The sequence below is a fragment of the Nostoc sp. CmiVER01 genome (assembly GCF_034531135.2).
Taxonomy (GTDB): domain Bacteria; phylum Cyanobacteriota; class Cyanobacteriia; order Cyanobacteriales; family Nostocaceae; genus Nostoc.
In genome coordinates, this window is the sequence record NZ_JAVRBU020000011.1 from 233,645 (window position 1) to 320,975 (window position 87,331).

The window sequence follows — 87,331 nt, forward strand, 5'->3', positions numbered from 1 at the left end:
AAATCAACTGACACGATCGTTATCAGTTGAATGGGCCTCAGATAATATTAGGGTAAATACTGTAGCACCTTGGGCTATTCGCACGCCTTTAACCGAGTCTGTACTCGATAACCAAGATTTTCTCAAATTAGTTCTATCACAAACACCTATGGGAAGGGTTGGCCAACCCGAAGAAATCGCGGGTTTAGTGGCATTTCTTTGCATGACTCCGGCATCTTTCATCACTGGGCAATGTATTACTATCGATGGTGGATTTTTGGCTTTTGGTTTTTAAATCTCAAAGTGAGATCCATCCACGAGGTAGAAGAAACTACTTGGATTATTCAGTATTGTGTAACTACTGTCTTAAAATTCAGGAAAAAACGCTCGTGGTTCCCATTAGAGATAATAATCCGACAAAAATCACGCCTTATGTAACTTATGGGCTGATTGCTGCTAATGTCCTCGCTTTTCTTTATGAGGCAAATCTTCCACCGCAAGCATTAAATGGGTTTCTACGCCTTGCAGCTGTAGTTCCACGAGAACTGACTTTAAGCTTTGCTGGTGTCTCTTTACATCAATCAGTGCCAGAGTGGGCAACTTTAATTACCTCACAATTTTTACACGGTGGTTTCTTGCACTTAGCAGGTAATATGTTGTTTCTCTGGATTTTTGGTAACAACGTTGAAGATAAGTTAGGCCATGTCAAATATTTACTGTTTTATTTATCTTGTGGTGTTTTGGCATCCTTAACCCAGTGGTTCTTCGCTCAAGATTCTAGCATCCCTTCTTTGGGTGCAAGTGGTGCGATCGCAGGCGTTTTAGGAGCCTACATTCTCCGCTTTCCCAACGCCGAAGTTCTCGGCATAGTGCCTTTAGGGTTTTTCTTCCCGACTTTCCGCGTCCCGGCATATTTCTTCTTGGGATTTTGGTTTCTTGAACAAGCCTTCTACGGGCTTGCTAGTCTGCAAACACGTACCAACATCGGAATGGAAAGCGGCGGTATTGCCTACTGGGCCCATGCAGGCGGTTTTATCTTTGGAGCAATTCTTGGGCCACTCTTGGGTTTGTTTAACGATAAATCAAAGGAAGAAGCTTGGTATCAGTAATTTTCAGGGTATCATCAGGACTTTTAATCAAACTAATTAATGAAATTGCCTAAGCTTCGCAACTGCTAGCCTTACAAGCTATATTGCAGTTAGTGAATAAATTAGGAAAAACATTTGTGTTTCCCCTCTACGATGAAAATCCAACGCGAACCACCCCGTATTTCACCTACGGGTTAATTGGCATGAATATTTTAGTTTTTCTTCACGAGGTGATGTTGTTAAATGCATCGTCAAATGTACAATTAAATCAGTTTTTAAGTCAGTATGCAGTAATACCTCAACAGTTAACCACTAATTGGAGTGGAGAGTGGATAACGTTATTTACATCGCAATTTTTACACGGTGGTTGGTGGCACTTAATCTCGAATATGGTGTTTCTCTGGATTTTTGGCAATAATATTGAAGATCGATTGGGTCACGTTAAATATCTGATTTTTTATTTAGCGTGTGGTGCTTTAGCTGCCTTGTGTCAATGGTTTATTGGCATGAATTCTGAGATTCCTTCTTTGGGAGCAAGTGGTGCAATTTCTGGTGTTCTAGGTGCTTACATTATCCGCTTTCCCCAAGCTAGAGTCATGACCCTAGTATTTTTGGGATTTTTCATCACCACAATTAGAGTGCCAGCATTAGTAATAATTGGACTTTTTATTGTGCAAAATGTAATTTCCGGTCTTGCCACCTTGCAAACAGCTGCTAACATGAGCGTAGAAACTGGTGGAGTTGCCTACTGGGCACACATTGGTGGTTTTGCTTTTGGAATAATTCTTGCTCCCCTATTTGGGTTGTTTAGGCAGGACTAAGTACAAAATTTCTGAAATCATTAGTAACATAACTGTTACCTACCAATCCTCTGCGTCGTATCCTTTGCGTTGAAATTTCCCCTTTCAATTCACCACAGTTTTACTTAAAGCTGTACTAAGTAATTCAAAACTATTTAGTTTTTGTTGGCACTTGCTGAAAGTTCTTCTGATTCTTCTGTTTTAGATGTAAATGTTGATGATTCTATGACTTGTTCAGGTAAAGAAACAATGATATCAGCGCCATTGATAATTGCCCCCAATAGCCCCAGTTCTGATTCAACCAATTGATCAATGGCTTCACCTAACATGTTCTCTTGTGTATAGTGTGGTCGCGCCACAAGTACCATACCATCGCTGTAGGGTTGGATTAACAAAGGGTCATTAGATATGCTGAGAGAACCCGTATCTAAAATAACTAAATCAAAACGTTCGCGGACATCCTCCATCAGGCGGCGCATTTCGCTAGATTCAAGAATAGCGGCGGATTGCCTCACAGGGCCAGGACTAGGTATAATGTATAAATTTTCTACATGAGGAACTATACGAATGCATTCACTTAAGTTAGCGTAATAACGCAGGGGTTCAATAGTGGCGTCCGGGTCAGGAATTACATTCAGTGATGCACAACGGGAAGGCGATCGCAAATCTGTTTCAATAATCAAGGTTCTTTTACCAGCACGAGCTGAAGCTATACCCAAGTTATAAGCACTTGCCGTTTTACCCTCTAGACTACTGGTGCTAGTAATCAACACTACCTTTAAGGCTTTACCACCAATTCGGCGCAGATTACTACGGAATTTCTCATAAAATTCTAAATAAGGAGAATCAGCAGAAAGTACTACAGGCACTGCATCTTGAGGCAAATCATCAACTGGCATTAAAGGCAATTCTCCCAACAGTGCCACTTCTCGTTGCTTGAGGCTCTCGCGGATATCCTCTCTGGTTTTGAAAGTACCTTCCAGCGCTCCTAACAAAAATATCACCCCGCCACCAATTAACACACCTAATAAACTACCCACAGCCAGGGTAATAGGTACACTCTTAGGTGGTTTTACGTCAGCAGTTGCTGTAGGGCGTCTGGCAATGCTAAGGCTGCTGGTAGTTTCTGCCTCTGCGGTTTTGGCATCAGTTAACTTCGCCTGCATTTGGTCATAGATAGCTTTTTTAAGTCCAACCTCTTGTTCTAAACGCGATCGCTCTAATTGCTTATTAGGTATCAGAGAATACTCTCGGCGTAGTCGCGCTTCTTGTTGAATTTCTTGAGCTAGTTGTTGTTGTAGTGTTTCCCGTTGGGTTTGCAAAGACACCATTTGGTTTGCCAACTGCTGGCGGGCTGGATCTAAGCTACTTTGGGCGCGAATCCCGGCAACACTACCCTGAAGCGGAGCCGCCGTTCCATCGCCACCTAATACTTCCGCAGCCCGTTGTTGCAGCAATTCCTCAGCAGCTTGTTTCTGACGCTGCAACTGAACCATCGTTGGGTGTTCCGGCCGCAAATCTTTCCTAAGCAAGGCCATTTGCGACTCACTTTGATAAATTTGCGTTCGCAAGTTACCAATAATTGGATCGGCACTTAGAGCAGAAGAAATATAAGCCTGTCCGACTGTTAAGCCTAACTTATTTTGTAAACTCTTAACTTGAGCATCAACCCCAGAAATGGTTAATTGAATTTGCCGTTGTAGATTTTGGCTGGCAGTAACAGCACTTAATAAACTGCCATTTTCCGCCGCTAATATTGCCGTTCGCTCTATGCGATCGTACTGTTCCAGTCTCTTTTCGGCAATTTGCAATTCCCGTTTAGCTTGTGGTAAGCGCTCATTAATCTTTTCAATAATTGCTTGTAATCGCCCAGTATTGATGTCACTGCTCAACTTAATCATTGATTGCATCAATTCAGTCAAGACCTCTATAGCTCGTTTGGGGTCACTATCTACATATTTCAGTTCAAAGGTACTTGTTTCTAATTCTCCAGTCTTGGCATTTTTTTTAGGTAGAGAAAGGACAATACTTGAACCAAGTTGTTTCGGTTTGATATTTACTTTCTCTGCCACTGTGGCAAGTATCTGGTTTGATAATAAAACATCCTCATTTAGTTCCTTTCCTTGCTGTTGGATTTGACTACCAGTTGCAGAGAAAGAAACTGGTGGCCCAGCATAAGTAAGTGCGGCAGATGCTATGTATTTAGTCTGTGGTTCTGGCTGCATAGCCACTACTGTTGACCCCACTACGACTAAACCAAAACTAGCTAGTCCAATCCACTTATATTTTTCAAAAGCAATAAGATAGCGTTTAACAATTGGTGGAGTCATGGCAGGGGCATATAGAATCAGTTATTAGTTATCAGTTATCAGTTATCAGCTTTATATTTGTCACCTTTATCTCCTCCTCTTTCACATCCGGTAACAATCGGTGAATAGGTAAGAGTCATTAATTTGACCCGCCACCAAAGTTATCAAAAAATCGGAGAAAGGACTGGACATTGAAGAAGGGTTGGGTAATGGTAGTTAAGAAATTAGTAATTTTACCGATAAGGTTCCGACCAACAACAAGAACATCATTATCTTGAAGGGCGACATTTTGAGATGCATCGCCTCCTAGGGCTTTTTTTGCATCAAGTTTCTGGGTAACAGCTTTACCTCGTTCAGGATCAAACCGAACCAGAGCGATATCTCGGAGATTAGCAGTGTCGAGATTTACTCCTCCCAAAGCATCTACAAAGGTACTCCCGTTAGGTAGTGATTGAATGGCAAGACCTCCAGCAGCGTAGTTTAACACCCGGACTCTAATCTGTGGTGTGGACAAGGATGAACGTGCTACCAAATTGCGGTCATAATCATCATTATTACCAACTTCACGACGAGGAACGAGTATCGCATCTCCGTCTTGTAAGCGTAAATTAGGGATTGAACCGCCATTTTGCAGTGCTGCATATAAATCAATAGTTTGTGAAATCACAGAACCATCGATTAACTTCCGGCGTACTTGCACTTGTCGCAGGTCTGCATTTAAAGTTGAACCACCAGATATTAGTAAGGCATCAGCAACGCGGGGTGTTGTTGAATTAATTGGATAAATTCCTGGTTTAAATATTTCTCCACTAATGGTGACTTGAACTGGTCGCGTTCCTGCCAAAGATACTACTACGATTGGATCGGGTAAAATGCTACTTAAACCCAAGCGAATTTTTTCTTGAGCTTCTTCCAAAGTTAAGCCTTGTAATGACACCGTTCCCACTTGTGGCACTACGATGTTGCCTTCTGGACTAATTACAGCTTGAAAACTTAAGTCTTGACGCTGCGTTGCCAAGGCTAAAACTATTACTGGATCAACCACATAACGATTTAAACCCAAGCGAATTTTTTCTTGAGCTTCTTCCAAAGTCAAACCTTGTAAAGAAACTTTTCCCAGTAGCGGCACTACAATGTTACCTTCTGGGTTGATTAAAGCTTGAAAGCTTAAATCTGGAAAGCGCTGCACCGAAACGCTAATTCCATCTCCTATTCCTAAGCGGTACGGCCCAGGAGGACGCTGAAGCACAACGCCAATTGTATCTCCTGGCCCCAAGAGATAGCGACTGAGTTGAGGGGAAATTTCGTTATTTGCACCTGGAGGCATAACCTCAGTACCCGGCACAGGTGCAGGGGGTTGCCTTGGTGATTGTCCTTGAGGTGGAAAAGGCTGGGCAACAACAAGCTGGATAGGTGCTGTTAAAAAAACTCCTACTTGAAGACTGACAAAACACAGGGCGCTGAATGCACGCATATAAGAACTTTGATCTATGAACATCGGTGCAGGAAAACTGAGATAAAAATTAGTCGCGCCGAGTGGTAATTTTACTCTAAAAATATCCTAAACGTTTCTTTTATCTGCGAGTATTTTACCAACAAAAAGTAGAAAAATTTTACCAATTCTAATTTATAACTTCATATTTTTAACCTGAACGTGATTGTAGAGAGACAATTGAAGAATCTCTACACAAATGTATCTGTAACAGACTCTACAAAGGGTCTGCCATCAATTTAGCTTGCACTGTTTCTCCAATAGACTGTGCTAAAGGCCAAGATGTTTCTACCTGCCCCAAAGGTTCTATTGGAATTAGAATACTTACACCCACCCAAGGAGTGCGTTGCTTACGCCACTGGGCCAATTGATCTGCCAAGAACCAGTGTAAAGGTGATGGATTTCCGCCGTCTGGCATAGCATACCATTGCAAGACAGCGAAGGTTTGCTGTGGTGTGACAGCGCGAAAGAACCTAGCTTCTACTTTTGTTTCAACCTTAGATGTCAACTTTGCAGGCGGTTTTACAATAAATTCAGCAGAACGATATTGAGCTATATCCCACTTTCCCCAGCGTGATCTTCCCCAGCCGTTAACATCTGTCCACTCAACCTCTGGTTGATCCATAGGCCCATTTTGCGGCAGTAAAAGCAAGATTGCCTGGGATTCGGAACCTTCTTTTTTAAGTACCTGCAAAGACCATTTATGTTCGCCAATTTGCTGTTCTGCTTGTTCAATAGTTTGCCAACCAGGAAGAGATAATCCAGCGTGGCGGATCTGTTTTAACTCTTTGAGGGTAGTAACAGGTGGCGGCTGTTTCCATTGCCAGTGTCCTGTCAGGTATCCGGGAACCCCTCCTATTGCCAACAAGAGTAGCAATAGCAAAAGTGCTGCCACCTGACTTAATTGGTTTTCCTTAAAAAACTTGGAGAAAGAAATCATCAGTAAAATTTATAATACTTAGGCAAAATTTTACTTCATAAAATCGCACCATGAGTTCAGTAATATTTATCAGTAGAGAAGCAGGGGGATGAGGGAGTGAGGAAGTGACGGAGAAGAATTAATAACCAATGCCCAATGTCCAATGACTAATGACTTTCCCTTTCTTGTTGAGTTTCTGCTGATACTGAAAAATAGCTATTAATCCAATTCAGTAAGGGCACTAATGACACTAACATACAAGCAGAGTAAAGGTCACCACCCCAACCCTCATGCAGCCATTTAAAAGCCCCTTCTTGACCTGTGCCGTGAAAGAAAGTCAGTAAAGTATTACGAATGATATTGGCACAAGTACTAACGATCGCAGCAAGAGATAAAAACGTTATAACTGTGCGACGTGAAGACAAAGCATCTGTCCAATAAAGCAGCATCAAGCCGACGTAGAGGGTAGTAAACAACATTTTCAGCCCTGCACAATAGGGAGCAACTTCTACAATCCGTCCTCCGACGTAGAGATTTATCTCATCTACGGTTACGTCCATACCAAATTGATTCAGTATAAAGCCTGCTGTGCCAGCGATGAAGCTTTGAAGAGGCAGTGTATAGGGAGCAATGAGATAAGGTACTGCCGTTGGGGTTGCCAAAAATACTAGTATCAGGGGGAACCCTTGCGATCGCAAACCTGCTATTCCCTTAAACCACAAGCATAACCCTGCCAGTATAACGGGCAACGAAAGGTTAACCCACTCTGTAACACCACTAAGATAAAACACTGCCCCGAATAACAATAAAACAGGGCCCAAAGGATGGATGGTATCTGGTAAACGTTTCCACTGTTTCCGGTTCATCCAGCCCAGATAAGCCGCAAATGGTAAACCAATAATTCCGTGGCTGAAATATTCGTGTTCTGTACTGATATTTTTGTTCAGCCAACCATCCAACCAGTGTAGCAATATAGGAGCATAAAGCAGCAGCAAAACGCCTAAAATAGCTAGATTCAATAATTCTGAGACGTTTCTGTTTTTAACCTGTTGCGGGAGTACCATGATTTTCAGTAATTCAAAAACTCTCAGTGTTTAAAGGGAGTAGGGAGTGGAGAGTGGGGAGTGGGGAACTTCATGAATAAATTCAGTTGTTCTGTATTAAGTACAGGTATTTCTCATTCCCGTATTACCCTACTCCCCACTCCCTCTTTGAGTTTATCTGTTTTAGAAGTTGAGACTACATGAGCGATCGCTGCTACAACTTCTTTAACTTGGCTACTAGTCAAACCAGGATACATCGGTAATGATAATATTTCTTTTGACAATTTTTCTGCCTGGGGGAAATCTCCAGGCTGATAGCCTAAGTTGGTGAATGCTGGTTGGAGATGACAGGGAATTGGGTAATGAATGCCAGTTTGAATTCCTACATCTGTAAGTTTTTCTTGGAGTTGTTGGCGTTCTATAGGACAAGAATCATCAACTCTAATCACATAAAGGTGATACACATGGCCTGTATCACTTTGGTTTTCCATAGGGATAATACCAGCAATTGCCAAGGGTGCTAGTTCTTTATCATACTGCTGGGCAATCGTCAAGCGATCGCGATTCCAGTGTGACAAATATGGTAGTTTTTGGTGTAAGACTGCTGCTTGTAAAGTATCCAAACGGCTATTTGTACCTGGTTCAGTATGAAAATACTTTTGCGATGCACCATAATTTCGCAAGCGCATCATCTTCTGAGCTATATCTGAATCTCGTGTTAGCAGCATTCCTCCATCTCCAAATGCTCCCAAATTCTTGCTGGGATAGAAACTAAAAGCTGCTGCTATTCCAACTGAACCAGCGTGATATCCGTCTCTTTGGGCGAGGTGTGCTTGTGCAGCATCTTCAAAAATTAGTAGTTTGTAGGTATCGGCAAAGTTCAATAGTTCATGTGGTGATACCATTTGGCCATAGAGATGCACAGGAATAATTGCTTTGGTATGAGGCGTAATTGCCTTTGCTGCTTCTTTTAAGTCAATTAAAGCTGTTTGGCGATCGCAATCTACCAGAATTGGCTTCGCGCCAGATCGTTGTACCCCAATCAAGGTTGCTATAAAAGTGTTTGCTGGTAAAATCACTTCATCACCAGCGCCAATATTACACGCTTGCAAACCGAGAGCGATCGCATCTGTTCCTGATGCAACACCAACTCCATAAGCTGCCCCAGAGGCTGCCGCAAATGCTGCTTCAAAATCTGATACTGCTTGCCCTAAAATAAAATCTCCTTGTTCCAATACAGATTGGATTGCATGTTGCAATTGCGTTTGAATTGGTTCGTGTTGTAACTTCAAGTCTACAAAAGGAACTCTAACAGTCATTTTATTCATTACCAATTGTCCTCAAAAAAATACTTCCTCGGATGGAAAAAATAAAGAAGCCTGCACAATTTCAGCATAAAATTGTATTAGGTTTAATCTATTGGATCGAGATTTATATAAACTATCTAGGATTGTCAGCCATTAATACTAGCTGTTATAAGTAATAATTGCTATAAAAGCTACAGGTTTTTATTTTTCTCAGTAAATTTACCTTTAATATACGAGTCAGAATTTTTCCTTCTGTACATGAATAATGGCAGCTCCTTTGTATTGTATCCTTACCATTAGCTTACCCTGGCTAAATCCAAATCTAACGCAGTCGGCTGTAAAATCCTAAGCAATAAAGGCTACACCAGCGTTAAATAAAGAATATTTAGCATCGGTAACAGACTTAATGTAAGAAATAAAAAATTTTTGCTCCAAATTTGTTTGTCAGAGGCAAAATTAGGGAATGCTTAAAAATAGCAATTGATAACCCAGGATAGGGCTTATATCAATTAGAGTATCGAGAAATTATTAAGGTAGCAGTGGCAATGATAGAGCCTGAAAATAAATTATTTGCCCTAAAGGATGGTTGGGACTCTCATGAATCAAGAGAACAACAACGCCTTAAAGCATTGTCAGATTTAGGTTTGCGGCAACCAGAGACGATTCCGGTTTTTGAAGAAGCCACACAGACTGCTGCCCATTTTTTGGAAGCACCAATTTCCATATTGGGATTTGTGGATCAAGAACGTCACTGGTTCAAGTCGGCGGTGGGCTTATCTAGGCTGGGGCTAATGAATCATTTAGCACAAAGCCGCCAACTGTCACGTCGGGAATCCTTTTGCACTCAAGTAGTACAGAGTCTTCAAATATTTGTAATTAATGATACGCATAATCTGACAGACCCAGTACTTGCTAGCAGCAAGTTAGTGCAGGATTATGGTATTCGTGCTTACTTAGGAGCGCCACTGATTGATGCTGAGGGACATTGTTTGGGTGCATTGGCGGTGATGGATTTAGTGCCGCGCAATTTTACAAACCGAGACATTGAGTTCTTACAAATCATAGCTCGTTGGAGCATGAGTGAATTTGAACGTAACCGACTTTTGCAACGGAGACTCGAATCAAGTACTCCCGTAATTGCTCCGATATTTTCACTCAATGACGAACGGAATACTGAGATTAAAATTACCCCAGCGACTACAGATAACGGCTCTGTTTCTACCAAGGAACTGAAACTAGAACTTTTGGATCAGCTAACTCAGGAGTTACGCACGCCCTTAACATCTGTACTTGGTATGGCTAGTGTTTTAGGACGTGAAATCTATGGGCCTTTGACGACTAAGCAGAGAGAATATTTGGAAATTATCCAACACAGTGGTCGCTACTTACTTTCCTTAGTAAACGAAATTACCGAACTAGGAGCTATGGATGAAAATTCAACTGTGCTAAATATAGCTCCTGTGGATATCGAAATGCTATGTCAACAAGCTATCAATACTCTTGAAGAAGTAGCTAATCGCCGTGAACAAGATATTCGCCTCTCTATAGAACCAGGACGCAATCGCATTTGGCCTTTAGATAAAGACAAGGTGCGGCAAATCCTCTATCACCTAGTTTTCAGTGTGATTCAGCTTTCGGCTACAGGTAGCATTGTTCGTATTCATGTTTCTTACAAGGAAGATACGCTCAACATTACTATTTGGGTTTCCCACCCTTGGCTAGGGGACGGTATTACTGAAGTTGATCCCTACTTCCGTCTCAATTCTTTGTCGCTGCTGGAGCTAACAGGTGAAGTAGCAACTTACAATACTCATGGACAAAGCCAGGAGCAAGGAGATATTTCATCAGTAGCAGTGGATAATTCAAATCACTTGAGTGCTAATCACTCAAATTTCTTTGCTGCTACTTCAGGTATAAATTTAGCTAAATCACATGGAAATATCTCTCGTGAAAGTTTGGGTCTGTTGCTAAGTTGTCAACTAGCAGAATTGCATAACGGACAAATTTTGATTCAAGGTTCACCAGAATCAGGATATCGTTATGTGCTTTCTTTGCCACTGCAACTGGCGACTTCTTCACAAACAATCAGCGATGTCTAATTACAGCTAGTAGCGAACAGATTACAGGCTACAAATAATAAGGAAATACAAATTCATGCTTTGTTATGTAGTAACTAGGTGAAGGGTTAATCAACGGCTATCTTCACTTAGTATTAGCTAAAGTATTTTAGATTACAGGTAGTGGCCGATCGCTATGAATAAGAGCATCATCACTAAACTGCAATTTCGTTATTACCTTTTTATAGCCATAGGCATTATGATCAATTCCAAGTTCTGCGTCGGCAGACTAATTGATCGCAATGTTTTTTATGAATTTAGTCTGGCAACGATTTACTTTATCATCTTTACCGCTCAAAGAATACTTTGCTACCAGTTACGTACATCGTTTTTTGGTGGGACTGTTAAGTTCTTGGCGGCAAACTAGCGTCTTGATGCAATGGGGAGATGCGACAGCAGCTGCTTTACTCAGCTTAGTATATGCGCTTGCACCTTTTACTTCGAGTACATTAATAGGCTTGTTGCTGGGAGCTTGTGTAGCATTTTGGCTGTTGTTGACTTTATCTGATGAAGCAACACCAGCAAATGTCTCCTCAGTCACTCCCATTCACCTGCTAGTATTGCTCTACTGGGGGGTTGCCGCAATTGCAACGGCATTATCACCAGTGAAAAAGGCGGCACTTAACGACTTGGGAACGTTAACCTTGTATTTGCTGCTATTTGCCCTTTGTGCCAGGATACTGAGGTTGCCTCGCCTCCGGTCTTGGATTATCGTTCTTTACCTGCACGTATCGTTAATTGTCAGTGTATATGGGTTGCGGCAATGGTTTTTTGGAGCTACGGCACTGGCAACTTGGGTTGATCCAGAATCTCCCCTGTCTAAGACTACCAGAGTCTACAGTTATTTAGGCAATCCCAACTTATTGGCTGGATATCTCTTACCAGCAGTAATTTTTAGCTTAGTAGCAATTTTTGCATGGCAAAGCTGGATTAAAAAAGCTTTAGCATTAACAATGTTAATTGTCAATACTGCCTGCTTAATCCTCACTTTTAGTCGTGGCGGTTGGATTGGGCTAGTGGTGGCAATTTTGGCTGTGATGGTATTATTAGTTTATTGGAAAAGCCTGGAAATGCCTCGTTTTTGGCGTACCTGGTCTCTACCGATTGTCTTGGGAGGTTTGATCGGCATATTGTTGCTAGCAATGATATTTGTAGAGCCAGTGCGCCTACGAGTGTTTAGCATTTTTGCTGACCGTCAAGATAGCAGTAATAATTTTCGCCGAAATGTGTGGGATGCTGTCTTCGAGATGATCCGCGATCGCCCAGTTTTCGGCATTGGCCCGGGACACAACTCTTTTAATCAAGTTTATCCTCTTTACCAACGCCCTCGTTACACTGCCTTGAGTGCCTATTCGATTTTATTTGAAGTGACTCTAGAAACTGGCTTTGTTGGTTTAGCCTGCTTTCTCTGGCTAATAATTGTCACATTTAACACAGCATTTCTACAAGTGCGACGACTGCGACGATTGAGAAGTGTAGAGGGATTTTGGTTAATTGGAGCGATCGCTATTTTGTTGGGAATGCTAGCTCATGGAACCGTAGATACTGTTTGGTATCGTCCTGAAGTTAATACCCTCTGGTGGCTCATAGTTGCCCTAATTGCCAGCTACTGGACACCTTTAGCTCAAAACCAGACAAATTCATCTAACTTAGAACCAACAGTAAATTAATATGATTCAATACAGTTCAGTTAAGCATTTCTTTCTTCTCTCTGCGTCCTTGGCGGTTCGTTAAAAAAATTGAGTTTGACAAAGAGTTTTAGCCTTAACTGAACCGTGTTGTAATATGATTAAGCTGTCAGTTGTTTTTCCAGTGAACAACTGACAACTTAATGAATTTTCTATTGTCTAGTCTCTGTAGGTAGTGGCCCCTGGAGCATTAGGGTCGCTATAAGCAGTGGGTTGGTTCTCACTCTTTTTACCACCTAAACCAGCCAAACCAGCTAGACCAATTAATCCTAGCCAACCCCAATCAAAATCTTTGCGGTCATTATTATAAGTGGTCGTTCCTGAAGTTGACGTTCCTGAAGAAGTACTGCCTCCGGTGTCAGTTGTCGTCTGAGCTTGTGCGGATAGAGTTAAGGGTAAAACTGCCATACTCAAGGTGAGAACGCCAGCACCAACAGCTTTAATGAAATTACTTTTCATAAGTTTTGACAATTCCTTATGCCATCCGAAGTTACCCACCACTTTATCGATTCCCAGCTTTAAGAAAATCAATCTACGGCTATAAACTGGGAATTTTCACAACTCACGCTGTGGACATACAATATACTTCTTACAGAAATCGGTTTCTCACTCTGGTGTGGTAGTTTAGCGGCACTGAAGCTCAATAATTTTTCATTGCCCGTTGAATGTCACGCTGGTCTTGGCGTCGTTTCAGGTCTTCTCGTTTGTCGTGGAGCTTTTTACCTTTACCAAGGGCTATACTTACTTTTACCCAGCCACGTTTGAGATACATTTTCAAAGGGATTAAAGTTAAACCCTGTTGTTCAACTGTGCCAATTAGCTTGCGGAGTTCTTTGCGATGCAACAGCAGCTTCCGTGTACGCCGTGGTTCATGATTAAAATATTGTCCACTAGCGTTATAAGGCGAGATATGGACATTGATCAACCATGCTTCACCATTGCGAAGCAAAGCATAGCCATCTTGAAGATTGACTTTACCTGCACGAATCGACTTAACCTCGGTTCCTGTCAACTCAATTCCAGCTTCGTAAGTTTCTAGAATTTCATACAAATAACGGGCTTGGCGGTTGTCGCTAATAACTTTGTAACTGTCGCTCTTGTCGCTCATTGATAATTTTGTGTGCTTTACCTAAAAAATTATTTAGATTTTTTGTTAATTATAGGCTGTATCTTAGAACCGCTATATATGAACTGTATATCACTAATTTAGCTTTTATCAATTCACAATTAAGAGTTTTCTGGCAACTTTAAGTTATATGATACCGATTACCTATGATGTTGGTAAGACTTGAGACTTAAGCCCTAAGTCTTACCTAGTTTAATTTTGTGTCGTTTCACAAAGAATAGGTATGATGCCAACAATCATTAAAGATATTTATCCCTACTTAGCTTTTAGTAAATTATTTATTAAGTTAATATTAATTTATACTATGGTAGTATTTACTGTGATTTATTGATGAGTTGTTACAAACGATAAAGCTTTCTATGCCTCCCAAAAAGAGCGAGTCAGCCCCTTTAGGGAAGTCAAAAGTCAAAGATGAGTTACATTTCTTTAACCTTTTCTAAGGATTTAAGATTTTATTTATAAATCGTCCTTAAAAATATCATTAGGTGGTAATCCTGTCTATAGTATGAAACATAAGAATATTATTGTCTGTGTTCACTGATGAAGCGCGTAAAAGCAAATTTCTGAGTAAAAAAATGCTAGGGGTGTATTGTCCATGCCCTTGACGATCCTTGTAGTGGATGATGATTTGGGCACTCGCCTGTCTGTTAGTGACTATCTTGAACTGTCTGGCTACTCAGTGATTACGGCTAATGACGGTCAAGAGGCTTTGGTTATGGTGGATGAGCATCATCCAGATTTGATTGTCACGGATATTGTGATGCCACAGATGAATGGCTATGAACTAGTGCGTCGGGTGCGTCAACAACCAGTATTTCGATTATTACCTGTAATTTTATTAACAGCCCGAACTAAGACCCAAGAAAGAATTTTGGGCTACCAGTCAGGGTGCGATTTATTTTTACCCAAACCTTTTGAACTGGAAGAGTTAGCAGCAGCAATCCGCAATCTTTTGGAGCGATCGCAAATTATTCAATCGGAATATCGGTTTTCTCATAAAGAGAGTTTGGGCATTTCCGCCTCGACAAAAGCGGTGGATGCCCATAATTCTCTTTCTACTCAAATTCAGAAATCCCACATGCACTCATCCCTAACTCATAGAGAACAGGAAGTCTTAGAGTTATTGACTCATGGTCTTTCTAATGCCGAAATGGGTCATCAGCTACACCTGAGTCCTCGCACAGTGGAAAAGTATGTTAGCAGTTTATTGAGAAAAACCTCAACTAGCAACCGAGCGGAATTAGTGCGTTTTGCCATGAAGCATGGTTTGGTGGAATAAAAAAAGTTATGAGTAGAGACGCGATTAATCGCGTCTGTGCAGGAGTGAGGAATTTTAATTCCTAACTCCTAACTCCTAACTTTTGCCAGCAGACCTTCACAAGCATCCATCAGTAAATCAATAACCCGATTAAATCCCTCTTGACCACCATAATAGGGATCTGGAACTTCCTTCAGGGTGTGTCGAGAGCAAAACTCGCACATCAAACGTACTTTATGTTGATACTGCTTAGTTTGATCAAGAGCGAGGATGTTCTCATAGTTTTCTTGATCCATCGCTAAAATTAAATCAAAGTCTTCAAAGTCTGACTTTTGAAACTGGCGTGCTTGACCACGTAGTTTAATTCCCAACTTTGTAGCAGCCGCAGCACTCATGCGTCTGTCGGGTGGGCTACCAACGTGATAGCTAGATGTACCAGCTGAGTCACAAAGTATGTGTTCGCTCAAGTCAGCCTGCTCAATTAGATGATTCATAATGTTTTCTGCCGATGGCGATCGGCAGATATTACCTAAGCAGACAAATAGCAACTTGTAAGCCATAGATATGTTTTGTCCTTTGTCAATAGTCATTTGTCCTTTGTCCAATGACCAATGACTAATGACTAATGACTAAAATCCAGGAAGTTCTAGTCCACTGGTCAATTCTTCCATACGTTCCCGCATTGTTGCTGTGGATTTGTTGTAGGCTTCTTTCATTGCCACTGTTACCAGATCAGAAAGTACTTCTGCACCTTCTCCTAAAGCATCTGGAGAAATTTCTACTCGCTTAGGTTCTTGGTTTCCACTGACAATCACCTTCACCAGGCCACCACCAGATTCTCCTAGAATCTCCATCTGCTCCAATTCTTCTTGGAGTCGCTTTGCGCCTTCTTGAACTTGCTGGGCTTTCTTAAAAGCGTCAGCCAATTCTTTCATTTTTCCTAAGCCAAAGCCGAATCCTTGTCCTTTACCTGTCATAATTAATTTTACGCGTATGCGTTGAATAACAAATCAAATTCAATTATAGATGCGGTAAGTAATTTGCCTCTTTTTTTACCAATAATTAATGCGTCATAGAATGGGGAGTGGGGAGTAGGGAGTAGGGAGTAGGGAATAGGGTATCAGTTATTTCTCTCTCTGCCTGCCCTGCTCCTCGGTTCCTTCATCCTCCACTCACCACTCCCTACTCCCCATTCTTTATCCACAAGCACCTTGAAACTCTCCAAGCATTTTGACTTCTGGTTCTAAATTAATAGACCAACGTTCTTGTACTTGATGTTGAATGTGGCGAATGAGACAGAAGATATCACTAGCTTTTGCTCCACCACGGTTAACGATAAAATTAGCATGGAGTTGTGCTACTTGCGCTCCACCAATTTGGTAACCTTTGAGACCAGTTTGTTCAATTAACCAGCCAGCGCTGTAAGGTTTGGGATTGCGGAACACACTTCCACAACTGGGGAAGTTGTATGGTTGGGTACTCAAGCGATGCTTTTTGTGTTCTCTGGTGATTGCCACAACTTTTGCTGGGTCTGCACCTGGCGCGAGTTGTAATGTGGCTTGGGTGACTATGCGATCGCCACCTTGCAATAATGAAGTTCGGTAGCTATAACCCAACTGATCGGGACTAAGAGTTTCCAACGTACCATCGGGTGAAAGCACCTGGGCACTAACTAACATATCTGCGATACAGCTATTATGTGCCCCTGCATTCATCACCACGGCTCCTCCGGCTGTTCCAGGGATGCCAACAGCCCACTCCAATCCTTGCCACCCTAATTCTGCTGCCGCCCATGCCAAGCTAGGAATTGATTCTCCAGCAGCAACGGTTAATTGACCGGTTTGGGGGTCAAAGTTGCTGAAGCGGAGATGACGGGTAGCAATAACTAAGCCTGATATGCCCCCATCGCTCACAAGCAAGTTAGAACCTGCTCCCAGTGTTGTCACCTTTAAATTACGTTCTTTTGCGTATTTAAGACTTGCTTGCAGTGCTTCTAAGTTTCGGGGGGCAACGTATAAATCAGCTGCTCCCCCAACTCTATAGGAAGTAAATGCAGACAAAGAAGCCTGGGACTTAATCGTACAATCAGTATTGGGTAAGTAAATTACTTCACTGTCCACCGAATTATTTGTTTGATGTTTCTTTGTATTCAAAGCAGAAACTGTGCAGACGTTTCCAGCTGCCTGGTAAATGGTCATCTTTACTTTTTTGGTAAAATTTTTACATTTATTTACCGCAAATATACGGTAATTGAGTTAACCTATGGAACCGTTGCTAAACGGGCGCTTTGCTCAGAAATAAAACTTCGCAAAATCTCCACTTAAGATGTGGCTTTAGCCGGTTCACAAAGCGTCGTAATTAGTTCAGGAATTACCTGATTCAAGTTCCCGGCCCCCAAAAACAGCGCCAAGTCTCCTGGGCGTAGTGTTTGCAGCAAGAACTCACATACTGAGGGTAAAGTTGGTTGATAAACTACAGAAGAATGCTGTTTAGCAATTTCCGCCGCTAGATGTTCACCAGTAATTTGTCCTAAATTGGGTTCGCCTGCACTGTAAATATCAGTCAGTACAACCAAATCGGCATGGGTAAAGGAATCGGCAAATTCTTCTAAAAAGGTGAGTGTACGGCTATAGCGATGAGGTTGGAAGATGGCCACCACTCTTTGTCCTGGTCTTGCTTGTAAGCGGGCTGCGGCAAGAGTAGCGCGAATCTCGCTAGGATGATGAGCATAGTCATCAATGAAGGTAATACCATCTACTTCACCCCGGAACTCAAAACGGCGTCTTGCTCCTTCAAAGGTGGCGATACCTTTGGCAATTTCTCCAAATTCTAAGCCCAAGAGGCGACCAACAGCTACTGCTGCTAAGGCGTTACTAAGATTGTGCCGACTTAGCAGGCGTAACTTCAACACGCCCAAAGCTTTGCCTCTTTCCCAAACTAGAGCCGTAGTGCCATCAGCCCGATAATCAATATTAGTAACGCTGTAGTCAGCGTCAGTATCTGAGTATAAGCTGTAGCTGATTGTGGGTTGCAAGCGATCGCGCACTGTAGCACAATCAATGCTACCTATTAACGTTTTACAACCCTTAGCAAATGTCTGGAAGATGTCAATGACTTCTTCTAATGTCTCGTAATGGTCTGGATGATCGAGTTCAATATTGGTGATGATGCCAATCTCTGGAGCGTGTTTTACCAAGGAACCATCAGATTCATCTGCTTCGGCTACCAAATATTGGCTTTGTCCCAATCGAGCATTACCTTCCCAAGCATTGACTTCGCCACCTACTAAAATCGTTGGGTCTAGACCTGCTTCCAGAAGCATATAACCAATCATGCTACTGGTTGTAGTTTTGCCGTGTGTTCCTGCCACTGCAATACTGTGGTAATCCGCAATTAAGGCTGCCAGTACATCTGAACGATGTAAAATTGGACAACCTAATTCTAGCGCTGCTTTATATTCTAAATTGTTTGTATTAATTGCTGTTGAACAAATGACTTGAGGCAGTATTGATTTAGTAGTAGTAGGTAATTCTTCTTGTGAATTTAATACTACTGCATTCGCTAATACCTGAGGATGAAAGAATTCAAGATTGCTTGCCTCTTGTCTACTAAAAATATGAGCGCCGATAGATTCCAATTTGTGCGTAATGTGGTTGGGACGAAGATCCGAACCTGATACTGGAAATTGACGCTTGGCAAGAACGTATGCCAGAGCAGACATACCTATACCACCGATACCAATAAAATGAAATGGTCTACCACTAAAATCTACAGAATTAGTCATTTCTTGCTCCTTTTACACCACACCACACCATAATCACAAATGACACGCGTATCATAACAGGAATTTGATTTTTACCGTAACTGTTCCTTAATCATGTTTATGTTTGATGGCCAGATGATATTTCTGCTCTGGTTTTCCTTGTTCAGAATGATTTTACCTTGGTTGGAGGTTTTTACATTTCTAAAGTGTTTTTAAGATTATTCTGAAAATTTTGGTCGCATCGGGAAAGAAATTCTTGTAATGTCAAATACATCTTTTTGGCTACCTTACTGGAATTGGCTACATCATACATTGTTAGTGAAGCTGATTTTAAATTGGATTCAGTCTAGGGAAGAATTGACTACAATAGTACATTGGTAATGAAACTATTTTTCAATTGCATAAAACCCAGGCATAACTGGATGCAACAACTAGCAATTTTTGGTGGCACATTTGATCCTATTCATTGGGGACACCTGCTGGTAGCCGAGAGAGCTTTGCATCAAGTATCCCTTGAAAAGGTAATTTGGGTGCCATCCCTAAATCCTCCTCATAAACAAGCAGCTTTATTTGAGCATCGTGTGGGAATGCTGCAATTAGCCATAGAAAATAACCCAGCGTTTACTGTCTCACTAGTGGAGGCAAATCTCTCTGGGACTTCCTATGCCATTAACACCCTGATGGACTTATCTGCTTCTTACCCAAATACTCACTGGTACTGGATCGTAGGCTTGGATACTTTCCAAACTTTACCCCGTTGGTACCGTGGACACGAACTAGCACAAATGTGTGATTGGTTAATAGCACCCCGACTGCTAGGTGGTGAGACTATAACTCAAAGTAAATTAATCTGCAAGCAAGTGGAGCAACAGCTAAGGGAACAGTCAATTACCATTCACTGGCAACTCTTAGATATACCAATAGTCGGAGTTTCGTCAAGTCTAATTCGCAAATTTTGCCGCGAATGCCAGTCAATTCGTTATTTAGTCCCGGAATCAGTCAGATCATATATCACGAACAACAATCTCTACTCGAACAAATCTGAATAAATTATGTGTTTTTTTATTGATCTAACACTTTATCGTTATGAGTGCCCCCCCCCTTTGCGATATGATTGGGGTCAACGATATCAACATATAAGCATAAATACAGAGGGCAAGACACTGTGATTAGAGTTGCAATCAACGGTTTCGGGCGGATTGGACGTAACTTTGCACGCTGCTGGGTGGGCAGAGAGAATAGTAAAATCGATCTTGTCGCTATTAATGACACTTCAGACCCTAGAACCAATGCTCATCTGCTGAAGTACGACTCAATGCTAGGGAAAATCAAGGGCGCTGAAATTAGTGCCGACGATAACTCTATCATCGTTAACGGTAAGACCATTAAGTGCGTATCCGATCGCAACCCTGAAAACTTGCCCTGGAAAGAGTGGGAAATTGACCTAATTATCGAAGCAACTGGGGTATTTACTAGCAAAGAAGGGGCGCTCAAGCATGTAAATGCTGGAGCCAAGAAAGTTCTGATTACCGCTCCTGGTAAAAACGAGGATGGCACTTTTGTAGTTGGTGTAAATCATCACGACTATGACCACAACAAACACCACATTATCAGTAACGCTAGCTGTACTACCAACTGCTTGGCACCGATTGCCAAGGTGTTGAACGATAAGTTTGGCATCATCAAAGGCACGATGACCACCACCCATAGCTATACAGGTGACCAACGCTTGCTAGACGCTTCTCACCGGGATTTGCGACGGGCGAGGGCAGCAGCAATCAACATTGTACCCACCTCTACTGGTGCAGCAAAAGCAGTGGCGCTGGTTATCCCAGACCTCAAAGGCAAACTAAATGGTGTTGCCTTACGCGTACCGACCCCGAACGTCTCAATGGTAGATTTCGTAGTTCAGGTTGAGAAGCGTACTATTACTGAAGAAGTTAACCAAGCTCTCAAAGATGCTTCCGAAGGGCCACTCAAAGGCATTTTGGACTATAGCCAACTAGAATTGGTATCTTCGGATTATCAAGGTAGTGACGCTTCTTCGATTGTTGATGCTAGCTTGACTTTGGTTATGGGCAGTGACCTAGTAAAAGTTATGGCGTGGTATGACAACGAGTGGGGTTATAGCCAACGAGTTTTGGATTTGGCAGAATTAGTAGCTGAAAAGTGGCAATAATTTGTTATTGGTCATTGGTCATTGGTTATTAAAAAAATGACATGGACGCACTGGCGGCTACTCTACGAGAACGCCAAAGACGAACGCGTAGGGTAGGACTATTGACCAAAATGTTGAAATCCCTGGCTAAGACTCAGAACTTGGTCAGGGAATTTTTTTTGTTCGTCTTGCAATAGTACTGTTGATCCAGATGTAATGCTGCCTATGATCGCGGCATCTTCACCAAGATGTTGGACTAAAGCTGATGCTGACTCTTTTGGTAAGCACAGCACTAATTCAAAATCTTCGCCACCATATAGAGCATATTCCAGCGCTTGCTCTTGTGTCAGCCAATGGTTAAAAGTTTTTGGTACAGGAATTTTTCTTCGTTCTAGAACTGCGCCAACACCACTGGCGCGGCAAATTTGAATAATCGCATCTGCTAAACCATCGCTGCTATCCATACCAGAAATGGGCATGGGGCATGGTAAGATTTTCCAGAGGATTGGTAAGACATCTAATCGTGGCTGTGGGCGTTGGTGTGTGAGGATTAGAGCCGTGCGTTCTGCATCGTTGAGGTGTTGTCCTAATTCTGGATGCAAGAGCAGTTCTAAGCCAGCCCTTGAGGCTCCATGAACGCCTGTAATGACGATTGCATCTCCCACAACAGCAGTAGAACGGCGGATAATTCGATGAGGGGAAACTTGACCAAAAGCAGTAATTGCCAGAGTCGTCACAGGCGATCGCACGACATCACCCCCGACAATTGAGGTATTGTATTTTTTCAGGCATTCTGTCATTCCCTGGTACAATTGCTCAACCCAACTTACCCTAACTTCGCCAGGGAGTCCCAACCCGACAGTAATTCCCAACGGGGTAGCGCCCATTGCCGCTAAATCTGATAAATTGGCAGCAGCAGCTCGCCAACCAGCATCTTCTGGGGAAGTGGTGACATTGCTAAAATGCACGCCATCAACCAGCACATCTGTTGTCACTACCAAAGATTGCTCTGGTGCAGTCACCAGCACTGCTGCATCATCGCCGATAATTTCTGGAGGACAAAAGCGCTGTAATCTTTCTAAAAGACCTTGTTCTCCAATATCTTGTACTTGTTGAGAAAATAACTCACTGTTCACAATCGGTTTTCCGTGTTGCAAAATTACGAAGAAAACTGATGATTTGTTTTAGTGTTTAAGATAAGGGTATCGTCTAGGAGTCGGTAGGGATGGGAACAACACCAGTAACCAGCATCACATTTGAGGAGTACTTAACCTATGATGATGGCAACGGTTCCCATTATGAGTTGGTGGATGGCAAGCTAGAGCTAATGAACCCACCAACTATTGAACATTTTCTGATTGCCAAATTTCTTGAGCAACTGCTAGATGGAGAAATCAAGCGTTGTAGTTTTCCTTGGCTGACTTTTCGGGAAAGTGGGGTGAGAACGGGTAGAAATAAATCTAGGTTGACTGATTTGTGTGTGGTGACGGTGGAACAAGCCAGAGAATTGTTGAATGCCTCAGCAGTATTTCAGTCACTCCCGTTACTAATTGTCGAAGTGGTCAGTCCAGAGTCGGTGAAACGGGACTATCGCCATAAGCGCTCTGAATATGCGGCCTTAGAGGTTCATGAATATTGGATTGTAGATCCTCTAGAAGGTAAGATTTCAGTGTTATTACTGAAATATGGATTTTACGAAGAAACAGTTTTTACTGCTAATCAGCAAATTGGATCACGAACTTTTCCAGAATTGAAGATTGCAGTTGATCAGATATTCACCGCCGGAAATCTGAATCAGGGGAGACGCGATTAATCGCGTCTGTACAAGAATTATTCTCTCCCTGCTCTCTTTTTATGCTGCTTGCGGCTCAACCAGATTTTCTATTCCCTGAACGACTTTTGCTGATTCAATTTTGTCACCAGCCTTCAGTTTATCCAAAACTTCTTTGCCTTCAGTGAGATAACCAAACACGGCATAGCGACCATCTAATAGGTTGCGTCCGGCAGGGGTAAGTTCTGGTTCAAAGAGGAAGAAGAAGAATTGTGAAGATCCACCATTCACTTCACTTTCGGGACGAGCCATCACCACTGCCCCAAAGGCAGAAAAAGGTAGAACTGGCATATCAACGTAACGACCAGCTTCTTCTAGAGTAATGCCATAAGTAGGTGCTTTATCACCTTCAACTAAGACTTCTAAGGGTATAGCGCGATATTTGCCCGTTTTTGGATCAATGAAACCCACGTCTTTACCTTCTGGATCTCCAGTTTGCAGAAAGTAAGATTCTTCAGAACGGGTAAATTCTAAACCATTATAAAAACCTCTCTGCACCAAATCTACAAAATTACCGGCAGTGACAGGGGCACTATAACCATCTACTACAACGGTCAAATCGCCTTTGTTAGTTTTGATTTCTACAGTGGCACGACCTTTAAGTTGTGGTAGGTTGCTGTATTGGGCAGGCACTTCAAAGGGGAATTCTTTCACCATTGACTCTTCTAACTGAGTAACCAGATTCAGAAGTTTGCCTCTCTTTTCGAGAATTTGTTCTTTATCCTTACTCTTCGCCAATTCTTCCAGTTTTCCCACCCCAGATTTTAACTCAGTAATCCAAGCTTCGGCTTGGGGTTGGCGTTCTTCAGGAACGCTTGTTAAGATTTGGGAGGGTTTATCGAGAATGCGGGATGCTTGGCTGATGTCCTTGGAAATAGCACCCCAGCGCCGATTCGCCCGGAGTTGGGCAGAGATGTCCTCTAAACTGGCTTGTAGTTGCCGTACAGGTTTGTTATCTATCGGGAGTGCATACCGCAACAAAGCCTTGCCATCGGTAATTGCGTTGCCGGCTGGCAGCGCGGCGCTACTAGAGGGAGTCCACCCAGCTGTAGTTATGCCTAAAAATATTGTTACCAGCAGTATTGCCATTAGGCTGTTCTTCAGCCAGGATTTTAATAAGTTAAGCATGGGATAACTCAAATGCAGCATTAGATTGTTGACTGGACGTAACCCATCAATAATCTTCCCACGTTAAGGGCGGAGGATAAATGACAAATGACTAATGACAAATGACTAATGACTAATGAGAAATGCCCAATGACGACCCTAGAAGGGTACAATAAATGCCGATTGTCTTCCAAAATTTGAAAGTTTCATGATCTCCAGTAACGACTTTCGACCCGGTGTTTCAATTGTATTAGATGGGTCTGTATGGCGAGTGCTAGAATTCCTGCACGTAAAGCCAGGCAAAGGTTCCGCCTTTGTCAGAACTAAGCTAAAAAATGTCCAGAGTGGCAGCGTGATGGAAAAAACGTTCCGAGCCGGGGAAACAGTTCCGCAAGCCACGCTAGAAAAAAGCACGATGCAGCATACCTATAAAGAGGGCGATGAGTTCGTCTTTATGGATATGGAAACCTATGAAGAAGGCAGATTGACCCGTGCACAAATTGGCGATCGCGTCAAATACCTGAAGGAAGGTATGGAAGCTGAAGTTATTAAGTGGGGCGACCAGGTATTGGGAGTAGAATTGCCTAAGTCTGTGGTTCTGGAAATTGTACAAACAGATCCAGGTTTAAAAGGTGACACTGCTACTGGTGGGTCAAAACCAGCAACTTTAGAAACTGGTGCAGTTGTGATGGTTCCTTTGTTTATTTCTCAAGGAGAACGCATCAAAGTTGATACCCAGGAAGATAAGTATATCAGCAGGGAATAACTTTCATCTCTATGGAGATGCTTGCTCCCGATGGAAATCCCTACATAGGGATTTAATCCCTGCCACACTTAAGATGCTCATTTACGGATTAGGTCGAGGTAATAAAAACTGTGCCATTGGACTTTAATGAAATCCGCCAACTACTGGCAACTATCGCCCAAACAGATATTGCAGAAGTGACGCTCAAAAGCGATGATTTTGAACTAACAGTCCGTAAGGCTGTGAGCGTCAGCAATCAAATGTTGCCGGTAGGTCAAGCGACCTTCGGCGGTGTGGTGGGTTCTGGCTCGACATCAGGTTCATCTGGGGGAAACCAGATGAACACGAGTCAGGTAACGGAGGTATCTACATCTCGCGTGTTTGAGAATACTGGTACTAGCACACAATTGCAGTTGTCAGTAAATCCCCCCTCAACTCGTGACCAGAGATTAGTAGAAGTACCTTCCCCAATGGTGGGAACGTTTTATCGCGCTCCTGCACCTGGGGAAGCGGCATTTGTAGAAGTGGGCGATCGCATCCGCAAGGGTCAAACTGTCTGTATCATTGAGGCTATGAAGCTGATGAATGAAATTGAAGCCGAAGTCTCTGGACAAGTAATGGAAATTCTTCTCCAAAATGGCGATCCGGTAGAATATGGTCAACCTTTGATGCGAATTAACCCCGATTAAGTATTAATCTATATATGAAATGAATCATCCCAAATGAGTCATCTTTAAAACTTCAGTCCTTGCGGGTTAATCCTGATGAAACAAACGTTGCCTTTATCGCCAGAAGTGGTGCAACAAGTAGCTGAATACTTCAGTCTGTTAAGTGAGCCGATGCGCTTGCGGCTGCTCCACTTATTACAGGATGAAGAAAAATGCGTGCAAGAGTTGGTAGAGGCAACACAGACTTCTCAGGCAAATGTATCAAAACACCTGAAGGTAATGTGGCAAGCAGGTATCCTTAGCCGCCGCAGTGAAGGAACTTGCGCCTATTACCGGGTGGAAGATGAAATGATTTTTGATTTGTGTAATCGGGTTTGCGATCGCCTTGCCACAAGGTTAGAACAGCAAGCCCGTAACTTTCGTGTGTTAAATAGCAATCGTTAAAGCATTTGTCATTTGTCCTTTGCTAATGACCAATGACTAAAGTTGATAGTTTTTATCAAAGCTTTCACGAGTTAGTGGCTGTTGTAACTCTAGACCTTCACCACCTAATACATCCAACGGTTTGCCGTTCACGTCAATGTACACTTTGGCTTTGGGATTTAAACTTGTCGCAGTATAAACAACTTGTCCCACGCGGCCCATCATTGATGTGCTTCCACCACCACTGGTAAAATCTTCAGATAAATTAACGTGAACTTCGTCATTTTCCGCCTTCAGCCCCAAAAGTTTGGTTCCTTTGGGGATAGTTGTGGAATTTGTCGCATCTGTTGGCGGCCCTGCTAGCAAACTTTGGAAAGCTGCTTCTAATGGCTGGTTGGGTCGTATAGAAGCGACTCTAACAGGCTGGGGAACTAAAGTAACATTTTTGTCAGTTGGTTTTAGCCAATAAACATTAGGGGTTTGCTCATTGGCTGGCTGTTTAGTTGATGGCTGTGCTGGCTGTTCGATGCGCCCAGAGGGGTTTGGTCGTGTGGGTGTATTGCTGGAGTGTGTAGTAAACCAAGCTACACCGCCACCCACTGCTACAACCACTGCTGACACGGCTGCAATTGCGCCTGAAGAAATACGATTAGATCCTTGTTGGCCTTTCATGTTCAAAACCTTCCTGACTGAGGGCTGATATGGTAATTATGTGAGGAGCAGCCTGGTTAAGGACGATACTTATAACTGAAGAGTTTCCCTCTACCTGGAGGAGGCGATTATTTTTAATTCTGCAAGTCCCTGATTTAATTTTAGAATTTCTATTTCTAATTCGTCACCTGCCAAATTATGTAAATCTCATTCTTTTTGGAGATGATTAAATTTACAACGCAGAGGAACGCTGAGTAAAACGCAGAGGAACGCAAAGTAAAGTATTGATTCCTCTGCGTAAAATCGAAGTTTAATTTTTTACCTGAGTGGCGGCGGTAATCCACTTATGAAGTGTGGTTGTAACTTCCTCTATGGCAATTTCTTGAGAGTTGCGGGTTGCTCTTTCTACAACTTCGACTTTGCCATTAGCGATCGCTCGTCCGGTTACAATTCGATAAGGTATGCCTATTAAGTCAGCATCTTTAAATTTCACTCCAGCCCGTTCATCGCGGTCATCTAGTAGGGTTTCAATTCCTGTTTGATTTAATTCTGTGTAAAGTTTTTGGGCGATTTCGATTTGTTGAGCATCCTTGATATTCGGAATTGTGACGATCGCGTGGTAGGGTGCGATCGCAACTGGCCAAATAATCCCATCTTTATCGTAGGATTGCTCTACGGCAGCTTGTGCTAATCGTGACACGCCCACGCCAAAACAACCCATCAATAGCGGCTTTTCTTCACCCTGTTCATTGGTATAAGTTGCTCCCATCGCTTGAGAATATTTAGTACCTAATTGGAAGATGTGACCTGCTTCAATTCCACGGGCGCTTTGTAAGATTTGTTCTGGGTTATGGATGGCGCGATCGCCTGGTCTTGACTTACGAATATCTACTACTCGTTCTGGTAGTTTAAATTGCTCATTCCAATTAGCACCAACTACGTGATAGCCAGCTTCATTCGCACCTGTAACAAAGTTTTTTAAATCAACGGCTGTTTGATCTACTAAGCGCAAAAACTTGGGATGGATCTGTTTATTGGCGTTAATATATTCATCGGCGATATCTGGCGCAATGTAGCCTAAAGGTAGAGATTTAGCTGTCCATGCTTGTTGGGCTTCGACATTTGGTACATTCAAACTAATAATAGTTTTAGCACCATATTCAGAAGCTAATTTAGTCAATTCATTTTGCAACTTGACTTCATTAACTTCCTGATCGCCTCGGATGCTCACCAAAACTAACACCGTTATACCATTATCATAAACTGTCTGATAAAGGACATTTTTTACTAATTGAGTGGGAGAACAGTTGAGAAGTTGACAAACTTTTTCAATCGTCTCCGTTCCAGGTGTATCGCGTTTCTCGTAGGTTGTAAACCGTGAGGTTTCGGCGTCAATTGGTAAAGAAACAGCTTTTTCTACATTAGCGGCGTATTTACCATCCTCAGTGTAGAGAACTTCGTCTTCACCGGCTTCGGCCAAAATCATAAATTCTGTAGAACCAGAACCTCCAATTGCACCAGAATCTGCTTCCACTGCCCGAAAAGCTAAACCAGAACGCCGCAGAATATTACTGTACGCATTATACATATCTTGGTAAGTTTCTTTGAGGCTGGCTTCATCGGCATGGAAGGAATAGGCGTCCTTCATGATAAACTCCCGTCCGCGCATTAAACCAAAGCGGGGACGAATTTCATCGCGGAATTTGGTTTGAATTTGGTAGAGATTTTGTGGTAGCTGGCGATAAGAGCGAATCATATCACGAGCGATCGCTGTGATTACCTCTTCATGAGTTGGGCCTAATCCTAATTGTTGCTCACGGCGGTCAATTAGGGAAAACATGATCCCCTCAGCTTTGGTGTAAGTGTCCCAGCGTTCCGATTCCTTCCATAAATCAGCAGGTTGTAATTGTGGTAAAAGACATTCTTGTGCGCCTGTAGCGTTCATTTCTTCCCGCACAATCTGGGAAACTTTTTGTAATACTCGCCACATTAAAGGCAAATAAGCATAAAGACCACTACCGATGCGACGAATGTAGCCTGCACGGAGTAATAATTTATGACTAGGAATCTCAGCATCAGCCGGATCATCCCGCAGTGTAACAAATAACATTTGTGAAAGTCGCATCGTTTATTCCCTTTCCAGAATCTCTAATTTGTTTATAAACCACTTGGCGATGATAAATCGCGGTAACACAAACTCAAAGTCTGCCTGGGCAAACTAAAAAGGTATCCTAGTTTTTGTTGAACTTGCGTGGTGTGCGATGGCTTTGCCCGCCGCAGGCATCGGCATCTTACAGCCGTTAAGATGTGGCATGATATAATCTTTGCAACTATTTAATCTAGGTCTAGGTTATGAGTCTTTTGACAATAAAACTAGACACTGTTCATCTAAGTGACGAACAATTTTATCACTTATGTCAAAATAACCGCGAATTGAAATTTGAACGCACTGCCAAGGGAGAATTAATCATCATGTCCCCCGTTGGAGGTGAAAGCGGCAATCGAGAAGCAGATTTAATTATTGATTTGGGAATCTGGAATCGGCAAACTGGCCTTGGTTACACTTTCAGTTCTTCTACTATATTCAAATTACCCAATGGTGCTGACCGTTCCCCAGATGCTGCTTAGATTCAACGAGAACGTTGGGAAGCACTTACACCTGAACAAAGACGCAAATTTCCCGCCATTGCCCCTGATTTTGTTATTGAATTAAGGTCAGCAACAGATGATTTGGAAATGCTGCGTTCTAAAATGCAAGAGTATATGGATGCAGGGGTGCAATTGGCATGGTTAATTAACCCCCAACAGCAGCAAGTGGAAATTTATCGTCAAAAACAAGATGTGGAAGTGCAAAATCTGCCCACACAATTATCGGGTGAAGATGTATTGCCAGGATTTAGCTTGAGTCTATCCTATTATTAAGATTTGCAAGTCTGCGGTTAAACTTGCACTATGCCAGCACTTTCCATCTTTTCTTGGTTATATGTGAGTTAAGGCAATTTTAAATTTAATTCTTGCAAAGTATTAGAATCTGCTTTAATTGTAATTGTATTAGGTTCAACAGATTTACCATTAACTTTTAACTGATAAGTCCCTTTTCGTAACTGTTCTAGATAGAAAACGCCTGCACTATTCGTAATAGATATAACTGATGACTTGGAATTAGGATCAATAGCTTCAACTTTAGCACCAGCAATGGGGTTTCCTTCAACATCGGTGGCGATTCCAGCCAGAGTATAAGAAGGTTGAAGAGGAATAAGCAGAGGTGTGTAGCTACCTTCTACTACTTTCACGGCAAAGGTATTAATTGCAGGTTGGAAGTCAGGAGGAAAACCAGCAGGTTCTAAGTCTACACGATAAGTTCTTGGGGGAAGACGCATAATCATGCGATCGCCCTGAATATCAATTTGCGAAGGTTTTACAACCTCGTTGTTGACAATCAGAAACTCCGAGTTATCATTATACACTTCTTCATGATTATCCTGTTTTCCATTGCTGTTGCGATCTAAAAAGGGTTTAACTAACAAACCCCCTTCAGTACGAAAACGTTCGATTTGGCGATCGCCTGGAATTAAACCCTGTTGAAAACCCAAACTAGAAACTAGTTGAATACTAAAACTACTTTGATCAGAATTTAGAGAAATTCCTTCATAACGTGCCTGTAACAAAATACCAGGTAAAATAGTTGTTCCCAGTGTCCCATAAATTCCTGTTCCTGAAGAACCAATTCTATAACCTAACTCTCCTTGCAAAAGATTCTCGCCGTATCTAGTGATACTTGGAGAAGTATAACGCCAATATGCAGTCAGCAAATTAGAGTTTTGAGAATAATTAAGAGTTTCATAGTTGAAATTTAAAGATTGGTAAGGATTAAATAGATATGATAGTTGGGAAGAAGTGCTAATATAATTACCACGATGATTTAAGTATAACTTTCCTAAGCGTTGATCAAGACTCCAACTCAATCCAGTATTCGTATCAACATTCACTAGAGCATAAGTGGAAGAATTAAGACTGCTAGAAGAATAGCCTAAACCGAAATTTTTATCTTTGTCTAAACTGCCACTACTATAAAATCTGAATTGCTCTGATATCTTATAATCGAGAGTATAGATAGTAGATTTTAAATCATTACTTAATGTTGCATAAAGATTTGGATAACCATTCCAAATCACATTAGTATTAATTTTTATTTTATCTGCGATTGCACTAGAAACAGTAACTCTTAAAGGAGACCTTTGGGGCTGATAAAAAAGCTCTGTTAAACCTTGAAAAGATGAATCATATACACTACCTAAACCCACGGTTAAATCTTTTGTTAGGCCCCATCTTTGACTTATTCCTCCATTAAATTGGGTGAAGTCTCCTAAAAACTCATTATTATTTAAACGTCGTTTCCATCCTCCAGAAACAATTAATGTTGATGTTCCCACTGATAGTTGTTCAGGCAACAAATTAAAACGAGCATCTTGAATTTGGGGTTGAGCAGTCAGAACACCACCAGGATAAAGTAAAACTTTATAGTTTGTGCCTATTTGCCTCCCTACAGGAATATTATCAAAACGGTAAGTTCTTGAGCCACCAACTAACTGTTCAGCAATTACTTCTGTACTATAGATATTGTTCACAAGGCGTGCTAAAGTTCCTGGTTCAGCACGACCTGTCACCGTTCCATTAACACGCTCTGGTTGTAACCTTTGACTAGGATTTGCACCACCACTTCCATAGGTAGGAAAGGGAGAAAACCCTTGTCTTTGAATAGTAGTAAATCCCCAAAAATCACCCCTACTTTGACTACGCCAAAAAGTTGGTTGTGAACCTAAATAATAATCCCTATAATCTGTTTGTTTAAGAATTTGTAGCTCTGATAATTGCCAAGTTTTGCGATCTGTTATTTCGGATTGATTGACACGCAAAAACCAACTACTATCAAATATTGTGCCAACTGCTGATAAAGTACCTTGATTCTGGAAATCTGAAGTGTTTGTACCACTCAGATTACCCCTCTGTTCTACCATAGTCAATGTTATATTTGGAGCAGAAATTCTTGGTAATCCTGTTAAAATAACAGGTCTTTTTTCTGGCTAATTACTATTGGTAGGTTTTACTTCAGGCACATCAAAAACAATAGTATATTCACGCCAATCAAATTTAGATTCAATGGCGAAAATATCTTTAATTTCTTTAATGGAAACCACTAATCCTAATTCTGGATCACTATGCAGTTTATTGATGTTGAGACGAATAATTTTGAAAGGCGATCGCAACTCCACTTCATTATCAGATATAACTTTAGAGGTAAACTTTAATGCTTGCAGAAAAGCATCATAAGGAATTAACCAATTTTCAAAATTAATCGCTTCTTTATCTGTAATTTCACCCCGTACTAAAACCCCAGAACTTACATTACGTGTTCCAATATTTAAGCCAGTAATAAAGGTTGTTAAATTATCATCTTTTAAAAGAGTTGAATTTGTTGGAGTTAAAAAATTTGGTAATTTTTCATCTCCAACAGATTCTGGTTGTGAAATATTTTCGATTGTTTTTTTAATAAATATTTGCTTTTGGGGATTTTCCTTAATTAAAGGAGTTTGATTAATTGGTGCTGTTGCTGCTAGAATTAAGCTATTATCACTAATTAAGTTAAAGCAAAATATATACAAAAAGCAAATTCTTTGCAGATACATGTTTATATTAAAATACACTTTTCATGACCTTTAGTTTTAGTTGGTCAAACCTCCACTTAGAATATAAATTTGGGGCTAAACAAACAAACTCCGCCTGAGCGGAATAACGATGAGTTAAGGTTTTATCTGTATGAACGTGATTTCAGCTACCTTTATAAATAATTTTTTAGGGAATAGCGAACTTGACACTAAATGGAATTTTATTAGTTCTATTTACACCCCATCCCAAATTTCCAGACAATTGATATTCTCCTGGTTCCAACTGAGTTTTACTCCCAGAGGTAGAATAATCAACAGCCAGATATCTTTGCCCTTCTGCAATCACTGTTGTATCCATACCTCGTCCATTAAAAATAACTCGTTCTTCCTTTTTAATAGTCCATTCACCCTGAATAATTGCAGTGGCTTTACCAGTATTTTTAACCAATACTTGAAGTTGCTTAGAATTCGGATTAAATCTAGCATTAACCACACTCAAATTATGAGATATATTACCCTTACGGACATAAACAGCAACTCCTACTCTAGGAACAATTGCTGTTTTGAAGATGACACCACTGGTTTTACCTGGTTCTTCCTGAATTGTCGCTTCTAAATTTTCTGTGAACAACATCGCCCGATATTCACCATCGGGTAAACTAGGAGGAAAGCGTACAATAAAGCGGATGCGACGATTATCTGTACTGGGAACTTGCAGTTCTCGCGGTGAAAATTGCAGATAGGGAGTCAAATCTAGAGGACTGGAATCTAAAAGTTTAAATCCATCTTCTACATCATAGGTAAAGGGTAGACTATAAACACGAGCACGAAATTCTTTAGCATCTCCATTTGTAACCGTAATTGTTCCTTGTGCTTGTCCTCGTTTAACTTCGGTTTCGATTACCAGTGGGGAGATAGCAATGTCGGCTCTAACAGCAGTTTCCCATGATAAAAAGCTAGTGAGCAAAATACCGCTCACGCGGGAGATCATAAATCTTCTGGGAGGAAATTTCATATTTGATTTGGATCTAATACAATAATGTGAAGTATGGGACTTCCAATTAAAAAAATATCCAATTTGTAAGGTGCGTCAGACCTAAATTCTTGAAAGTACGTCCGTTGTCTGGTTTTCTGACGCATCTTACCTATTTTATGAATATTGAATTTTTGTTTTTTGGAATTTGCTATAATGGGAAAAGGATCGGAGCTAGAAAGTAGGGCATCCAATCCTTGCAAAAACAAAATGACTAAATCCAGTCTTTGAAAAGCCTGTTTTTATTCAGGAATCAGGCTTTTTATTGACTCGCTTCTTAGTTAGGAGTAGCAGTGAGAGTAACTTTATAGTTATAAGTTCCAACAGGTACTCCGCTACTAACATTGTTCACACCAATAATCGCAGCAACGTTCAAAGTACGGTTTGTGTTAGCAGGAATAGTTAAAGCAGTAGTCGGTTTAGCCCAGCCAGCGGTATCAAAAGCAGTACCGGTAGATGAAGAAAAGTTGGTTCCATCGTAAACAACTGCCTGTTTGATAGTATCCGTAAAGTTAGCAGGTGCTGCTACTTTAACAGGAGCAGAAACAGCCAACTGACCACCAGAAGTACAGTTTACAGTTGTTTGAGCTGCTGTACCGATATTGCCAATAGTACTACCAGTAGAGGCTTCAACCCAGGCGTTATTGTTCTGATTTACCAAAGCACCGGCAGTAGTACCAGTAAAGGTGCAAACCCCTACAACAGTACCATTGAAAGTAACATCCTGAGTTGCTGGTACTGCTCCGGCTTTGGGGGCAAAGGCTACAGCACTGAGAACAGCTATACTAATAACTAATGCAAGACGACGGATCATGTTTTTGAAACTCCTGACAACAAATTTTTGATGAGCTAGACATCTTCAGAAACTAGGGGTGTAATCTTAATTGATTAATGATTCCAAACCCTTGTTTAAATGCCTCTATTAGTTAGACGTTTCTTGAACTTAAATTGTGAATTATTCAATTTAAGTTAACTTTTAATCTCTACTGAGGAGTAGCTGTCAGGGTTACTGTATATATGTAGCTTCCAACAGGAGCACTTCCTGCATCGGTACTACCAGCAATCATTTCGACAACCAAAGGATTGCCTGTACAACTACTAATAGCTAAAGGAGCAGAGTCTGAGTCGCTCCAAAGAGGAAAACCATCAGCACTACCAACACCAGTGGATGTACTGCTGTTTCCGAAGCGAACACGAGCTTTCCGAAAAGCATCATTGAAGGCAGAAGGCGCAGCTATCCGTTTGGGAGCAGACACACTTATGAAAGCACTAGTAGCACAGGATATATTGACATCTGCGCTACCTTCAAAAGAATTACCGCTAAAACCTGCTGATGGGGTAGGATTATTAACCGACCCAATATCAAAGGTAAAACTTTCTGCAATAGTACCGTTGAAGTTAACATCTTGAGTTGCTTGGGCTTCAGATTTAGACGGGAATGCTACAGCACTGAGAATAGCTAAAGCGCTAACTACAGCAAGACGGTGAATCATCATTAAATTATTCCTTAACTGAAAGGGCGCAGAAATGTTGCATTCTCAAATGCAAAAATAGACCTCTTGCCTAATTATTTGGTGGTATAATTTAGCTGGAGTCTATCCTATGATTAATATTTGCAACTATTACCCAACCTCCACTATCTGTCCACATTTTCCATCGCAGCAGAAAATACTCTATAAATCTGTGTAGGTGTGCTTCATTCAAATAACCTGGCAGGCAGGTTTTGTGTGTCGCCGCGATTTCTAATCGCCAGGGCAAAATAAAATTTAACTTCTCAAATATACTCTGACCAATATCTTGAATTTCTTCTATTTTCTCCCCATCAGATTGAGCATCCACCACCACAGCCTTTATCTCTGGAATAGATAGCATTGCTACTTGGGGTTCTTCATCAACAACAAATCGATGCACATACACATTTTGATTTGTCTCCAAATCTACCCCATCAAATTCTTCCAGTGTTTGGGAAACAATAGTGGAGTGTAAAGACGTTTCATGAAATATCTCTACATTAGGCTTCCTATCCTCGCCAACAAAATCTTGATTAAATTGCTTTCGCAAAATTCCCCGTGCTTGGGAAACGCGCTTGCGGACATTATCGTAAGAAATATTTAGTTTTTCGGCAATTTCTTTATATGAAAGTTCTTCCTCAAAGTGCAGAATAAAAGTTTCTCGCAGTTTAGGGGGTAACTTATCAATAGCAAGACAAAAAAATTTTTCCAGTTCTTGTTGCTACGCAGCAAGAACTGGTGTTTCTTCTTTGCTAACTAATTCCTCGTGAAATTCCAAACTCTCAACCTGCCTTACACCCCGATGACATTCTCTATGGATATCCATGCAGAGATTATGAGTTAATTGCGTTAACCAACTCTTAATGTTTTTAATCTCAACTGTACAATTACGTATTTTTTTCCAGGCTTTGAGCATCGCCTGACTCAGGGCATCTTCTGCATCAGTAGGATTGCCCATCCACTTTAAACAACATCGAGCAAGATAATTTTGATACTGCTCCCATAGCTGCCAAAAAGCTTTCTCTCTATCTTCACAACAATCCCTTAAAGACAATGCAGCAATTGTTTGAGAATCTGACATAGATATACCCAATTAGGCATGAGGAATTTTCATCAAGCTTCCCTGACAACTCTTAATTTAAGAGTTGTCAAAGCTACTATCTTTAGATTATTTTTAAAAAAATATACTTTGCAAACCGTAAATATACTGTAAGCAGAAAACTTGATTAATAATATTTTCGGCTTCCCAATGGCGATGATATTCCGTTACAACAATAAATAACTACTAGGCGATTAGAAATCGCGGCATCTTTAGGAGAAAACTACCTTGGCAAATGTAATTTATCAAGCACAACCACCCTTAGAATTTATTCCTCCAGCGTTTAACCCCTTGGTTCTACGATTTGTCCATCTGTTGTTACCCAGTTGGATAAACTGGCAAACACCTATTACCCAAATTGAAGCAGACAACGTAGAGGTGCTGGTGGATCTCTATCGCCAGTTTCAGGAGGGTAAGATCCGTTTTATGCTGGCATTTCGCCATCCTAAAACAGACGATCCGTTTTGTTTGACCTACTTGCTGTCTCAACTCGTGCCAAAGGTAGCACGATCGCAAGGTACAGCGCTACAACTTCCCATTCACGCTCATTTTATGTATGATCGCGGCATTCCTCTATGGGCAGGTTCCTACGTCGGCTGGATTGCTTCTCGTTTAGGTGGGACTCCGATTCAGCGAGGTAAGGCTGATTGGACGGGGTTACGTTCGGCGCGTGACTTGTTCGCCAATGGTAAATTTCCGATGGCGGCTGCGCCAGAGGGTGCAACCAATGGTTTATCAGAGAATATTAGCCCCCTGGAACCTGGTATCGCCCAATTAGGCTTTTGGTGTGCTGAAGATTTGCACAAAGCTGGACGCGACCAACAGGTTCTAATTGTACCAGTTGGAATTAAATATAGTTACGTTGATGCTCCTTGGGGTGCGATCGCTAATCTTTTAAGTGAAATGGAAGCGGCTAGTGGTTTACCTGTGAATGAAGCAGAAAATGCTTCTATAGAGTTGCTTTATCCTCGGTTATTAATTTTGGCAGAAAATTTACTTTCATTGATGGAAAAATTTTACACGCGCTTTTATCATCTAAAGCTGGCAGATATCAAAACAGTAGTAGAAGAAATTGAAGATAGAAATGAAGCGTTAGCAGTTCGTTTGCAAGCTTTATTGAATGCGGCGCTACTAATATCAGAACAATATTTTGATTTGCAATCAAAAGGTACTTTGAGTGACCGATGTCGGCGCGTAGAACAAGCTGGGTGGAATTATATATTTAGAGAAGATTTTAAGGATGTAAAAGGAATATCTGCGGTAGAGAAAGCTTTAGGCGATCGCGTTGCTGAAGAATCGAATGCGCGGATGTGGCACATGCGATTAGTAGAAAGTTTTGTGGCTGTTTCTGGTAATTATATTCGTGAGAAACCTACGGTAGAAAGGTTTGCTGAGACGACTTTAATTTTATGGCAAATGATTGCTAAAATAAAAGGCGATAAACGTTTACAGCGTCCACAATTGGGTAAGCAAAAAGTCAAAATTACTGTGGGTGAACCCATATCTATTTCTGAGCGTTATCCAGCATATAAGGAAAGTCGTTTAGGTGCTAAACAAGCTGTTGCTGATGTAACGAATGATTTGCAACACGCATTGGAAGGTTTGATTTGAAAATATGGAATTTATATGCTCATTATCTTATATTATTTAGTAGTTACTTGGGCATCTTTAAATATGCAAAATTCCTATTAAAAGGTTGTAAAACTTAATTGACTACCATTGGTTCTTATCAGGTAAAAGTCCGAACTCAATCGACGGCTGAGGAAATAGCTTGTCTTTCACCAGCTAGAGAAAATGACATGCCAAACGATTGGTCTTGTAACTGGTTAAACTTCTGGAAAAATACCAGTTTTGAGTGTCAAAATATAGTCAAACTTGTTTATAGTAAAAAAGTTTGGGGATTAGTGCGATATGGTCTTTATCCCTATCCTGGCTCTCCAAAGTATTTAGAGATAGAACATATAGAAGCCCATCCTACAAGTCGAGGAGATATAGCTGAACGATTAATTGAACCAATCGGTAAATGGTTAATCTGGTATGCAACCAAGGTGAGTCTTGAATTTTGTCAAACACAAGCAGACGAGCCGCTAGTTATTTTGGAAGCTATAGATACAGCTGTGTCATACTATAGAGATAAAGTGCAGATGGAGTATCTTGGGTTCGCACGTAGCACTCCTAGAGAAGATTTATATGGCTTCAGATTTTCACGAACAGCAGCAGCAAAATTTTGTCAGCTACACGAAAGTCAATGGGGAGAAGCAAAGCTATATGAGCAGTGATGAAATAAGAGTAGGGTCAAGTGAGATGATGACTCACGCCCAACGTCAAGCTTTTCTAAAAACATCTCCTTTGGGAAAACTATTTGGTATTGCACATTTACTCCCTGAAGTAGCAGAAGTGACAGAAGAAACCGTGACAGAGTTGCCACGTTTGAAACGAGTGCGCGGAATATTTAAGCGTGGGAAATCAGGAAACGATCAGTATTCTTCTGATGCTGAAGTTGCTAACCCTGGAAATTAGGGATTAGGGCAACATAAAATGATTAGACGGGTTTTAGTAGATATTGACATTCTTTTAGATATTCTCCTAGACCGAGAACCATTTGTGGAAGATTCTGTAAAACTCTGGGAGTTAATTGAGTCGGAACAAATAGAGGGTTATGTCACGCCAACAACGATCAACAAAATCTTCGATATCGGCAGAGAAAGTGTGGAAGTTGAGATTGCTTGGCAGGCAGTATCTGATATCAGAGCAATAATGACAATCTGTCCTATTGATGACTTAATTTTGGAAAAAGCTAGCAAGTACAAGTTAGGTGATTTTGAGTTTGCAATCCAGTTAAGTTGTGCAAATTTTATGAAAATTGATTATATCTTAACAAGAAACATTGCTTACTTTAAATTATTTTTTCATCCCGACTTTAAATACATTTCTGAAGGGATATTTTCTTTAGTATCAGTAAAACAGTTTTTAAAATATTTTTTTTCAGATAATCAAGTTCAGTATCAGGTTCGTTATTTTCAGGAAGAAGAGAAGCGTTTAAAAGTTGTTCATCATATTACAAATAATGCATCCAACATAGTAGCTAAATCTGCTAAAGCCTTATCTGTAGAACAACCTAAACTGATTTATCCAGGTGATAGCGTATATATTGATAGCCAGATGATGGTTTGTCAAAGAAATATGGAAACTATCCTACGCTACGTCATGTATGCGATGTTAGCTCGTGACACCAGCGTTTTGGAGAAGCTTATACTTAACAGTTTGTATGAAAGTTTCCAATCTATGGGCATACCCTATAAATCTGTAATATTTGCTATTCATAATATGAAGGAAAATGTGCTCAAAATTGTTAAAGAATCAACTGGTAGTACTCCTATTTATTACATTAATTTAATTGAGGAATTAACCACCTATTTTGATCAAGTCGTAGCCTTGCTTGTTGCCTAGATATTTTCGGTATCAATACTAGTTCACCAAGCTGGCTATTCGCCCATAGCATAATGCAATATTTTTATGGCATATAGATGTTTAGCGATCGCCCCTTACAAGGCAACCTGGAAATACCTGAGATAAATCCAGAACTAAATCAGGAAAACAGCACAGCTTAACTGATTCATTTAGCAGATAAATTAACTTGCGACGATAACCAAATTTCACTTGCAAAGTTTGATAAGGTTCGCTGTAGCACTCCAGATAATTATCTACTAAATTAAATATCCAATAATCAGAGATATTTGCTTCTGCAAAAATAAATAGCTTTTCCTCTTGGTCATATTTTAAAGATGAATCAGCAATCTCAATTAAGAGTAAAATATCAGATGGGCTAGGATGATTCGCTAGATAGTCATCATCTCTATTTTTTGCAATTACTCTATCTGGTTCAGGCTCACTGTTGTTAGATAAAGTAATTGGTTGTTGTCCTCGCAATATTGCGCGATCGCCTACTAGTTTATATAATTCTCGCTCTAGGCGTGTTTCACAAACAGAGTGCGGTGTACCTTTCGCTGCCATCTGGATTATTTCACCCTTAATTAGCTCAACTCGGTCATTCTCCTCAAAGAAGCCGAGTTCAGCTAGACGGTGATATTCAGCTACAGTAAAGCGTTTAACAGTGGTAAGGCTCATAACAACTACGAGAATGCAGAGTTATTTTTATCTTAATTGACAAGGGTGCTACACAGACGATATCAACAACAAATAGGGGTAAAATTTTTACCCCTACAAATTTATGTATTATTTTAAGAATAGCTAGAGAAGATTATTACTCTGTTAAGTGACTTTCTAGCAAAGTTGCGATCGCTTCAGGATGAATATTCTTGTATTTCTTTTTACCAAGGTGTAAAACACAGTTGGGGGCGCTACTACAGCATTTTTGGCAACTAGTATGTTCAATGGTAACTTTGTCTAACAAACCGCGATCGCACAAAGTTTTTTCTAAATCTGATAATAGCCCTTTACCACCACGTTTTAGGCAACCGCCCTTTTGACATACCATAATCCTCGCTTTGGTTTGAGGTGGTAAATCTTGCTTTGGACACCCATCAATTGGCGTCACCCGATAGGCTTTAATTTTTATTTTACTTGTGCGTGAGTCTACCTCACTATGACCACAAACGCGAACTTGCTGGCCAGGAACTAAGGATGAACTTAGTAACCGACGTAACTCTTTAGGTAATTTAATTTCCACATTTCCAGATGGAACCGCCAATTGCAAATATTTATATTTTCCTGGTTCACCACCAACAAAACCTAGTAACTGTCCCTCAAGGTTCAATTTTGATAACGTCAAATACTTGTCACCCATGATTGATAAAAAGTTAAGAGTGAGGAATGAGGAGTTAAAAGTGAGGAGTTAGGAGTGAAGAATTAGGAGTTAAAAATTGTAACTCATAACTCTTAACTCCTAACTATTTTTACGCGAGGCGTTTAGCTTCTACAGTTTGAGGTAAATTTGCTGTATCTGGCAATTCCCGAAATTCTAATTCCCAACCATTTGCTAGGGTGAGAACTTTGCCATCATTTCCATCGGTTTGTTTGACGACTTCTTCTTCAAGGTCTTTTTTAGCAACGTAAACTACTAAAGTGCCGGCATCATTCATCCGTAGCATTACTTTCATGAGATTCCTCAACAGATTCTAGTTCTTTTTTCTTACAGCCGACGATGAACCCTGTTTCTAAGAAATGCACAGCATATATATAGGAAGTCTGCAAATATGTGCCTATACTCGCTATGTAGCCGATATCTCCTTTGTTCACTAAAACTTGCCCAACTTCTTTACCAGGAAAAGTACCATCGTTCTTAAGCAGTTTCCGAACTCTGACTTTTTCACCAATTTCAAAAGCAGGTGGCAAGTTTAGCTCTAATTCATCACGTTGCATGAGAGTACCTCTGTTCTCTGACCAAATTCAATAGTTCTTCTGTCGTCAAACTGCGTTTTTTCTGTACCGATTGATGGCGTACTGCATCTAAAACAGTCTGAGTTTCTTGGGAGTTCAAGAAAATTCCATGCTGTTGTAGCAAGTTTGCAACCAAATGCCGTCCAGAATGTTTACCTACTACTAAACGTCGTTCCCAACCTACTTCTTCGGGAGCAAATGGTTCGTAAGTGATGGGATTTTGCATTACTCCGTGAGCATGGATGCCTGATTCGTGAGCAAAGGTATTTTCGCCAACGATCGCTTTCCAGGGTGGTACACTTGCACCTGATGCAGCTGCAACTAGTTGAGACAGTTCCAGCAAGTTGGGAGTGTCAATGCCCAAATCAACGCCGTAGATGCGTTTGATTGCCATGACAACTTCTTCTAAAGCTGCATTTCCCGCCCTTTCACCCAATCCGTTAACTGTGGTATTCACTGATAAAGCTCCGGCTTTGATACCCGCAAGGGCGTTAGCTGTTGCCAGACCAAAATCATTGTGGGTGTGGATTTCTAGGGGAATCATCAAAGCTGAAACTAACCGTTTGACCTTGGTGTAGGTGCTGAAAGGGTCAAGAACTCCTACGGTGTCGCAGAAGCGGAACCGGGATGCACCCCATTCTTGGGCATAAAGCGCTACATCTAAGAGAAAGTTCTCATCAGCTCTGGAAGAATCTTCTCCGCCGACTGCTACCCAAAGACCTTGATCGACAGCGAAGCTAATACAGTCTTTGAGTTTTTGCAAACTTACTCGCCATTGACCGTGGAATTTGGCGGCGATTTGGATACCAGAGACGGGAATGGCAATATGCACTCGGCTCAGACCACAAGCGATAGAAGCCTTAATATCTGAGATAACAGCGCGGTTCCAGCCCAAGAGTTTTGCTTGTAAACCCAAGTCAGAAATTGCGGCGATCGCTCGTGTTTCTTCGTCACCCATTGCTGGTATACCGACTTCTAATTCAGGTATACCAATGGCATCAAGAAATTTAGCGATCGCAACTTTTTCTTCTAGGGTGAAAGCAACACCTGCTGCTTGTTCGCCATCACGTAATGTTGTGTCATTAATTATGATTTGATTCATTGCAAATATCCCTCTCTTGGAAGTATTCTTAATAACCTTTCTCTCTACAATTCCCAGCGATGGCAAATGCTAAAAATATCACAATTCATAATGTAGGATACATGATCCTTAATTATTGACCGATTATCAGCATCACATCTGTATGACAGGGAACTAAAAGCATGTATAATTTACTAATCGTTTTTACCGATGTCAGTTGTAATTTCTTCGATTAGCAATGAACTGATATAGCTATTAGCAAATCCTGAACAAAGTAAAACACAGAATCCAGCAATTAAGGATGTAATCATCTTAGTAACCTCAGTTTTTTTTAGCACATTGGTGTGTAATTCCGGCAGGTAATGGGAAGGAAAAGCTAAAGGGTTCAAATAAGCTAACTTTGTTCTGCTAGCCAGTCAAAAATCTTTCCTAGCTGCTCCAAGTCAACTAAACCATACTGCCAGAGGAGCATCGGTAGTGGCCCATTTTCTAATTCACGGTGTCGCAGAGCTACAGCAATATCAGCATTTGAAAGTTCAAGTTCGTTGTGCAAGAAATTCAGAAGTTTTATATCTCTGTTACGAGTCGCCATAATTGATTGAACTTTCAATTTCTTAATTTGGAAAAGAATTAAAAATCATAAATTCCCAGTCTTGTTTGCTAATTTCACCTTTGGAATTGTCGCTAGATGTCAGGAAAATTTCAGATTTATAAGACTGGATAAAATCTAAAACTCGGTTAATCTCCCTCAGTCTGCAACAAATTCTGTTAACGTACAGTAGCTTCAACTTCTAAAGCTATTCGAGCTTTGTGCATCTATAACAAAGAGGGGAGTGGGGAGTGGAGAGTACAAATGAAAAACTTTTCATTTGTACTTAGGACTCATCACTGTAATGCCAGCAACGCTCTAGCCACTCTAATAATTCGTGACGAGAAGCAAGAAATTGCATAACTGTACTGCGAATTAAGATCGCTTCGAGCAAATTGTTCACTTGCACTCGTAAAGAACCATCAGGGGGACAGGAACTCTGAATTTTTAACTCTTGCAAACGGTGGTAGATTCGCCAGCGATCGCTCAAAGGAATCTGCAAAACTTGATCGCCTAAAGTGTGATTTGTCATTTGTCCTTTGTCCTACCCTGCGGGAAGCCGCAGACGCGTCTATGTCATTTGTCAGTTGTCATTTGTCCTTTGCGACCAATGACTAATGACTCTTGACTTTTAAAGTTTGCAGTTGTTTTTCGAGTTCTTCAATGCGCGAGAGCAAAGAACGAATCACGGTTGCTTCCACATCGGGTAGCTTTCCATGTTCTAAAGGAGAAAGGCTGGCGTTTTCATTTCGAGAAATAATTCGACCGGGAACTCCCACCACAGTGCGATCGCTGGGGACATTTTGCAAGACAATGGAACCTGCGCCAATACGGACGCGATCGCCAATTTGCAGATTACCCAAGACTTTCGCACCCGCACCGATGACTGCATTTTTACCAACTGTGGGATGACGCTTACCAGTTTCTTTACCAGTTCCGCCAAGGGTGACGCCCTGATAAATTAGTGTGTAGTCGCCGACGATCGCAGTTTCACCAATCACAACACCCATTCCGTGGTCGATAAACACGCCCTGACCAATTTCTGCACCTGGGTGAATTTCAATTCCTGTTAAAAATCGCCCCAAATGAGAAATTAAGCGGGGGATAAAACTCACACCTCGACAATGTAACCAGTGAGCAAGACGATGCAAACATAGCGCGTACAATCCAGGGTAGCAAAACACCACTTCTAGCCAATTACGTGCTGCTGGATCGCGCTCAAAAATAATGCGAAAATCACTCAATAATGGCTCAAGAAAAATGCCAGAGAGAAAATTTTTCAGCATGGATGTATGGGCAGAATCCTGCGTTTTGGTAGTCTGGCAATCGCTAATACTGTCTAAAGACTGTTGCATCGGTAATGTCTATCTGGTAAATGAGCCATCTGCTATTTTTATGCTTATATCAGATGACTTCCAACTCGATACAAAACTCAATACTGATTGGATTTATTGGATTGATTAAGGTTGTACTCAAACCCTGAAACTCGTACCCCAAGATAAACTTAAAATTTATCTTGGGGTACGGGTGCTAGTGTTTAACGATGGGGGTACTAGTATTTTTGGGGCAGGGGTTAAGAATTTCTATCGTTGCTACAGGAAACTTTACCTGCAAGCTTTTGCTAAGATTTAGTCAAGATATTTTGCAATATATTAAGCTGTACTCAGATGCACTCAAACATGAGTTTGATCAGGCTACAAATTGATTTTCTGTATATGCTACTACTATTAGTATCCTATTATTTTCTTAGGCGAAAGACAGATTTCTTTATTTTATTTTAGGATTTCCTGTCTGTATGTATATATACGTTTCAAAATATAGTTATGGCTCATAGTGAATATCTTATTATATAGATGTGTTGAAGGAAAGCATTTTACTTTTGCACAGATAGAAATCCGATTTGATTACTGAATCATTCGAGTAAAATAACAGGGGTTTTGGAGGTGCATCCCAGTTTTTATTTTTCAATAAGAGAATAACTATCATTGCGATCGCGAGTACGTCTCGTAGAGATGAGGAACGCTTTACTTCCTTTTGCTTGCAATGATATGTAAAAAAGTGGGATGTTTCCTTTTCCTTGGGCAGGAAATTATAGAATGGACAAAAGTACCTATCAAATTGGCAAAGTGTGCCAATTCTTTGCTGAAGCCAACTCGGAACTGAAGGATAAGAACTAACTTTGACTACTTTTAGTATTTTTTCAATTGTTCTAAATAAACAGCAACCTATATCATAATGCTGTTACATCTTTGTTAAGAATAGTTACAGCTTCTTAACACAAGGAAATATTTATTATGGCAGTCTCACTAGAGAAGAATGCACCACATCAGGTTGTTATCGTTGGTGGTGGTTTTGGTGGATTGTATGCAGCAAAGGCTTTGAATGCAGCGAATGTAAATGTTACTCTCATTGATAAACGTAACTTTCACCTATTTCAGCCGCTTTTATATCAAGTTGCCACAGGTACGCTATCACCTTCTGATATTTCTGCACCATTGCGATCTGTATTTAAGAAAAGCAAAAATACAAAGGTGTTGTTGGGAGAAGTAAGTGAAATTGATCCAAAAGCCCAACAAGTTATTTTGGGTGATAAAGTAGTACCTTATGATACATTAATTATTGCTACAGGTGCGAACCATTCCTACTTCGGTAAAGATAACTGGGAAAAAGTTGCTCCTGGCTTGAAAACTGTAGAAGATGCCATAGAAATGCGTCGCCGGATATTTGGCGCATTTGAAGCAGCAGAAAAAGAAACTGATCCTGAAAAACGCCGGGCTTGGTTGAGTTTTGTGATTGTGGGGGGTGGCCCGACTGGGGTAGAATTAGCAGGTGCGATCGCAGAATTAGCATACAAAACTCTCAAAGAAGATTTCCGCAGCATCGACACCTCAGAAACAAAAATTTTACTATTACAAGGTGGCCCTCGCATCCTTCCACACATGGTGCCAGAGTTATCGGCATCAGCAGCAGTATCTTTGCAAAAGTTGGGTGTAGAACTCCACACTCACACCAGGGTGACAAATATTGAAGGTGATATTGTTACTTTCAAGCAAGACAATAAATTTACAGAAATTGCCTCAAAAACTATATTGTGGGCAGCAGGTGTTCAAGGTTCCCCAATGGGGAAAGTCTTAGCAGAAACTACAGGTGTAGAGCGCGATTACTCTGGGCGTGTAGTTGTAGAACCTGACTTGTCTATCGAGGGTTATAACAACATTTTCGTAATTGGAGATTTAGCCAACTTCTCCCATCAAGATGCTAAACCTTTACCTGGTGTTGCACCCGTAGCTAAACAACAAGGAGAGTATGTAGGTAAACTAATTCAACGACGGCTTCAAGGTAAGACTTTGCCACAATTTCGTTACAACGATGTGGGTAGTTTGGCAATGATTGGGCAAAATTTAGCTGTTGTAGATTTAAGCTTAATCAAACTCACAGGTTTCATTGCTTGGGCATTTTGGCTACTAGTTCACATCTACTTCTTAATTGAGTTTGACACTAAATTACTAGTAGTATTTCAGTGGGCGTGGAATTATATCACTCGTAATCGTCGCTCTAGATTAATTACAGGCCGGGAAGCTTTTGTAGAACCAAAAACTGTTAACACTAGAGTGCAACAGCCTTCTGGGACACCTCTGTAACTTCAGGTATCACAGCATTAGTCAAAGATGGGATAAGAGGCTATTGGAGTGATGAGTGGCGTGTAGTGGGAAATCTTGGGCGAAGATTAGCTGTTCCACGAAAAGAATATGGGGATGAGATACCCGCCCTAAGCTGTTTTGGCAATTTGGCATTTCATAACTTCGAGTTGCAGTTTAAATGGAGATATCAACACGACGGGACAGTAAAGAAGTTGTACGAGGGATAAGGTAAAACTTTCCGCTTCTGCTGTCCCAGCTATGCCAGTTGTCAAGTGAGTGCTGTAGAAACGCTCTACATAATTGATACAGCACTTATCAGAGTTCAGTTCCCGCTCTGCAACTGGCTAGATATCAACAAAACCAAATATAGTCTAGAGGGCTTTGCCCTCGTCAGCACTATTAACCTGATTATTCTTCTCTTGCTGGATTCGTTGAGCGTAGACGCTCTTAGCGGCTTGTCGTAGACATCACTTCTGCAATTATTTGATTATTCTCTTCCAGGGCTGTTTCATTCGCTCTCTTAAAGATTTTGTCAAGAGTATGAGTCAGAAATTTGCTTGATTGGGGAAAAGAAAAGCTACCACCTCAACGAGTAAATTTAAGTGCAATTGCGATTTTATTGCCTAATCAGATTTTTTAGTTACCTGACTGGCGTTGCTTGAAACACTTTTAAAACAACCTTTTAGTAATTTTTGCTACATAGTGAATCTTTGGCATGATTGCGCGATTTACTGAAATGAGAAAGCAAACTGGAGTTTGAGAAAGTAAAAGCTTATATTACTTGCGGAAAACACTAAAATGAGTAAGTCAAATCACCTTTTGCTTGCGGAAAACACCAAAATGAGTAAGCAAACTGGAGTTTGAATAAGTAAAAGCTTATTTTGCTTGCGGAAAACACTAAAATGAATAAGCAAACTGGGGTTTGAATAAGTCAAATGACCTTTTGAGAAAGTAAAAAGGCATATTACTTTCTCAAAACACTAAAATCAATACCTGAATTACACAAATGAGAATGAATTTAAGGATATTGAGAAAGCGTTCGGACATTTTGCTTGCACAAAACACTAAAACGAATGCGCGAACTACTGAAATGAAAAAGCAAATTAGCTGTGATTGACTAATTGCCAAGTGTATTTGCTGAAATCTTATTTTCGCATGATCATTTTTGTAGTTTCACAAAAACCTTATCGTCTTTAACCTTGACTGGATACGACTGAAGCGAAACATCAGGAACGGTTAAGCATTTACCTGTCTCCAATTTGTACTGGAATCCGTGGGCAGGACAGGTAATAATACCATTTTCAACTTTACCTTTTTCTAAGGGAGATCCTAGATGGGTACAAGCATTACGGTAAGATTTAACTGTAACGCCTTGACGATGTAAAATTAGTGAAGTACCAGCAAGTTGTACTGCAATTACGCTAAACTCAGGAACTTCATCAATAGTTGCTACTTTGATCCAAGTACAAGTTATTTTTGAAGAGAATGGACTGATTAAACTAGAATTCGCGTTCTTAACAGCAGGGCTATTATTGACTGCAACAACTTTAGTAATTTCAGGACAATGGTTTTTTATTGCCTGTTCTACTCCTTGAGATAAAGTCAAAGTAGAAGTCGGGCAACTGCTGCAAGTTCCGATTAATCTAACTTCTACTGTATCTGGTGACTTAATTGCCACTAATTCTACATCCCCATTATGGCTTTTTAAACCTGGGCGAACTTCTTCCAGGGCTGTTTCAATTCGCTGTGCTAATGATGGTTTTGGTGGTTTTACTAACTCGTGATATAGTAGCACTGCATACACTAATTCATCTGCAACAGCATGACGCAAAGCTGGCATTGAATCTTCTTTTAGGCTTTTAATCAAATTAGTCAATGCAGCTTTATGCAAAGCTTCGATTGCTCTTTTTAGACCTACTGCTACACACCGTTGGCTTTCATCCCACTCGGATATAATTGCCTCAAAACGATTAATTTCCTGAATTAATTCTTCAAGGTTTGTCATTAGTTATTGGTCATTTGTCATTTGTCATTTGTCATTGGTTATTCATCAATGACCAATCACTTCATTTTGAAGTCCTTAAGAAGAAATGGCATAATCATGCCTGTCACTAAGCTAGATAAGATTATTGGGTAGTAGAAAGGAATTGGAGCTTGTGCAAGTAACACTAGCAGTAAGAAACCTATAGCAATACCAATAGTAGTTTGCTTGGCAAAATACATTGGATCGCGTATTAGCTTTCCTTTAAAAAATAACTTGGCAGAAAGCCACCCTATCTCTAACATGTTTTCTCCTAATAAGTTGTCAATAAACTTAAAATAGCAAGCCCTAAAAGGATGGCAGGAATTACGCCCGCAGGGGCCAATAATGCACCAAGCATTGCTGAAAATTGATAGCCTATATCTTTACCAGCTAACAGCATTCCACCAATTGCACCGCCGACCATAGACAAGACTACTGCTATGATTAGCCAGGAAACTTCTGTTGCTATGTTCAATTCACCATCTGCTAAACTTGTGATAAAATCTACCACGTTTGAGTAGGTAAAAATATCTCTCATGTTGTTTTGTCCTGATTGATAGGAATTAGGGGAGTAGGGAGTGGGGAATAAGAAGATGAAGAAGAAAGAATAACTAACCTATTCTGTATTCCCTATTTCTGCTTTTACATCTTGTAGTGCTTGGGCTACTACCTCTGCTTGGGCAATTTGTTGATATTTGGTAAATATTTCTAAAGCATCTTGATAGTAGATACGCGCTTGCAAAAGATTTTGAGGATTACCAGCTTCTGATTTTTCAGGGTCGTCTGGTAAGTTGAATAGGGCGTTAGCTTTGTTGGAAATTGTGTTAGCGTACTCTACGGGTGTATCTTTGGCGTTACGCACTTTTAACGCTTCGTCATAAGCTGCGATCGCTTTTAAATTATTCTCTACAGGATGGGAACTCACTAAATATTGCAAAGCGTTACCTAAATTGTTTTGCAACATCGCATATTCTCTAGGATGATCAATCAAATTAATATGCTTTAGTGCTACCTCAAATGATTGCACAGCTAACCCTTGACGCAAGTATTCCCGTTCCGATGCTAAGGGCATAGAAAGGTAAGCGATCGCAATATTGTTATACAAAATCGCGTATTCTTGGGGGTAATCTTCCCAGGTAAACACCCGCAACGCCTCATGATAAGCCTGGATGCTGTCGGTTATCCGCGCCAAATTGAACGGTACAAGCGACTGCAACACCAGCCCAAAATTCATCTGCGTCTCTGCTACTTCCTCTGGAGAAGCTAATTGTTGTAAAATCGGTAACGCCTCTTCATAACCGACTTTCGCTTGCATCAACAGTTGGTAATCAGCATCCGGTATTGCCTGTAATGTCCCTGACATCCCCACTTGGGCCCTAGCTTTTAATAGGGGATATTCCTCACCACACATTTGATATGCCCGGTAATATAACCCAACTGCATTTCGCAAGTCTTGGGCAGCTTTAGGCTTTTTTTGAAAACCCTGTGCTATCTCAATCAGCATTTGGATTTTTTCTTCTGCTGAAGCTGACTCTGAAGCAACAGCTGCTACCGCAGCCTTCACCGCCGAATCTGTAATGCTGGGGTTCATAACTCTGCCGTACTCTAGCCAATTGGGAATTGAGTCCAACACCCATAAATGATCCAGACACACATTTGCATCTGCTCATGGGCAATACTGATTTACGCAGGCTTCGAGTCCTTTAGGCGGAATTCCCCTTTTTTGTTTGAAACTAGAATTAGGGACTAGGGAAAAAGTTAATCCCATGCCCAATCAATTTTTTTACTATAAAACACCCTATTTCTAAAATTCTACTGGGAAATTGCTAATATTAATGTCAGCTTTAAACACCTAATATTTTTAAAATACTTTTTGTATCATCATCTGACACAATGCAAATATTTTTTACTGAATTGTTGACATATATATATCTAGTATCTTTTCAACCTATTTTTGTACACTCCAAAAAGTCTCCACGGGATCGTCAAAGTGTAAAATATCTTTATCAACTGTAAAACAAGCTACCTTGAAAACAGACAGTATCTTCTATCGCATCTTCCAAAGTATCCCCAGCACTTTTTTTGAACTGATTAACCAACCGCCCCAACTAGCTAGTGCTTACCAATTTTCTTCAGTCGAAGTCAAACAACTAGCGTTTAGAATCGATGGCGTCTTCCTGCCAAATGCAGCAGAACTACCCATCTATTTTGCCGAAGTGCAATTTCAACCAGACAAAAAGTTCTACTCACGTTTATTTACTGAAATCTTTAACTATCTTGACAAAACCGAATTAACCAACAATTGGCGTGGTGTTGTCATCTTCCCCAACCGCAGCGTTGATACTGGAAATACCGAAAGATATATAGAATTACTCAACTCACAACGCGTAACTCGCGTATATCTTGATGAATTAAGCTCAATTGAGGCATCATCAATCGGCATAGAGACAGTTAAACTCATCATTGAACCTGAATCAACTGCGACAACAAGAGCTATCGAAATAGTCAACAGTGCTAGAGAGCAAATTTCAGATGTCGCTACTATTAGGGAAATTATACAATTAATAGAGACGATATTAATCTACAAGTTGCCGCGATTGAGCCAAGAGGAGATCGGAAAAATGTTTGGATTAAATGAGTTAAAGCAAACTAGATTTTACCAAGATGTTTTTGCAGAAGGTAAACAAGAAGGTAAACAAGAAGGTAAGTTAGAAACGATACCCCATTTATTAGCGTTAGGTTTAAGTATTGAGCAGATAGCTCAAGCGTTAGGTTTGGATGAACAACTTGTTAAGCAAGCTGCACAATCAAAATCTTAAAATAATAGGGTGCGCGAAGGCTTAACAGTACGTTTAATAGAGACGATATTAGTCTAAAAGTTGCCACGATTTAGCCAGGAGGAGATCGGAAAAATGTTTGAATTAAATGACTTGAGGCAAACTAGGTTTTTCCAAGATGTTTTTGAAGAAGGTAAGTTAGAAGCGATACCACACTTGTTAGCGTTTGGGTTGAGTATTGAGCAGATAGCTCAAGGCTTAGGCTTGGACGAACAACTTGTTAGGCAAGCCGCACAACCAAAATCTTAAAAAAACTGATATATAGCTGACGGGGTGCAAGACTTTTCACCCCAATATTTTGCTGACTTTGAATCAATTATAACATTAAAATCTGACTGCTGAAAATACTCATCTTTCGCACGAATTAACAGCTAGCGGGAATGAATTCACTATACTAGGTTATTTAACGCCATTAAGTAAAAAATAATAACTTTGTTTTTACTATTTTTTATTTGTTAAATCTGTTACGAGTATAACAAACAGAATAATTGAAAATAATCTTGTAAAACTGTTAGCTATTGTTAATGATTAATTCTTTTTTAATGAAAGTGAATTAAACCAAAAAATATCTTAAGATTGAAAAATAAATATTGATAAGCAGGTGAGACTTTACAAGCATTATCACCTACCTCATGCATGGTAAACAATACAAAAACACCTAGCCGATGACTAACGTACTATGGCTACAAGGTGGTGCTTGTTCAGGCAACACCATGTCATTTCTTAACGCTGAAGAACCGACAGTCTGCGATTTAATTGCCGATTTTGGTATCAATATACTTTGGCATCCTTCCTTGGGATTGGAACTAGGCAACGATTTGCAAACACTGCTACGAAATTGTATTTCTGGCACAATTCCTTTAGATATCCTAGTATTTGAAGGCAGTGTTGTTAACGCCCCCAACGGTACTGGCGAATGGAATCGGTTTGCCGATCGCGCCATGAAAGATTGGTTAGCAGACCTCGCCAAAGTCGCTAAATTTATTGTCGCCGTGGGAGACTGTGCCACATGGGGAGGAATTCCTGCCATGTCACCCAACCCTAGCGAATCGGAAGGTTTACAATTTCTCAAACGTCAAGAAGGCGGTTTTTTAGGTAAAGACTTTGTGTCACAGGCTGGATTACCTGTAATTAATATACCTGGATGTCCCGCCCATCCCGACTGGATTACGCAGATATTAGTTGCGATCGCTACTGGACGCATAGCAGACATTGCTTTCGACGAACTAAATCGTCCTCAAACCTTCTTTAACACCTACACCCAAACAGGTTGTACCCGCAACGTCCACTTTGCCTACAAGGCATCAACCGCCGAATTTGGGCAACGTAAAGGATGCTTATTTTATGACTTGGGTTGTCGCGGGCCCATGACTCATTCTTCCTGCAACCGCATCTTATGGAATCGGGTTTCATCTAAAACTCGCGCTGGAATGCCTTGTTTAGGTTGCACAGAACCAGAATTTCCCTTCTTTGACCTTAAACCTGGAACTGTATTCAAAACCCAAACAGTAATGGGAGTTCCCAAAGAATTACCGCCAGGGGTAAAGAAAAAAGATTACGCCATACTCACAATGGTTGCAAAAGATGCAGCACCACCTTGGGCAGAAGAAGACTTTTTTACAGTTTAGTCATTGGTCATTAGTCATTTGTCCTTTGTGATTTGACCAATGACTATAACCTTTCATACTCTCCTCTACCCCTCAACGAGAAATCCAGTATTTCGACCATTTTGCAGGGAGACGAGTGATTAATTACCAATGACCAAGGACAAATGACCAATGACAAATGACAAATGACAAAGGACAAATGACAAATGACAATTCAATCATTAGACATTTCGCCCGTTGGTAGAGTTGAAGGCGATTTAGATGTTCGAGTCGATATTGAACATGGAAGAGTAGTCAACGCCTGGACACATGCGGAACTATTTCGCGGATTTGAAGTTATCCTACGCGGTAAAGATCCGCAAGCCGGATTAATTGTCACACCTCGCATTTGCGGTATTTGTGGCGGTTCTCACCTAACTTCTGCATCTTGGGCATTAGATACAGCTTGGGAAACAGAAGTTCCCCGCAATGCAATTTTGGCGAGAAATCTCGGTCAAATTGTCGAGACAATTCAAAGTATTCCCCGCTATTTTTATGGACTGTTTGCTATTGATTTAACAAATAGAAAATACCGCAATAGTCGCTATTATGAGGAAGCTGTTAAACGTTTTGCTGCTTTTACAGGCAAATCTTACGAACTAGGCATAACAATTTCCGCTAAACCAGTAGAAATTTATGCACTGTTGGGCGGACAATGGCCACATTCTAGTTATATGGTTCCTGGTGGCGTGATGTGCGCCCCCACTTTAACAGACATTACTCGCGCTTGGGCGATTCTTGAATACTTCCGCACCAATTGGTTAGAACCAGTATGGTTGGGTTGTTCTTTAGAACGCTATGAACAAATTCAAACTTATGATGACTTTAGAGATTGGTTGGATGAAGACCGAAATCATCGAGATTCTGACTTAGGTTTTTATTGGCGCATGGGTTTAGATATCGGTCTAGATAGATATGGTGCTGGTGTTGGTAAATATGTAACTTGGGGATATTTAGCCCATGAAGATAAATATCAAAAGCCGACTATTGAAGGGCGAAATGCGGCGATGATTATGAAAAGTGGAGTGTACGACAGCTTCGCGGACACTCACACCTTAATGGATCAGTCATTTACCCGCGAGAATACAACTCACTCCTGGTACGATGAGGGGACAGAGGATATTCACCCTAGCGATCGCACCACAAAACCCACTGCAATTAATACCAAAGACTTCGATAACGCCTATTCTTGGTCGAGTGCAGTCCTTCACAAAGACTTCGGACGTTTGGAAACTGGCCCCTTAGCGCGTCAATTAGTAGCTGGTGGTAAACATGGCGAATCGTGGCAACACTATGACGGCTTTATTCTAGATGTATTCAAAGAGATGGGTGGTGCTAGTATTCATGTGCGTCAACTTGCACGACTTCACGAAATTGTCAAGCTATATCGGCAAGCCGAACACTGCTTGCGCGAATTCAAATTAAACGATTCTTGGTATATCAAACCCACAGAAAAAGATGGACGCGGTTGGGGTGCAACAGAAGCAGCACGCGGTTCTTTGTCTCACTGGGTAGAAGTGGAGGGCGGTAAGATTAAAAATTACCAAGTTATTGCCCCTGGTACTTGGAATATCGGCCCTCGTGACGGTGAAGGTATCCGCGGCCCCATTGAAGAAGCTTTAATTGGGACACCAATTTATGATTCTAGCGACCCTGTGGAAGTTGGTCATGTGGCGCGATCGTTTGATTCATGTTTGGTGTGTACAGTCCACGCCCATGATGCTAAGACTGGTGAAGAGTTGGCGCGTTTTCGGACTGCTTAATTATTTGAGGTGCGTTATTAGTAATTTAACGCACCACAACTTAGTATATGCCTAAATTATTAAATGACTCCCCCACAGACAAATTCATAACGCGCATCCCAATTGAAAAATTGTAATCTAATAGCTAAGTTAGACAGCAACAAGTTTTTAATATTCAAATATTTAGATAGATTAAGTACAATCCTCTAGTAATATTTTCTTCCATTTGTTCAATCAACCTTAATTCCTGTGTTATGCTTCTTTGTAAATTGCTTAAATAGTGGTGTGGAGTAAAATCCATACTTAACCTTACTCCAATATCACAAGCCATAACTTTTTCGTAAAAATACCCCCATCTTAAAGCGTTGGGATGAACTGAAATTTTGTTATATGGATTGTCTTTAGCTCTTGGATTGTCGTACCAAGTATTATAGTTTATAGCTGTTGTAGGTCTCCAAAAAATACAGTGTTCTAATGCTTTATCTCTCCATTTACGGTTGATAAATGTTGGAAGACAATAATAAATTTCATTCGTTTTTTGGATTAATTCAAATTGCCCTTTAGGGTCACACAAATTCCAATGAAGATCGGTGAAGTCAGGATTACGGTTTTGTCTGATACATAGACTAGCTTTTTTCATCTGCAAACCAATTATTTTGCCTGATGTGAAGAAATGCTCGTCTGCTGGCCAAGTACTTTCAATAATAGGGGAAACAGCCCATACAACAGCAAATATTCCTAGCTCTTGAAAGTATTTTTCAATCCCTCTAACCAACCACCCTTCGTATTCCCGTTCAATAGGCTTACTAAATATAGGTAAAAGTACATCAATCAATATTTTCTTTCCCCTTTTGTTATTATCTTAAGTTCTACTAATGGCGATAGTACCCAAAACTACTTACAGAATAACGATTGTGTTTAGCGGTGACTAATAAATTTTGCAATCCACCAGGGGCTTCAGTCGGTCTAATGCGACATGGTTGTTAGACTTCATCGCCACTCCAGCATTTCTTCAATCGTCAAACCAATACACTTGCAATCTGCCGTAGCAATCTTGGTAAGATGTCACGCCCTTTGTGAAATGGGACTGTCGTTCCTCGTCCATCTTTGTGTCAAAACTGTTTGTGTGAGCCTTTCTGACGTACCTCCACAAACCCAAGGCTCTCCAATATTCGTACAACTTCTTGGGGTTTCAGAATAGGAATATTACTCATGGTCTACTGAACCACAATCTGTTATATACCTACAAACTCTGTCTCGAATACTAGATTCTCGTTCTCTAGAAGCATCTCAATAACTTCACGCAAATTTTCCTGCAATTCATCCAAGGTTTCACCTTGAGAATGCGCTCCAGGAAAGCCAGGGACATAGCCAACATAGAACTTAGTATCAGGATCTCTTTCAACGAGCGCAGTAAAAGTTTTCATATCATAATCATGGACAACGCTCACTTACAGTTTACTGGATCGCTCATCTAACTGAGCGTAGGCGTAGCCCGTCGTAGACATCGCCCTTGTTTCACTATGACAACCAGACTAAACTTAGTTTAATCTTATGGAAACTGTGAATATTCATCAAGCTAAAACGAATCTTTCAAAGCTGTTGTCGCGCGTAGAACTTGGAGAAGAAATCATTATTTCCAACCGAGCTATTCCGATCGCCAAGTTAGTTCCGTTTCGCACCTCATCAAATCGACTCAATAGTTTAGGGCAAGATAAAGGGCGTTTTGTAGTGCCAGATGATTTCAATGCCCCTTTACCAGATATTGATTGCACAGGCTCAGATAGAAGAAATGACGCTTGTGAGTGCCGATTCGATGTTTAATAAGTACGACATTTCCCTACTTTGGGCAGCCAAATCTTAATGCCTACGGCTGGCTACGCCTACGTATTCGCTATTTCGGAGATCGCATTTGCTATTTCGGCGTACACATTTGCTATTTCGGCGTACACATTTGTTGTTTCGGCGTACGCATTTGCTATTTCGGCGAGCGCATTTGCTATTTCGGCGAGCGCATTTGCTATTTCGGCGACTACATTTGCTATTTCAGCGATCGCTGCTGCTTATTGCGTTCATCCCCAAACAACGGACTGATCTAGACAATCTAGATAGCAGTCGGCTGCAACGCTGTGTTATGCCGCACGAACAGAAACATTACTTATAGTCTAAGTCTAGTAAACCACAATCTGTTGTGTACCGACAAACTCTGTCTCGAACACCAGATTCTCATCCTCTACAAGCATCTTAATCACTTCACGTAAATTTTCTTGCAACTCATCCAGGTTTGCCTTGAGAATGTGTTCGAGGAAAGTCAAGGACATAGCCGACATAGAACTTAATATCAGGATCTCTTAGAGCGATCGCAGAACAAGTTGTCATATCATTTACAGCTTGCTGGATCTGTGAGTTCTCTACTTTTTAGGGGCGCAATCTCTTGCGCCCCTACGATAGGATATTTTTTTAACTGATAGTCGGAAAGATGCCGAAAGCGCAGAGAGAAAAACGTAAAAATGAAATATTAAACTTGGTTAAAACACAATAGTATTAGACCGTTAGAATATTTGCTGCTATTCGCTGTGCTACATCTTTATTTTGCCAATAACTTCCGTGAGCGCTGCCGCCATTTGCCAAAGCCAAAAACGTTTGTCGGATGGGAGGAGTTTGAGCAAATAAATTCAATAAACCAAAGTCATTAGTGAGAACGTCTTCTACGTTAACGTAAGAACCAGAATCGGGAATTAACTTAGTGATAAGATTTTCTAGCGGCCAAGCAATTGGATCGCCAGGATGTATAAAATTGATCCAAGACAACTCTCGATCTCCTTGGGTAAGGTTCTTCAACAAATTACTTAAACCAGGGCTGATGTCATGAGTACTTTCATCATTAGCGTTTCTACCATTGATAGTAATTAAGCTAAACAAGGCGATGGGAGAACCCATAGTCTGAATGCTAGCTAGTCGGATACCTGTTGTAGGGTTGTCTCCAACGCCATAAAGCTTATCTCGAATATCCTTTACACTCTGATAGCCAGGAATTTCCTGATTATCCCAACGGCTGGCAAACAGAATATCAAACAGTATGATTGTCCCCCAACTATGAGTCACCAAATGTAGGCGATCGTCCTGTTTATACTTTTCTAAGCCTTTAAATGTTTGGTTTTTGAGTTGTTCAGCCGCCATTGATCCAATTAGGCGACTGATGTACAGTCCTCCATCCCCGACAAATTGCAATATTTGCTTCTGGCGAAAATCCTGAAACCAGAGTTGGTTCCACTTAGACGAGCCTTTCAGGTTTGTTAGTAGTTCATTCAAGGCGCTTTCGTTGACATCACCCCAGTAAAGAGGTACTTTGATGCATTCACGATTACGATCTTTCTGCCGGACTACCTCAACAATCAAGTTAAACAACTTATTGGCATAGGTGTAATTCTGGTTCCTTTCGTTTTCTTTCGATTCCCGTACATTTACGCCATGCAGAAATAAAATATAATCTTTTCCCATAGCTAACTTTGCCTTCCTTAAACTAATTAATCAAAACGGGTGATAATATTCTTAAGATTCTCATGAGAAATACAACTTGAATACATCTGTAAATATTCTTTAAAATATATCCTTGTAATTGTCGTTTTCTCGTTAATCGACAATTATTTCAATATGAAGAGCATCATCGCTCTACTTTAGGATGATTTTTGCTTTAGATATCTAATAATCTAACTATTTATTCAACAGTCGTAGCGTAACACACCAAAACTTCTAGAAACGATGCGTTAGGCTGGCGTTAATGCATTTGCATAAAACAGCAATTTACACGGTAAGCTTGTGTCTGATTTAGCGCTACATAATTATCTTCCTCGGGTTCCCGATGCAGCATTGCAAGAATACATAGAATGGTGTGTTTTAGAGCAGGCTCAAGCCGCAGAATGTAACTTTACTCCCGATAGAAGTAAGTTAGATAATTTGCCACCAGAAGACTACGTTCCTAAACTTGTCGAGCAGTTCATGAAAGTTAAACCAGACCCAATTAAAGCCGGATTGGTAGCTGCGATCGCTGGTAAAGAAGCTGACAAACATGCTTTATCCGGTTTAGCGATCGCTGCTGATTTTGTATCTCTTTATGTCAAGTATTTAATTCCTAAAGAAGGAAGTACTAAAGAACAGGCTGAAGAGATATTAACTCAAGCATCACAACATCAGTATGAGAAACTAACTGAAGTTGCCAAGAAACATGGTGTAGATTTATAGCTTCCTGCTGATAAATTATTTTTCAGAGGCTTTGTCTGTCCCATCAGTCAAAGCCTCATATTTTGCAGATTATGGTAAAAACTCAAAGTAATCACAATCACCAGAAGCTTGATGGTGACTTGTTCTTAATCTTATACCTTTTACTATGACCTTAAGGTTTAAAGTAGGTTTCACTGCATTTATAGATACAGTGCAGCTTATTATTTTATAATTGAGGAAACATATTATTAGTTTATAGTTAAATGGACAAAATTATAGTTAACTCTCAAATTCATTTCGGTAAACCTTGCATCGCAGGCACACGCATCACTGTACAAAGCATTCTTGAACTGCTCAATGAAGGACTTTCATTTGAAGAAATTATCCGAGACTACTATCCAGACTTACAAATTGAAGATATTCGTGCCTGCTTAGGATATGCGATCGCGCTAGTGGCAGCTGAAGACATACGCCTAGTATCTATTTGAGCATGAGATTATTACTAGATCAAGATGTGTATGCGGTAACAGCAAGATTTCTAGTTGATACCGGACATGATGTAGTTCTTGTTGCTCAGATTGATCTTTCGCAAGCAAGTGATGAAGAAATACTTAGAACAGCACAGGAACAGAACCGTATTCTCATCACGCGAGATAGAGACTACGGAAATCTTGTTTTTGTTAGAGCAATGGGATCTGGAGTAATTTATCTCCGAATCCTACCTACAACTGTGAATAAAGTTCATAACGAACTGGTACGAGTTATAGAAACTTACTCGGAAGTTGAATTGATAGGCGCATTTGTAGTTGTACAAGCAGATGGACACAGGTTTAGAAAAGTATCTTTGTAAAAGCTTAAACAATTAAATCTCATCCCATGCTAACTATTATCGGTTGTGGCAATCTAAATCGCAGTGATGACGCAGTAGGCGTAATCATTGCCCAACGCTTACAAAAATATCTAGCTGAAAATCCTCATCTTCATGTGCGAGTATATGACTGTGGCACCGCAGGCATGGAAGTAATGTTTCAAGCTAGAGGTAGTAAAGAATTAATAATTATTGATGCAAGTTCAACAGGTTCTGAACCTGGTGCTGTGTTTAAAGTTCCAGGAAAAGAACTGGAAGCAATGCCCGAACCTAGTTATAACTTGCACGATTTTCGTTGGGATAATGCTTTAGTCGCCGGACGGAAAATCTTTGAAAATGACTTTCCCCAAGAGGTAACAGTTTATTTAATTGAGGCGGCAAATCTTGGTTTTGGACTGGAGTTAAGTCCTGCTATCAAACATTCTGCTGATTTAGTTTTTGAAGAGGTAGCTGCACTCATCAGCCAAAATAATGAGCAGAAATTTTAAACTCCTAACTTTTGTACAAACGCGATTCATCGCGTCTCTCTTCTCTTATGCCCAATCCCGATAAACAGACAATTCATCTACCCTCATTTCAAAAGGTACGCCTTGACTCTCTGGCGGACAAACACGGATTTTAGCACTGCTAACAATTCCATATAATAATGTCCCCATTGGCACGATTTTTTGCAAAATACGCCAATTAGTAACTTGATCGGGACATTCAATAACTAATGTTAGAGCATTGGCATGGGTTGTGACATACCACCGACAAGTAGACAGAAGATTTTGAATCGTGCGATCGCAAGCGTCATAAAAGTATCTACTAATAGAATACTCTAGTTGCTGCCGTAGTATAATGTCCGCAGATGTCGGTTGCATAGGATGCGAGTCATCACCATTTAAGTAATACATCTTTCTAGGCATATCTCTTTAGCTTCCTGTTTATATTCCAATCACCATTCCATAAAGTACATCTTTATTTGTTTCTAATAATTCTTGGGTTTCGTCATCATAATAAGCACCAATCCCACTACACTGAATTCCCAAATAATTACTAATTAAATAAAGCCTCTGTCCGAGAAAACCAGCTATTTGCATAGCAGTTTGATAGTTTAAATAATCTGACACAAAAAATAAAGTTACAGCGCTATCTTTAGCAATAGCTTGATTAATACATAAGTAACCTGTCTTTTCACTAAAGTTACCCGCTTTAACCAGATACGTACCTTTATATAATCCAGGTGTCATTCCCTCTACTCGATGCACCACTAAGTAAATTTCTATTTCTTCATAATTTTCTGTCGGTATTGACTGCTGAAGTTGTTGTACTACATATAAATAATCTTCTTGAGAAATAGACTCTTTCCGGAAACGTCTAATAGAACGTCTATTCCAAACTGTTTGAGAAAATTTATCCTTGTCGAAGTTAAATTGAGGATACTCTAATTTCTGCTGACGACTATTTTGTAGAGCAGTTGCTTGATAGGCATCTTCAATAAATTGATTAGATTCAAAATAATCAGTACCACAGACAAAAGGAACTTTCAGCCTTAAACGTCTAATTTCCTTGTCTTGTATTTCTCCTGACACCGCACAAGCCGTGATAAACTCCTTATTCTCGAATCCCAAATCGGAATTGAGAGTAAGTTTATCAAAATCGAAAATTAGTTGTATATCTCGGTTGTGGAGAAAAGCTGAAGCTGCGATCGCACCTAAATGGTGTCCGCTATCTAAGAAGCAATATCTTATGCTTCTATTTTGATATTTCCAGCTAGACCTATAATAAACACAACTAATTAAAAAGATGAATCCGTTGATACATTTACCCGGTATAATATAATTCTCCAATCCATCATTAATTAATTCATAGATGAGAGTTAGACAATTATTCTCAACTTCTAGATGGTATATACCATTGACTATTCCCTCAATCCCACGAACCTGTACGTAAACTTCCGTAGGATACAGAGCGCCTGCTGATGGATTCACCCGCAGTTTATAAGGGCCATCTTTATATACTTTTTCTAGTGTTATCGCACTGGTTAATGAGATAAAACCATGAACAGGATTATTGAGATTTAATTTCACTCTCCGATAAAACTTGGGATAAACTTTAAATGAAGATGGCTGTGTTGAACCATCTACATAATTTGGATCAAGTTGTACCGATAAGTAAGAATGCTTGGTAGCGTCATGATAAGTTTTGCCCGATATTTGATTTTGTGGCATTTTTAAGTATCCTTAAAACTTCTACGTTACTAGCAAAATCTATCGCTTTATAATCGTCTAAGTTTTTTAAATATAAATTAGGATTATGTTGTAAAAGTAATTTGACAACTTCTGTCTTTCCGGCTGATGCTGCATACATTAAAACGGTTGCACCGTTATCATTTTGATTGTCAATGTTAATGTTTGCAGCCAACAGTAAATTAATTAAATCGTAGTGATTACCAAAACAAGCAAACCACAAAGCATTGTTGCGATCGCTATTTCGAGCATTGATATCCACACCTGTATCAACTAACTCTTTGACGACTGCATACACCCCTTCTCTTGTAGCTTTCATCAAAGCTGTATCACCATTTTCACCCGGCTGATTTAAATCGCTAGGGTTATAGCCTTTTGCTATTAGCCATTTGGTTGTGACTTCACTCAAATCTTGTCTGTTTAATTGACTCATAATTATTTTTTCAACATCATACAATTAAGTATTCTCTAAGCAATTTTATGCTTGGAAAACTTAATGGTGGGCATTACCCACCATTACTTTAAAATCTTATACGAGTAGCTAAAGTATTGTTGTTTGCCAAAGCAACTTTGCTAGGTATTTAGAAGTTTGATAAGACGAAAAAACATTTCCCCACCTCCTACTCTCCGCCCTCATCCAGCAATTTGATTTTGATTTGCTTGAGTACTAAGTTAACTAGCAACAATTTAGCTTAGTTATATATTATCACTCTGATAAGTTTAAATCATGAATCATTTATAAAGATCCCTAGATATATCTAGGAAAAATATTTAAAAACAATTAAAATGCAGTATTTTTTATAATGTAATTTCATTATATAGACTAAGATAAGATAGAAGTTTTGCGTAAATAGTAAATTTTTGCGTAAGTTTTACTAGCTTTAATAATGGTCTTAAGCACATTGTCTAGCTCAAATTTGATGCTATATTTACATTGAATCTTATATTTAATAAAACTGACTTATGATCCTGAAATTTACTTTATAGATGTGAGAGTTATTAAGAAATTTAAAACATTTTCTTTTTTCAAGCCAAATTTGCTAGCTTGTTTAAGTATAAATAAGTAAAAACAGAAGGAACATGGAAATTAGCGCTCGTAATTCTCTCAAAGGTACTGTAAAAAAAGTTGTACCTGGAACAGTTAATACTGAGATAACTTTAGAAGTGGCACCAGGAGTAGAGTTAGTGTCAATAATCACAAAATCATCGGCGGAAAAGCTGGGACTTACAGAAGGCAAGGAGGCTTATGCCGTGATTAAATCATCAGATGTGATAGTTGCTGTTGATTAAAAAATGAGCAAGTTGCTTTTTCTTGAAAGCGGCTTTGTCTGTAATACCAAATTGTGTTCATCTCTATAAATTTAGTGACCTCACTCCTGGAATTAATTGGAAAAGGAGTGAGGTCAATGTAATTCGTAATTAGTAGTTGTAATCAGTGCTTGTTTTGTATCTTTTTAATGGAGAAAACATTTGAATTATAAATTAGGGATTGTGAAGGGAAGAAGGAAGTATATTATCATCCTTCATCCTTCATCTTTTGTTTAGTCACTAAAGGTAGCAACCAAAGTAATGCTTTAGACGAGATACGCTTCTTGATGAGTCTTAATTGTGCAATTAGAACGAGGATAAGTTACACAAAGTAAAGCGTATCCTTTAGAAACTTGATCGTCATCTAAAAAGTTTTGATCATCTTGATTAACTTCACCTTCAACAACCTTGCCTACACAGCTAGAGCAAGATCCTGCATGACATGAAAAAGGCAATTCAATACCATGTTCTTCTGCTGCTTCCAAGATGGTAGTCTCTTCGTCAACTTCAATTGTGGCGTCGATGTCTTCTTTTTTGTTGATTAGTCTAACTTGGTAGGTAGCCATTTTCAGATTCTCCTCAAACGTTATACAGTTGGTTTAATTTCCGAAGTTTTTGAGCAACCTATCCTACTTTTTGCTTCTTTTCTTCTTAAAGAGATGCTAAGTTTAGTCAGCTTCTCTATAAGGGGTAAGAAATGCAACGCGAACTAGAAGCTACCTCAAGGCATTGAAACTCTGCGGAAGATGTCTATTTGGGATTTGGGTGCTAACGGAATGATGTTAGCTGCAAGGTACACCAGTAGGCGTACAGTCGCCTGTTTTGAAGGACTTTCCACAACCGCAGGTATCAGTTGCATTGGGGTTGATGAATTTAAAACCGCTTTCCATCACTCCCTCAACGAAGTCAACGATAACTCCGTCTAATAACGGCGCACTTTTGGCATCAACGTAAACCAGCACTTTGCCTTGCTGACTTACCAAATCATCTGGTTGAGGCTTGCTGGTGATATCGATCGCATATTCATAGCCACTGCAACCACCATCTTTTACCGAGATGCGGACACCTTTAGTTGCGCCATTAGCATCGGGTGCGGAACCTTTGAGGAATGCCCGCAGATGGAATTCTGCTTTTTCTGATAAAATAACGGCCATTAAGTCTCCTGATTTATAGCGATTAGTTGTTCTGATTTCAGGTGTAGGTTGTCATTTGTCAGTTGTCTTTTGTTATTCAATAATGACCAATGACAAAATTAAGTATTTTGTGCAATACCTGTGGCTGTAGGTTCCATCGAATTGGATTGCGCGTGTCTCCAAGGCGCACTATTACCGCATACTGGACAAGAGCGATCGCGGTGAGAACGGCGTTTAGCAAATTCCATCCGATTTAGGTCGATTGTCAGCAATTGCGACAATAGAGGCTGACTAAACCCGGTGATCAGCTTGATAGCTTCCAGTGCTGTTAAACAAGCTAGGGTTCCAGAAACAGCGCCTAGAACTGAAAAGCCGCGCTGATCCCACTCAGGCTTTTCTGGAAACAGACAAGACAAGCAAGGAGTCACACCAGGAATAATCGTCGTTAGGTAAGCCTCCATCCCATTCATTGCGGCTTCCACCATTGGCTTACGCGATCGCACACAGGCTTCATTTAACAAATTGCGCTCTGTAAAATTGTGGGCACAATCAAGAGCCATATCAGCAGATTGCACTAACGAATCTACATTTTCCGGGGTGATGTAATCATGAACAGCTTCCACTTGGACATCAGGATTAATCGCATCCAGAGTTTCTTTAGCTTTGAATACCCTTGGCTTACCTACCCAATCATCAGTCATGAGAACCTGACGATTCATATCATCTAGCCGTAAGTCACCACCCCGGACTAGGATTAGCCGCCCAACGCCCGCTACTGCTAAGTAAAGCGCCGCCGTACCGCCTAATCCCCCCACACCTGTAACCAAAACTGTCGCTGACTTCAGGCGTTTCTGTGCTGTTTCGCCAAAATTCGGAAGCATCATTTGGCGACGATAGCGTTCTAATTCGGTAGGCGTTAGGTTAACCAATTTATACCTCCTAATCAGAAGTGATTTCTGTCAGTGTGACTACATTTTTCGGCTTGTCGTTAAACACTTTGAACAGCTTTTGTTCGTAAGCTGTCGATTCGATAAATACTTGATAGGCTTTTTGCAAAGCCAAAGAATATTGATTTAGTTTCTCTTCTTGACTCAAATCAGGAGAATTCTCATCAATTTCGTGCATATATTGAGAAAACTTTTTCAGAATATGTAGACGATTTACATTCACAACTTCTAAATCGTAGGACATATTAAAGAATTGAAAAAATTCTTCTGCATCTACGAGATTCTTGAATTCATCAATAGTTCCAGTCACGTCGCTTCGCTCCGAATTCAAAAGTCAAAAGTCAAAAGTCAAAATTAACAATCCCCATGATTTTAGGGCTTGTATCTTTTTCCTCTTAGGTCATTTAGCATTTTCCAATTGTTTTAGATGTTGCTTAAGTTCATCTAACTGGCGATAGATTTCATAAGTTGCGGCGGCAACATCCATAAGTTGGTTGTAATCTGTTGGCAGACCTTCAGCTAAATCATGCAGATCCATTTTCATTTGACCTGCTTTGCTGTTAAGCCGTCTGATTTGTCCTTGTAGTTCCTCAATTGTCATTTGTCATTTGTCCTTTGTCCTTTGTCTTTTGTCATTAGTCATTTATCTTTTACCAATGACCAATGACCAATGACTAATGACTACTTAAACTTTGCCAACTTCAGGAAAGCGCTTCGCCAAATCAAGACCTTTTTTGACGTAGTTTTCTCCCTCTTCTGCTAATTTCTCTAGCGAGTCAAAGCCAAAGCGATGAGCATCTCGCAGGGTTTTCACAGTTAGCAAAAGACGACCAGAAAAAACTAGCGCCCAGCCAAATCCTTCATGGCTCAAATCAACTACAACCTGGGATATCAAACCTGTTTCTTGTTCAATTCCAGCCGCTACAGCTCGAAAAAATGCCATAATCCGGGCTTGAGTTACCGCATCAACTTCGCCCTCAACGGAGATTTCCCGTTTCTTTTGTTTGGTAACAATAAAAGGTTTGAGAATCAACTCATCCGACCAAGTACGATAAACTCCATAGCTATCTTGACCACGGATTTGTTTGATTAATACCTTAAGAAAAGGTGAGTTCAAGACTTCTGTTGTAGCGGTTCCGTTAACACTATTATTTGCGGTCATACTGTTGCTTCGTCTTCAATTTCATCAGCAAAGTTTGTGGTTTTTGGCTGTAAAGCTTTACGCAACCAAGGTGGAGGATTACCTTTGAGGGTTTTGACTAACTTATTTAGAACTTCACTAATTTCTTCTTCTTCCGATCGCGCCTTCACTGGGGTGACACCTTTCTTGATTAACCGAGCGGCGGCACTACCACCAATTGCTGTTACGTAAATAATCGTACAGTCGCCTATTGCCTCAAGTTTTGGGGTGATTTTATCTTCATTCCCATCTTCTTTGAGTTCGCCTTCAAAGGTGAGGGTTTCTACGAAGTGGTATCCTTCATCGGTAATTTCGTAAACATCAATCATTTTTGCCCATCCGAAGTGAGCATTAATATGAACTCGGTCACTCGTCGTGAAGGCTATTTTCATTGTAATTCTCCTCTCTAAAGTTTTGAATTTTGAATTGGGAAGAAGGAATTCAGGAGTCAGGATTCAGAATTCAGGAATAAGAACTAAATCTGCATATTTAGTGTTTTTCCCTACGAAAACGTTCAGGGCAAACAATCAGTGACAGGTTTTACTCTTTCTGAAAAGCATTCTGAATTCTGGATTCTGACTTCTGAATTCTTGAAGAAGAATTCAAAACTCTGCGCTCACAGTTCCGAACTCTTGGAACTGTTTAACTCTCGCTTCTTCTGCCTCTAAAAACAGGTTGCCGATGCCAAATAAAAGTTCCATTGTGCCTCGATAGCCAACTTTGGTAAATTGACCATTACCTAAGCGGTCATAAATGGGCAATCCTAAACGATAAAGAGGAATCGAAAGGCGTTTTGCGATCGCACCCACATTGGAGTTACCAATCAGCAAATCAGAACCGCCCGCTAGACTCTCAAAGTCTTCTAAGTCGCCGATGGTAATACTTTTAACCGGGAGTTTTTCTAAGAGGTGCGATCGCGTGGTTGTCACCGCCGCATGAATTTGTGCTCCCATCGATTGCAGGAAATGCACGGTTGACCACAACAAATCTGGTTCTAGTGCGAGGGAAACTCGTTTTGCACCGAAGTAAAAGTGAGTATCCAACATCGCATCTTGCAACTGACGACGTTGGCGGCGGTATTTTTCAGGTACGCTATTACCGCTCAGAATCGCCAATGCTTGAATAAACTCATCTACTGGTTCTAATCCAGTTAGTTCGCCAAACACTTCGTAAGGTGTGCCAAAGCGTTCTTCGAGAATCTTGGCAGCCCCCCGCATACTTTCACCCAATGCCAGGGTAAAGGCAGAACTACCGACTTCTCGTAGCTGTTTTAAGGTAGTCCCACTGACTGTAACCGCACTATAATTATCCTCTAAATGTCCATCTAGAGAAGCACCAAGATCAGGTACAAAGATCGGCACTAATCCAAAAGATGTGACTATCTCTTTGATTTCCTGTACATCCCCAGGTGTGAAAGCAGAACCCGCCAAAATGGTGACTTGTTCAGTTCTGAGTCCACCTGGGCGAGGAATTTCCTGAACGATGCTTTCTACAGCGACAGCAAAGCCATCTTGCAACGCACCTTTAAAATCTGGGGTGGGTGCAAAAACGATCGCTAAATCATTTAATTCGGGATGGCGATCGCGGATTTCCTTAAGAAAACCTTCAATGTCATCACCTCTGGTTTCCGTTAACCCAGTACTACATAAACCAATAATTTCTGGGTTAGCTTTTTCTACCAGAGTCAGAATTGCTTGCTCCACATTCTCTTCACCACCCAAAATAGTAGTGACTTCCGTCATCGCTGTCGTAGCTAGGGGAATCGCTTCCCGGAAATGCCGCACCAGGACAACTTTAGCGAAAGCAGTACAACCTTGAGAACCGTGGAATAAGGGCATTGTCCCTTTCAATCCCAAAAAGGCTAAGGTTGCGCCCAAAGCTTGACTTTGCTTGAGGGGATTAACTGTCAGTGCTTTGTTAGAAGCGGTAACGATCGCCATTAAACTTCTTCCTCTTCTTCCCAAGGAGCGGGTTTGCGTATTTGTTCCCAAATCGGGCTATACAAAGCTTCGTACAGTTCCCGCGCCATCTCAATCATCCCCACATAACCTGCATAAGGATGGTGGCGTTCTTGGTTGATATCAAGGAAAGGAATCCGAGCTTTCAAAGCTGTGTATTGGTTACGTCCACCAGCAATCAGCATATCTGCTTTGGTGTTTTTAACCAGTTGTAACAATTCTTGAGCGTTGCCTTTCTCTAGCATGATGCCATCGTTGCCAATCAACTTCTTGATTTTGGCTTTATCTTCTTCAGTACTTTTTCGAGTACTGGTAGCAACAACTTCAATACCTAAGTCTCTAGCAGCCGAAATAATCGACCAACTCTTAACACCACCAGTATACAAAACAACCCGCTTACCTTTGAGTCGAGCGCGATAAGGAGCCAATGCCAAATCTAAAGCAGCCGTTTCTTCTGCAATTAGTTTTTCTGTCCGCTCCTGTAAATCAGCGTCACCTAATTTAGCGGCGATGTTTCGCAGACAGCGATTCATATCATCAATGCCGTAGAAAGACTCTTCAATGTAAGGGATGTTGTAACGCTCCTCCATCTTTCTCGCCATATTGAGCAGCGCTCGCGAGCAGATCATGACGTTGAGCTTGGCGCGGTGGGCGTAGCGAATTTCATTGTAGCGAGCATCGCCCGTAATTTTAGACAAAATACGGATGCCTAATTTTTCTAACAGTGGTGTTACTCCCCACATTTCCCCGGCGATGTTGTATTCACCGATTAAGTTAATATCATAGGGCGTTGTATGTTCCGGTTCTGCTGTGCCGACAACATATTCTAATAAAGATTCACCGCCAAAACGGTTGCCTAGATTTTTACTGCCAATGAATCCTGGTGCAATGACGGGAACAACAGGAATACCAATTTTCTCAGCCGCCGCTTTGCAGACAGCATCCATATCATCGCCAATTAAGGCTGTAACGCAAGTGGCATAGACGAATACTGCTGCTGGTTGGTAGCGCTCGTGAAGTTCCAGAATCGCTTTGTAGAGTTTCTTTTCGCCACCGAAGATGACATCATTTTCACCCAAGTCAGTGGTAAAGCCCATTTTGTAGAGTTGCGGGCCAGACGACAGACTACCACGACTACCCCAGGAATTACCAGCACAGGCGATCGGCCCGTGGACTAGATGCGCTGCATCTGCGATCGGCACTAGAGCAATCATTGCACCATCAAAGGCACAGCCCCCTTGAGCCGCGCCAGGTTGTGCCTGTTGAGCGCATGATTTATTTTTCTTTTCTGCTTGTTTGTGCTGATTATGCTCGCATCCTGTCTCAGTCAGCAGCTCGTTGATTTTACCTTGGGTGCTTTTCATCTCTCTTCTCTTAATTGTTAATTGTCCTTTGTCATTTGTTCTTTGTCATTTGTTCTTTGTCCTTTGAATAACTAACAACTAATGACTAATGACTAATGACTAATGACCAATGACCAATAACCAATGACCAATGACCAATGACTAATGACTAACAAATGTATTTTGTGACATCCTCTCCACAGACATCGGTCAGGTAAGATAGAGCGCGGAAACGCAATCCTACAAATTCGTCATATAAAGGATTGAGTTTACATAGTGGTGGAATATCAATACACTTCCCAAATAATTTAATTTGTCGCTCAAAGGGACAACAACAAGGAATTGTTTGGCAAATTAGATGAGCGATGCGATTATTTTTAACCTGAATTCCATCCACTACACCACGCAACGGATTCAGAAGATTGTTAAACCATCCTCGTTTTTTCTGGTTAGGTGGATGGTAATTAGGATGAGGATGAGTGTGAGTATGTTCGTGAGTGTGATTGATGGTTTCCATCTATATATACCTTGGGTAAATGCTATCAAGAAAAAGGGGAGTTGGGGATGGGGGATTGGGCATTGGGCATTGGGTTTGGATATTTCCCTATTCCCTATTCCCTACTCCCTATTCCCCTTCTTCACCCTTTAATTAACACGTTGTGTTTCTACGCAATTTCTAACGAATCAAGTCGTAGGAAATATCTGTCTTAGAAGGAATGTTGGTGTTGCGATCGATTTCTTCAAACAGGGTGTTTACAGTCCAGTTGAGGAGGTTGATCACACCTTGATAACCAATGGTGGAGTAACGGTGTAAGTGGTGGCGATCCATGATGGGGTAGCCGATTCTCACAAGGGGAATCTTGGTGTCGCGCCACAGGTACTTACCGTAGGTGTTACCAACTAAGAAGTCTACTGGTTCTGTGAACAACAATGAACGCATGTGCCACAAGTCCTTACCAGGCCAAACAGTTGCATGTTGACCGAAGGGGCTAGAAGCAAGCAGTTCTTTCATTTCTGCTTCAAATACTTCATTGCTGTTGTGAACCAAGATATGCACAGGTTCAGCACCCATTTCTAGCATAAAGCCAACTACGCTATATACTAAATCTGGTTCGCCGTAGATAGCGAAGCGCTTGCCGTGAATCCATGAGTGGGAATCAGTCATGGCATCAACTGCCTGACCGCGTTCAATTTCCAATTGTTCGGGAATGGGGATACCACTCAATTCGCTGAGTTTCATCAAGAACTCATCAGTACCCTTAATGCCCCAAGGACGGGAAACTGAGGTTGGTTGCTTCCATTCTTTTTCGATGTACTCGCGGGTTTTGGGTGTAGAGTGTGCTTGCAGAGCGATCGTAGCTTTCGCATTGATTGAATCTGCTGCATCTTCTAACTTTGTACCACCTGGGTACATATCGAATTCACCTGTGTTTGGTGAATCCAAGTAGTCGCTATTGTCGGCTAAAATTGTGTAGTCAAAGCCGAACAAAGAAGCAATCCGCTTGATTTCGCGGTTGTTGCCTACGTAGGTGTCAAAACCTGGGATGAAGTTGATTTTACCATTGCTGGTTTCTTTCTTATGACCTGCGGTCAAGTTAGAAAGAATTCCCTTCATCATGTTGTCGTAACCAGTGATGTGGGAACCGACAAAGCTAGGGGTATGAGCGTAGGGTACTGGAAAATCTTGAGGAACTGAACCTGCACTCTTAGCGTTGTTGATGAAAGCTTGTAAGTCATCACCGATTACTTCTGCCATACAGGTGGTGCAGACAGCGATCATCTTGGGCTTGTACAGTTGGTAAGAGTTCGCCAAGCCGTCGATCATGTTTTGCAGACCACCAAACACGGCTGCATCTTCAGTCATTGAAGAAGATACACCAGAGAATGGTTCTTTGTAGTGACGGGTTAAGTGGGTGCGGAAGTAAGCAACGCAACCTTGAGAACCTTGAACGAAAGGTAGAGTACCTTCAAAACCAACAGCAGCAAAGATTGCTCCTAGTGGTTGACAACCTTTAGCAGGGTTAACGGTTAAAGCTTCACGAGCGAAGTTCTTTTCACGATAATCCCAACCCTTTGTCCACTCTGCAACCCGTTGTACTTCTTCGGCTTCGTGACCGTTTTCAAACTGCTTTTTGTTTTCAAATAGCTGTTGGTACTCAGGCTGGTGGAATAACTCGACGTGATCTTGAATTTTTTCTGGATTCTGAGGCATTTTCGGATCTCCAAGCTTACTGAATTCTTTACTAATCGAGAAATGAAGATTTAAGGCGGAGTGGGAATATGATTCAAAATTCAAAATGCAAAAATCAAAATAAATTTTTAATCTTTCAATTTTGAATTTTGGATTCCCAACTCCCACCTGGGGTTTTAGCCCCAGGTTATCCTTACTTATCTCTCTCTCCCATTTCCCTAAACGGCAGCCTTAGCCTTAGCTTCAGCCTTCTTAGCCTTAGCTGCTTCATTCCAAGGAGCGCCAATTAATCCCCAGGTTGGGCTGTTGAGTGCCAAGTCCATATCGCGTGCGAAGATGGCGAAGCCGTCATAACCGTGATAAGGGCCGGAGTAATCCTTTTTGTGGTTTAATTTTTTTCAACAGCCTAATGTTTGCAATAAACAGTGTCAGCGATAAACATTGTTCGCTGATAACACATTTATTTTTAGGCTAAATATAGGCTAAAAATACAGCATAACTAGGTTCAGAACTCACGCATCATCTAAATGTTGTCCTGAACCAAGGCGATTAAAAAATCGCCTGTTTTTTTGCTCATCTCTGCAAGCACAGCAGCAAAAAGAACACATGAGAACGAAAGTACTACTAGAATTAGAGAAAGTTAATCTGCGTTTGAAGTCTGCAAAGGCAAAGGTGACAATTAGAGAATCGAATGGAAGTCTGCAATTACGGGCGACGTTGCCAATTAAACCGGGAGACAAGGACAGCAACGGTACTGGGAGAAAGCAATACAATCTCAGTTTGAATATTCCCGCTAACTTGGATGGACTCAAGACGGCTGAGGAAGAAGCATACGAATTAGGGAAGTTAATCGCTCGTAAAACTTTTGAGTGGAATGATAAATATTTAGGTAATGAGTCGATTAAAAAAGAATTTAAAACTATAGGAGAATTACTCGAACAATTTGAAGAAGAGTATTTTAAGACTCATAAACGAACTACTAAAAGTCAACATACTTTTTTTTATTATTTTTCCCGAACTAAACGATTTACGAATCCTAAAGATTTAGCGATCGCTGAAAATTTGATAAGTTCCATTGAACAAATCGATAAGGAGTGGGCTAAATATAATGCAGCTAGAGCTATATCGGCATTTTGTATGACATTTAAAATCGAAATCGATTTATCTAAATATTCAAAGATGCCTGAGAATAGTTCCCGCAACATTCCTACAGATGCGGAAATAGCTGATGGAATTCTCAAGTTTGAAGATTATTTGCATAACAGAGGTAATCAAGTAAATCAAAATGTTCAAGATAGCTGGCAACTTTGGCGCTGGACGTATGGAATGTTAGCAGTTTTTGGTTTACGTCCACGGGAACTTTTTATTAATCCTGATATTGATTGGTGGTTGAGTGCAGAAAATACAGATTTGACATGGAAAGTTGATAAAGATTGTAAGACTGGTGAGAGAGAAGCATTGCCATTATATATGCAATGGATTGATGATTTTGATTTGAGAAATCCGAAATATTTAGAGATGTTAAGGGGTGCGATCGCTAAAAAAGATAACACCAATCACGCAGAGATAACGGCGTTAACACAGCGAGTTAGCTGGTGGTTTCGCAAGATAGGATTAGATTTTAAACCTTATGATTTACGCCACGCTTGGGCAATTCGGGCGCATATTCTGGGAATACCAATTAAAGCGGCGGCGGATAATTTGGGGCATAGTGTGCAAGTTCATACCCAAACTTATCAGCGTTGGTTTTCGCTAGATATGCGGAAGTTGGCGATTAATCAGGCTTTGAGCAAGAGAAATGAAGTTGAGTTGATTAAGGAAGAGAATGTTAAGTTGAGGATGGAGAATGAGAAATTGAGGTTGGAGATTGAGAAGTTAAAGATAGAGTTAGTTTATAACCGGAGTTAAATTTTTTCATAAAAATAGATGTGGTACATTGTGCAAGTGATTAAAGTAGCCTAGCACCTACTAATTATCTTTCCCACCTTCAAGTTGATATCCTTTACTAGTGCCTAAAAGCTTTTGAGTTTTATAGTTTCCTGCTTGAAGTATTTCTCCATTCAGTTCAACTCCACGTTCGCCTACAAGTAAGCCATTGAGGTCTTCAGCTATAAGAATAGCTGACTTTTCAATACTTTCATTTAGCTCATCTACTTCAAGTCCTGCTTCCTGTAATTTTTCCCTCAATTTAAGAATTGATTCTATTGCTTCAGTCTTGCGAGGAATTGATTCAATCTTCCCTTCGGTAGTTGTGTTTCTATACAAAAAACCAATTGTATCTTTGATCAAATCGGAAATAATCTGTATAACTTTAGGTTCTCCAAATATTTTTACGAATAAACTTCCTGACTCTATTTTCGCAATTCTGAGTGGAAAATCACTTTCAGATATGTGTAGAAGAAAGCAAAGTTCTGAATAAATTTTTTGTAGAATTTCTAATTTCGTTATAAAATCATTATATGTATATTCTGAATGCAATAAAAGTGAAAAGCAACCTAAAGAACTATCGTGTTCATAATTATTTTTAAGATTTATTTCAATCAAATTAGTTACATCTTCAATACTTTTTAATGAGTGGAACATATTTGTTCCTGAGTTAACTAATTCCACAGTTGAAGAATATGAGTAATCTTGAATAAATTTCTGGTATACATCTTCAAATTCTGTAATTTGAGAATTAATATTATTAATAAAAACGTTTTCTTGATTTAAATTTTGTTGTAAAAAACTAAAAACTGTTTTTAACCTACCGATGGAGAGAAAAAATAACTTAGGTTGTATTAAGGCTTTTATATCTGATTTGCAAGTATTTATCTGATTTCTATAATTAGTTAAATTTTGACTATTAGCGTTTGCATCTATTTTAGTATCTAAGAGATTGACCATTGAATTATTCATTATAATTCTGCAATTGTCTAACATAGCTAAACAATCCATAAATACCTTGTTGTCTGCACTTTGTAAAACTTCACGTAAAGTCTCAAGCTATTCTATTATCTGAAAGGATTGCATATCAAGTCTTTATTTATAAGTTTGTCTACACAAGCAATTTAGTTGCCTATCCTACTATAATGCGATCGCATCCGTAGTGTAGCGTGCGTTGCCGCAAATCGCAATGCACCTTTATCGTATCAGCAGGCGATCGCACCCCTCCCAAAGCATACATCTTCACAAAGTTGATTTACTCAAAAACAACGCCGCGATAAATTTCTGCCATCGATAATGCGATCGCAACTGAATTTAAAGAAATAGATACCTCTAAGCTGCTAAAATCACTAAGCAACCAACCTTCAGCTTGTTTACTGTAGCGTTCCACAAAAGGTTCATCTTGCTCGACTAATAAATATTCGCTAAAACTCGGAATTGATCGGTACATCCGAAATTTACTTTGGCGATCGTAATCTGCGGTGGAAGGAGATAGAACTTCAACAATCAGCGTGGGATTTAAGACTTCATCTAAACGTTCAGCATTTAATTGCGGTTCACCGTCAAAAACCATTACATCTGGGTATACTCCGCGTCGATGTTCGGGAATCCACAGCCGTAAATCGCTGTTAATTGGCTCGAATTGAGTATCACGCATCACAGTACTAAAGTAGGTCAGAATGTTCCGACCAATGCGGCTGTGTTTAAGGGTTCCTCCAGGCATGGGTACAATTTCTCCATCTCGGTATTCGCTGCGTCCTTCGGCTTTTTCTTCGATCGCACGATATTCATCCAAGCTGTAGCGGCGCGAGATGGTAGAAATCATAGGTCGTAAGCGATCGCATTGGCTATCAAACAACAATATTATTTTGTCACAAATTTGATTGTGAGGGGATATCTTCTCTTTTCTACGAGATGCTGCGCGATCGCCTTCAAATTCTGCAAAGACGAATTTACACCTAATGCTGCTTGAGTGAGATCAACGATAGAATTTAGGCAAAGACTTTATCTTTCTGGTTAGCTATCTACGATGTCTGCAAGAGATAGGTTTCATGAACTGGTTAGAACTGCCCTTGAAAAGGAAGGGTGGATAATTACTCACGATCCATACCACATTGATTTGGGTTTTGTTGATTTTTATATCGATTTAGGTGCGGAACTGTTGCTAGCAGCGACAAAGGATGAAGAAAAGATTGCAGTTGAAATCAAAACATTTTTAGCAGCCTCAACAATTTCTGAGTTTCATACTGCAATTGGACAATTTATTAACTACCGCATTGCTTTGGAAGATGACGATCCAGAGCGGAGGTTATATTTGGCAGTTCCGCTCGACGTTTATAAGCGATTTTTCAGATATCCATTTATTCAAACGGTCATTGTCCGTAACAAAATTCCCCTTTTGGTGTATGACACAGAAAAACAGGAGATTGCAGAATGGATAAGCTAAATTTGTATCGTGAACTAATTCAGAAATTATTGACGGCGCGAGGAAAGTTGCGTTCTGAGAGTGATCCAATAGAAAGTCAAACCATTTTTGATACTACAAAAGACCACTATCAGCTTGTGCATGTGGGATGGAAGGATAGTAGTACCCGAATTTACGGCTGTGTGCTGCATGTAGATATTAAAGATGGAAAAATTTGGGTGCAGCATGATGGAACAGAGGATGCACTCGCAGATCAACTTGTGAGCGAGGGAGTGCCTAAGCAAGATATTGTGATAGCATATCATGCACCTCATGTACGGCAGTATACAGAGTTTGCTGTAGGCTAAACCTATTTAAAAAGCCTGTTTGCGATCGCTCCTCGCAAACAGACTTGACTTTTTCACCTTTCTAATTAAGCTTGTTCCCAAAGCTGACGTACATAATCAGGTAGCCAGCTAGCAATTTCCTGAATCCGTTCTTCGGAAAGTTCGTCTTTGGTGGCAGAAAACACTGCTTTAACCGCTTGCTCTCGCTCGACTGATCGCGGCATTCCACTTTCATTAGCAACTCGGAAGAGGAAGCGATCAGAATCGATCTTGAAGATGCCTGGGCCTTGCCAAGGTGGACGAACCCGGCTCAAAAATCTCACAAGTGGATTGCTATCTCTCCAGAGATCAGACACTTCAAACTGGAGTGCTTTTTCATCAGTAGGCACAGCCTCTGTATGCAGTTCTGCTTCTACGCGATCGCTAGCTTCTGTTGTCATTAAGTCGCGCATAACGCGAAACACAACTTCGGTAAAGTCTCTTGCATCATAGGGATCTGCAAATCCGGCTTTAACCTGGACTTTTTCTAAAAATGAGCGATGTTCGTCAGCGATCGCAGTTCGAGTATCTTCAATCTCTGTTGGATCAACTTCTGGAATATCTGTTCTAAAACTTTGATCTGGCATTGTTTTTTCTTCTAGTTATTAATTTTGAGTCTTTATGCTTACCTTATGTAAGGTCGCACAAATCAAAAACCCTTAGTATCATCCAGAAGTTTGAGATGGTATCTATTCTAAAGTTAGAAATTCATCTGATCTGTTCATAGCTGTAAAGTCATGGTTGAGGTGAGGAGAGCAATACTTCTGATGTTTGTACCCGTCTGTGTCGAAAACCAGTCAAAATAAATAAGTTGGTATAAAATCAGCCGAAACAAAGATGCTAGAAACAACAAACATCGAAATTAACACCTCCTATGTCAAAGTACCCAACGATGACTTAGAAATCGATGCTTACTTAGCTCAACCAGCACAAAACGGGACTTTTGGCGCGATTATAGTCTTTCCAGAAATTTTTGGAATCAATAGTAATATTCGAGATATTACAGAATTAATTGCCAAACAAGGATACGTGGCAATAGCTCCGACAATGTATCAACGTATTGCTCCCGGTTTTGAGGCTGATTTTAGCGCTGAAGATGTTGGGTTTAGCCCAGAAGCCTATCGCCTGGGCTTGGAATATTATCAACAAGTAAAATATCAAGAGATATTTAGCGATATTCAAGCTACCATTACCTACCTCAAAACTTTACCCAATGTAAAAAATAATGCAATTGGCGTCATTGGTTTCTGTTTTGGCGGTCATGTTGCTTATATGGCTGCAACTTTACCCGATATCAAAGCAACAGCTTCATTCTACGGTGGTGGGATTACTACTTCCAGTTATGGTGAAGAGACTCCAACTATTAATCGCACCTTGGAAATTAAAGGTACTATTTATGCATTTTTTGGTACAAGAGATGCATTAGTTTCGCAAGAGGAAAACGAGCAAATTGAGGCAGAATTAAATAAACAGAATATCAATCATCGTGTATTTCGATACGATGCAGGACACGGATTTTTTGCCGGATTCTTTAAAGACAAGTACCCATTTATAGAACAACACCCAAGTTACAATCCCGAAGCTGCTCCTGATGCTTGGCAACATGTTTTAGAACTGTTTCAGAATCACTTGTGAAACTGCGATCGCACTCTTGTTCAATAAGTGCGATCCTATTGCTTTTAAGCTTTTGAATTTTTCAGCAGCAATTGACAACCGCATAAAAACGGGTTTGGATTTTCTATGCGATTATCCGCAAGTACTTCAATAGTCAGCTTGCTGTGATAAATTAACTCGTCATAGTCCATCAATGCATTCCACTTGATTTTGCCAGTCGGGAAGCCTAACTGTGAACTAGCATCAAATATTAATTCTTGCCATTTCTGAAACTCTGGATCTTGCGATTTGCAGTAATCGAGAATGGCAATAAATGCACCAGGCTTGGTAACTCGTAGAATTTCCTTAAGAGCAAGAACTGGATCGTTAACGACACAGAAAGTAAATCCTGACGCTGCTGCATCAAAGCTATTATCAGGAAAATCAAGATTGCACATATCCGATACCTTAAAGGTGATGTTTGCGGATATGCGCTTTTTACGTGCTTCATCCATCATCTTCTCGGAAAGATCAACACCGACGACATGCACACCTTCAGGGTAGGCTGAAAGATTAAGACCTGTTCCTACCGCAGCATCTAGTACGGTTTGTCCTGGCTTAAGCTGCAAAGAAGCAATTAGAGGTTCGCGTTCAATGTGCCAGTAACGCTTCATAATTGCGTCATAATCCACTGCGCCTTGATCGTAGGTTTCGATCACCTGATTTATCTGCATAGGTTCCTGAACAAATATAACTACTGATTTTTAATTTCTTAATATACGTATAATAAAATACTTAAACTTGATTGACTACCGTAATAATAGCTAGATAATTTGGCAATTCCAAATTAGTATTAAGTTAAACTACTCCATGAACTTTTAGCTGGAGAGGAACTTGAATGATAAACTCGGTTCCTTCTCCAGGATTTGAAAAGCACTCCAGTTTGCCGCCATGTTTTTCTGTAATAATTTGGTAGCTGATAGACATACCCATTCCAGTTCCTTTGCCAATGGGTTTGGTAGTGAAAAAGGGATCGAATATTCGTTGCTGAAATTCTTTGGAAATACCGACTCCGTTATCAGCGATCGCTACTTCTACCCAGGTTAAGTTAACTACCGATGTGCGAATCCTAATTTGACTAGGATTGTCTTCAATCTCTTGATAAGTACGCTTGACATTGCTTTCTTCTAAAGCATCAATCGCATTTACTAAAATATTCATGAACACCTGATTGAGTTGTCCGGCATAGCATTCTATTAAAGGTACATTGCCATAGTCTTTGATCACTTCAATTTCAGGTTGTTCTGGTTTAGCTTTGAGACGGTGTTGCAAAATCATCAAGGTACTGTCGATGCCCTCATGAATATCGACCCTTTTAAATTCTGCTTCATCGGTGCGAGAGAAATTCCGCAGTGACAGTACAATTTGGCGAATCCGCTCAGTACCCACTTTCATAGAAGACAACATTTTTGGCAAGTCTGACTGCAAAAACTCCAGATCCATATCTTCAATAGCAATTTGAATTTCAGAAGCAGGATTAGAATCATATTGCTGATACAACTGCACAAGTGCTAATAAATCCTGAGTATATTCCTGCACATGGATAAGGTTGCCATGAATAAAGTTGACTGGGTTATTAATTTCGTGTGCAACTCCAGCAACTAGTTGTCCGAGACTAGACATCTTTTCACTTTGAATCACTTGAGATTGAGTGCGCTGCAATTCCCTTAATGCATTTTTGAGTTCAATAGTACGTTCTTCTACCCGATCTTCTAGTTCTTCCTTATTTTTCTCTAGGGCAGTAAACGATTCGTGTAATTGCCGTGCCATGTAGTTGAAAGAGTTAGACAAGATATTAAGTTCTTGAATGTTGCTAGTTTCTACTGTCTGATCTAAATTGCCAGATGCCATTGCCTCACTTGCCCAACTCAGGCGCAGAATCGGGCGTACAATCCAATGAGAGGTGAACACACCCATCATTGAGGCAATAACCAATGCGCCAAAACAAAGGGCGATCGTGGTTTGCGTGTTGGCATTAATTTGCGCCATAAATGCGTTTTCTGGCACACTAACGACTACCAGCCAATCCAAGCCAAACTTGTCACGCCAAGGTGCAACATCGACAAAATGCCGTTTTCCTTGCACCTCAAGCTGAAAATCTGTGTCTTTAGTGATGGACTTAAACCCGTTGAAGGTTTGGAGGTGTCTGGCGATGTTCTGTATCATTGGATTGGGGCTGTTAATCGCCCGCAATCTCTGCACTTTTTGATTAACGAGGGTAAATGGTTTCTCTGTACCAGAACTGGCAACTAATGTGCCATCGCGCTCTAAAAGGAATACTTGTCCAGACTTACTAACATCTAAACTGCGTAAAAAATCGCTGAGTTTCAACAGATGAATATCCGTAGCAATCATTCCCAGCAAGCGATTTTGCGAATCATAGATGGGACGACTAGCAGAGGCAGCAATGTAGGGGCCTGTTGGGAAATTTGCAGTATAAATCTTTGCCCAAATAGGTTTACCTGCGGCGATGGGTTGGGTATACCAAGATTCCTTAGAATTTTCCCAATCCCACCTAGCATTGACCTGAGTTCGATTACCTTGATTATCGGTAGCGTAGGTGTAAGTATTATTTGGAGGCTTGGCAGTCCAATCATCAATGGTAATTGTCTTGCCATCATAACGAGCAGCACCTAATCCCTCACCCGTAGTTAGTCCCATGCCAATATAAGTCAGGTCATACAGGCGGATCTGATCCCAGAAATACTTGCCAAGGGTTTTGCGATCGCGTATATCTAATATTCCCCTATGGATAGCATCTGCATTGATCTGATTAAGGGTTTGCGGAATGGAAAGATGAGACTTTAAATGCTCATCCACTACCTCGCTAGTACGATCTATCAACTGCTCTGCCAAGTGGTTAACTGCTCTTTGTCCATTTTTAAAGGACAAATAACCTACTAAACTTACTGCTGCAAAAATCTGAATAAGGAAGGGAACAACAAGAACAATCTGTAATGGAAACGCTTTACCTTTGCTAGAATAGTGAGATTTCATTGGCAACTAGAAGTTGAGTTTAATCTGATTTACTTCTATAGTTCCCAAGATGCCCACATACTCACCTTTGTTTAGATTTTTTTGTCAAGCTGTAGGGTGCATTGCGCTTTAGCGAATACTAACGGATAAATATTTTGATAAAACAGCGATGTCTACAACGAGCTATGACGCTCCTGCGTCGCTAACGCTACGCTATCGGCGTCGCAATTATTTAGGTTTGACAAAATTTTCAGTACTACGGCACATCTTAACTTGTCGCTACAGTTGTTTTTCCATTCTTGCCTTCCACACTAGCAACAAATGACGGTTGCTCCGCGTTAGGAGTTTGCGATTGGCCTCGCAGTCCCTTACGACGCTGGTTTTTAGGAACTCCTCCCGCCATGCCATACTCTACACTGTTTTTGCCATATCGAGTCCCAACTGCCATCAGCATGTATTCTGTCATATCTCCCAACTCGCTTTCTGTTTCCAGCATTTCCTGATACAACTTATCCAAGCTAGAAAGGGCACTATTGTAAGCATTTTCTTTAGATCGCATCTTCTCGATCAGGGTTGAAAAAGTAGGTAAGGTAAGTCCATTGCCTAAATCTAACCTCGGATCAATTGAGTTTATGCTAGCGGCACGGCGCACTGCTTTTTCTAACACTACGGAAGTTCTTTTTCTACGAGCCATAATCTACACCTTGGAATCTAGTATGGTTAATATTCTTTACCTTAAATAACTGACCTATAGATCAGCTTGAGAGAATTCCGGCAAATCTGCAATAGTTTTTGCTACATAGCGATCTTTGTCATGAATGCGCGAACTACTGAAATAAGAAAGTAAACTGGGGTTTGAGAAAGTAAGAGCTTCTTTTACTTGCGGAAAACACCATAATGAGAAAGTAAAAGCTTATTTTACTTGCAGAAAATACCTAAATGAATAAGTCATAAAGCATTTTGACTAAGTAAAAGTTTATTTTACTTGTAGAAAACGCAAAAATAAATAAGTCATAAGCCATTTTGAGAAAGTAAAAGCTCATTTTGTGTGTGACAAATACCTAAATGAATAAGTCATAAGGCATTTTGAGAAAGTAAAAGCTCATTTTGCTAACTAAAGAGAAATGCTAAGTAAGTATAAGTCTTTAATGTAGCTTGAGACCACGATTGAATTATTGCTGGGAAAAACTTCGTATGGCGACTGTTGCAATATATATTTTGTTGAGAATACTCAGCTATAGAACTACTCAATACTTCTCAAATCAAGTTTAGTGAAGGACAATAAGCTATGTCATCAACTATGCAAATCGACAGTGCTGCAATCAAAATTGATAGATAATAACGCGGCAGTATAACACTTTTTTGGATCAGTAATGCTGAGGCGTGGTTAACATTGATTTGAGTGAACAGCCAACTTATACTAATTTGCCTACATTTGACCAAAGCTCGGTTCACTTAGAACCGAGCTTTTATTGAGATTTTATTTGATAAGTGCTATGAAATTTAGAAGATGTTTTAAAAGACCCGAAAGGTATAATTTCGCAGTTCTGCCTGGGCTAAATAATACTGCACGCTTTGTGCATTTTCAACTCGGAATTGGGTTTTGGGTAAAGGTTAAAGATTTTTTCTTTTCCCTTTCCCATTCTTTTTTTCCCCTTAACCGACAAGTATTGTCTGGGCTAAGTACAACGCCAAATTAATTTTTTAGCTATGTACTAATATGCAATAATTTGCTAATTATGAGAGCGAAAAATCTTTTAAAACATCATCTTAAACAAATACAATTGCTTTTGGATTAAGACAAAGAAATTTTACTTGCGAGTTAGGTTAAGCAGTTCTTTGGGAGAAGCAAGTAAGTCAATAGCCACAAAGTAAATTTGACCTTGAGGATCGAGTAAAAATCGCCAAGCAATGTTCATCCCAACATTACCTCCGAACCAAGGAGTTTCGACTGTACCAGTAATTTTGTGCTGTGTGTAACCATCTTCTATCGTTTCCGAAACGCCTTTGGTTGGCTTCATCACTAACCCTTGTCCCTCATCTCTTAGGTAAGCAGTGATAGCTTCTCGGCCAACAATTGGTTTTTGGAAAGGTGGTTGCAACGCACCATTGTTAGCAAATAAAGCAACAGCAGCTTCAAAGTTATCTGCATTCATGGCTTCAATGTATTTCAGCACTGTGGGTTCTGTAACTCCCTCAATAGTAAATTGGGGACTTAGAGATGAACGTGGGAACTTAAAGTTTATGACTTCTGCCTGTTTATTATCAGCCAGAGACGGATCAAACCCCATATTTACTACAGTATTGCGTAGTACAGTAATTTGCTGACTCGAATCGATTTTTTGAACAGCTTCTAGCACTGCTTTAACTTGGGTTGACATTTGATAGCCAGCTGGCATAGGAGCGACTATACCCTGTTTCATCCACTCTCCTAACTGCCACCAGAATCCCAATTTGGCATTGACACCAAAGTATGCATAAGAACGGCTGATAGGAGTATCAGCATTACTTGCTAAATCTCTCATTAACTGTGTTTGTTGTTCATGAGACATCTGCTTAATTTCGTTGAATATACCTTCCATTAATTGGAGATTGGCTTTTCCAGGAGCAGCTGGAGTAATTGTACGACCTAGTTCAGCGTAGGCATACCAGAGAAATGCCAATTGATCGTCAACGTTGAGTTTAGCAAACATTGCCGTAGTGGCTGGAACAGCATCTGCCACTTGAGTGCTAGAAAAAATATTCCGTGCAGATTCGATAGTATAACTCATGCTTGTTACCTCAAATATTTATCTATTAAGTAGTTGTTTTCGGCTACATTTTGCAGTTTGAGGGATAAATCTAGGGCATTTTTCCTGGATGACACAATTATCCCTAGATATTCAAATTCCAATTATTATTCACTACTCTGGCATCATAGCTGGTAAACATTAACAAAAGACTAAGATTTATAAGAGATTTATCTGATGAATATCATTGAATGAAATGTATATCTACTGTTTTTTTCAATTTATGGTCTAACAAAGGTAATTTTTTCAAAAGTATATCCTTCGAAAGGAAGATATATAATTAGATAGCATCTATCTTTATAGATAAATATATCTATTTTTTGAGCTTTTTCGGCAATAAAAATAGAATTTGGTAATTGCTTAAATTAGTTATTTTAATTACTGTATGTGTTGGAGTAGATTTATGTTTAGCCGTAGGTTGGGCTAAATAAAGTGAAGTTTGTCTAATGTAAACCCTTGGTTCATTTATTAGTAAAATGCAAGTTACAAATTTTTTTGCGATCGCCATTTAGTTAGGGGATGACTTTGCATCAATCGGTGAAGCCAATTCTCTGGAGATTATGTGTAGGTCAATTGCTCAATCCTACCTGGACTGTATTAAATAATTGATTACACCTAAAATTATTATATGAGTCGGGTAGAACAAATAAAACCATCTAGCCCGTGAACCTTGTATCCCCTTGAATTGAAAAACAATGAATCCTGCAAAAATTGCCCAAATTTGAAATATATAATTTATAGATAGAATTACTATAATTAAGTGTAAGCTGCACCAGTAGAGCAACCATACTCTGGGATTGAGTTTGTCTATTAAAGACATCAATAAAATTACTGCAATCCCATATCCTCCATACTCAAATTTCAAAACCTCAGAAACTACTGCACACAATCCAATAATTATTAATTGCTGCCATAATTGTGGACAAAACCTTACTAAGCGCAACATTACAAGTCCAAGAAGAAGCGTGAAGAGAATATTAAATGAGAACTTTTGGAAAACAACAATATAGATTGGCTGAGATATAATTGCTGTAATTAATAGCCTGCTTCCATAACGGTACACATTTTGGGTGTGTTTTTCGCCTGTAGCCAGAAGCCATGCAAAGAGGGGAAAGCTCAATCGCCCAATAAAGTGCAATATTAAAAAGTCTGGCATTAACAAATAGCACACATGATCCATAACCATGAACACTGCTGCTAAGATTTTAATGCTGAAAGCTGAAAATTTAATCATAAGGTTGAGTTTTACCGTCAAAATTACTACATAGGTTATTAGCGATCGCTTACTAGTTCAAAAAACATCCTGACTGAAATCCTCCGCTTCTTGAGGGTTGTCCAAACCTTCGACGCCAGTCAAAAACTGGAGGATAACCTTAGCTTGCTGGGTTGACTACGGCTTTCTAACTTATCTATAGATTCATCAACCCGATGAATAAAAATCAAGATTTTTAATTTTTATTTGATAAAGGTAATAAAAGAGCGCTACTAAATACTAGCAATTTGATAACATTAACAAAGTTGATGATTGTTTACGACCCAAATTAGGCGATATCTACGACGGGCTAACGCCTACGCCCTCTTCAGCAGATTGGCAGAAATACTATGGCAAAGCGTAAAAAAAGCAATCTCCAGTGGATTAAAGAAACCCTTGAACTAAAGCCTGACCATCATTGGGAATCTCCATCAGGCTATAAAATATTTGTTGCGAATCGTGGAGCTGTTCGCTTCAATGTTCCCCAAGATTGGGTTTTTGAGCCACAAGAAAAATCTTTCAAGTTCCTTGATAAAAAACCCCCTAACGATGATTGTTGTCTAGAAGTATCTTTTAATCCTCTGCCACCCAACGATTGGAGCAAGTTTCCCCTAAAATCTACCTTGAAGAAAGTTCTGGAAAACGACAGCCGCAACATCATTGCTAAGGGAGAAATTATTACCGTCAAGCGCCAAACCGCCAAAATTGTCTGGACAGAGATGAAGTTCATTGACACTCAGGAAGAACCACGGGAAGCTTTTTCGCGGACTTGCATTGCTTTGGGGTCGAATATTCAGTGTTTAATTACATTCGATTATTGGGCAGATCAAGCAGAACAATTAATACCCGTTTGGGATGAAGCGATTCGTAGTCTCACACTAGGGTTGTATATTCGTGACCCAATGACTGGTTTAGCTTTCCCAGACTAAAATCAGCAATACTGTTACTTGCAACCGCTCAACTGTACTGTTATGCGGCTCAGACTTAGTGCGATCGCCAGAAAATCAACAAATTATGTTACGCTGTCAGGGTTATTTGCCAAATGATTAATAAATCTAAATTCCGAAAATTAAAACCACCTAATGCAGCTTTCTCTTTTTACTGATTCTATCCATCCGGCTCTTGCACCAACAAATCTTACAAGCTCACTTCATCCTATTCACAGGTGGGTAAATTTTATAGCTGGATATTCACCTGAGTTTGTCTCAGTATGTATCCGAGAAGCTGGTTTATCTTCGGGAGATATAATTTTAGATCCTTTCGGTGGCTTAGGAACTACACCAGTCCAGAGTTTACTTGATGGTTTCAGTTGCATTACCTGTGAAGCTAATCCTTACTTTGCTGATCTTGCAACAGCAAAGTGTCAAGCTGCGCTTGGCGCTATTAACCCTGATGAAGTTTTCTCTACTTTACATCAACTTTCTCCATATAAAGGAGAATTAGAAGATATCTATTCAGTTGATGCTTTAACGTTTCTGAAGAAACTAATTCCAGAAACCGAACTTAGAGTCCTTGTGAATGCAAGACTCAAAGGATTAGAAATTACTCCAGATAATAAGTTTTTTTATAGATTGGTAGTCTCTGTTATTCTTGAACTAACGAGCAAATCTCAAACTGATGGTATCTACAAAGCACCTACAACTAAGAAAAAATCAAATTCCTTTAAAGATGCTTTGTTACGGGTTGAGTCACAAATAATGGAAGACTTAGATTTAATAACAAAAAAACAGAATATAAGCTATGACCTTTTCTATCTTTGCCAAGCTTTTGATTTGCTCACTATTGGCGTTTTTGTACAGTATCTTCGCTATTGCACCAGAGTATT

The 87,331-nt window shown here is 40.4% G+C and carries 93 protein-coding genes and 4 pseudogenes (1 of these 97 only partly in view); 34 read left to right on the top strand and 63 right to left on the bottom strand.

Annotated elements, in window-relative coordinates; translation table 11 throughout:
• The 3 genes from RMZ43_RS20585 to RMZ43_RS20595 all read left to right on the top strand — a co-directional run.
• Window positions 1–274 carry the 3' end of an SDR family oxidoreductase gene (locus RMZ43_RS20585; RefSeq protein ID WP_322649756.1) on the top strand. Its footprint begins 515 nt before the window's first position, so only the last 274 of its 789 coding nucleotides appear in the window; its start codon lies beyond the left edge, outside the window; it ends in the stop codon at window positions 272–274.
• Between the two features lie 94 nt (window positions 275–368).
• On the top strand, window positions 369–1,088 hold the full coding sequence (locus RMZ43_RS20590) for a rhomboid family intramembrane serine protease (RefSeq protein WP_322649755.1): 720 nt from the start codon (window positions 369–371) through the stop codon (window positions 1,086–1,088).
• Between the two features lie 116 nt (window positions 1,089–1,204).
• Window positions 1,205–1,888 (top strand): rhomboid family intramembrane serine protease, encoded by a 684-nt coding sequence (locus RMZ43_RS20595; protein ID WP_322649754.1) that lies wholly within the window; start codon window positions 1,205–1,207, stop codon window positions 1,886–1,888.
• Window positions 1,889–2,022: 134 nt separating this feature from the next.
• On the opposite strand, the gene RMZ43_RS20600 is transcribed toward RMZ43_RS20595, so the two are convergent.
• The 5 genes from RMZ43_RS20600 to RMZ43_RS20620 all read right to left on the bottom strand — a co-directional run bounded on the left by RMZ43_RS20600 (window position 2,023) and on the right by RMZ43_RS20620 (window position 8,958).
• Window positions 2,023–4,197 (bottom strand): GumC family protein, encoded by a 2,175-nt coding sequence (locus RMZ43_RS20600; RefSeq protein WP_322649753.1) that lies wholly within the window; start codon window positions 4,195–4,197, stop codon window positions 2,023–2,025.
• Between the two features lie 118 nt (window positions 4,198–4,315).
• On the bottom strand, window positions 4,316–5,674 hold the full coding sequence (locus tag RMZ43_RS20605; protein ID WP_322655439.1) for a polysaccharide biosynthesis/export family protein: 1,359 nt from the start codon (window positions 5,672–5,674) through the stop codon (window positions 4,316–4,318).
• A 211-nt stretch (window positions 5,675–5,885) separates the two neighbouring features.
• Window positions 5,886–6,608, bottom strand: a complete 723-nt coding sequence (locus RMZ43_RS20610) for a cyanoexosortase B system-associated protein (protein ID WP_322655438.1) — start codon at window positions 6,606–6,608, stop codon at window positions 5,886–5,888.
• 146 nt (window positions 6,609–6,754) lie between these two features.
• A complete protein-coding gene (gene crtB, locus RMZ43_RS20615) occupies window positions 6,755–7,651 on the bottom strand; it encodes a cyanoexosortase B (protein ID WP_322655437.1) in 897 nt (298 codons plus the stop codon).
• Window positions 7,652–7,764: 113 nt separating this feature from the next.
• Window positions 7,765–8,958 (bottom strand): DegT/DnrJ/EryC1/StrS family aminotransferase, encoded by a 1,194-nt coding sequence (locus RMZ43_RS20620; protein WP_322655436.1) that lies wholly within the window; start codon window positions 8,956–8,958, stop codon window positions 7,765–7,767.
• Between the two features lie 524 nt (window positions 8,959–9,482).
• Between RMZ43_RS20620 and RMZ43_RS20625 the strand changes: the two genes are divergently transcribed.
• Both RMZ43_RS20625 and RMZ43_RS20630 read left to right on the top strand, forming a co-directional pair.
• Window positions 9,483–11,036 carry a GAF domain-containing sensor histidine kinase gene (locus RMZ43_RS20625; protein ID WP_322649835.1) on the top strand — a complete coding sequence of 518 codons (1,554 nt, stop codon included), beginning with the start codon at window positions 9,483–9,485 and terminating at the stop codon, window positions 11,034–11,036.
• Between the two features lie 269 nt (window positions 11,037–11,305).
• Entirely contained in the window at window positions 11,306–12,724 is a 1,419-nt protein-coding gene (locus RMZ43_RS20630; protein WP_322649748.1) for an IctB family putative bicarbonate transporter, read from the top strand.
• Between the two features lie 177 nt (window positions 12,725–12,901).
• On the opposite strand, the gene RMZ43_RS20635 is transcribed toward RMZ43_RS20630, so the two are convergent.
• On the bottom strand, window positions 12,902–13,201 hold the full coding sequence (locus RMZ43_RS20635; protein WP_322655435.1) for a WGxxGxxG family protein: 300 nt from the start codon (window positions 13,199–13,201) through the stop codon (window positions 12,902–12,904).
• A 181-nt stretch (window positions 13,202–13,382) separates the two neighbouring features.
• A complete protein-coding gene (gene smpB, locus RMZ43_RS20640; RefSeq protein ID WP_100900463.1) occupies window positions 13,383–13,850 on the bottom strand; it encodes an SsrA-binding protein SmpB in 468 nt (155 codons plus the stop codon).
• A gap of 613 nt (window positions 13,851–14,463) precedes the next feature.
• Between smpB and RMZ43_RS20645 the strand changes: the two genes are divergently transcribed.
• Window positions 14,464–15,147 (top strand): response regulator transcription factor, encoded by a 684-nt coding sequence (locus RMZ43_RS20645; protein WP_322649747.1) that lies wholly within the window; start codon window positions 14,464–14,466, stop codon window positions 15,145–15,147.
• A 68-nt stretch (window positions 15,148–15,215) separates the two neighbouring features.
• Here RMZ43_RS20645 and RMZ43_RS20650 read toward each other — a convergent pair whose 3' ends face one another.
• The 4 genes from RMZ43_RS20650 to murC form a co-directional block, all read right to left on the bottom strand.
• Window positions 15,216–15,686, bottom strand: a complete 471-nt coding sequence (locus tag RMZ43_RS20650) for a low molecular weight protein-tyrosine-phosphatase (RefSeq protein ID WP_322649834.1) — start codon at window positions 15,684–15,686, stop codon at window positions 15,216–15,218.
• Between the two features lie 69 nt (window positions 15,687–15,755).
• Window positions 15,756–16,103 carry a YbaB/EbfC family nucleoid-associated protein gene (locus tag RMZ43_RS20655; RefSeq protein ID WP_100900466.1) on the bottom strand — a complete coding sequence of 116 codons (348 nt, stop codon included), beginning with the start codon at window positions 16,101–16,103 and terminating at the stop codon, window positions 15,756–15,758.
• A gap of 219 nt (window positions 16,104–16,322) precedes the next feature.
• Window positions 16,323–17,324 carry a UDP-N-acetylmuramate dehydrogenase gene (gene murB, locus RMZ43_RS20660; RefSeq protein WP_322649746.1) on the bottom strand — a complete coding sequence of 334 codons (1,002 nt, stop codon included), beginning with the start codon at window positions 17,322–17,324 and terminating at the stop codon, window positions 16,323–16,325.
• A gap of 122 nt (window positions 17,325–17,446) precedes the next feature.
• Window positions 17,447–18,910: a UDP-N-acetylmuramate--L-alanine ligase gene (gene murC / locus RMZ43_RS20665; RefSeq protein WP_322655434.1), complete on the bottom strand. Its 1,464-nt coding sequence runs from the start codon at window positions 18,908–18,910 to the stop codon at window positions 17,447–17,449.
• A gap of 401 nt (window positions 18,911–19,311) precedes the next feature.
• On the opposite strand from murC, the gene nadD reads away from it, so the two are divergent.
• Window positions 19,312–19,938 (top strand): nicotinate (nicotinamide) nucleotide adenylyltransferase, encoded by a 627-nt coding sequence (nadD, locus tag RMZ43_RS20670; protein ID WP_322649744.1) that lies wholly within the window; start codon window positions 19,312–19,314, stop codon window positions 19,936–19,938.
• A 116-nt stretch (window positions 19,939–20,054) separates the two neighbouring features.
• Window positions 20,055–21,068 (top strand): type I glyceraldehyde-3-phosphate dehydrogenase, encoded by a 1,014-nt coding sequence (locus tag RMZ43_RS20675; protein WP_322649743.1) that lies wholly within the window; start codon window positions 20,055–20,057, stop codon window positions 21,066–21,068.
• Between the two features lie 98 nt (window positions 21,069–21,166).
• Here the strand turns inward: RMZ43_RS20675 and thiL are convergent, their stop codons facing one another.
• Window positions 21,167–22,183 (bottom strand): thiamine-phosphate kinase, encoded by a 1,017-nt coding sequence (thiL, locus tag RMZ43_RS20680; protein WP_322655433.1) that lies wholly within the window; start codon window positions 22,181–22,183, stop codon window positions 21,167–21,169.
• 89 nt (window positions 22,184–22,272) lie between these two features.
• On the opposite strand from thiL, the gene RMZ43_RS20685 reads away from it, so the two are divergent.
• Window positions 22,273–22,860, top strand: coding sequence for a Uma2 family endonuclease (locus tag RMZ43_RS20685; RefSeq protein WP_322655432.1), 588 nt, complete (start codon window positions 22,273–22,275; stop codon window positions 22,858–22,860).
• Between the two features lie 39 nt (window positions 22,861–22,899).
• Here RMZ43_RS20685 and RMZ43_RS20690 read toward each other — a convergent pair whose 3' ends face one another.
• Complete coding sequence (locus RMZ43_RS20690) at window positions 22,900–24,006, bottom strand: peptidylprolyl isomerase (protein WP_322655431.1); 1,107 nt, start codon at window positions 24,004–24,006, stop codon at window positions 22,900–22,902.
• Between the two features lie 187 nt (window positions 24,007–24,193).
• On the opposite strand from RMZ43_RS20690, the gene efp reads away from it, so the two are divergent.
• From efp to RMZ43_RS20705, 3 genes are all read left to right on the top strand, one after another.
• Complete coding sequence (gene efp / locus RMZ43_RS20695; RefSeq protein ID WP_322655430.1) at window positions 24,194–24,751, top strand: elongation factor P; 558 nt, start codon at window positions 24,194–24,196, stop codon at window positions 24,749–24,751.
• Between the two features lie 110 nt (window positions 24,752–24,861).
• Complete coding sequence (accB, locus tag RMZ43_RS20700) at window positions 24,862–25,419, top strand: acetyl-CoA carboxylase biotin carboxyl carrier protein (protein ID WP_322649738.1); 558 nt, start codon at window positions 24,862–24,864, stop codon at window positions 25,417–25,419.
• Between the two features lie 75 nt (window positions 25,420–25,494).
• On the top strand, window positions 25,495–25,842 hold the full coding sequence (locus RMZ43_RS20705; RefSeq protein WP_322655429.1) for an ArsR/SmtB family transcription factor: 348 nt from the start codon (window positions 25,495–25,497) through the stop codon (window positions 25,840–25,842).
• 36 nt (window positions 25,843–25,878) lie between these two features.
• Here the strand turns inward: RMZ43_RS20705 and RMZ43_RS20710 are convergent, their stop codons facing one another.
• Together RMZ43_RS20710 and RMZ43_RS20715 are read right to left on the bottom strand one after the other, a co-directional pair.
• Complete coding sequence (locus RMZ43_RS20710) at window positions 25,879–26,493, bottom strand: GerMN domain-containing protein (protein WP_322655428.1); 615 nt, start codon at window positions 26,491–26,493, stop codon at window positions 25,879–25,881.
• Between the two features lie 289 nt (window positions 26,494–26,782).
• Complete coding sequence (locus RMZ43_RS20715; protein ID WP_322655427.1) at window positions 26,783–28,597, bottom strand: proline--tRNA ligase; 1,815 nt, start codon at window positions 28,595–28,597, stop codon at window positions 26,783–26,785.
• Window positions 28,598–28,824: 227 nt separating this feature from the next.
• Between RMZ43_RS20715 and RMZ43_RS20720 the strand changes: the two are divergent.
• Window positions 28,825–29,394 (top strand): annotated as a pseudogene (locus RMZ43_RS20720) (Uma2 family endonuclease).
• Between the two features lie 68 nt (window positions 29,395–29,462).
• On the opposite strand, the gene RMZ43_RS20725 reads toward RMZ43_RS20720, so the two are convergent.
• The 8 genes and pseudogenes from RMZ43_RS20725 to RMZ43_RS20760 form a co-directional block, all read right to left on the bottom strand.
• Window positions 29,463–31,490 carry a carboxypeptidase-like regulatory domain-containing protein gene (locus RMZ43_RS20725; protein ID WP_322655426.1) on the bottom strand — a complete coding sequence of 676 codons (2,028 nt, stop codon included), beginning with the start codon at window positions 31,488–31,490 and terminating at the stop codon, window positions 29,463–29,465.
• 66 nt (window positions 31,491–31,556) lie between these two features.
• The gene (locus RMZ43_RS20730; protein WP_322655425.1) at window positions 31,557–32,135 is read right to left on the bottom strand and encodes a hypothetical protein; all 579 of its coding nucleotides are present in this window, start codon (window positions 32,133–32,135) and stop codon (window positions 31,557–31,559) included.
• 190 nt (window positions 32,136–32,325) lie between these two features.
• The gene (locus RMZ43_RS20735; RefSeq protein ID WP_322655424.1) at window positions 32,326–33,129 is read right to left on the bottom strand and encodes a hypothetical protein; all 804 of its coding nucleotides are present in this window, start codon (window positions 33,127–33,129) and stop codon (window positions 32,326–32,328) included.
• A gap of 319 nt (window positions 33,130–33,448) precedes the next feature.
• The gene (locus RMZ43_RS20740; protein ID WP_322655423.1) at window positions 33,449–33,985 is read right to left on the bottom strand and encodes a hypothetical protein; all 537 of its coding nucleotides are present in this window, start codon (window positions 33,983–33,985) and stop codon (window positions 33,449–33,451) included.
• 169 nt (window positions 33,986–34,154) lie between these two features.
• Window positions 34,155–34,667, bottom strand: a complete 513-nt coding sequence (locus RMZ43_RS20745) for a hypothetical protein (protein ID WP_322649730.1) — start codon at window positions 34,665–34,667, stop codon at window positions 34,155–34,157.
• 88 nt (window positions 34,668–34,755) lie between these two features.
• Window positions 34,756–35,232, bottom strand: coding sequence for a hypothetical protein (locus tag RMZ43_RS20750; RefSeq protein ID WP_322649729.1), 477 nt, complete (start codon window positions 35,230–35,232; stop codon window positions 34,756–34,758).
• Window positions 35,233–35,394: pseudogene (locus RMZ43_RS20755) on the bottom strand (RNA polymerase sigma factor); the annotation flags it as partial. It lies immediately after the preceding gene.
• A gap of 9 nt (window positions 35,395–35,403) precedes the next feature.
• Entirely contained in the window at window positions 35,404–35,763 is a 360-nt protein-coding gene (locus RMZ43_RS20760; protein WP_322649728.1) for an RNA polymerase sigma factor, read from the bottom strand.
• Between the two features lie 246 nt (window positions 35,764–36,009).
• Between RMZ43_RS20760 and RMZ43_RS20765 the strand changes: the two genes are divergently transcribed.
• The 4 genes from RMZ43_RS20765 to RMZ43_RS20780 all read left to right on the top strand — a co-directional run bounded on the left by RMZ43_RS20765 (window position 36,010) and on the right by RMZ43_RS20780 (window position 39,231).
• The gene (locus RMZ43_RS20765) at window positions 36,010–37,392 is read left to right on the top strand and encodes a 1-acyl-sn-glycerol-3-phosphate acyltransferase (protein WP_322655422.1); all 1,383 of its coding nucleotides are present in this window, start codon (window positions 36,010–36,012) and stop codon (window positions 37,390–37,392) included.
• Window positions 37,393–37,490: 98 nt separating this feature from the next.
• Window positions 37,491–38,060: a hypothetical protein gene (locus RMZ43_RS20770; RefSeq protein WP_322655421.1), complete on the top strand. Its 570-nt coding sequence runs from the start codon at window positions 37,491–37,493 to the stop codon at window positions 38,058–38,060.
• Window positions 38,050–38,301: a hypothetical protein gene (locus tag RMZ43_RS20775; protein WP_322655420.1), complete on the top strand. Its 252-nt coding sequence runs from the start codon at window positions 38,050–38,052 to the stop codon at window positions 38,299–38,301. The genes RMZ43_RS20770 and RMZ43_RS20775 overlap by 11 nt, the downstream gene beginning before the upstream one ends.
• 18 nt (window positions 38,302–38,319) lie before the next feature.
• Window positions 38,320–39,231: a PIN domain-containing protein gene (locus RMZ43_RS20780; protein WP_322655419.1), complete on the top strand. Its 912-nt coding sequence runs from the start codon at window positions 38,320–38,322 to the stop codon at window positions 39,229–39,231.
• A gap of 81 nt (window positions 39,232–39,312) precedes the next feature.
• Here the strand turns inward: RMZ43_RS20780 and RMZ43_RS20785 are convergent, their stop codons facing one another.
• The 8 genes from RMZ43_RS20785 to cysE all read right to left on the bottom strand — a co-directional run bounded on the left by RMZ43_RS20785 (window position 39,313) and on the right by cysE (window position 44,206).
• Complete coding sequence (locus RMZ43_RS20785) at window positions 39,313–39,909, bottom strand: Uma2 family endonuclease (RefSeq protein WP_322655418.1); 597 nt, start codon at window positions 39,907–39,909, stop codon at window positions 39,313–39,315.
• Between the two features lie 136 nt (window positions 39,910–40,045).
• Window positions 40,046–40,588, bottom strand: a complete 543-nt coding sequence (locus RMZ43_RS20790; protein WP_322649723.1) for a (2Fe-2S) ferredoxin domain-containing protein — start codon at window positions 40,586–40,588, stop codon at window positions 40,046–40,048.
• 109 nt (window positions 40,589–40,697) lie between these two features.
• A complete protein-coding gene (nifT, locus tag RMZ43_RS20795; protein WP_322649722.1) occupies window positions 40,698–40,901 on the bottom strand; it encodes a putative nitrogen fixation protein NifT in 204 nt (67 codons plus the stop codon).
• The gene (locus RMZ43_RS20800; RefSeq protein WP_322655417.1) at window positions 40,876–41,163 is read right to left on the bottom strand and encodes a nitrogen fixation protein NifZ; all 288 of its coding nucleotides are present in this window, start codon (window positions 41,161–41,163) and stop codon (window positions 40,876–40,878) included. The genes nifT and RMZ43_RS20800 overlap by 26 nt, the downstream gene beginning before the upstream one ends.
• Complete coding sequence (gene nifV / locus RMZ43_RS20805; protein ID WP_322649721.1) at window positions 41,153–42,283, bottom strand: homocitrate synthase; 1,131 nt, start codon at window positions 42,281–42,283, stop codon at window positions 41,153–41,155. Before nifV ends, RMZ43_RS20800 begins: the two co-directional genes overlap by 11 nt.
• 373 nt (window positions 42,284–42,656) lie before the next feature.
• Complete coding sequence (locus tag RMZ43_RS20810) at window positions 42,657–42,854, bottom strand: DUF2949 domain-containing protein (protein WP_109012176.1); 198 nt, start codon at window positions 42,852–42,854, stop codon at window positions 42,657–42,659.
• Between the two features lie 283 nt (window positions 42,855–43,137).
• Window positions 43,138–43,383 carry an Asr1405/Asl0597 family protein gene (locus tag RMZ43_RS20815; RefSeq protein WP_322649720.1) on the bottom strand — a complete coding sequence of 82 codons (246 nt, stop codon included), beginning with the start codon at window positions 43,381–43,383 and terminating at the stop codon, window positions 43,138–43,140.
• Window positions 43,384–43,465: 82 nt separating this feature from the next.
• Window positions 43,466–44,206 carry a serine O-acetyltransferase gene (gene cysE, locus RMZ43_RS20820; protein ID WP_322649719.1) on the bottom strand — a complete coding sequence of 247 codons (741 nt, stop codon included), beginning with the start codon at window positions 44,204–44,206 and terminating at the stop codon, window positions 43,466–43,468.
• A gap of 939 nt (window positions 44,207–45,145) precedes the next feature.
• Here cysE and RMZ43_RS20825 point away from each other — a divergent pair.
• Complete coding sequence (locus RMZ43_RS20825; protein ID WP_322649718.1) at window positions 45,146–46,492, top strand: NAD(P)/FAD-dependent oxidoreductase; 1,347 nt, start codon at window positions 45,146–45,148, stop codon at window positions 46,490–46,492.
• A 1,159-nt stretch (window positions 46,493–47,651) separates the two neighbouring features.
• Here the strand turns inward: RMZ43_RS20825 and RMZ43_RS20830 are convergent.
• From RMZ43_RS20830 to RMZ43_RS20845, 4 genes are all read right to left on the bottom strand, one after another.
• Window positions 47,652–48,497: a NifU family protein gene (locus tag RMZ43_RS20830; RefSeq protein ID WP_322649717.1), complete on the bottom strand. Its 846-nt coding sequence runs from the start codon at window positions 48,495–48,497 to the stop codon at window positions 47,652–47,654.
• 56 nt (window positions 48,498–48,553) lie between these two features.
• Window positions 48,554–48,778, bottom strand: coding sequence for a hypothetical protein (locus RMZ43_RS20835; RefSeq protein WP_322649716.1), 225 nt, complete (start codon window positions 48,776–48,778; stop codon window positions 48,554–48,556).
• A gap of 8 nt (window positions 48,779–48,786) precedes the next feature.
• Window positions 48,787–49,053 carry a hypothetical protein gene (locus RMZ43_RS20840; RefSeq protein ID WP_322649715.1) on the bottom strand — a complete coding sequence of 89 codons (267 nt, stop codon included), beginning with the start codon at window positions 49,051–49,053 and terminating at the stop codon, window positions 48,787–48,789.
• 78 nt (window positions 49,054–49,131) lie between these two features.
• Entirely contained in the window at window positions 49,132–50,106 is a 975-nt protein-coding gene (locus tag RMZ43_RS20845) for a hypothetical protein (RefSeq protein WP_322655458.1), read from the bottom strand.
• 436 nt (window positions 50,107–50,542) lie between these two features.
• Between RMZ43_RS20845 and RMZ43_RS20850 the strand changes: the two genes are divergently transcribed.
• The 4 genes from RMZ43_RS20850 (at window position 50,543) to RMZ43_RS20865 (ending at window position 54,761) form a co-directional block, all read left to right on the top strand.
• Entirely contained in the window at window positions 50,543–51,334 is a 792-nt protein-coding gene (locus tag RMZ43_RS20850; protein ID WP_322655416.1) for an Rpn family recombination-promoting nuclease/putative transposase, read from the top strand.
• A gap of 93 nt (window positions 51,335–51,427) precedes the next feature.
• Window positions 51,428–51,601 (top strand): hypothetical protein, encoded by a 174-nt coding sequence (locus RMZ43_RS20855; RefSeq protein WP_322655415.1) that lies wholly within the window; start codon window positions 51,428–51,430, stop codon window positions 51,599–51,601.
• Between the two features lie 416 nt (window positions 51,602–52,017).
• Window positions 52,018–52,980, top strand: coding sequence for a hydrogenase small subunit (locus RMZ43_RS20860; protein WP_322650902.1), 963 nt, complete (start codon window positions 52,018–52,020; stop codon window positions 52,978–52,980).
• 185 nt (window positions 52,981–53,165) lie between these two features.
• A complete protein-coding gene (locus tag RMZ43_RS20865) occupies window positions 53,166–54,761 on the top strand; it encodes a nickel-dependent hydrogenase large subunit (protein WP_322655414.1) in 1,596 nt (531 codons plus the stop codon).
• Window positions 54,762–54,915: 154 nt separating this feature from the next.
• Here RMZ43_RS20865 and RMZ43_RS20870 read toward each other — a convergent pair whose 3' ends face one another.
• From RMZ43_RS20870 to RMZ43_RS20880, 3 genes are all read right to left on the bottom strand, one after another.
• Window positions 54,916–55,575: a hypothetical protein gene (locus RMZ43_RS20870; RefSeq protein WP_322655413.1), complete on the bottom strand. Its 660-nt coding sequence runs from the start codon at window positions 55,573–55,575 to the stop codon at window positions 54,916–54,918.
• A gap of 277 nt (window positions 55,576–55,852) precedes the next feature.
• A complete protein-coding gene (locus tag RMZ43_RS20875; RefSeq protein ID WP_322655412.1) occupies window positions 55,853–55,954 on the bottom strand; it encodes a type II toxin-antitoxin system HicA family toxin in 102 nt (33 codons plus the stop codon).
• 21 nt (window positions 55,955–55,975) lie between these two features.
• Window positions 55,976–56,167: a type II toxin-antitoxin system HicB family antitoxin gene (locus tag RMZ43_RS20880; RefSeq protein ID WP_322655411.1), complete on the bottom strand. Its 192-nt coding sequence runs from the start codon at window positions 56,165–56,167 to the stop codon at window positions 55,976–55,978.
• Between the two features lie 127 nt (window positions 56,168–56,294).
• On the opposite strand from RMZ43_RS20880, the gene RMZ43_RS20885 reads away from it, so the two are divergent.
• A complete protein-coding gene (locus RMZ43_RS20885; RefSeq protein ID WP_322655410.1) occupies window positions 56,295–56,564 on the top strand; it encodes a type II toxin-antitoxin system Phd/YefM family antitoxin in 270 nt (89 codons plus the stop codon).
• Window positions 56,565–56,911: 347 nt separating this feature from the next.
• Here RMZ43_RS20885 and RMZ43_RS20890 read toward each other — a convergent pair whose 3' ends face one another.
• Both RMZ43_RS20890 and RMZ43_RS20895 read right to left on the bottom strand, forming a co-directional pair.
• Window positions 56,912–57,070 (bottom strand): hypothetical protein, encoded by a 159-nt coding sequence (locus RMZ43_RS20890; protein WP_322655409.1) that lies wholly within the window; start codon window positions 57,068–57,070, stop codon window positions 56,912–56,914.
• A 214-nt stretch (window positions 57,071–57,284) separates the two neighbouring features.
• Window positions 57,285–58,241, bottom strand: coding sequence for a hypothetical protein (locus RMZ43_RS20895; RefSeq protein ID WP_322655408.1), 957 nt, complete (start codon window positions 58,239–58,241; stop codon window positions 57,285–57,287).
• Between the two features lie 318 nt (window positions 58,242–58,559).
• Between RMZ43_RS20895 and RMZ43_RS20900 the strand changes: the two genes are divergently transcribed.
• The 4 genes from RMZ43_RS20900 to RMZ43_RS20915 all read left to right on the top strand — a co-directional run bounded on the left by RMZ43_RS20900 (window position 58,560) and on the right by RMZ43_RS20915 (window position 60,317).
• The gene (locus RMZ43_RS20900) at window positions 58,560–58,982 is read left to right on the top strand and encodes a hypothetical protein (RefSeq protein ID WP_114083647.1); all 423 of its coding nucleotides are present in this window, start codon (window positions 58,560–58,562) and stop codon (window positions 58,980–58,982) included.
• 242 nt (window positions 58,983–59,224) lie between these two features.
• A complete protein-coding gene (locus RMZ43_RS20905; RefSeq protein WP_322650910.1) occupies window positions 59,225–59,449 on the top strand; it encodes a DUF433 domain-containing protein in 225 nt (74 codons plus the stop codon).
• Window positions 59,450–59,451: 2 nt separating this feature from the next.
• Window positions 59,452–59,811 (top strand): DUF5615 family PIN-like protein, encoded by a 360-nt coding sequence (locus RMZ43_RS20910; RefSeq protein ID WP_322650911.1) that lies wholly within the window; start codon window positions 59,452–59,454, stop codon window positions 59,809–59,811.
• Between the two features lie 26 nt (window positions 59,812–59,837).
• A complete protein-coding gene (locus tag RMZ43_RS20915) occupies window positions 59,838–60,317 on the top strand; it encodes a hydrogenase maturation protease (RefSeq protein ID WP_322650912.1) in 480 nt (159 codons plus the stop codon).
• A gap of 45 nt (window positions 60,318–60,362) precedes the next feature.
• On the opposite strand, the gene RMZ43_RS20920 is transcribed toward RMZ43_RS20915, so the two are convergent.
• Genes RMZ43_RS20920 through RMZ43_RS20930 form a run of 3 tightly spaced genes read right to left on the bottom strand, consistent with a single transcriptional unit; the run spans window position 60,363 to window position 62,493 of the window.
• Complete coding sequence (locus RMZ43_RS20920) at window positions 60,363–60,737, bottom strand: hypothetical protein (RefSeq protein ID WP_322650913.1); 375 nt, start codon at window positions 60,735–60,737, stop codon at window positions 60,363–60,365.
• Window positions 60,738–60,755: 18 nt separating this feature from the next.
• Window positions 60,756–62,042 (bottom strand): SagB/ThcOx family dehydrogenase, encoded by a 1,287-nt coding sequence (locus RMZ43_RS20925; RefSeq protein WP_322650914.1) that lies wholly within the window; start codon window positions 62,040–62,042, stop codon window positions 60,756–60,758.
• Window positions 62,005–62,493, bottom strand: a complete 489-nt coding sequence (locus RMZ43_RS20930; RefSeq protein ID WP_322650915.1) for an ankyrin repeat domain-containing protein — start codon at window positions 62,491–62,493, stop codon at window positions 62,005–62,007. Before RMZ43_RS20930 ends, RMZ43_RS20925 begins: the two co-directional genes overlap by 38 nt.
• A 647-nt stretch (window positions 62,494–63,140) precedes the next feature.
• On the opposite strand from RMZ43_RS20930, the gene RMZ43_RS20935 reads away from it, so the two are divergent.
• Window positions 63,141–63,350, top strand: a complete 210-nt coding sequence (locus RMZ43_RS20935) for a TOBE domain-containing protein (protein WP_322650916.1) — start codon at window positions 63,141–63,143, stop codon at window positions 63,348–63,350.
• Between the two features lie 284 nt (window positions 63,351–63,634).
• Here RMZ43_RS20935 and RMZ43_RS20940 read toward each other — a convergent pair whose 3' ends face one another.
• From RMZ43_RS20940 to RMZ43_RS20995, 12 genes and pseudogenes are all read right to left on the bottom strand, one after another.
• Window positions 63,635–63,934, bottom strand: a complete 300-nt coding sequence (locus RMZ43_RS20940; protein WP_322650917.1) for a 2Fe-2S iron-sulfur cluster-binding protein — start codon at window positions 63,932–63,934, stop codon at window positions 63,635–63,637.
• A 216-nt stretch (window positions 63,935–64,150) separates the two neighbouring features.
• On the bottom strand, window positions 64,151–64,522 hold the full coding sequence (locus RMZ43_RS20945) for a HesB/IscA family protein (protein WP_322655407.1): 372 nt from the start codon (window positions 64,520–64,522) through the stop codon (window positions 64,151–64,153).
• A gap of 98 nt (window positions 64,523–64,620) precedes the next feature.
• The gene (locus RMZ43_RS20950; protein ID WP_152588234.1) at window positions 64,621–65,430 is read right to left on the bottom strand and encodes a HesA/MoeB/ThiF family protein; all 810 of its coding nucleotides are present in this window, start codon (window positions 65,428–65,430) and stop codon (window positions 64,621–64,623) included.
• Window positions 65,431–65,440: 10 nt separating this feature from the next.
• Window positions 65,441–65,758 carry a nitrogenase-stabilizing/protective protein NifW gene (nifW, locus tag RMZ43_RS20955; protein WP_322655406.1) on the bottom strand — a complete coding sequence of 106 codons (318 nt, stop codon included), beginning with the start codon at window positions 65,756–65,758 and terminating at the stop codon, window positions 65,441–65,443.
• A 90-nt stretch (window positions 65,759–65,848) separates the two neighbouring features.
• Window positions 65,849–66,049, bottom strand: coding sequence for a CCE_0567 family metalloprotein (locus RMZ43_RS20960; protein WP_100900533.1), 201 nt, complete (start codon window positions 66,047–66,049; stop codon window positions 65,849–65,851).
• An 84-nt stretch (window positions 66,050–66,133) separates the two neighbouring features.
• The gene (locus RMZ43_RS20965; RefSeq protein ID WP_322650919.1) at window positions 66,134–66,610 is read right to left on the bottom strand and encodes a NifX-associated nitrogen fixation protein; all 477 of its coding nucleotides are present in this window, start codon (window positions 66,608–66,610) and stop codon (window positions 66,134–66,136) included.
• A complete protein-coding gene (nifX, locus tag RMZ43_RS20970; protein ID WP_109012236.1) occupies window positions 66,607–67,020 on the bottom strand; it encodes a nitrogen fixation protein NifX in 414 nt (137 codons plus the stop codon). The genes RMZ43_RS20965 and nifX overlap by 4 nt, the downstream gene beginning before the upstream one ends.
• Before the next feature lie 210 nt (window positions 67,021–67,230).
• The gene (gene nifN, locus RMZ43_RS20975) at window positions 67,231–68,568 is read right to left on the bottom strand and encodes a nitrogenase iron-molybdenum cofactor biosynthesis protein NifN (protein WP_322650920.1); all 1,338 of its coding nucleotides are present in this window, start codon (window positions 68,566–68,568) and stop codon (window positions 67,231–67,233) included.
• Entirely contained in the window at window positions 68,568–69,950 is a 1,383-nt protein-coding gene (nifE, locus tag RMZ43_RS20980) for a nitrogenase iron-molybdenum cofactor biosynthesis protein NifE (protein ID WP_322650921.1), read from the bottom strand. Before nifE ends, nifN begins: the two co-directional genes overlap by 1 nt.
• 148 nt (window positions 69,951–70,098) lie before the next feature.
• A complete protein-coding gene (locus RMZ43_RS20985) occupies window positions 70,099–70,446 on the bottom strand; it encodes a Mo-dependent nitrogenase C-terminal domain-containing protein (RefSeq protein WP_174710318.1) in 348 nt (115 codons plus the stop codon).
• Window positions 70,447–70,605: 159 nt separating this feature from the next.
• Window positions 70,606–72,141, bottom strand: a complete 1,536-nt coding sequence (gene nifK, locus RMZ43_RS20990) for a nitrogenase molybdenum-iron protein subunit beta (protein WP_322655405.1) — start codon at window positions 72,139–72,141, stop codon at window positions 70,606–70,608.
• A 197-nt stretch (window positions 72,142–72,338) separates the two neighbouring features.
• A pseudogene (locus RMZ43_RS20995) lies at window positions 72,339–72,506 on the bottom strand (nitrogenase molybdenum-iron protein alpha chain); the annotation flags it as partial.
• A gap of 178 nt (window positions 72,507–72,684) precedes the next feature.
• Between RMZ43_RS20995 and RMZ43_RS21000 the strand changes: the two are divergent.
• A pseudogene (locus RMZ43_RS21000) lies at window positions 72,685–74,028 on the top strand (site-specific integrase); the annotation flags it as partial.
• Window positions 74,029–74,088: 60 nt separating this feature from the next.
• Here the strand turns inward: RMZ43_RS21000 and RMZ43_RS21005 are convergent.
• Both RMZ43_RS21005 and RMZ43_RS21010 read right to left on the bottom strand, forming a co-directional pair.
• Entirely contained in the window at window positions 74,089–75,018 is a 930-nt protein-coding gene (locus RMZ43_RS21005; protein ID WP_322650924.1) for a hypothetical protein, read from the bottom strand.
• 283 nt (window positions 75,019–75,301) lie between these two features.
• Window positions 75,302–75,871 (bottom strand): Uma2 family endonuclease, encoded by a 570-nt coding sequence (locus tag RMZ43_RS21010; protein ID WP_322650966.1) that lies wholly within the window; start codon window positions 75,869–75,871, stop codon window positions 75,302–75,304.
• A 204-nt stretch (window positions 75,872–76,075) separates the two neighbouring features.
• Here RMZ43_RS21010 and RMZ43_RS21015 point away from each other — a divergent pair, with 204 nt between their 5' ends.
• Together RMZ43_RS21015 and RMZ43_RS21020 are read left to right on the top strand one after the other, a co-directional pair.
• Window positions 76,076–76,492 (top strand): XisH family protein, encoded by a 417-nt coding sequence (locus tag RMZ43_RS21015; RefSeq protein WP_322655403.1) that lies wholly within the window; start codon window positions 76,076–76,078, stop codon window positions 76,490–76,492.
• The gene (locus RMZ43_RS21020) at window positions 76,480–76,818 is read left to right on the top strand and encodes a XisI protein (RefSeq protein WP_322650926.1); all 339 of its coding nucleotides are present in this window, start codon (window positions 76,480–76,482) and stop codon (window positions 76,816–76,818) included. Before RMZ43_RS21015 ends, RMZ43_RS21020 begins: the two co-directional genes overlap by 13 nt.
• 65 nt (window positions 76,819–76,883) lie before the next feature.
• Here the strand turns inward: RMZ43_RS21020 and RMZ43_RS21025 are convergent, their stop codons facing one another.
• On the bottom strand, window positions 76,884–77,423 hold the full coding sequence (locus tag RMZ43_RS21025; protein WP_322655402.1) for a DUF2267 domain-containing protein: 540 nt from the start codon (window positions 77,421–77,423) through the stop codon (window positions 76,884–76,886).
• Window positions 77,424–77,673: 250 nt separating this feature from the next.
• Between RMZ43_RS21025 and RMZ43_RS21030 the strand changes: the two genes are divergently transcribed.
• Window positions 77,674–78,471: a dienelactone hydrolase family protein gene (locus tag RMZ43_RS21030; RefSeq protein ID WP_322650928.1), complete on the top strand. Its 798-nt coding sequence runs from the start codon at window positions 77,674–77,676 to the stop codon at window positions 78,469–78,471.
• Window positions 78,472–78,515: 44 nt separating this feature from the next.
• Here RMZ43_RS21030 and RMZ43_RS21035 read toward each other — a convergent pair whose 3' ends face one another.
• The 5 genes from RMZ43_RS21035 to RMZ43_RS21055 form a co-directional block, all read right to left on the bottom strand.
• The gene (locus RMZ43_RS21035) at window positions 78,516–79,163 is read right to left on the bottom strand and encodes a class I SAM-dependent methyltransferase (RefSeq protein WP_322650929.1); all 648 of its coding nucleotides are present in this window, start codon (window positions 79,161–79,163) and stop codon (window positions 78,516–78,518) included.
• 124 nt (window positions 79,164–79,287) lie between these two features.
• A complete protein-coding gene (locus RMZ43_RS21040) occupies window positions 79,288–81,486 on the bottom strand; it encodes a sensor histidine kinase (RefSeq protein ID WP_322655401.1) in 2,199 nt (732 codons plus the stop codon).
• A gap of 247 nt (window positions 81,487–81,733) precedes the next feature.
• Window positions 81,734–82,159 (bottom strand): hypothetical protein, encoded by a 426-nt coding sequence (locus RMZ43_RS21045; RefSeq protein ID WP_322655400.1) that lies wholly within the window; start codon window positions 82,157–82,159, stop codon window positions 81,734–81,736.
• 1,117 nt (window positions 82,160–83,276) lie between these two features.
• Window positions 83,277–84,236: an orange carotenoid protein N-terminal domain-containing protein gene (locus RMZ43_RS21050; RefSeq protein WP_322655399.1), complete on the bottom strand. Its 960-nt coding sequence runs from the start codon at window positions 84,234–84,236 to the stop codon at window positions 83,277–83,279.
• 601 nt (window positions 84,237–84,837) lie between these two features.
• Complete coding sequence (locus RMZ43_RS21055; RefSeq protein ID WP_322655398.1) at window positions 84,838–85,488, bottom strand: TraX family protein; 651 nt, start codon at window positions 85,486–85,488, stop codon at window positions 84,838–84,840.
• A 368-nt stretch (window positions 85,489–85,856) separates the two neighbouring features.
• Here RMZ43_RS21055 and RMZ43_RS21060 point away from each other — a divergent pair, with 368 nt between their 5' ends.
• Complete coding sequence (locus tag RMZ43_RS21060; protein ID WP_109012220.1) at window positions 85,857–86,435, top strand: hypothetical protein; 579 nt, start codon at window positions 85,857–85,859, stop codon at window positions 86,433–86,435.
• A 153-nt stretch (window positions 86,436–86,588) separates the two neighbouring features.
• Window positions 86,589–87,331 (top strand): hypothetical protein (locus RMZ43_RS21065; RefSeq protein ID WP_428850905.1); only part of this gene is annotated, 743 nt, incomplete at its 3' end.

Bases quoted from the DNA above. Each gene is read 5' to 3' on its own strand.
- RMZ43_RS21040 (WP_322655401.1), bottom strand. From the start codon at position 81,486: ATGAAATCTCACTATTCTAGCAAAGGTAAAGCGTTTCCATTACAGATT.
- RMZ43_RS21050 (WP_322655399.1), bottom strand. From the start codon at position 84,236: ATGAGTTATACTATCGAATCTGCACGGAATATTTTTTCTAGCACTCAA.
- RMZ43_RS20715 (WP_322655427.1), bottom strand. From the start codon at position 28,597: ATGCGACTTTCACAAATGTTATTTGTTACACTGCGGGATGATCCGGCT.
- RMZ43_RS21030 (WP_322650928.1), top strand. From the start codon at position 77,674: ATGCTAGAAACAACAAACATCGAAATTAACACCTCCTATGTCAAAGTA.
- nifV (WP_322649721.1), bottom strand. From the start codon at position 42,283: ATGAATCAAATCATAATTAATGACACAACATTACGTGATGGCGAACAA.
- RMZ43_RS20985 (WP_174710318.1), bottom strand. From the start codon at position 70,446: ATGGAAACCATCAATCACACTCACGAACATACTCACACTCATCCTCAT.
- RMZ43_RS21015 (WP_322655403.1), top strand. From the start codon at position 76,076: ATGTCTGCAAGAGATAGGTTTCATGAACTGGTTAGAACTGCCCTTGAA.
- RMZ43_RS20840 (WP_322649715.1), bottom strand. From the start codon at position 49,053: ATGAGAGATATTTTTACCTACTCAAACGTGGTAGATTTTATCACAAGT.
- murC (WP_322655434.1), bottom strand. From the start codon at position 18,910: ATGACTAATTCTGTAGATTTTAGTGGTAGACCATTTCATTTTATTGGT.
- RMZ43_RS20710 (WP_322655428.1), bottom strand. From the start codon at position 26,493: ATGAAAGGCCAACAAGGATCTAATCGTATTTCTTCAGGCGCAATTGCA.
- nifT (WP_322649722.1), bottom strand. From the start codon at position 40,901: ATGAAAGTAATGCTACGGATGAATGATGCCGGCACTTTAGTAGTTTAC.
- RMZ43_RS20845 (WP_322655458.1), bottom strand. From the start codon at position 50,106: ATGAACCCCAGCATTACAGATTCGGCGGTGAAGGCTGCGGTAGCAGCT.
- RMZ43_RS21010 (WP_322650966.1), bottom strand. From the start codon at position 75,871: ATGATTTCTACCATCTCGCGCCGCTACAGCTTGGATGAATATCGTGCG.
- RMZ43_RS21045 (WP_322655400.1), bottom strand. From the start codon at position 82,159: ATGGCTCGTAGAAAAAGAACTTCCGTAGTGTTAGAAAAAGCAGTGCGC.
- RMZ43_RS20705 (WP_322655429.1), top strand. From the start codon at position 25,495: ATGAAACAAACGTTGCCTTTATCGCCAGAAGTGGTGCAACAAGTAGCT.
- RMZ43_RS20920 (WP_322650913.1), bottom strand. From the start codon at position 60,737: ATGCCTAGAAAGATGTATTACTTAAATGGTGATGACTCGCATCCTATG.
- RMZ43_RS20775 (WP_322655420.1), top strand. From the start codon at position 38,050: ATGAGCAGTGATGAAATAAGAGTAGGGTCAAGTGAGATGATGACTCAC.
- RMZ43_RS20630 (WP_322649748.1), top strand. From the start codon at position 11,306: ATGAATTTAGTCTGGCAACGATTTACTTTATCATCTTTACCGCTCAAA.
- RMZ43_RS20760 (WP_322649728.1), bottom strand. From the start codon at position 35,763: ATGTCAGATTCTCAAACAATTGCTGCATTGTCTTTAAGGGATTGTTGT.
- RMZ43_RS20650 (WP_322649834.1), bottom strand. From the start codon at position 15,686: ATGGCTTACAAGTTGCTATTTGTCTGCTTAGGTAATATCTGCCGATCG.
- RMZ43_RS20940 (WP_322650917.1), bottom strand. From the start codon at position 63,934: ATGGCTACCTACCAAGTTAGACTAATCAACAAAAAAGAAGACATCGAC.
- RMZ43_RS21055 (WP_322655398.1), bottom strand. From the start codon at position 85,488: ATGATTAAATTTTCAGCTTTCAGCATTAAAATCTTAGCAGCAGTGTTC.
- RMZ43_RS20835 (WP_322649716.1), bottom strand. From the start codon at position 48,778: ATGTTAGAGATAGGGTGGCTTTCTGCCAAGTTATTTTTTAAAGGAAAG.
- RMZ43_RS20830 (WP_322649717.1), bottom strand. From the start codon at position 48,497: ATGACAAACCTTGAAGAATTAATTCAGGAAATTAATCGTTTTGAGGCA.
- nadD (WP_322649744.1), top strand. From the start codon at position 19,312: ATGCAACAACTAGCAATTTTTGGTGGCACATTTGATCCTATTCATTGG.
- RMZ43_RS21005 (WP_322650924.1), bottom strand. From the start codon at position 75,018: ATGAATAATTCAATGGTCAATCTCTTAGATACTAAAATAGATGCAAAC.
- RMZ43_RS20725 (WP_322655426.1), bottom strand. From the start codon at position 31,490: ATGGTAGAACAGAGGGGTAATCTGAGTGGTACAAACACTTCAGATTTC.
- RMZ43_RS20905 (WP_322650910.1), top strand. From the start codon at position 59,225: ATGGACAAAATTATAGTTAACTCTCAAATTCATTTCGGTAAACCTTGC.
- RMZ43_RS20605 (WP_322655439.1), bottom strand. From the start codon at position 5,674: ATGTTCATAGATCAAAGTTCTTATATGCGTGCATTCAGCGCCCTGTGT.
- RMZ43_RS20860 (WP_322650902.1), top strand. From the start codon at position 52,018: ATGACTAACGTACTATGGCTACAAGGTGGTGCTTGTTCAGGCAACACC.
- RMZ43_RS20855 (WP_322655415.1), top strand. From the start codon at position 51,428: ATGTTTGAATTAAATGACTTGAGGCAAACTAGGTTTTTCCAAGATGTT.
- nifE (WP_322650921.1), bottom strand. From the start codon at position 69,950: ATGAAAAGCACCCAAGGTAAAATCAACGAGCTGCTGACTGAGACAGGA.
- RMZ43_RS20925 (WP_322650914.1), bottom strand. From the start codon at position 62,042: ATGCCACAAAATCAAATATCGGGCAAAACTTATCATGACGCTACCAAG.
- RMZ43_RS20960 (WP_100900533.1), bottom strand. From the start codon at position 66,049: ATGACAATTGAGGAACTACAAGGACAAATCAGACGGCTTAACAGCAAA.
- RMZ43_RS20740 (WP_322655423.1), bottom strand. From the start codon at position 33,985: ATGATCCGTCGTCTTGCATTAGTTATTAGTATAGCTGTTCTCAGTGCT.
- nifX (WP_109012236.1), bottom strand. From the start codon at position 67,020: ATGAAAATAGCCTTCACGACGAGTGACCGAGTTCATATTAATGCTCAC.
- RMZ43_RS20875 (WP_322655412.1), bottom strand. From the start codon at position 55,954: ATGAGTAATATTCCTATTCTGAAACCCCAAGAAGTTGTACGAATATTG.
- RMZ43_RS20600 (WP_322649753.1), bottom strand. From the start codon at position 4,197: ATGACTCCACCAATTGTTAAACGCTATCTTATTGCTTTTGAAAAATAT.
- RMZ43_RS20910 (WP_322650911.1), top strand. From the start codon at position 59,452: ATGAGATTATTACTAGATCAAGATGTGTATGCGGTAACAGCAAGATTT.
- RMZ43_RS21060 (WP_109012220.1), top strand. From the start codon at position 85,857: ATGGCAAAGCGTAAAAAAAGCAATCTCCAGTGGATTAAAGAAACCCTT.
- RMZ43_RS20745 (WP_322649730.1), bottom strand. From the start codon at position 34,667: ATGATGATTCACCGTCTTGCTGTAGTTAGCGCTTTAGCTATTCTCAGT.
- RMZ43_RS20690 (WP_322655431.1), bottom strand. From the start codon at position 24,006: ATGCTTAACTTATTAAAATCCTGGCTGAAGAACAGCCTAATGGCAATA.
- RMZ43_RS20825 (WP_322649718.1), top strand. From the start codon at position 45,146: ATGGCAGTCTCACTAGAGAAGAATGCACCACATCAGGTTGTTATCGTT.
- cysE (WP_322649719.1), bottom strand. From the start codon at position 44,206: ATGCAACAGTCTTTAGACAGTATTAGCGATTGCCAGACTACCAAAACG.
- RMZ43_RS20735 (WP_322655424.1), bottom strand. From the start codon at position 33,129: ATGATCTCCCGCGTGAGCGGTATTTTGCTCACTAGCTTTTTATCATGG.
- RMZ43_RS20800 (WP_322655417.1), bottom strand. From the start codon at position 41,163: ATGCAACGTGATGAATTAGAGCTAAACTTGCCACCTGCTTTTGAAATT.
- RMZ43_RS20935 (WP_322650916.1), top strand. From the start codon at position 63,141: ATGGAAATTAGCGCTCGTAATTCTCTCAAAGGTACTGTAAAAAAAGTT.
- RMZ43_RS20635 (WP_322655435.1), bottom strand. From the start codon at position 13,201: ATGAAAAGTAATTTCATTAAAGCTGTTGGTGCTGGCGTTCTCACCTTG.
- RMZ43_RS20890 (WP_322655409.1), bottom strand. From the start codon at position 57,070: ATGTCGGCTATGTCCTTGACTTTCCTCGAACACATTCTCAAGGCAAAC.
- RMZ43_RS20945 (WP_322655407.1), bottom strand. From the start codon at position 64,522: ATGGCCGTTATTTTATCAGAAAAAGCAGAATTCCATCTGCGGGCATTC.
- RMZ43_RS20865 (WP_322655414.1), top strand. From the start codon at position 53,166: ATGACAATTCAATCATTAGACATTTCGCCCGTTGGTAGAGTTGAAGGC.
- RMZ43_RS20625 (WP_322649835.1), top strand. From the start codon at position 9,483: ATGATAGAGCCTGAAAATAAATTATTTGCCCTAAAGGATGGTTGGGAC.
- RMZ43_RS20780 (WP_322655419.1), top strand. From the start codon at position 38,320: ATGATTAGACGGGTTTTAGTAGATATTGACATTCTTTTAGATATTCTC.
- RMZ43_RS21035 (WP_322650929.1), bottom strand. From the start codon at position 79,163: ATGCAGATAAATCAGGTGATCGAAACCTACGATCAAGGCGCAGTGGAT.
- RMZ43_RS20895 (WP_322655408.1), bottom strand. From the start codon at position 58,241: ATGGGAAAAGATTATATTTTATTTCTGCATGGCGTAAATGTACGGGAA.
- smpB (WP_100900463.1), bottom strand. From the start codon at position 13,850: ATGAGCGACAAGAGCGACAGTTACAAAGTTATTAGCGACAACCGCCAA.
- RMZ43_RS20965 (WP_322650919.1), bottom strand. From the start codon at position 66,610: ATGACCGCAAATAATAGTGTTAACGGAACCGCTACAACAGAAGTCTTG.
- murB (WP_322649746.1), bottom strand. From the start codon at position 17,324: ATGACCATTTACCAGGCAGCTGGAAACGTCTGCACAGTTTCTGCTTTG.
- nifK (WP_322655405.1), bottom strand. From the start codon at position 72,141: ATGCCTCAGAATCCAGAAAAAATTCAAGATCACGTCGAGTTATTCCAC.
- RMZ43_RS20810 (WP_109012176.1), bottom strand. From the start codon at position 42,854: ATGGCGACTCGTAACAGAGATATAAAACTTCTGAATTTCTTGCACAAC.
- RMZ43_RS20880 (WP_322655411.1), bottom strand. From the start codon at position 56,167: ATGAAAACTTTTACTGCGCTCGTTGAAAGAGATCCTGATACTAAGTTC.
- RMZ43_RS20790 (WP_322649723.1), bottom strand. From the start codon at position 40,588: ATGGGTGACAAGTATTTGACGTTATCAAAATTGAACCTTGAGGGACAG.
- RMZ43_RS20885 (WP_322655410.1), top strand. From the start codon at position 56,295: ATGGAAACTGTGAATATTCATCAAGCTAAAACGAATCTTTCAAAGCTG.
- RMZ43_RS20610 (WP_322655438.1), bottom strand. From the start codon at position 6,608: ATGATTTCTTTCTCCAAGTTTTTTAAGGAAAACCAATTAAGTCAGGTG.
- RMZ43_RS20645 (WP_322649747.1), top strand. From the start codon at position 14,464: ATGCCCTTGACGATCCTTGTAGTGGATGATGATTTGGGCACTCGCCTG.
- RMZ43_RS20915 (WP_322650912.1), top strand. From the start codon at position 59,838: ATGCTAACTATTATCGGTTGTGGCAATCTAAATCGCAGTGATGACGCA.
- RMZ43_RS20815 (WP_322649720.1), bottom strand. From the start codon at position 43,383: ATGACAAATCACACTTTAGGCGATCAAGTTTTGCAGATTCCTTTGAGC.
- RMZ43_RS20655 (WP_100900466.1), bottom strand. From the start codon at position 16,103: ATGACAGGTAAAGGACAAGGATTCGGCTTTGGCTTAGGAAAAATGAAA.
- RMZ43_RS20685 (WP_322655432.1), top strand. From the start codon at position 22,273: ATGGGAACAACACCAGTAACCAGCATCACATTTGAGGAGTACTTAACC.
- RMZ43_RS20620 (WP_322655436.1), bottom strand. From the start codon at position 8,958: ATGAATAAAATGACTGTTAGAGTTCCTTTTGTAGACTTGAAGTTACAA.
- RMZ43_RS20785 (WP_322655418.1), bottom strand. From the start codon at position 39,909: ATGAGCCTTACCACTGTTAAACGCTTTACTGTAGCTGAATATCACCGT.
- efp (WP_322655430.1), top strand. From the start codon at position 24,194: ATGATCTCCAGTAACGACTTTCGACCCGGTGTTTCAATTGTATTAGAT.
- nifN (WP_322650920.1), bottom strand. From the start codon at position 68,568: ATGGCGATCGTTACCGCTTCTAACAAAGCACTGACAGTTAATCCCCTC.
- RMZ43_RS21020 (WP_322650926.1), top strand. From the start codon at position 76,480: ATGGATAAGCTAAATTTGTATCGTGAACTAATTCAGAAATTATTGACG.
- RMZ43_RS21025 (WP_322655402.1), bottom strand. From the start codon at position 77,423: ATGCCAGATCAAAGTTTTAGAACAGATATTCCAGAAGTTGATCCAACA.
- crtB (WP_322655437.1), bottom strand. From the start codon at position 7,651: ATGGTACTCCCGCAACAGGTTAAAAACAGAAACGTCTCAGAATTATTG.
- RMZ43_RS20930 (WP_322650915.1), bottom strand. From the start codon at position 62,493: ATGAGTCAATTAAACAGACAAGATTTGAGTGAAGTCACAACCAAATGG.